Origin of the sequence: Pontibacter anaerobius (genome assembly GCF_026241195.1) — a bacterium.
Classification (GTDB): Bacteria; Bacteroidota; Bacteroidia; order Cytophagales; family Hymenobacteraceae; genus Pontibacter; species Pontibacter anaerobius.
This window is the reverse complement of record NZ_JAPFQO010000012.1, coordinates 1-115,343: the sequence shown is the minus strand read 5'-3', so window position 1 is coordinate 115,343 and position 115,343 is coordinate 1. Positions and strand designations below refer to the sequence as shown.

At 50.7% G+C, this 115,343-nt stretch carries 91 protein-coding genes and 4 tRNA genes (1 of these 95 running past the window's edge); 51 read left to right on the top strand and 44 right to left on the bottom strand.

What is annotated here, in order from left to right:
- The 9 genes from OO017_RS17365 to OO017_RS17325 all read left to right on the top strand — a co-directional run.
- Nucleotides 1–3,001, top strand: partial view of a response regulator gene (locus OO017_RS17365; RefSeq protein ID WP_266053964.1) — the 3' portion only. It extends 1,064 nt beyond the left edge of the window; only the last 3,001 of its 4,065 coding nucleotides appear in the window; its start codon lies beyond the left edge, outside the window; the stop codon is at nucleotides 2,999–3,001.
- Complete coding sequence (locus tag OO017_RS17360) at nucleotides 2,991–3,821, top strand: CheR family methyltransferase (protein WP_266053963.1); 831 nt, start codon at nucleotides 2,991–2,993, stop codon at nucleotides 3,819–3,821. The genes OO017_RS17365 and OO017_RS17360 overlap by 11 nt, the downstream gene beginning before the upstream one ends.
- Nucleotides 3,821–4,393: a chemotaxis protein CheB gene (locus tag OO017_RS17355; protein ID WP_266053962.1), complete on the top strand. Its 573-nt coding sequence runs from the start codon at nucleotides 3,821–3,823 to the stop codon at nucleotides 4,391–4,393. Before OO017_RS17360 ends, OO017_RS17355 begins: the two co-directional genes overlap by 1 nt.
- Nucleotides 4,383–5,594 (top strand): sensor histidine kinase, encoded by a 1,212-nt coding sequence (locus OO017_RS17350; RefSeq protein WP_266053961.1) that lies wholly within the window; start codon nucleotides 4,383–4,385, stop codon nucleotides 5,592–5,594. Before OO017_RS17355 ends, OO017_RS17350 begins: the two co-directional genes overlap by 11 nt.
- Before the next feature lie 447 nt (nucleotides 5,595–6,041).
- Nucleotides 6,042–6,494 carry a hypothetical protein gene (locus OO017_RS17345; RefSeq protein WP_266053960.1) on the top strand — a complete coding sequence of 151 codons (453 nt, stop codon included), beginning with the start codon at nucleotides 6,042–6,044 and terminating at the stop codon, nucleotides 6,492–6,494.
- Nucleotides 6,495–6,500: 6 nt separating this feature from the next.
- Nucleotides 6,501–7,250, top strand: coding sequence for a class I SAM-dependent methyltransferase (locus OO017_RS17340; RefSeq protein ID WP_266053959.1), 750 nt, complete (start codon nucleotides 6,501–6,503; stop codon nucleotides 7,248–7,250).
- A 205-nt stretch (nucleotides 7,251–7,455) separates the two neighbouring features.
- The gene (locus OO017_RS17335) at nucleotides 7,456–8,010 is read left to right on the top strand and encodes a YMGG-like glycine zipper-containing protein (protein WP_266053958.1); all 555 of its coding nucleotides are present in this window, start codon (nucleotides 7,456–7,458) and stop codon (nucleotides 8,008–8,010) included.
- 89 nt (nucleotides 8,011–8,099) lie between these two features.
- Nucleotides 8,100–8,555: a YybH family protein gene (locus OO017_RS17330; RefSeq protein WP_266053957.1), complete on the top strand. Its 456-nt coding sequence runs from the start codon at nucleotides 8,100–8,102 to the stop codon at nucleotides 8,553–8,555.
- A 156-nt stretch (nucleotides 8,556–8,711) separates the two neighbouring features.
- The gene (locus OO017_RS17325; protein ID WP_266053956.1) at nucleotides 8,712–9,014 is read left to right on the top strand and encodes a hypothetical protein; all 303 of its coding nucleotides are present in this window, start codon (nucleotides 8,712–8,714) and stop codon (nucleotides 9,012–9,014) included.
- Between the two features lie 50 nt (nucleotides 9,015–9,064).
- Here the strand turns inward: OO017_RS17325 and OO017_RS17320 are convergent, their stop codons facing one another.
- From OO017_RS17320 to OO017_RS17310, 3 genes are all read right to left on the bottom strand, one after another.
- Nucleotides 9,065–10,438: an alpha/beta hydrolase family protein gene (locus OO017_RS17320; RefSeq protein ID WP_266053955.1), complete on the bottom strand. Its 1,374-nt coding sequence runs from the start codon at nucleotides 10,436–10,438 to the stop codon at nucleotides 9,065–9,067.
- 335 nt (nucleotides 10,439–10,773) lie between these two features.
- The gene (locus tag OO017_RS17315) at nucleotides 10,774–11,307 is read right to left on the bottom strand and encodes a YceI family protein (protein ID WP_266053954.1); all 534 of its coding nucleotides are present in this window, start codon (nucleotides 11,305–11,307) and stop codon (nucleotides 10,774–10,776) included.
- A 91-nt stretch (nucleotides 11,308–11,398) separates the two neighbouring features.
- The gene (locus OO017_RS17310) at nucleotides 11,399–12,001 is read right to left on the bottom strand and encodes a TetR/AcrR family transcriptional regulator (protein ID WP_266053953.1); all 603 of its coding nucleotides are present in this window, start codon (nucleotides 11,999–12,001) and stop codon (nucleotides 11,399–11,401) included.
- Between the two features lie 359 nt (nucleotides 12,002–12,360).
- Between OO017_RS17310 and OO017_RS17305 the strand changes: the two genes are divergently transcribed.
- Together OO017_RS17305 and OO017_RS17300 are read left to right on the top strand one after the other, a co-directional pair.
- Nucleotides 12,361–15,216, top strand: coding sequence for an MBG domain-containing protein (locus tag OO017_RS17305; RefSeq protein ID WP_266053952.1), 2,856 nt, complete (start codon nucleotides 12,361–12,363; stop codon nucleotides 15,214–15,216).
- A gap of 522 nt (nucleotides 15,217–15,738) precedes the next feature.
- Nucleotides 15,739–16,668, top strand: a complete 930-nt coding sequence (locus OO017_RS17300; protein WP_266053951.1) for a lytic transglycosylase domain-containing protein — start codon at nucleotides 15,739–15,741, stop codon at nucleotides 16,666–16,668.
- Nucleotides 16,669–16,725: 57 nt separating this feature from the next.
- On the opposite strand, the gene OO017_RS17295 is transcribed toward OO017_RS17300, so the two are convergent.
- The gene (locus tag OO017_RS17295; RefSeq protein ID WP_266053950.1) at nucleotides 16,726–16,983 is read right to left on the bottom strand and encodes a CBU_0592 family membrane protein; all 258 of its coding nucleotides are present in this window, start codon (nucleotides 16,981–16,983) and stop codon (nucleotides 16,726–16,728) included.
- Between the two features lie 98 nt (nucleotides 16,984–17,081).
- On the opposite strand from OO017_RS17295, the gene OO017_RS17290 reads away from it, so the two are divergent.
- A complete protein-coding gene (locus OO017_RS17290) occupies nucleotides 17,082–17,975 on the top strand; it encodes a LysR family transcriptional regulator (protein WP_266053949.1) in 894 nt (297 codons plus the stop codon).
- Between the two features lie 38 nt (nucleotides 17,976–18,013).
- Here the strand turns inward: OO017_RS17290 and OO017_RS17285 are convergent, their stop codons facing one another.
- Complete coding sequence (locus OO017_RS17285; protein ID WP_266053948.1) at nucleotides 18,014–18,676, bottom strand: transmembrane-type terpene cyclase; 663 nt, start codon at nucleotides 18,674–18,676, stop codon at nucleotides 18,014–18,016.
- 683 nt (nucleotides 18,677–19,359) lie between these two features.
- Between OO017_RS17285 and OO017_RS17280 the strand changes: the two genes are divergently transcribed.
- A complete protein-coding gene (locus OO017_RS17280) occupies nucleotides 19,360–20,739 on the top strand; it encodes an FAD-binding oxidoreductase (protein WP_266053947.1) in 1,380 nt (459 codons plus the stop codon).
- Nucleotides 20,740–21,179: 440 nt separating this feature from the next.
- Here OO017_RS17280 and OO017_RS17275 read toward each other — a convergent pair whose 3' ends face one another.
- The 5 genes from OO017_RS17275 to OO017_RS17255 all read right to left on the bottom strand — a co-directional run bounded on the left by OO017_RS17275 (nucleotide 21,180) and on the right by OO017_RS17255 (nucleotide 28,097).
- Nucleotides 21,180–22,493 (bottom strand): alpha/beta fold hydrolase, encoded by a 1,314-nt coding sequence (locus tag OO017_RS17275; protein ID WP_266053946.1) that lies wholly within the window; start codon nucleotides 22,491–22,493, stop codon nucleotides 21,180–21,182.
- 586 nt (nucleotides 22,494–23,079) lie between these two features.
- Nucleotides 23,080–23,877 carry a LytR/AlgR family response regulator transcription factor gene (locus OO017_RS17270; protein ID WP_266053945.1) on the bottom strand — a complete coding sequence of 266 codons (798 nt, stop codon included), beginning with the start codon at nucleotides 23,875–23,877 and terminating at the stop codon, nucleotides 23,080–23,082.
- Complete coding sequence (locus OO017_RS17265) at nucleotides 23,864–24,649, bottom strand: sensor histidine kinase (protein WP_266053944.1); 786 nt, start codon at nucleotides 24,647–24,649, stop codon at nucleotides 23,864–23,866. The genes OO017_RS17270 and OO017_RS17265 overlap by 14 nt, the downstream gene beginning before the upstream one ends.
- Before the next feature lie 443 nt (nucleotides 24,650–25,092).
- Nucleotides 25,093–25,263 carry a hypothetical protein gene (locus tag OO017_RS17260; RefSeq protein ID WP_266053943.1) on the bottom strand — a complete coding sequence of 57 codons (171 nt, stop codon included), beginning with the start codon at nucleotides 25,261–25,263 and terminating at the stop codon, nucleotides 25,093–25,095.
- Nucleotides 25,264–25,661: 398 nt separating this feature from the next.
- On the bottom strand, nucleotides 25,662–28,097 hold the full coding sequence (locus OO017_RS17255) for an outer membrane beta-barrel protein (RefSeq protein ID WP_266053942.1): 2,436 nt from the start codon (nucleotides 28,095–28,097) through the stop codon (nucleotides 25,662–25,664).
- Between the two features lie 999 nt (nucleotides 28,098–29,096).
- Between OO017_RS17255 and OO017_RS17250 the strand changes: the two genes are divergently transcribed.
- Together OO017_RS17250 and OO017_RS17245 are read left to right on the top strand one after the other, a co-directional pair.
- Nucleotides 29,097–29,705, top strand: a complete 609-nt coding sequence (locus tag OO017_RS17250) for a Z-ring associated ZapG family protein (RefSeq protein WP_266053941.1) — start codon at nucleotides 29,097–29,099, stop codon at nucleotides 29,703–29,705.
- 69 nt (nucleotides 29,706–29,774) lie between these two features.
- On the top strand, nucleotides 29,775–30,500 hold the full coding sequence (locus OO017_RS17245; protein ID WP_266053940.1) for a hypothetical protein: 726 nt from the start codon (nucleotides 29,775–29,777) through the stop codon (nucleotides 30,498–30,500).
- 120 nt (nucleotides 30,501–30,620) lie between these two features.
- Here OO017_RS17245 and OO017_RS17240 read toward each other — a convergent pair.
- The 4 genes from OO017_RS17240 to OO017_RS17225 form a co-directional block, all read right to left on the bottom strand.
- Nucleotides 30,621–30,704: transfer RNA gene (locus OO017_RS17240), tRNA-Leu, on the bottom strand.
- An 11-nt stretch (nucleotides 30,705–30,715) separates the two neighbouring features.
- Nucleotides 30,716–31,246, bottom strand: a complete 531-nt coding sequence (gene hscB, locus OO017_RS17235; protein ID WP_266053939.1) for a Fe-S protein assembly co-chaperone HscB — start codon at nucleotides 31,244–31,246, stop codon at nucleotides 30,716–30,718.
- Nucleotides 31,247–31,367: 121 nt separating this feature from the next.
- Nucleotides 31,368–31,658 (bottom strand): putative quinol monooxygenase, encoded by a 291-nt coding sequence (locus OO017_RS17230; protein WP_266053938.1) that lies wholly within the window; start codon nucleotides 31,656–31,658, stop codon nucleotides 31,368–31,370.
- 102 nt (nucleotides 31,659–31,760) lie between these two features.
- Complete coding sequence (locus tag OO017_RS17225) at nucleotides 31,761–32,537, bottom strand: SAM hydrolase/SAM-dependent halogenase family protein (RefSeq protein WP_266053937.1); 777 nt, start codon at nucleotides 32,535–32,537, stop codon at nucleotides 31,761–31,763.
- Nucleotides 32,538–32,634: 97 nt separating this feature from the next.
- On the opposite strand from OO017_RS17225, the gene OO017_RS17220 reads away from it, so the two are divergent.
- The 3 genes from OO017_RS17220 (at nucleotide 32,635) to OO017_RS17210 (ending at nucleotide 36,311) form a co-directional block, all read left to right on the top strand.
- The gene (locus tag OO017_RS17220; protein ID WP_266053936.1) at nucleotides 32,635–33,675 is read left to right on the top strand and encodes a PhoH family protein; all 1,041 of its coding nucleotides are present in this window, start codon (nucleotides 32,635–32,637) and stop codon (nucleotides 33,673–33,675) included.
- 102 nt (nucleotides 33,676–33,777) lie between these two features.
- Nucleotides 33,778–34,206, top strand: a complete 429-nt coding sequence (locus tag OO017_RS17215; protein ID WP_266053935.1) for a GNAT family N-acetyltransferase — start codon at nucleotides 33,778–33,780, stop codon at nucleotides 34,204–34,206.
- Nucleotides 34,206–36,311, top strand: coding sequence for a ComEC/Rec2 family competence protein (locus OO017_RS17210; RefSeq protein ID WP_266053934.1), 2,106 nt, complete (start codon nucleotides 34,206–34,208; stop codon nucleotides 36,309–36,311). Before OO017_RS17215 ends, OO017_RS17210 begins: the two co-directional genes overlap by 1 nt.
- 823 nt (nucleotides 36,312–37,134) lie before the next feature.
- Here the strand turns inward: OO017_RS17210 and OO017_RS17205 are convergent.
- Nucleotides 37,135–37,216: transfer RNA gene (locus tag OO017_RS17205), tRNA-Leu, on the bottom strand.
- Nucleotides 37,217–37,509: 293 nt separating this feature from the next.
- Here OO017_RS17205 and OO017_RS17200 point away from each other — a divergent pair.
- Together OO017_RS17200 and OO017_RS17195 are read left to right on the top strand one after the other, a co-directional pair.
- Nucleotides 37,510–38,268, top strand: coding sequence for an ABC transporter ATP-binding protein (locus OO017_RS17200; RefSeq protein WP_266053933.1), 759 nt, complete (start codon nucleotides 37,510–37,512; stop codon nucleotides 38,266–38,268).
- Between the two features lie 75 nt (nucleotides 38,269–38,343).
- A complete protein-coding gene (locus tag OO017_RS17195; RefSeq protein WP_266053932.1) occupies nucleotides 38,344–39,705 on the top strand; it encodes a hypothetical protein in 1,362 nt (453 codons plus the stop codon).
- Between the two features lie 99 nt (nucleotides 39,706–39,804).
- Here the strand turns inward: OO017_RS17195 and OO017_RS17190 are convergent, their stop codons facing one another.
- Nucleotides 39,805–40,554 (bottom strand): NUDIX hydrolase, encoded by a 750-nt coding sequence (locus OO017_RS17190; RefSeq protein WP_266053931.1) that lies wholly within the window; start codon nucleotides 40,552–40,554, stop codon nucleotides 39,805–39,807.
- A 109-nt stretch (nucleotides 40,555–40,663) separates the two neighbouring features.
- On the opposite strand from OO017_RS17190, the gene OO017_RS17185 reads away from it, so the two are divergent.
- Nucleotides 40,664–42,322, top strand: a complete 1,659-nt coding sequence (locus OO017_RS17185) for a carboxylesterase/lipase family protein (protein WP_266053930.1) — start codon at nucleotides 40,664–40,666, stop codon at nucleotides 42,320–42,322.
- A gap of 116 nt (nucleotides 42,323–42,438) precedes the next feature.
- Here the strand turns inward: OO017_RS17185 and OO017_RS17180 are convergent, their stop codons facing one another.
- From OO017_RS17180 to OO017_RS17170, 3 genes are all read right to left on the bottom strand, one after another.
- Entirely contained in the window at nucleotides 42,439–43,056 is a 618-nt protein-coding gene (locus tag OO017_RS17180; RefSeq protein WP_266053929.1) for a DUF4403 family protein, read from the bottom strand.
- 119 nt (nucleotides 43,057–43,175) lie between these two features.
- Nucleotides 43,176–43,248, bottom strand: a tRNA-Lys gene (locus OO017_RS17175).
- Between the two features lie 140 nt (nucleotides 43,249–43,388).
- Nucleotides 43,389–43,461: transfer RNA gene (locus OO017_RS17170), tRNA-Lys, on the bottom strand.
- A 73-nt stretch (nucleotides 43,462–43,534) separates the two neighbouring features.
- On the opposite strand from OO017_RS17170, the gene OO017_RS17165 reads away from it, so the two are divergent.
- Nucleotides 43,535–44,272, top strand: coding sequence for an SH3 domain-containing protein (locus OO017_RS17165; protein WP_266053928.1), 738 nt, complete (start codon nucleotides 43,535–43,537; stop codon nucleotides 44,270–44,272).
- 111 nt (nucleotides 44,273–44,383) lie between these two features.
- On the opposite strand, the gene OO017_RS17160 is transcribed toward OO017_RS17165, so the two are convergent.
- The gene (locus OO017_RS17160; RefSeq protein WP_266053927.1) at nucleotides 44,384–45,193 is read right to left on the bottom strand and encodes an SDR family oxidoreductase; all 810 of its coding nucleotides are present in this window, start codon (nucleotides 45,191–45,193) and stop codon (nucleotides 44,384–44,386) included.
- Nucleotides 45,194–45,395: 202 nt separating this feature from the next.
- Here OO017_RS17160 and rlmD point away from each other — a divergent pair, with 202 nt between their 5' ends.
- The gene (gene rlmD / locus OO017_RS17155; RefSeq protein WP_266053926.1) at nucleotides 45,396–46,808 is read left to right on the top strand and encodes a 23S rRNA (uracil(1939)-C(5))-methyltransferase RlmD; all 1,413 of its coding nucleotides are present in this window, start codon (nucleotides 45,396–45,398) and stop codon (nucleotides 46,806–46,808) included.
- A 93-nt stretch (nucleotides 46,809–46,901) separates the two neighbouring features.
- On the top strand, nucleotides 46,902–47,270 hold the full coding sequence (locus OO017_RS17150; RefSeq protein WP_266053925.1) for a hypothetical protein: 369 nt from the start codon (nucleotides 46,902–46,904) through the stop codon (nucleotides 47,268–47,270).
- A gap of 261 nt (nucleotides 47,271–47,531) precedes the next feature.
- Here OO017_RS17150 and thiL read toward each other — a convergent pair whose 3' ends face one another.
- Nucleotides 47,532–48,557, bottom strand: a complete 1,026-nt coding sequence (thiL, locus tag OO017_RS17145) for a thiamine-phosphate kinase (protein WP_266053924.1) — start codon at nucleotides 48,555–48,557, stop codon at nucleotides 47,532–47,534.
- Nucleotides 48,558–48,832: 275 nt separating this feature from the next.
- Here thiL and OO017_RS17140 point away from each other — a divergent pair, with 275 nt between their 5' ends.
- Both OO017_RS17140 and OO017_RS17135 read left to right on the top strand, forming a co-directional pair.
- Nucleotides 48,833–49,417, top strand: coding sequence for a nitroreductase family protein (locus OO017_RS17140; protein WP_266053923.1), 585 nt, complete (start codon nucleotides 48,833–48,835; stop codon nucleotides 49,415–49,417).
- A 17-nt stretch (nucleotides 49,418–49,434) separates the two neighbouring features.
- Nucleotides 49,435–50,148: a pirin family protein gene (locus tag OO017_RS17135; protein WP_266053922.1), complete on the top strand. Its 714-nt coding sequence runs from the start codon at nucleotides 49,435–49,437 to the stop codon at nucleotides 50,146–50,148.
- A 56-nt stretch (nucleotides 50,149–50,204) separates the two neighbouring features.
- Here OO017_RS17135 and OO017_RS17130 read toward each other — a convergent pair whose 3' ends face one another.
- On the bottom strand, nucleotides 50,205–50,903 hold the full coding sequence (locus tag OO017_RS17130) for a TIGR02117 family protein (RefSeq protein WP_266053921.1): 699 nt from the start codon (nucleotides 50,901–50,903) through the stop codon (nucleotides 50,205–50,207).
- Between the two features lie 449 nt (nucleotides 50,904–51,352).
- Here OO017_RS17130 and OO017_RS17125 point away from each other — a divergent pair, with 449 nt between their 5' ends.
- The 4 genes from OO017_RS17125 to OO017_RS17110 all read left to right on the top strand — a co-directional run bounded on the left by OO017_RS17125 (nucleotide 51,353) and on the right by OO017_RS17110 (nucleotide 57,109).
- Nucleotides 51,353–53,914: a M14 family metallopeptidase gene (locus tag OO017_RS17125; RefSeq protein ID WP_266053920.1), complete on the top strand. Its 2,562-nt coding sequence runs from the start codon at nucleotides 51,353–51,355 to the stop codon at nucleotides 53,912–53,914.
- Nucleotides 53,915–54,722: 808 nt separating this feature from the next.
- Nucleotides 54,723–55,256 (top strand): DinB family protein, encoded by a 534-nt coding sequence (locus OO017_RS17120; RefSeq protein WP_266053919.1) that lies wholly within the window; start codon nucleotides 54,723–54,725, stop codon nucleotides 55,254–55,256.
- A 75-nt stretch (nucleotides 55,257–55,331) separates the two neighbouring features.
- Complete coding sequence (locus OO017_RS17115) at nucleotides 55,332–56,771, top strand: SLC13 family permease (protein ID WP_266053918.1); 1,440 nt, start codon at nucleotides 55,332–55,334, stop codon at nucleotides 56,769–56,771.
- A 155-nt stretch (nucleotides 56,772–56,926) separates the two neighbouring features.
- A complete protein-coding gene (locus OO017_RS17110; protein ID WP_266053917.1) occupies nucleotides 56,927–57,109 on the top strand; it encodes a hypothetical protein in 183 nt (60 codons plus the stop codon).
- Nucleotides 57,110–57,411: 302 nt separating this feature from the next.
- On the opposite strand, the gene priA is transcribed toward OO017_RS17110, so the two are convergent.
- Nucleotides 57,412–59,943, bottom strand: coding sequence for a replication restart helicase PriA (gene priA, locus OO017_RS17105; RefSeq protein WP_266053916.1), 2,532 nt, complete (start codon nucleotides 59,941–59,943; stop codon nucleotides 57,412–57,414).
- Nucleotides 59,944–60,475: 532 nt separating this feature from the next.
- Here priA and OO017_RS17100 point away from each other — a divergent pair.
- Nucleotides 60,476–61,336, top strand: a complete 861-nt coding sequence (locus OO017_RS17100) for an endonuclease/exonuclease/phosphatase family protein (RefSeq protein ID WP_266053915.1) — start codon at nucleotides 60,476–60,478, stop codon at nucleotides 61,334–61,336.
- Between the two features lie 63 nt (nucleotides 61,337–61,399).
- Here OO017_RS17100 and OO017_RS17095 read toward each other — a convergent pair whose 3' ends face one another.
- Nucleotides 61,400–62,296 carry a restriction endonuclease gene (locus OO017_RS17095; RefSeq protein ID WP_266053914.1) on the bottom strand — a complete coding sequence of 299 codons (897 nt, stop codon included), beginning with the start codon at nucleotides 62,294–62,296 and terminating at the stop codon, nucleotides 61,400–61,402.
- Nucleotides 62,297–62,407: 111 nt separating this feature from the next.
- Nucleotides 62,408–63,712, bottom strand: coding sequence for a M20/M25/M40 family metallo-hydrolase (locus OO017_RS17090; RefSeq protein ID WP_266053913.1), 1,305 nt, complete (start codon nucleotides 63,710–63,712; stop codon nucleotides 62,408–62,410).
- Between the two features lie 88 nt (nucleotides 63,713–63,800).
- On the opposite strand from OO017_RS17090, the gene OO017_RS17085 reads away from it, so the two are divergent.
- Nucleotides 63,801–64,853 (top strand): AI-2E family transporter, encoded by a 1,053-nt coding sequence (locus tag OO017_RS17085; RefSeq protein WP_266053912.1) that lies wholly within the window; start codon nucleotides 63,801–63,803, stop codon nucleotides 64,851–64,853.
- Between the two features lie 375 nt (nucleotides 64,854–65,228).
- Here the strand turns inward: OO017_RS17085 and OO017_RS17080 are convergent, their stop codons facing one another.
- Both OO017_RS17080 and OO017_RS17075 read right to left on the bottom strand, forming a co-directional pair.
- On the bottom strand, nucleotides 65,229–67,826 hold the full coding sequence (locus OO017_RS17080; protein ID WP_266053910.1) for an ATP-dependent Clp protease ATP-binding subunit: 2,598 nt from the start codon (nucleotides 67,824–67,826) through the stop codon (nucleotides 65,229–65,231).
- A gap of 119 nt (nucleotides 67,827–67,945) precedes the next feature.
- On the bottom strand, nucleotides 67,946–68,530 hold the full coding sequence (locus tag OO017_RS17075; protein WP_266053909.1) for a WbqC family protein: 585 nt from the start codon (nucleotides 68,528–68,530) through the stop codon (nucleotides 67,946–67,948).
- A 179-nt stretch (nucleotides 68,531–68,709) separates the two neighbouring features.
- On the opposite strand from OO017_RS17075, the gene OO017_RS17070 reads away from it, so the two are divergent.
- Complete coding sequence (locus tag OO017_RS17070) at nucleotides 68,710–69,657, top strand: lysophospholipid acyltransferase family protein (RefSeq protein WP_266053908.1); 948 nt, start codon at nucleotides 68,710–68,712, stop codon at nucleotides 69,655–69,657.
- A gap of 77 nt (nucleotides 69,658–69,734) precedes the next feature.
- On the opposite strand, the gene OO017_RS17065 is transcribed toward OO017_RS17070, so the two are convergent.
- Together OO017_RS17065 and OO017_RS17060 are read right to left on the bottom strand one after the other, a co-directional pair.
- Nucleotides 69,735–70,364: an L-threonylcarbamoyladenylate synthase gene (locus OO017_RS17065; RefSeq protein ID WP_266053907.1), complete on the bottom strand. Its 630-nt coding sequence runs from the start codon at nucleotides 70,362–70,364 to the stop codon at nucleotides 69,735–69,737.
- Nucleotides 70,365–70,437: 73 nt separating this feature from the next.
- Nucleotides 70,438–70,995: a GNAT family N-acetyltransferase gene (locus tag OO017_RS17060; RefSeq protein ID WP_266053906.1), complete on the bottom strand. Its 558-nt coding sequence runs from the start codon at nucleotides 70,993–70,995 to the stop codon at nucleotides 70,438–70,440.
- Nucleotides 70,996–71,144: 149 nt separating this feature from the next.
- Between OO017_RS17060 and OO017_RS17055 the strand changes: the two genes are divergently transcribed.
- Nucleotides 71,145–71,723 (top strand): porin family protein, encoded by a 579-nt coding sequence (locus OO017_RS17055; RefSeq protein WP_266053905.1) that lies wholly within the window; start codon nucleotides 71,145–71,147, stop codon nucleotides 71,721–71,723.
- Between the two features lie 32 nt (nucleotides 71,724–71,755).
- A complete protein-coding gene (locus tag OO017_RS17050; protein WP_266053904.1) occupies nucleotides 71,756–72,304 on the top strand; it encodes an RBBP9/YdeN family alpha/beta hydrolase in 549 nt (182 codons plus the stop codon).
- 807 nt (nucleotides 72,305–73,111) lie between these two features.
- Here OO017_RS17050 and OO017_RS17045 read toward each other — a convergent pair.
- The 5 genes from OO017_RS17045 to fabG form a co-directional block, all read right to left on the bottom strand.
- A complete protein-coding gene (locus OO017_RS17045) occupies nucleotides 73,112–73,789 on the bottom strand; it encodes a pseudouridine synthase (protein ID WP_266053903.1) in 678 nt (225 codons plus the stop codon).
- A gap of 9 nt (nucleotides 73,790–73,798) precedes the next feature.
- Nucleotides 73,799–74,263, bottom strand: coding sequence for a hypothetical protein (locus tag OO017_RS17040; RefSeq protein WP_266053902.1), 465 nt, complete (start codon nucleotides 74,261–74,263; stop codon nucleotides 73,799–73,801).
- Nucleotides 74,264–74,366: 103 nt separating this feature from the next.
- On the bottom strand, nucleotides 74,367–74,942 hold the full coding sequence (locus OO017_RS17035) for a GNAT family N-acetyltransferase (protein ID WP_266053901.1): 576 nt from the start codon (nucleotides 74,940–74,942) through the stop codon (nucleotides 74,367–74,369).
- 151 nt (nucleotides 74,943–75,093) lie between these two features.
- Complete coding sequence (locus OO017_RS17030; protein WP_266053900.1) at nucleotides 75,094–77,172, bottom strand: VWA domain-containing protein; 2,079 nt, start codon at nucleotides 77,170–77,172, stop codon at nucleotides 75,094–75,096.
- Nucleotides 77,173–77,447: 275 nt separating this feature from the next.
- Nucleotides 77,448–78,194 carry a 3-oxoacyl-[acyl-carrier-protein] reductase gene (fabG, locus tag OO017_RS17025; RefSeq protein ID WP_266053899.1) on the bottom strand — a complete coding sequence of 249 codons (747 nt, stop codon included), beginning with the start codon at nucleotides 78,192–78,194 and terminating at the stop codon, nucleotides 77,448–77,450.
- A 280-nt stretch (nucleotides 78,195–78,474) separates the two neighbouring features.
- Between fabG and OO017_RS17020 the strand changes: the two genes are divergently transcribed.
- Nucleotides 78,475–79,812 (top strand): peptidoglycan DD-metalloendopeptidase family protein, encoded by a 1,338-nt coding sequence (locus tag OO017_RS17020; protein WP_266053898.1) that lies wholly within the window; start codon nucleotides 78,475–78,477, stop codon nucleotides 79,810–79,812.
- Between the two features lie 831 nt (nucleotides 79,813–80,643).
- Here the strand turns inward: OO017_RS17020 and OO017_RS17015 are convergent.
- Nucleotides 80,644–81,252 (bottom strand): tetratricopeptide repeat protein, encoded by a 609-nt coding sequence (locus OO017_RS17015; RefSeq protein ID WP_266053897.1) that lies wholly within the window; start codon nucleotides 81,250–81,252, stop codon nucleotides 80,644–80,646.
- A 204-nt stretch (nucleotides 81,253–81,456) separates the two neighbouring features.
- Here OO017_RS17015 and lpdA point away from each other — a divergent pair, with 204 nt between their 5' ends.
- The 8 genes from lpdA (at nucleotide 81,457) to OO017_RS16975 (ending at nucleotide 91,240) form a co-directional block, all read left to right on the top strand.
- Nucleotides 81,457–82,851, top strand: a complete 1,395-nt coding sequence (gene lpdA / locus OO017_RS17010) for a dihydrolipoyl dehydrogenase (RefSeq protein WP_266053896.1) — start codon at nucleotides 81,457–81,459, stop codon at nucleotides 82,849–82,851.
- Nucleotides 82,852–82,990: 139 nt separating this feature from the next.
- Nucleotides 82,991–83,746, top strand: a complete 756-nt coding sequence (locus tag OO017_RS17005) for a DUF3108 domain-containing protein (RefSeq protein WP_266053895.1) — start codon at nucleotides 82,991–82,993, stop codon at nucleotides 83,744–83,746.
- A gap of 318 nt (nucleotides 83,747–84,064) precedes the next feature.
- Nucleotides 84,065–85,177, top strand: a complete 1,113-nt coding sequence (locus OO017_RS17000; protein WP_266053894.1) for a fatty acid desaturase family protein — start codon at nucleotides 84,065–84,067, stop codon at nucleotides 85,175–85,177.
- A gap of 81 nt (nucleotides 85,178–85,258) precedes the next feature.
- Nucleotides 85,259–86,377: a fatty acid desaturase family protein gene (locus OO017_RS16995; RefSeq protein ID WP_266053893.1), complete on the top strand. Its 1,119-nt coding sequence runs from the start codon at nucleotides 85,259–85,261 to the stop codon at nucleotides 86,375–86,377.
- Nucleotides 86,378–86,540: 163 nt separating this feature from the next.
- The gene (locus OO017_RS16990; protein WP_266053892.1) at nucleotides 86,541–87,062 is read left to right on the top strand and encodes a GNAT family N-acetyltransferase; all 522 of its coding nucleotides are present in this window, start codon (nucleotides 86,541–86,543) and stop codon (nucleotides 87,060–87,062) included.
- 99 nt (nucleotides 87,063–87,161) lie between these two features.
- On the top strand, nucleotides 87,162–88,145 hold the full coding sequence (locus OO017_RS16985; protein WP_439651325.1) for a YpdA family putative bacillithiol disulfide reductase: 984 nt from the start codon (nucleotides 87,162–87,164) through the stop codon (nucleotides 88,143–88,145).
- Between the two features lie 2 nt (nucleotides 88,146–88,147).
- Nucleotides 88,148–88,960, top strand: coding sequence for a 4,5-DOPA-extradiol-dioxygenase (gene ygiD, locus OO017_RS16980; protein ID WP_266053890.1), 813 nt, complete (start codon nucleotides 88,148–88,150; stop codon nucleotides 88,958–88,960).
- A 933-nt stretch (nucleotides 88,961–89,893) separates the two neighbouring features.
- A complete protein-coding gene (locus OO017_RS16975; protein ID WP_266053889.1) occupies nucleotides 89,894–91,240 on the top strand; it encodes a DEAD/DEAH box helicase in 1,347 nt (448 codons plus the stop codon).
- A gap of 155 nt (nucleotides 91,241–91,395) precedes the next feature.
- Here OO017_RS16975 and OO017_RS16970 read toward each other — a convergent pair whose 3' ends face one another.
- On the bottom strand, nucleotides 91,396–92,292 hold the full coding sequence (locus tag OO017_RS16970; RefSeq protein ID WP_266053888.1) for a DMT family transporter: 897 nt from the start codon (nucleotides 92,290–92,292) through the stop codon (nucleotides 91,396–91,398).
- A gap of 119 nt (nucleotides 92,293–92,411) precedes the next feature.
- On the opposite strand from OO017_RS16970, the gene OO017_RS16965 reads away from it, so the two are divergent.
- The 5 genes from OO017_RS16965 (at nucleotide 92,412) to OO017_RS16945 (ending at nucleotide 98,964) form a co-directional block, all read left to right on the top strand.
- Nucleotides 92,412–93,515 carry an AI-2E family transporter gene (locus tag OO017_RS16965; RefSeq protein WP_266053887.1) on the top strand — a complete coding sequence of 368 codons (1,104 nt, stop codon included), beginning with the start codon at nucleotides 92,412–92,414 and terminating at the stop codon, nucleotides 93,513–93,515.
- An 852-nt stretch (nucleotides 93,516–94,367) separates the two neighbouring features.
- Nucleotides 94,368–95,636 carry a replication-associated recombination protein A gene (locus OO017_RS16960; RefSeq protein WP_266054016.1) on the top strand — a complete coding sequence of 423 codons (1,269 nt, stop codon included), beginning with the start codon at nucleotides 94,368–94,370 and terminating at the stop codon, nucleotides 95,634–95,636.
- Between the two features lie 170 nt (nucleotides 95,637–95,806).
- Nucleotides 95,807–96,010, top strand: coding sequence for a hypothetical protein (locus OO017_RS16955; RefSeq protein ID WP_266053886.1), 204 nt, complete (start codon nucleotides 95,807–95,809; stop codon nucleotides 96,008–96,010).
- A gap of 149 nt (nucleotides 96,011–96,159) precedes the next feature.
- The gene (sppA, locus tag OO017_RS16950) at nucleotides 96,160–97,920 is read left to right on the top strand and encodes a signal peptide peptidase SppA (protein WP_266053885.1); all 1,761 of its coding nucleotides are present in this window, start codon (nucleotides 96,160–96,162) and stop codon (nucleotides 97,918–97,920) included.
- A 228-nt stretch (nucleotides 97,921–98,148) separates the two neighbouring features.
- Nucleotides 98,149–98,964, top strand: coding sequence for a purine-nucleoside phosphorylase (locus OO017_RS16945; protein ID WP_266053884.1), 816 nt, complete (start codon nucleotides 98,149–98,151; stop codon nucleotides 98,962–98,964).
- A gap of 149 nt (nucleotides 98,965–99,113) precedes the next feature.
- Here OO017_RS16945 and OO017_RS16940 read toward each other — a convergent pair whose 3' ends face one another.
- From OO017_RS16940 to OO017_RS16905, 8 genes are all read right to left on the bottom strand, one after another.
- Nucleotides 99,114–99,887 carry a CPBP family glutamic-type intramembrane protease gene (locus OO017_RS16940; RefSeq protein ID WP_266053883.1) on the bottom strand — a complete coding sequence of 258 codons (774 nt, stop codon included), beginning with the start codon at nucleotides 99,885–99,887 and terminating at the stop codon, nucleotides 99,114–99,116.
- Nucleotides 99,888–100,141: 254 nt separating this feature from the next.
- Nucleotides 100,142–100,954 (bottom strand): DUF4249 domain-containing protein, encoded by an 813-nt coding sequence (locus OO017_RS16935; RefSeq protein WP_266053882.1) that lies wholly within the window; start codon nucleotides 100,952–100,954, stop codon nucleotides 100,142–100,144.
- A gap of 2 nt (nucleotides 100,955–100,956) precedes the next feature.
- Entirely contained in the window at nucleotides 100,957–103,266 is a 2,310-nt protein-coding gene (locus OO017_RS16930; RefSeq protein WP_266053881.1) for a TonB-dependent receptor, read from the bottom strand.
- Nucleotides 103,267–104,071: 805 nt separating this feature from the next.
- Nucleotides 104,072–105,424, bottom strand: a complete 1,353-nt coding sequence (locus OO017_RS16925) for a TolC family protein (RefSeq protein WP_266053880.1) — start codon at nucleotides 105,422–105,424, stop codon at nucleotides 104,072–104,074.
- Between the two features lie 45 nt (nucleotides 105,425–105,469).
- Entirely contained in the window at nucleotides 105,470–107,350 is a 1,881-nt protein-coding gene (locus tag OO017_RS16920; RefSeq protein ID WP_266053879.1) for a M61 family metallopeptidase, read from the bottom strand.
- 249 nt (nucleotides 107,351–107,599) lie between these two features.
- Nucleotides 107,600–110,008, bottom strand: coding sequence for an ABC transporter permease (locus OO017_RS16915; protein WP_266053878.1), 2,409 nt, complete (start codon nucleotides 110,006–110,008; stop codon nucleotides 107,600–107,602).
- Between the two features lie 88 nt (nucleotides 110,009–110,096).
- The gene (locus OO017_RS16910) at nucleotides 110,097–110,798 is read right to left on the bottom strand and encodes an ABC transporter ATP-binding protein (RefSeq protein WP_439651324.1); all 702 of its coding nucleotides are present in this window, start codon (nucleotides 110,796–110,798) and stop codon (nucleotides 110,097–110,099) included.
- Between the two features lie 126 nt (nucleotides 110,799–110,924).
- On the bottom strand, nucleotides 110,925–112,175 hold the full coding sequence (locus OO017_RS16905) for an efflux RND transporter periplasmic adaptor subunit (RefSeq protein WP_266053876.1): 1,251 nt from the start codon (nucleotides 112,173–112,175) through the stop codon (nucleotides 110,925–110,927).
- A 294-nt stretch (nucleotides 112,176–112,469) separates the two neighbouring features.
- Between OO017_RS16905 and OO017_RS16900 the strand changes: the two genes are divergently transcribed.
- Together OO017_RS16900 and OO017_RS16895 are read left to right on the top strand one after the other, a co-directional pair.
- Nucleotides 112,470–113,852, top strand: coding sequence for a sigma-54-dependent transcriptional regulator (locus OO017_RS16900; RefSeq protein WP_266053875.1), 1,383 nt, complete (start codon nucleotides 112,470–112,472; stop codon nucleotides 113,850–113,852).
- Nucleotides 113,842–115,227 (top strand): sensor histidine kinase, encoded by a 1,386-nt coding sequence (locus OO017_RS16895; protein ID WP_266053874.1) that lies wholly within the window; start codon nucleotides 113,842–113,844, stop codon nucleotides 115,225–115,227. The genes OO017_RS16900 and OO017_RS16895 overlap by 11 nt, the downstream gene beginning before the upstream one ends.
- Nucleotides 115,228–115,343: the final 116 nt, after the last annotated feature.

Below are 115,343 nucleotides of genomic sequence, written 5' to 3'. Positions count from 1 at the left end.
AATTGGGAGTGTGGCCACATCCTTCAAGGGCGTACTGGATAAAAGCGTATCGCTGTCGAGGGTGGCGCAGGCCATTGGGCAGGGGCGCTACGATGTGGAGGTGAAGGTGCAGAGCGACGAGGACGTGCTGAGCCACGCCATCCGTGACATGAAAGACAACCTGCAGGCCTTTACCACCGAAAACGCCAACCGCAACTGGGTACTAACCGGCATTTCGGAGCTCAATGGCATGGTGAGCGGCGAAACGGCGATGGAGAAGGTTTCTGACAAAGCTATCGCCTTCCTGTGCGAGTACACTGGCTCTGAGGCGGGTGTGCTGTACCTGCACAACGACGGGGGAAAGCTGGAGCCAGCCGCCGCCTTTGGTGTGGCGCATAAGCGCGAGCAGCTCCCGGTATTCGAGGTTGGGGTTGGCAAAGTAGGGCAAGCTGTAAGCGAGCGCAAGGTGAAGGTGCTGGAAAGTATACCGGGAGAACACCTGAAGATCAAGACCGGTTTAGCAGAAGCTAATCCTGCTTCCGTGATCATCATTCCGCTATACTTCGCCAACAACCTGGTGGGAGCCCTGGAGCTGGCTTCACGGCAGATATATACAGAAGTACAGCGCCGCCTGCTGGATTCGGCTGCCGAAAGAATTGCGGTGATGATCCATACCTTAAAGCAACACCTGCAAACGCAGGAGCTGCTTTACGAAACGCAGAACCAGGCCGAGGAGCTGGAAACGCAGCAGGAGGAGCTACGCCAGCTGAACGCGGAGCTGAAGGCCTCCGAAGAGGAGCTGCGCGTGAACCAGGAGGAACTGCAGGAGAAGAATGCTGAACTCGAGGAAAAAGCCCAGCTGCTGGAGGAGCAGTACGAAGCACTTGGAGCCAAGAACAAGGCCCTGGAGGATGCCCGCGAAGCCATCGAGCTGAAGATGCAGCAGGTGGAGACGGTGAGCAAGTATAAAAGTGACTTCCTGGCCAACATGAGCCACGAACTGCGCACCCCGCTCAACAGTATCCTTATACTTTCCAGGCTGCTCTCCGAGAACACAGACAACACGCTTTCCACGAAACAGATAGACCACGCCCAGATCATCCACAAGTCAGGCAACGACCTGCTCAGGCTGATTAACGAGATACTAGACCTGTCGAAGATCGAGTCGGGCATGGTGCGACTGGAGACGGAGGAGCTCAAACTGGCTGACATTTCCATGAAACCGCTGTTCAAGGAGGTGGCTGCCAAGAAGCAGATCCGATTCATAGAGAGCATCACCCCGGGCGCTTCCGACGTGATCCTGACTGATCGCTTCCGCCTGGAGCAGATACTGAAGAACTTCATCGGTAACGCCCTGAAGTTTACTGAGGAAGGCGGAGAGGTGGAGTTCTCCATCCAGCCTGTGCTGCAAAAGCCGAAGTTTAAGTCGGAGCAGTTGCGCGAGCAATCGGATATCCTGGCCTTCTCGGTGCGCGACACCGGCATTGGCATTCCGAAGGAGAAACAGGAAGTGGTGTTTGAGGCGTTTCAGCAGGCCGATACCTCTACCACACGCAAGTATGGGGGCACCGGCCTTGGGCTTACGATCAGCAAAGAACTGGCTAATCTATTAGGGGGCGAGTTGATGCTGGAGAGCGAGCCGGGCAAGGGCAGTACCTTTACGCTATACTTGCCTCGCGTGCCGCAAACCTCGCAGAAGAGGCAGCCTGAGCTGGCCGCTGCGCCGGCACCAGCGCCTGTTCCAAGTATAAAACCTGCGCAGCCGGCTACCCCGGAGCAAGTGCCGGCACAAAGCAAAGGGCAAAGTGTTGGCAAAATGTTCCTGAACATGGAGCGCCAGGACAAGCAGGAAGTTAAGGTGCTGATCGTGGAGGACGATAAGGGCTTCAGCGACATCCTGGCTGATTTTGCCATTGCCAAGAACTTTAAAGTGCACCAGGCCTACACCGGCCAAGAGGGGCTGCAGATAGCCAGGGAAGAGAATCCGGACGCCATGCTGCTCGACATCCACCTGCCCGACATGACCGGCTGGGACGTGCTGAAGCAGGTGCGCGAGGAGAAAGAGCTGCGCAACATGAACGTGCACGTGATGTCGGCCTATGACAAGGAGGTGATCGGTGAGCATGCCGAGCACGAGGAGTACCTGCCGAAACCGGTTACGCTGGAAATGCTCAACAAGGCCTTCAGTTCTATTCTGGATAAGTCGGGCTCTGCCATCGAGAATATCCTGATCGTGGAGGACAACGAGATCGAGAATAAAGCTGTGGCGGAGCTGTTGCTGGCCCATGGTTTAAAATCAACCTCTGCCTACTCTGCCGAAGAGGCGGAGCAGGTGCTGGCCAAGCAGAAAGTGGACTGCATTATACTTGATCTGGGCCTGCCGGGCATGAAGGGCTACGACTGGATGAAGAAGATCAAATCGCAGACCGGTCTTGCGGATATCCCGATCATCATCTACTCCGGCAAAGACCTGAGCGAGGAGGAAGAGGCCAGGCTGAAAGAGTTCGCCAACACCATCATCATCAAAAATGAGTATTCTTACTTGCGCCTGCTGGATGAAGTGCAGCTGTTCCTGCACAAAGTGAACCAGAAACTGCCGCAGGGCATTGAGTTTAAGATGAAGCTGCATGTGCCGGAGGAGGTGCTGCGCGGCAAGAAAGTGCTGGTGGTGGATGACGACGTGCGTAACATCTACTCGCTGAGTAGCCTGCTGGAGCTGCACGGCATGGAGGTGCTTGCTGCCTACGATGGTAAGGAAGCCTTGCAAAAGCTCGGTAATGAGGGTGGTATTGATATGGTGCTGATGGATGTGATGATGCCGGAGATGGATGGCATAGAAGCGACAAAACGAATCAGGGAGATCTCTCGTTTTAAGCAACTCCCGATAATTGCCCTTACCGCGAAAGCCATGAAAGAAGACAGAGAGAAATGCATCGAGGCCGGTGCTTCGGATTATATACCTAAACCAGTTGATACCGATAAATTGCTGACCTTAATGCGGGTATGGTTGTATGAAGCTTGAGCATGACTCCCTTTTTGAGCAGGAGGTAGAGGCGTTGATAAAGGAGATCCATACACAGTATGGCTACGATTTCAGCGGGTATTCGCGCGCCTCGGTGTACCGGCGCGTGAAGCGGTTTCTGGGGCAGAAGCACTTGGCAAGTATAGATGAGCTGCGCGAAAGGCTTTTTTCGGATAGCTTCTTCTTCGAGAACTTCCTGCAGGAGGTGACCGTGAACGTGACCGAGATGTTCCGTGACCCTACCTTCTTCCTGTCGCTGCGCGAGAACGTGCTGCCTATACTTTCCACGTACCCATACATCAAGATATGGGATGCGGGTTGCTCTACCGGCGAGGAGCTTTTCTCGCTGACCATACTTTTGGAAGAGGCAGGCCTGTTGGGGCGCACCAAGATCTACGCAACCGACATTAACCAGAAAGTGCTGCGACAGGCAAAGGAGGGGATATTTTCGGCTTCCCATATGGCAGCTTATACTTCTTCTTACTATGCAGCCGGCGGTAAACGCGATTTCTCGAGTTACTATACCAGCAACTATGGCAACGTGAAATTTGACTCGTCGCTGGTGAAGAATGTCGTGTTTTACCCGCACAACCTGGCCACCGATACGTCTTTTAACGAGTTTCACCTGGTGGTGTGCCGCAACGTGCTGATATACTTTAACCGGCAGCTGCAGGAGCGGGTGCTGCGCCTTTTTGACGAGAGCCTGGTGAGCCTGGGTTACCTGGCGCTGGGTAAAAAGGAGACGCTGGCTATGTCCGGAATTAGCAGTAACTACAGCATTTTGGATAAAAGTAACCGCATATACCGTAAAAATAGCTAATGAGGCCCTTAACCAAGCTGATCGTGATGGGAGGTTCGTGGGGAGGTATACAGGCCTCACTGAGCATACTTGAAGGTTTGCCCCCGGATTACAGCATCCCGATTGTGCTGGTGCTGCACCGCCTGCGCAACCAGGAGGGCAACCTGCAGGAGATTTTCTCAAAAAAGTTACTTTTGAAGGCCGTGGAGGTAGAGGAGAAGGAACCGCTGCTGCCGGGGCACGTGTACCTGGCACCGGCCAACTACCATGTGCTTTTCGAAAAAGACCATACCTTCTCCCTCGATGATTCCGAGCTGGAGAATTACTCTCGGCCGTCTATAGACGTGAGTTTTTCCAGTGCAGCCGATGTTTTCGGGAAAAACACGATGGGTATACTTCTAAGTGGCGCCAGCAGGGACGGAAGTTCCGGATTAAAGTATATCTTTGAGAAAGGAGGGGTGGCTGTTGCGCAGGATCCTTCAGAAGCCGAGGTCGGCACCATGCCACAGGCAGCTATTGAGAGTATCCGGGGCTGTACTATAATGAATGTAGCGCGCATAAAGGAGTTTTTGCTTTCCTTACATGAACACTGATCACGATATCAAACCTCTAACAATACATACCAACGTGCACCCTGTCAGGGTCTTGCTTGTGGATGACAAGCCGGAGAACCTGGTGAGCCTGGAGAGCCTGCTGGTGGAGGAAGGCGATAACATTACCTACCTGTTTGCAAACTCCGGAGAGGAGGCCCTTAAAATAGCACTGCAGGAGGAGCTTGCGCTTGTGCTGCTGGATGTGCAGATGCCCGGTATGAACGGCTATGAGGTGGCCCGCTACCTGCGCGATATTTCCAAAACACGCCAGGTGCCGATTATTTTTGTAACAGCAATCTCGGAACAGGATGCCCACGTGATTGAGGGCTTTGAGGCCGGGGCCGTGGATTTCCTGTTCAAGCCGCTGCACCCCTACGTGACGAAGGCCAAAGTTGGCGCCTTTGTGCGTTTTTACCAGCAAAAAAAGGAGTTGGAGCATGCCAACAGGGAGACCAGGGAGCTGAATCAGCAGCTGGAGCAGCGCGTGCAGGAGCGCACCAGCCAGCTTACCAAAGTAAACAAAGACCTCGATAATTTTGTCTACACCGCCTCTCATGACCTGAAGGCACCCATCAATAACATTGAAGGCCTGATGACCGCCCTGCAGGAGACGCTGGAAGAGAACGAGGTAGACCTGCAGGATGTCGCACCGATTCTGGATATGATTACCGATGCCATCGGCCGCTTTAAAGAAACCCTGGTTGACCTAACCGAAGTAGCCAAAGTGCAGCACGAAGAGCAGACAGGCGTGGCAGAGAACGTTAGCTTTAAAGCCATACTGGAGGATGTGAAGGTGCACATAAAAGACCTCATTCTGAAGTATGATGCGACTATAGAAGCTAACTTTTCTGCGGCCCCTGAGATCGTATTCTCCAAAAAGAACCTGCGGAGTATATTTTATAACCTGATTTCTAATTCCATTAAGTATAGCTCTCCCGATAGAAAGCCCGAAGTTGTAATTACGACAAGTATAGAGGGCAACTACACCGTGCTGTCAGTGCGTGATAACGGCCTTGGGTTACGTAAGCAGGACCAGAATAAGGTCTTTGGTATGTTCAAGCGCCTGCACGCCCACGTAGAAGGTACAGGTGTAGGCCTGGCCATCGTGAAAAGAATCGTGGAGAACTGCGACGGTAAAATAAAGTTTGAAAGCGAACTGGGCGTCGGCTCCGAGTTTAAAGTATACCTCAAGCAGGAGTAGGGCATTTACGCTTTGGACGCAAATACTTCTGCCCCTCAGGGGGAGTTTACCTCAACCCTGCCCTGCCCTTCGAAGGGGGACTTTACCCCACCCCAGCCCTCCCCTAAAAACAGGGGAGGGAGCTCTGTTCAAGTTGCATAGCAAAGATATTGGCTATCGGATACTGATCCCAGTCCTTGGGTTGAGCGCCTATGCGAGTTTTTCCGGTGCTGAGCGACAGCGAGGTATTGCGACGCAGGAGCAAAGGAAAAGCTCCCAGCGCGATGCCCGAGGACGAGGCCACCCGGCCTTGAGGGAGCCAAAGCCGGAGGTGCAACTACAGGTTCGTAAGACTGAGGATGAACAGGAGCTAGGGAAGATAGCTTGCCTCCAATTGTTAAAAGCAGTGGCTATGAAAGTATAGTTGACGAAAAAACAGCCACATCAACATCAACAACAAAACATATTATGGAACATCCAACCCGCGATAAACAAGCCATCCAGCACCTCTACAACACCATCCTGCCCGCGCTGGCAGAACACATTCATCAAAGCATCATGCCTGTACTTCCGCTGTTCGATAACTTCGGGTTGGAGCGGGTTATAGACACCTGGACAAAAGACCCGGCTTCAGATGCTGACACAGAGGTAAGTGTAGAGAACGGCAATGTGCAGCAGCTGGGGCTAAAGCTGCGGCTGGAGGGCTTTCAGAAGCCTGGCATAGAAACTTTTGACCTGGCCAAAGACGTAATCTTTAAACTGGAGTATACCAGCTATACCGTGGGGCCAGACAAAAATAACAGCTGGCTCGAAAAACCTTACCTGCAGCGTTGGGAAAAACCGGAGTATGAAGAGGTGGCTAGCAGGTGGAGCGAAGAACTGATTGATGACTTAACGCAGCGCCTCGAAAAATTAACCTGATAGCCTATGCACCTGCCTGCAACAGCCAAACTATACTTGCTACTGCTAACGCTGTGCCTGAGCGCCTGCAACTCCTGCCTGGCGCAACAGCAGGAAAAAAAGCCGGCTTCATCAGATGGCTATACCTATAAAACGGCGAGCCGCGGTGGCATAGGAAAAGTATACATGGGCCGCGAGATAGCAGGCATTATCAGTCCGGCTGGCGGTGCGTGGCTGGAGCGGGAGTCGCGGGAAGAGCAGGACAAGGCGAGTGTAGCCATTGAGAACATGGGGCTGCGACCCAACAGCGTGGTGGCCGATATCGGTGCGGGTGTGGGATATTATACTTTCAGGATAGCTCCCAAAATGCCGAATGGTAAAGTATACGCCATTGATGTGCAGGATGAGTTTGTGGCGGCGTTAAAAGAACGCGCGGCAGAACGCGGCCTGACAAACGTGGAAGTGGTGAAAGGCGGCAGCCAAAGTATAAACCTGCCCGAAAACCTGCTGGACCTGGCATTTATGGTGGATGTGTACCACGAACTGGAGTACCCCAAAGAGATGCTGCAGGACATACACCGGGCGCTAAAACCTGATGGCATCCTGCTGTTGCTGGAATACCGCGCCGAGGACCCCGATGTGCAGGTGAAGGAGCTGCACAAAATGAGTGTGGAGCAGATAACCAAAGAGCTGGGCGCTAATGGCTTTGAACTGCACAGGCAGGTAGACATGCTGCCCCGCCAGCACTTTCTGATGTTTCGTAAGGCAGCAGAATAAGTATAAAACTACCCATTTCCTTTCTCTTTTCCTGGCGATAGCTCCCGCTGTTATATCACTGTATAAAAAATTTTATAAAAATAATGTACTGATATTCAGTGTTATACAGCTTGTGTTGTAGTTGGTTTAGCTGTTGTGGCACACATCTTGTAATTCTACCCTCATCCATACGTGATAGTTTATAAAAACCTTAAAAACACGTTTTATGAAAAAGGTACATTACATTTTCAGTTTGGTCTTTATAGTATCGATCTTACTGAGCTCAGCAACAGAAGCACAAGACAGAAAGATAAGCCCGCAAGCGAAGGGTGCCGTTATTGGTGCTGCCACTGGTGCGGCAGCTGGCGCCATTATACATAAGCGTAACCGCGTGGTTGGCGGTGTAGTGGGTGGCGTGGTAGGCGGCGGCGCAGGCTATGCCATCGGTAAAGGCATCGATAACAGACAAAAAGCAGCAGAGGCAGAGAGAGCAGCAGAGGCAGAACGAATTGCCGCCGCTAACAGGGTAGCCGCAGAGGCCAGAAACACCAGAACAGTTGCCTCTAAAACTACTACTGCCAGAAAACCGCTAGCCGCTAAGAAGCAGGCTGAGCCAGCCAAGCAGGCATTGGTAGCGCAAAATCAGGTAACAGTGCCTTATGCGGCCTATAGCGAGGAAGTCTATAACCCGATCATCAGCATGGGCTATTTGCCAAACCTGTCTTTCGGTGACCCTTCTACAGCGTACGCTACTTCTGAAGTAAGAAGAAAGAGTTGGTAAGTAAGTGTACAATAGCTTCTCTGCAGCAAGTGTAAAGCTTGCCGCAGACAGGCCACACTTACTGATGTTATACTTTAATAATCAGACTTATGAAACGTTATTTATATATCCTGTTTTTTGCCGCTGTTTTTACTTCCTGCTCGCAGCCGGAGGAGGCGGTGAACGTACAAAGCCTGAACCAGGAGTTTATTGGAGCCTGGAACAGCAACGACCCGGAAAAAGTGATCTCTTACTTTGCGGATGATGTTCAGTTCATACAGGGCGAAACGCACTTTACCGGAAAAACCGAGGTGGCCAACAAGTGGGTAAAAGATACCTACAGCACCATCACCGACTTGAAAACAAACGTGGTAAGCTCGGGTGTAGACGAAGCCATGGCTTATGAGGCAGGTACTTTCTCCGTGGATGTTTTGCCAACCGGGCAGGATCAGTTGCGCGGTATTGGAGAGGGTAACTTTATACTTCTCTGGAAGAAAACAGACGAAGGCGAATGGAAGCTAAGCTACGCCCAACTGGAAGGCCTGCCGGTGCAGGTAAAGAATTAAAGAGCATAAGCAGCTGAGACAGGCTGCTAAAGTATAAACCTAAAAGCCATGCAGATGAGAATTTGCATGGCTTTTTTACTGATGAAGGATATCTGTTTTGCCTTTGCTACAAACCTACCTGAACGTCCTTTAAAGCCAACGTGCTATCTTTGCCCCATGAACTCCATTAAACTGAGCTCCTACTACCGCCTTTACGCCTTTTCCGATTACCAGAGCATGAAGTCCGCAATGCCGTACATGCGGCGCGTGGTACTGGCCAAGGGGTTGCAGGACGTAGAGGAAGCAGAGGCCAGGAGTTTTGTGGGGCGCGTCAGCGGGAGAGGCTACAAAAATTACCTGGAGCCGCTCAGCAGCCACAACACGAAAAGCTCAGGTATACAGTCGCTCGTCACAGCACTGCAGGTACTTTACAAAAGCAATGGCTTCTCGGCCAGGTACATTGTCATTGAGCGGGGGTAACCTCAGCCGTTGCTGGCACTTCGCCAGCAACGGCTGAAAGTTTATACTTGCTATTTCGCTGACGCCAGTTCTGAGGTTGTTGTAACAGAGCGAACAATCTTGCCATCCGAGTCTTTCACCTTCGCCAACGGGTGCTCTTCCTGATCGTCTACTTTCTGCTGTAATGCGGCAAAGGCAGTCAGTGCCTCCATCTCTGTAAAGATGCAGTGCCCGTAGCGTGATACCGGATAGGCCGCAAAAAGAGAGCTTTTGCCAGTGGGTACTTTATTCTGGTACAAGGTCATGTTCCAGATCAGCTGGATAGGGTCCAGGGTTGTGTGCGACTTCACAAGCGGCTTTTTAATGATGCCGCTTGTCTCGTAGTATTTCTTTATAGTTTTAGTAGCTTCCTTGTCTGCAGCGTAGCGTTGCACCTCCTGGTTAAGTAGAAGGTCTAGGGCTGCGCTGCCCGTGCCGGAGTATACATAGTCCGTGTTGTCAAAAGGCTGGCCGCCAAGCTTCTCAACCGCATCCAGGATAAACAGGTTATACCTAAGCAAGTCCAGCACTGTCTCCCCGATTGTGTTAGGGTTTGTGGGGTCGTAAGGTGCCTGCGCCACGTTCAGGAGCATAAACGTTGCTTCAGGGTTTTGGGAGATGGCATCGATAACGGCGGGCGCATATACGCTTTCCCACTGGATTATCATCTCTTGCGGGAAGTCCACCACAGTGCCGGGTAGTACACCAGGGAAGAAATAATCGAACAGCACCCTGAAGTTGCCGTAGTAATTTATCTGCCGCTGGAAATCCCCACAAGGGCCGCACAGGGATAAGCCGCCGCTCCACAGCTCAGGGTAGCGTTCTATGGCCAGCGTGGTAACCAATCCGCCCTCCGAAGCACCAGTCAGGTAAATCTCTTCGGGCTCGCCGTAGCGTTCAATAAACAGGTTTCTGAGGTTGATCATATCCTGGATGCCAGTCTGCACGGCCAGTCCGTTATCGCTGTAACTGGTGGTGGCAAAGGCATAGCCTGCACTGGTGAAAAGTGGGCCATAAAGGGTGGCCTCAGTGGGCAACCGCAGTGGCTCAAAAGCAGGTATATAGCCGCGGGCATAAAGTATGAGTTCTCCATTCCACTGGGCAGGTATGCAAATCTGTATGATTTCTCCTGATGTCAGTACTTCGGTACTGCAGTCAACCAGCGTAACGATGCCATCCACCCTAGTTATGGTTTGCTGCGTTATTGCGGCAGCGGAGGCGCTTGCGGGCTTCGGCTCTTCATCCACTAAGGTCTGGCATTGCGTAAACAAGAGCAACGTGCCAACAAGTGCTACTGCTACTCCCCGGAGCATAGGCTCGATAAGAAGTATCTGTTGGGAAATAGCTACCGTACCAGGTTTAGTCCCAAGCTGGAAGTTGTCTAAAAAGTTTGTCAATGTTTTCATGCGTATAGTTGTTAGTTTCATAATTGCAGAAGGTAAACCCGGGTAGCTGAGGGTGGCGGAAGCAGACGGGGCAGTAGTGCGACTGCCTGCGCTTGTACTTTTATACTTTAAATTAATAGAACTATACGGTTTCTTAATTGTGTTTAAGCAATCTGATTTACACTTTTAAGTGGTGGGTGTAAAAGCCAGTGTGTAGGCAAAGTATGGTATAGTAAAGTATAGATTTAGAAGGAGTGGGGGAATTGTTGTTCCTATCCGGAAAATCGCATGTAAAACAAACGAGGCTGCCCCGGATTCCGGAACAGCCTCGCGCTATACTTTATAGGTTCGTGGTGCTAAGCCTGCTTTACCAGCTGCACTTCGGCTTGAATCTTCAGTTCTTCACCCAGCATCACACCGCCAGTCTCTAGGGCAGCATTATAGTTAATGCCCCAGTCTTTGCGGTTTATCTTGCCGCTGATAGAAAAACCAGCCTTCACATTGCCCCAAGGGTCTGTCGCAACGCCATTGTTCTCTACTGAAAGCTTCACGGGCTTTGTCGTGTCTTTAATCGTCAGGTCGCCGAAGAGGGTAAAGGTTTCCTCATCCACTTTCTCTACTTTGGTAGAAACAAACTTCATGTTCGGGTGAGATTCTACGGCAAAGAAGTCGGCGTTGCGCAGGTGCTCGTCGCGTTGCTCGTTGCTTGTATCGATAGAGGCGGGGTTAATGTTTGCCACCACCTTTGCGTTTGTAAAGTCATCGCCTTCTGTCTCAGCCTCAGCCTCGAACTGGGTGAACTTACCGGTAACATTGGAGATCATCAGGTGCTTAATTTTGAAACCAAGCTCGCTGTGGGTTGGGTCCAGAGACCATTTTGTAGTTGCCATTGTAATCTGAATTAAATTTACTCTTGTTGTGTATTATAAAAATCTAATGATGCTATATTTCCTAACAGTGTTAAGTATAAGGGCAAAAAAATTATGCTTTCATACCTGATATAAAGCCACGGATAAAATCCTTCAGCACCATCTGGTTTAATTCTTCCTTATGCTGTTCTGCACCCATCATATTGATGGAGATCAGGCCATGCAGCATCGACCAGAACGTATGCAGCTTCAGGAACGGGTCCGTGTCCGGGTGCTTGCCTGAGGCGATCAACTCCTTAATCGGCTCCAGGATCAGTTCGCTGAAAGTGCTTAGTTCGCTGATCTGGTTCACTGTCTCGCAGGAGGGGATGCCCAGGCCATACATTACCTGGTAGTAGGCTGTGTTCTCGAAAGCGAACCTCCAGTAAGTATAAGCCATCGCCTCTATCTGCTCTTCCGGGCTTTGGGCTTGCTGCTTCGCCTTAATAAGGGCCTCGTTCAGCTTCCGGAAGCCCTGTTTCGTCAGCTCCAGCAGGATGGCTTCCTTGTTGGCGAAGTGGTCATAAATAACCGGAACGCTATACTCAATGGCCTCCGCAATCTTGCGGATAGAAAGCGCCTGCCACCCATCCTGCACCACTAGTTGCCAGGCAGCCTCAAGTATGGAGGCTCTTACCTCTTCCTTATGCCGTTTCTTACGTTCCGCTATTCCCATTTATACTATCTCTGTTATTTTACCTAACAGTGTTAGTAAAGGTATAAGTTCATTTCGTTAATACAAAATTATGGAGGAGGGAGATGCGGCTGCAAGTACAAGCAAGTGCTACAGAAACAATGCTACAGCCATCTCCCTGTCGCAGAACGATGCAATTAATATCGGGGGTTCTATACTTTAAAAATGCATGAGACAAACTATTAGCAGGTATATATTCAAATATGTATATTTGGACTTCGGATGAATCAGTACAAACCGTATCACGGTGGCGGAGCGAGAGGCTAATCTTGTTCAGTAAAGCCCAATACAATCATTACACTTAAAACGAAACTTATAGAGACACTTTTACCCCCTGTTTTATGAAGCAACTTAATATGCCCTTCGGGAAGGGTGGCAAGGCCAGCATGGCAAAACTATGCCTGCTGTTTGCCCTAATAGTATGGTTTTGTGCTCATGAAGCCACAGCGCAGAACATCACAACCTTCGCCGGAAACGGAACCGCAGCCTTCAGCGGTGATGGCGGGCACGCTGCCAGCGCAAGTCTGGATAACCCAAGTAGTGTGGCCATAGACGCCGCTGGTAACATTTATATAGCAGATATTTTCAACCACCGCATTCGCAAGGTAAGCGTGGGCAGCGGCACCATTACAACCGTAGCCGGAAACGGTACCGCTGGTTTTAGCGGGGATGGCGGCCCGGCCATTAATGCCAGCCTGAACGAACCTGTCGGTATTGCCATAGATGGTGCTGGAAACCTTTACATTGCCGATTACCAGAACCAAAGGGTGCGCAAGATAAACGCCCTGGACGGGAGCATTGCCACTGTGGCCGGTAATGGTTCCAGGAGCTACAGCGGTGACGGCGGCCCGGCTACCAGTGCCGGTATCGGCGATCTTTATGGTTTGGCTATAGACAAGGCAGGTAATCTCTACCTTTCGGATTGGTTGAATAATGTTGTACGTAAGCTGAACGCAGCCGATGGCACCATCTCTACGGTAGCCGGAAACGGTAAAGCAGGGGCTATCGGCGATAATGGCCCCGCCACCAGCGCCCGCCTTGATGGACCGCACGGGCTTGCTTTTGATGCGGCAGACAACCTCTACATTGCGGATGCATTTAATAACAAGATCCGTATGGTGAGTGCCGCAGACGGTACTATCTCCACAATAGCTGGCAACGGGAGAACAGGAAACATAGGTAACGGTGGCCCTGCAACAGAGGCAAGCCTAAGCTTCCCTATGGGAGTAGCAGTTGATGCTGCAGGTAACGTGTTTATCGCTGATAATCAAAACAACATGGTCCGCAAGGTGAACGCTGCGGACGGTACAATAACCCAAGTGGCCGGAACCGTGGAAGGGTTTAGTGGAGACGGCGGCCCGGCTATAAATGCCAGCCTTTACTTTCCTGCCGGTGTTTCGGTTAATGACGCAGGCAATGTTTTTATTGCGGACCAGGGCAATCACCGCATCCGGGTGGTAGGAAACACGAAGCCGCAGGCCAATGCAATTAGCTTCTCTGTGAGCGCTAACGCTACGCATGAGGGCACCCTTACAGGCAACGACCCTTGGGGGAAAGCTGTTACTTACGCAGTGGTGACAACGCCTGGAAAAGGAACACTAACAATTACAAACGCAGAAACGGGAGCTTTTACCTATACCCCAGCCGCCGGTGCCAGCGGTAGCGATTCGTTTACCTATAAAGTGAACAACGGCACTGAAGATTCCGACCCGGCAACGGTAAGTATAACTGTTACGCCAGCCAACAATGCGCCGGTTGCAGTCGCGCAGCCAGTCAGCATGGTAGTGGTAGCCAGCTGCGAGGCAACTACTACAGCCAAGGCGTTTAATAACGGCTCCAGCGATCCGGACGGGGATGCGCTGACTTACTCCGTTTCTCCTGCAGGGCCTTATCCGCTGGGCGTTACGGAAGTAACGTTTACCGTAACCGATACTTTCGGAGCCAGCAGTTCCGTGCAAACAAGTATAACCGTAGAAGATCATACAGCCCCTGTAGCGCGTACCAAGAACCTCTCGGTGCGCTTATCTCAGGCAGGTACAGCCACGATCAGTGCTTCGGATATAAACAACGGGTCATCCGACAATTGTTCGCTGGCTTCGGTTTCTATCGATAAAGCAAACTTTACCTGTGCTGATATCGGGAATCAGGTTGTAACGCTGACTGTGGTTGATAGCCAGGGCAACAGCTCCACGGCTACTGCAACCGTAACTGTGCAAAAGGCCGAGCAGGTGATTTCGTTTGCCGCGCTTACCAACGCCATGTACGGCGACGGGCCTAACAGCTTAAACGCGACTGCTTCTGCTGAAGGAGACATCTCCTACATAGTAACCGGACCAGCCACCGTTAACGGAAATCAACTTACCATAACCGGCATAGGGGAGGTAACTGTTACGGCAGCAATGGCTGCCACAGGATGCCACGAAGCAGCGGAGGTTACGCGTACGTTTCAGGTGACGAAAAGAATGCTGACCGTACAAGCCAACTCCCAAACCAGAACCTATGGGGAGGCGAATCCGACCCTGACCTATACTTTGTCAGGTTTTGCAGGGGCCGATACCGAAGAGGTGCTGGATGTGAAACCTTCTCTTGCAACTGCTGCCACAGCAGAGAGTAATGCCGGTACATACCCCATTACCGTAGCAGGAGCCAGCGATGAGCTGTATGATTTCACCTATCAGGTCGGTATGTTAACAGTAGAGAAAGCCAGTGCCGAAATTACGTTTGCCGACCTGGAGCAGCCGGAGGACGGAGAACCGAAGCAGGTTACGGTTACTACCACACCGGCGGGATTGGCTGTTATACTTACCTACAACGGCTCCGAAACGGCCCCAACCAAAGCAGGCAGGTATGAGGTAGTGGCCACCATAAACGATATCAACCACACTGGCACAGCCACTGCTACCTTAAGTGTGCAGAACCCTAACGGCATTGGGGATGAAATGAAGGTGCTGAAGGGAGTGGTGCTGTACCCAAACCCGACAACAGACGGAAAAGTATACCTGGAGCTGAAAAAAGTGGCTTTCGCAGGTGGGTTGCAGGTGCAGGTGTATACTTTCAGCGGACAGTTGGTGCGCCACCTCAACGCAACCAGTACTGATACCCAGCAGCTCGATCTGACTGCCCTCCCTTCTGGTTTATACCTGGTGCGTGTAACCGACGGTGCGTCTGCCCAAACGATAAAGGTTCGCAAGCAATAAGTACGAAGCAGCTTACTACAGGAGGCCCGGGTGACATCATCCGGGCTTTTTGTTTGTCTAAAGCGCAAGCATCCGCCTCATCCTGTACCGGAAGGGCCAGGAATAGTCAGTCTCGAGTCGAAGATTCTGAAGCATTTCGGGGCGAGGACGCTCGCGCTAGAAGTATAAGGAATAGGCTCAAAAATTACTGTCATTCTGCTAAGAAACCTGGTGGAGGGGAGGTTAAGCTTTCGCTACAGGCCCACAAGACCCTTTCAGGATGACAAAAAAAGAGACTGAAACGACTCTGCGCTTTAGAGTTGCGAGCAACGCTCTAGCAGGTTGTAAAGCGACGGAGCGAGCCGCTTTTAGGAGCAAAACTGGTGAATCTGCAGGCGTAAACCGGCACAACATGTTGCTCGCTAGAAATAAAGTATAATTCACCTGCTCAGGCGGCACCTGTATTGATGTTTGCCCATTTTTTAGCTACCTTAAAGTGAGCGTTTGAAATGTTATACTTTAAGAGAAAGAAGGGAGGAAGCCATGGCACAGCAAATCTGGAAATACCTGGGGATTACGTTACTTATTGTGTTGGCGGTGCAGTTGTGTAGCCAGCAGCAGATCATGACGGCGGGAGGCATGACCGCCGCATCAGAAACGAACGTGAATGCCCTGAAACCGGTTTTTAGTCCGCCGGCAGTGCCGGAGGCTCTTAGTTTTGCCGGTGAGCCGGTGCCGCTGCATGTGCCCGACGTGGCAGAGCGGCTGGACCGCGAATTACTCGTAAACTCCTACCTGCACGCTACCACCTTGCTGGGCCTGAAGCGCATGCAGCGTTACGTGCCGGAGATTAAAGCGCTGCTGAAGGAGAACGGCATTCCCGAAGATTTTATATACCTGGCCCTGGCCGAAAGCCTGTTTGGCCATGTTACCTCACCGGCAGGTGCCGCAGGTTTCTGGCAGCTGATGCCCGACACCGCCCGTGGCTACGGCCTGATCGTGAATGGTGAAGTGGATGAGCGTTTCCATGTGCAAAAAGCCACGCTTGCCGCCGTGGAGTACCTGAAAAGAGCCAAAGAGCGGTTCGGCTCCTGGACCAATGCCGCCGCCTCCTATAACCGAGGTATGGCCGGGCTGGGCCGTGCGCTGGAGCGGCAGGGGGTAAGCTCTTATTACGACCTTTACCTGAACGACGAGACATCACGCTACATGTTCCGGATTCTGGCCCTGAAAGAGGTGCTGGGCAACCCCACAAAGTATGGCTTTGAGATGACCGAGGAACATGGCTATATGCCGCTGCCTGCCCGTTCTGTAAAAGTTACATCCACCATTTCAGACCTGCCTGCATTTGCGCTGGAACAGGGCACCAACTACAAGACGCTGCGCCTCTACAACCCCTGGGTGAAAGACTACAGATTAACAGTGCCGCAAGGCAGGGAGTTTGAACTAAAGCTGCCTCAGGAAGCCATGTAAGTGTAGCTGCAGTTTGTATTTATACTTTATAACATCATTAAAACTGTGATGGAGAGTTTACGACTGCATCACATAGACCCTAACCAGTGCAATAACGGCCACCAGCAGGAAGATAGCGTTGAGCACCCAGCTTGCATGTGCCTTCTTCGCCGCCGCATACATAATCATAAGAAAGCACCCAACGATGTTCATTCCAAGGTATTCTAACGACTGGCTGCTCACGAGTCCCATGCTGTTCAGGGTGAAAGCCGTAACGGAGAACAGGGCGCTTGTCCAGCCTATTGCCTCCCCGATGTATTTGCGTAATGATACCATTCTTATGCGCTTTAGTAATCAATGCAAAGAAAACAGGTGTAAATGGGTTTAAAAATGCTTTTATTCGCTTAACTAATGCAAAAAATAGATCAGAGCGGATGGAGCTACAGCAGATAAAGTACTTTCTGGCACTGGCGCAGGAACTGCACTTCTGGAATACGGCCGAGCGGATGTTCATCACGCAGTCTGCCCTTAGCAGGCAAATAAAGGCTTTGGAGGACGAGCTTGGGGTGCAGCTTTTCGAAAGGACAAAGCGGAGCGTGAAGCTGACTGAGGCCGGCACGTTTTTGCGGGACCAGTGGCTGCCGCTGCTCGACGAGATAAACCGCATTCACCTGCAGGCAAAAAAGATACACGAGGGGGCATTCGGCACCGTGAGGATCGGTTACCCGGGCTCCATCGCCTACAGCTTTATGCCGGATCTGATCGCCAGTATCTCCCGCACCCTGCCTGAGCTGAAGGTAGACCTGGTGGAGCCGACTGACGTCAGCTTTGAGCAGCTGTTGCTGAATTACCAGATGGACCTGGCTTTCCGGCGTGACCCGGCTGAGAACCCTGCACTGCAGTCTGTGTGCCTTTACTCGGAGCCTTTTGCGCTAGTCGTGCCGCACAGCCATCGGCTTAACGAGGAGAACTTTACGGGGCTACACGACCTGAAGGAGGAGAAGTTCATCCTGTCTAACCTGGCGCAGACAACCTTTTATACTTCCAGCCTCCGGCAGATTTTCGAGGACAACCACTTTACCCCCGATGTGCGCATCGAATCGGACTTTGGGGCGATGGTGCTGGGGCTGGTATCAAAGGGCCTGGGTGTTACCATTCTGCCGCATTCCTACTCCTTCAGCGCTTTGCCAAACGTGCGCTTCATCACCCTGCCCTATACCATGAACCTCTACGTTACCTGGCGCAAGAACGACAACAGCCCCGTGCTGAAGAATATTCTGAAACAGGTGACGGAGGCGGCCAGCAAGTATATGGTGGAGGGCAGTTGAGCTTGCGCTTATACTTGGGCTAAGCACTGGTTTGCGGGCTATACCCTGCCCCAGGGGCGGAGGCCTGTGGTCTTGATCTTAAAGTAGAGAAGCAGCAGGTAAGCCATATCAAAAATAAAGATGCTGACATACAGCAGAATCAAAAAGTATGATTCGGGGAAGTATAAGTACAGCAGTATCGAAGGAAACACGGTGCCGATCATCTTGCTCAGGGCAATATAAAGCGACTGCCCCTGTGGGCCGTTTCGCCGCAGCAGCAGGTGAATAAAGAGCACGGACATCAGCAGGTTTTGGCTGAAGGCAGCATATACCCCGTTCAGGTCATCAAACTCGCGTGACATCAGCAGGATGAAGAGGAAGGACAACAGCAGCGTGAGCAAAAAGGTGGGGTAGAAGAGACTGCCGGGCAATTGATCGGGAAAATCCTTTCTGCCATACTTTAGGTACTGCATCAGAATTCCTGCATCTAGGGCGAACCATGCATAATCGATATAGCGTTGTGGGGTGCTGTGCGGGTGCACGAAGGAAAAGATAAACTCCCAGGAGAGGTTGGCACAGAGCGCGACCACCGGCATGCCATAGCTTTTGTCGACAAAGCCCCGCCGCAGGATAAGCAGGTACGTTACCGACCAGAAGATACCGCTGCATACCTTGAAGATGGCATCTACGGTTGGGTCTACCTCAAGCGGGTTCTGTAGCATGTGTGTTCGCTGAAATGACTTTTATTAACCGGTGCTTCTGCCTCGCACAGGGCCACGCTGCCGTGCATTCACGCCCCTCTCAATGCCATTACTTGTATGTTGCTTTAGGAGTTCGGGTTTAAGAAATTTTCAGCTTTCAGATAGCCGACTGTCTGGGGAATATATAGGAGCAGCAGCACGTGCCTCCATTTTTGTTGCAGGTCTGCTCGTTTAAGAATTTTGGAGTAGCATTTTACGATGTCTATTTGATGCTTCGGCAGTTTGTGTAGCTGGTTGAAAGCACACAAAGTATAACTTGCTCTGCTCCCTGAATTTATACTTCCCCACATACGTCCTATTCGCCGCTGTTTTGGATTTGTAATCCGGAGCTTTATACTCTGCGGATTTGCAGTCCGCTTACCTGCTAATAGCTACTGCCTTTGCTCAGGCAGATTACAAATCCGCGTACATCATACTTTAGGATTGCAAATCCGGAAATAGCAGCGTTAAATTTTGAAGATATACCTTCAAAATTACAACTGATTATACTACAAATGCAGTAAAATTATTAAGAAGGTTGGCAAATCTAAAAAACGCATCACCCCTCTGCCGGCTTTAGTGCATATGCCACTCTGAGATGGAAAAAGCTGAGTGGCACCTTGTGGAACTCGAAGGTATTTAACAGTTACTAATAGGAGGTAGGTATGACAGGCAACAAGAGAATTCAGGAATTGCGGGAGAACCTGCGTGGGCGGCTCTTCCTTCCAGAGGACGAGGGCTACGACGATGCCCGCAAAGTATTCAACGGACTGATCGATAAAAGACCTGCCCTTATTGTGCGCTGTGCGGGTGTGGCGGACGTCATCACAGCCGTTAATTTCGCCCGTGAAACCGACCTGCCAGTCGCCATCCGCGGTGGGGGCCACAGTGTGGCGGGCAACGCCGTCAACAACGACGGCCTGGTGATTGATTTGTCGGATATGAAGAGCGTGCACGTCGATCCGGAAAAGCAGACGGCCCGTGCTGAGGGCGGTGCCACATGGGGCGACTTCGATCATGAAACCCAGGCGTTTGGGCTAGCCACCACCGGAGGCATCGTGCCCTCTACCGGCATCGCAGGCCTGACGCTTGGCGGTGGCATCGGCTACCTTAACCGCAAGTTCGGACTGGCCTGCGACAACCTGCTGTCTGCCGATGTGGTGACGGCGGACGGACGGTTCCTGAAGGCCAGTGCCGGCGAGCACGAAGACCTCTTCTGGGGCATCCGGGGCGGCGGGGGAAATTTCGGGGTAGTCACTTCTTTGGAATACAGGGTTCACCCGGTAGGGCCCGTTCTGGGCGGCGAACTTATTTATCCGCTGGACCAGGCGAAAGAGGTACTGCGCTTTTACCGGGACTGGTCAACCACCGCTCCCGATGAGGTCAGGGCGGATGCAACCTTGCTGTCAGGGCCCCACGGACCTGCGCTGGCGATCATGATTTGTTATTGTGGTGCCATCGAAGAGGGGGAGAAGGTATTGCAGCCCCTGCGGTCGTTTGGAACGCCTATGGCCGACACCATCGCACCGGTTCCGTACGCAACGGTCCAGAACCTGCTCACGGAGGTGTTTCGGCCTGGCTTGCTGCATTACTGGAAGGCAGGCTTGTTCCGCTCGTTCAGTGATGAGGCTATCGATGCCATTGTGGACTTTTTTGCAGGCGCTGTGCCCGCACCATTTGCCGCCGTTGCGATAGAACAGCTGGGTGGGGCAATTAGTCGTGTGGGGGTGCAGGATACAGCGTTCAGCCACCGGCACGCCCAGCACAGCCTTCTGGTGCTCCGGATGTGGCAAAACCCGGCGGAAACCGAGGCGAACATTGATTGGGGACGGAGGTGTTACCGCGCCGCAGCGCCCTTCCTGGAGGAGGGGGTGTACGTAAACTATGTCGGTGAGGAGGGCGAGGCGAGAGCCAGGGCCGCCTACGGTGTCAACTACGAGCGGCTCGTACAACTGAAGAACAAGTATGACCCCACCAACTTCTTCCGCCTCAACCAGAACATCAAGCCAGCACCAGAATCCACTACTCCTGTTGATCAAACCTAAAGCTGAAAAGGTAAAGGGGTATCTGGCTCGAGTTGATTAAGTGTTACAGGTTTGTTCCGGCACCAAGCAGTTAGCGAATCAACAAGGTCTTTGTTTATCCGAAAGAAGGTATCAAAGTAGTAGTATAATGCCGCTGTTTCGGATTTGTAATCCGGAACTCTATACTTTGCGGATTTGCAATCCGCTTACGTGCTCTTAGCTGCAGCCTTTGCAAAGGCGGATTGCAAATCTGCGTTCATTATATTTTAGGATTGCAAATCCGAAAGGGCAGGGGCTAAAGCCATTGGTCCGACAGACTTCGCCGCCATTGTTGGTGTTCTTCACCAACAATCAAAAGGTATTGGCTATTATACTTGCTGGTGGAAACACGCAGCAAGGGCAGGCAGTGTGGATGTTAATAAACGCTAAACAGGCTCAATATTATAGTTGAAACAACTCAACTATTGGAACCAACTTTCTGTGGTAGGCATTTGGAACGGTTTATCAAAAAAGTCGAACAGTATCTGCATAAATAAATCCTTCTGCTCCCAACTGGCACCGTGAGTGGTTCCGGGCAGAATGCATAACTGTGACTTTGGAAGGCTTTGAAACAGCTTTAACGTGTGTTCAGGACGAACAACATCCCGGTCGCCAGCCATCACTAACACCGGTACACTGACTTTGGACAGGCTGGAAAACGTAATGTTGGGATGGTCCAGCATGAGTTGCGTAAGCCTTCTCTCTTTCGGGGCTGTGCTTTTGTCTGTTATTAGCTTTTGAAAGTGCGTAACTGCCCAGGGAAACAATGCAGTACTGTCGGGTTGCGTATTGGCCCCGAATGCCAGCACCTTTTTTACCTTCCCCGGATGATTCATTGCCAGCACCAGTCCCAGGATCGCCCCGTCGCTCTGACCCCAGATAAGTGTAGAGTCTATTTGCAGTTCCTCTAACAGGGCATTTATATCTGAAGCCATTAACTCATAGGTCAGCTCAGCGTCTGTGTCAGTTGATTTGCCTTGTCCACGGCTATCAACAGCGATAACCTTATACTTTTTTATAAGTTCAGGATAGTGTGGGGCAGCGTTTGAGATGGAGCCTCCATTTCCGTGCAATACTAAAAGTGGGGCACCGCTTCCGTAAGTTTCATAATAGAGCTGGATACCGTTCACAGTAGCAAACTTTCCAACTTTACGGTCTAGTCCGTATTCTGGTACTCCTTCACCAGTAATTAAAAGGCTTTTCTTCCCGTTCTTTGCTTTTTCAGTTGTTACCGCTGCTTTATAATGATTGTTAACACCCTGGTTTCTGCCCTGAATACCCTGTTCCAGATCAAGAACGTTTGTTTCAAAGTCGTTCCGGTAAACTCTTTTCCACTTCCTGTCCTTTGTTTGTACATCCAACCGAAGATCATCGACAAAGAATTTGCCATTGTACTCGCACAGTATACCAAATGCTATTTTTGAATAGTCATTATCGATAGTTCCTTCAATGATGTACTCCTTCCATTCGTTTAATTGAACTGGACTGTTCCACATGTTATCGAAGAAGCCAACTCCATTGTTACGATCAACCCTTACCCACTGGCGGGCTGAAGCTTCAGGTGTTACAGCTTCAGTTCTGATAAGCGCGGTTAACCTGAATCTCTGGCCCGCATAGCCTTGCTCCTTAATAGCTGTTGAATAGGAGCCCCAGTTTCCCTGGGCACTTAAGTTCCCGATTGGCACAAACAAACCTATAACAAGTAAGCATGTCAGGATAAATAGGTTGATTTTCATTGTGATTTTAATAATATTTTATTTAACTATACTACGTTTTGGTGATTGGCAAGTTTCATTTAGCTATAGCTTGTGTCGGATACGTTTTACATTAGAAGCAAAGGTTTTCGATAGGTGTGGATTAGAAAAAAGAAACAGAGGATTAAGCGGTTTAAGTATCAGGTCTGGAACTGCTCTAAGTCTACTACAGCGCTTTATACTGACTACAGCTTTTTAGAGTTAGCTGATCTAAAATAGTGAGTACCGTTCTCTAAACATCTTCCCCTAAAACAAAAAAGCCCTGCAGATGAAAATCTGTAGGGCTTTTATACTATGGGCCAGACATTGGTGGGTTTTAACGGTTGCAGATGCTTTAGAATGTCTGTTTGTATCGTGTGAGCAGCTTGTTTATAAAATTTTATTTATGCTAACAGATTGTAGCAAAAGTTCTGCCTCTCATTTTGTCTGCGTTAAGAACAGCTATGATGTACAGCCTTAGCGGTGAATAGCATTACCTTTGCAGCAGCTTCCGATAACGTTCATGCTTTCCAAATCAATGTGGAATAAAACCTTTGTTAGGTAAAAAGGCTCATTCCACCACAACTGGCTATCCTAATCCAAATCGTTCCAGGAGCGTTTGCTTGTGGTTCTTACTTACCTTAAGCTCTGTGTTGTTCTGCAGCTTCATGATCAAACCGCCGTTGAAGTGGTTTTCCAGTTCAGTTACCTTTTGCAGGTTCACCAGTGATGATTTATGAATTCTGCAGAATTGCTTTTCTGCCAATAGTTGCTCCAGGTTTTTGATGCTGTCCCGGATAAGAATGCGCTGGGACTTGTAGTGTATATTGACATAATAATCTTCCGCCTCAAAGTACCAGATGTCATTCAGGTCCAGGAGAAGGATCTTACCATTTGCTTTTATACTAAGCTTGTTCAGCGCATTGATAGAGGTAACCGGGCTGATGAGTTTTTCTTCTTTCTGAGTTGCCTGCTCCTGCAGCAATTGCCGGATCTTTTCGCTTAAGTCTCCCTGGTTCTTTTGCTCTACTACGCTTTTGCACTTGGCAAGGCAGTTGCGGAAGCGATCATTATTGAATGGCTTTAGAAGGTAGTCTATCGCGTGGTGCTCAAAAGCGGCAATGGCATACTGGTCGTAAGCGGTTACAAAAGCTACGGCAGGAGGAGCTACAGCTAACGACCGGAGCAGTTCAAAGCCATTAACTTCAGGCATCTGGATATCCAGGAAAAGTATATCAGGTGTCGTGTGCTGCATCAGGTCTATTGCTTCTAAAGCATTTGCACAGATACCGATCACCTCTACCTCAGCATCGGCTTGTAGTAGTGCAGCCAAACCTTCGCGAGCAGCCGGCTCATCGTCAACAACTATGGTTTTATACTTGCTCATAGGCTATGTTTATACTTGCCAACACCAAACCGTTTTGCTGCTCTATGGCAAAATGGGCTTTGTCGCCGTAATGCAGTTTTAAGCGTTCCCGCACATTCTGTAACCCAATGCCATTTCCGTTATACACCGTGGTTTCTAATTTACCGGTATTTTTAATACTGATGATCAAATCATTTTCCAGCTGATGGCTTTCAATTTTAAGAATAGGAGAGTAGTCTAAGGAGTTCATCAGGCCATGTTTAAAAGCGTTCTCCAGCAGAGGTTGTAAAATCATGCCCGGCACCAGCAGTTTTTCGGTTTCCGGCTGCACATCAAATTCAACTTTTAGCCTGTCTTTAAAACGCACCAGTTCAATGTCGAGGTAGTGGCGGCAATACTCCAGTTCTGTGTGCAGGGGAATCAGTTGTTTTTCATTTTTATATAGGCTCATGCGCAGCAGTTCGGCCAGTTTTGCCAGCATGTCGGTAGCTTCTTCGTTTTTGTTAGCCCGCACCATCATCGAAATGGTGTTGAAGGTATTGAAGATAAAGTGAGGGTTAAGCTGCATGCGCAGCATCTGTAACTGGGTTTGTACCAGCTGCGACTGCAGTTCGGTATTAAGCTTGGCCTGCCTTTGATTTGCCTGAAGGTTTTCCCAGCCAAGCCAGGCTACAAAGATGATGATGGTCGTAAGCCAGCTGATAAAGAACAGTTTGGAGAAATGTGTAAAAGCACCATCCCAGTAGCGCCCTGCCTCAAATGTGGTATCAAAAGATATTATGGATGCCAGCAACCCGTAGCTTATCACACTTACCAAAGCATGGATGGCGGCAGCAACTATGGTTAGTAAAATGTATTTAACCCACTTATTGGGTGCTCCGGCTTTGCTTAGTAATTGCAGGTAAGGTACAGTTACAACTCCCCAGACAACGTGAACGGCAATTTTATAGCTGCTATGCTGATACCATACAACTGGAGGAGTTGACACATGCATGTCAAGAAGAGTAGTGTACAAAACATAAAGAATACCCACAAGAAGCCAGAATAGCAGGCTGGCAGGCCATTTATACTTATGTAAGATTTCGCTATTAATGGGCATTATACTTTGGTGTCATGTGAAAATTACATGAATTTATCAGAAAGTTTTTAAATGACTAACGACAGTACAAATTTTAGTATCCGCCACTTCAATGCGGTAAAATGCGCCAGTAAATCATGGTTTTAAGGGCCGGACTGTTAGTTTCGTAACTCAGAATTATACGCTTTAAAGCCATCAATAACTGGTTTAAAGTTAGTCTGGTTAATAAGTCCAATTTCCTGAGCTTTAGAAGTATGCTGGGCCCTGGCTTTAGAGCTGGCTACAGCTAAGGCAAAGGCCATCAATGTTAGCACAAACAGGTTTTTCATAGTTATATATTGTACTAATGGTTAGGTTTTTATTTACTAATGACTGATAATCAACTCAAGTTGCGTGATACTTTTTTCTGGTAATTTATTACCCACCCCTAACCCCTCCGAGGAGGGGAATTACATGCACGAGTAAATATTCCCCTCTGGGGCAAGGGGCCCTCTTTAAAGGGAGGGCATTGCTGATTCGGACATCCTTGTCCGGATCTTGACCTGCTGCGGACTTCCTAGTCCGCGTTCTGCAGCCACACGGGGACTAGGAAGTCCCCGGCAGACGGCTTCCGGACAGAGATGTCCGGAAGAGCATTTCCTTAAATTGACGGCATTGGGGTTAGGGGTGGGTTCACGCTAACAGATGAGAACTCATGAATTTTGCATCTCGCAACTTGCGTTAATAATTAATTCGACTGGCTGGCTCTGCGTAGTTCCTCTTCAGAAACGGAGCTTCTGCGGCGTAGCGGTTTCAGGTCTTTGTTGCCGAAGTTGTAGGTGAAGTTCAGGCGCACCTGGCGACTTTCCCAGCGGCTGTCCATGTCCATGTTCATGTTCGCGAAGTCAATGGTATTGCTCATCCTGCTGGTTTTAAAGATATCCGTTATACTTAGCCGGATGCTGCCACGCTGCTGTAACACCTGTTTTTGTATGCCCAGATTCACGTTGTAATTAGATTTTACATGAAAGGCTCCCATCACGGTAGGAGACTGGTAGAGGGCGCTCAGCTCCATTGCTAAGCCATTTGGTAGTTTAAAGGAGTTACTGGAGTTTACAGTGCCGCTCAACTGCCCGATATCGAGTTTCTCACCCAGGAAAAAAGTGTTGAACTCATTGTAGAACACGCTTACGTTGTTGTTGCTCACCCACCAGTTTGTTACTACAATCGGGGCTATCAGGCTCAGGTTATAATTGTAGAAGTCCTTGAAATTCTCTTTAGAGGCATACCCTATCCCTGTTTCATCATCCTGGCGGGTAATGTTTGTAAAGAAGTCTTCTGTATGGCTGTAGCCAAGTGTTAAAGTATAGCGGTTGTTGTAGTTACCAGATAACTGGATGGTATTGGTAAACTGCGGCTGCAGGTTTGGGTTGCCCTGCACATACGTGTAAGGGTCCATGAAGAAGATGAAAGGGAACAGGTCGCGGTAAACAGGGCGGTCCACGCGGCGGCTATAGGATAAGCCAACATTATACTTGTCGCTTAGTTGCTGCTTTACCGAAATGCTCGGGAAAAACTCCAGGTAGTCTCTTTTGTCTGTACTCTCCGCTCTTTCAGATTCTCCTTCGGCCAACGTATGCTCGGCGCGTAGGCCTGCCTGTATCCTGAACTTGTTGATTTGTTTTGAAAAGTTTACGTATGCTGCACTGATGTTTTCTGTGTAAAGGAAATCATTTGTCCTGGTCTCGTCTGTTCTCCAAACGTTATCGTGCTGTTCTTCATACAAAATATCGGTTTGGGTTGTCACCTGGCTCATTTTTACCCCGGTTTCCAGTTGCGTGCCCTGGCCAAGCGGCAATGCATAATCGCTTTTAAACACAAGTATGGAAATATCGGCAGGTACATCGCTTCGCAGGGTCTGGCTGTAAGTTGGTTTGGCCGGGTTCGTGAAAGTAAAGTTCGTGGTAATGTTATCGTTCTGCTGAAAATCGAAACTTGAGTAATCTACATCTGCGGTTATCTCATGGCCTTTCTGTGCAAAACTGTGCTTGTAGTTAGCGTTTAGCGTGTAATTAAACCATTTCGTATCGATGTGGTTTTTTAGTTGCAAAGCGGAGTCTGGCGCGGCAGTCGGGCTGCTTCTGAAGTCTGTGGTATTTCTGGGATCTACTTCCATCATGTAGTTATTGCCATTAAAAAGTATGCCCAACTGATCGTTCTTGCTTAAAGTAAAGTCTGCACCGGCCTGGTAAGTATGGCTATGCGAAAATGAAGGTCTGTGGTTAAACTGGTCGAAATAAGTGGTCTTGCCTTCGTGTGTTACACTCCTTTTCAGATCTAGTGTTACAAAGCGTTTATTGTACAGGTAGTTATAGTTTCCGAAGAGGTTAAAGTTATCGCCACGGGTATTTAGGTTAATGCCTGCATTGGCTTTGCCATACTTGCCATAACCTGTGCCAGCCGTTATACTTCCGTTGGTGCCATCGGCCAGTCCTTTTTTAAGCCTGATGTTGATGATACCTGCGTTTCCGGCGGCATCATACTTTGCAGATGGATTGGTAATTACCTCAACAGCCTCGATGGCATTGGCACTCATATTACGCAGCATATTGGTTACTTCTTCAGCCGGAAGGTTTACCTGTTTGCCGTTAATCATCACCATTACGCCTGCTCGTCCATTAACCGAAATGCCGCCGTTCTGGTCTATACTTACGCCAGGGGCCTTTTCAATTATCTCTAAACCTGTGCCGCCACTAGCCAGCACGCTGTTTTCCACCTGCATCACTACTTTATCTTCCTGCACCTCCAGCAATGGCTTTTGCCCCTGCACCGTTACTTCAGCCAGTTGGTTTATAGTTGGTGTAAGCATGATAGGATCAATAGTAACTGATTGTCCTGTTACCGTTATACTTTGGCTGAATGCCTGCTGATACCCCAGTTGCTTAATAGCGATAATGTAAGTGCCAGCCTTAACGGAGGTGAAATGGAATTTACCAGACTCATCTGCTAAAGTACTTCCAATGGCAGCGGAATCCTGTGCCTTCAAAAGTATAATGTTTGCGTACTCTATGGCCTTGCCTTCCGTGTTTACCACGCTTCCGTGTATAGCAGGTATTTGCTGCGCCTGCGCCTGCACCAGGGGCAGCAGCACGAGCAGGATAATAACGGTTACTCTTCTTTTCATAGTTTTCAGCTTTAGGAATGTTTGAATTCGGTTGTGTTAAAACCTAAGCAAAGGTGCATTGCCTGAAGCGGGAGCACAATGGAAATGATGTGAGATACCTGATCGTTGCTGTGCCTGTGCAGAATATTGCAGTGTAGGAAAGTAGCAGGAGAATGCTTGATGATTTTCTGTAACCAGGAGGCACTTGTGCTAGGGATAAGCACTTTAAAGCTTCTTCTGCTTTTGATGTGAAAAAAGTAGACACAAAGAACCCTAAACAGGTGGGGACATATCTCACAAAGTATGTCACTAAGAATAAAGCTGAATTTAAATGTTAGGTCTGGAATTGCTCTAAGTCTATCTCTGCGCTTTATACCGACTTCTACATCGATTACAGCTTCTTAGAGGAGCTGCAGAGGCTTAAGAAGGATGAGATAAAAGAAGTGCCGCTTGAGTTCTGTACGCTTCACCTAGTGCCCTTAGATAAGACTACTATAAGGTTTTATGACAGACTAGAGAACAAGAATAGAAAAACATTAGAGAATTTAAATCAGCAAGAAAATGCCAGTATCAAGAAATAGAAATAAGAAGAGTAACCAGAATAACAGGCCTAAACCTAAAGCTGCTCAGCATATGTGCATCCATGAGCTGTTTAAATTGCAAACTAACCCCTGTAGGAAGTGTGGTGGGGCTAGAGATGAGTTTAGTTATAAGGAGCTGCCCGAAAAGGAGCAGCCACATTGGAAAGAATCAGGAATGTTAGAATTGGTAGAGTATTTCCTGTATTGTCCAAGTTGTGACGAATACTCAGCAATATTTGAAACAGAAGAATTTTAGATAACAGCCGGTATTAACCGGCTGTTTCTTTTTATATTTGTTTTCTAATATATTATTGATTTCACATCAAACAATTCAATTTTCAAACAGCTGCTATTAGTCACACCTATATTTGTTATGCCACAACGATGAATCAATAGTAGCTATTAAGCGATCTAAGGAAGCAAAGTTTATAAATACTATATGGAGCAAATTAATTGGGTTCAAGTTATAATTGGTTTTCTGGGTGGAGGTGCATGCGGAGCATTCATAAAACAGTACTTTGACAATAGAAGAAACAGGGTACAACCAATTGGTAAATCTATAGAAATAAAGTCTTTTTATGATTCTGTTGAAAATACACTGTTAAACTCACAGGTGATATTAACCGGTTCAACACAGGAATATAAATTCTCGAAACTTTATACAGGTACTATAAAAATTGCTAATACAGGGCTTCATGACTACTCCTCATTTACATTTGGCATTACCTGTCCAGAGAACGTTAATTTTATTCATATAAGACCTGAGTCAACTGACAGACACCATTTAGCAGAAATAAAAGATCTTCCTACACTTGAGAATCAAATCAATTCTTTTGATATAACTCTAAAGCCATTTAACAGAAAGGATAATTATACATTTGATATCTTAGTTACGGCTACAGATGTGAGATTAAAAGAAGAGGATATTAAAATAAGTTCGCCACATCCGATTAATTGGGTTGATTTGACTTCGTCTAGTAAGATTGTTCTTGAGATAGCTAGAGAAAGCTTAGTCAGGTTTGGGCCGTTATCTATTGGATTGAGATAGAAGAATTAAAAAAACGTGCTTTATATTAAGGGTTAGCTTAGGTATTAGGTAAGTCTGAAAAAACTATAGATGATAGATAAAAGAAAATACCCTCTATTTTTCTTACAAGATGTAAAGAAATTATTTCAAGATGTAAGAAAAGTTACTATCAAGAATGATGATGTTTTAGAGGTTATCAAAAATGAGGAAACAGAAATCATTATTAGAGATATCGCAAAAGATTCTGATTTTGAATTTGCTGTTTTTAACCCACAAAAAGATGTTAATAAGATTACATATACAGTTCAGTTTAATCCAACAAACAGTCAAAAGTTAGATATATACAAAACCAACACTACAGCAGAAGAAGTAATAAAACTTTTGAACCACTGGATTGGTCTCATTAGAGAATACAATTCGATTGACCTTACTCCAGAAGAAAGAATACTAGATGAATATGAAAAGGAGTTTTATGATGATTTCGAAATTGTTGATGAGGATGCTGATATCAAGCCCTATAATTTAGAAACACAAATTAAGATTCATAACTTTCTTTTGAATACTATAAACATTCTAAAGGAAAATGAGAAAGAAAACCTTCTATTAATAAAAGAAGCTGATAGTATAAAGAATGATTTACCAAATCTTACAAAGAGAAGTACTGTTAAAAAGCTTAGTAAGTTGTTTGCACAATTGAGGCAAAAAAGCTTACCTCTACTAAAGAAAGTTTATCAAGAAGCAGAAAAGGAATTATTTAAGAGAGCCATAGGGGGTGGCTTTGACTATGTTGGAAAATTAATTGATTTGATACCTTAGCACATAAAGGTTACTCAAAATTAAGTAATTTGACTAACGAATTCCGTCCCCTGCACCGTCCCCCGAAAACAAAAAAGCCCTGTAAATACTTGATTTACAGGGCTTCTTTGTTGTTAAATGTACCTTGGGCCGGAGTCGAACCGGCACGAGTGTTACCTCATTGGTGTTTGAGACCAACGCGTCTACCAATTCCGCCACCAAGGCATGTTCCTCTGTCAGGAACGCGATGCAAACTTAGATAAACTTTCTTGAATGCGCAATAGGTATTTTTTCTTCAGATAGTATGTTTTTATCTCCTGCAGGGCCTCTTCTTTGGTAACTCCGTGTAACTCAGGATATCGCTGCAAAACCGGCAGAATGTCGTTGTCGAGCTGGGCCATCACACCGCTGCTTTTCTCGCCTATTTCGTGCAGCTTGGCCGCGTCAAAGTCGAACTCCAGCTCCATCAGTTCCTCGTTCAGCTCCATCATCTCCATCAGGAAATCGCCGGGCAGCTCGTTCTTGCCTTCTTCCAGCAGCCCGTGCTCTTTCAGGATATACTGCATGCGCAGGTCCGGGTCGGAGAGGGTGCGGTAGGCGTTGGTATTCTGGGTGCTTAGCTGCAGAATCTCCTGCTGCTTCTCCTGCGGCTCGTTGGCGTAGAAGTCCGGGTGATACTCGCGGCTCAGCTTGTAATAGGTGTTCTTCAGCGCCTTCTCGTCAAGAATAAAGCTCTCAGGTATATCGTAAAACTCAAAGTAGTTCATAGGTACAGTTAACAGTTATCAATAAACAGTTATCAGGTATACGTAGCAAAGGTACAGGAAAAGGGCCAGGATTGTTTGAAAATAGAAGTATAGCTTACTTAACCTTGATAATTGATAGCTGTTAAATGGTAACTGAAGTATACGACCAAGTCTCCGGCTTATCGGCGAAAAGGGTTTTAGTGGCCGGCCATACTTGCCCGAACAGCTCGGAACCGCGGTAGGCGTTCAGGTGCTCCTCAGAGTCCCAGAGGCTGTAGGTGCTGTATACGTTTGGTTGCTTCAGGTCCTGCAGCAGCTCCACGTGCTGGCAGCCCTCAAAGGCGCGAATCTTATCTTTAGAATTACGGAAGAGCTCCAGAAACTCCTCCGTCTTCTCCGGCTTAAACGTCATCCGGACAATGCGAATCAACATAGTTATTCGTTGTTTGTTATTCATTATTGGGTAGTAAAGCACTCTGGCCTTACCATGTAGCCCGTCAAATATAACACGAATAACTAATAACGAGCAACGAATTCAATTCCCCGGGTAAAAGCGTACATCCACCTGCGAGTCGAAGCCGAGGCCGAGGAGTTCGGCAGCGTGGCCCTTGTTGATACCGATGCATAGTTGGCCCTCGCTGTTGTAAGTGCAGCAGCAGTCGCCGTCATCCACTTGGTTGTAGTTGGGGTAAATGCGCCCGATGGTTTCGCGGCCGAAGTGGATGGTAAAGGTGCGGCCATGCGCAATGGTTTCCACGCTGTCGCGGGTAATGTCGGTGATGAGGTTGCCGTAGCGGTCTATGTGTATCACGTGGCCGGTGATGGCGTGGTCGCCGAGGCGCAGTTGGCGGTTAAACAGCTGCCTAATGTTGGAGGTGCGGTCGCCGAGCACATCTATGTCGCCCCCTTTGGCCAGGAACACAGCGGCGGGTGCCAGCAGGTCGCGCGCCGGGGATGGCATGTAAGGCGTGTCGGTTTTCAGCTCCACCACCAGCTCCGGCTGCCCGTCTGTCAGCAGCGACAGCAAGCCGTTGTCGGCCAGCAGAAAGTAATGCCCTTTATACTTTGTAGCATGGTATTTGCCTTGTTTACAACCGTGGGTATCCACAGCAAGTATGTGCACGGTGCCTTCCGGGAAATCCCGGTAAACCGACCCGAAGACATACTCGGCATGCGCTATGTTGTAGGGCTCAATGGCATGCGTAATGTCCACGACAGGCACCTGAGGGTCCAGAGAAAGGATTTTGGCTTTAACGGCGGCCACATAGTGGTCTCTATATCCAAAGTCCGAGAGAAACGTAATTACAGCCATATTACGAACTATAATTTGAGTAGATTTGTATTAATTATACTGAATTTAGTTAAATTAAAGAAAATATTCCTAACCAGCTATATAAGAGGCTAAACATTTGGTAGAGAAAGTAATAACCTTAGAGAATATCTCACTCATTGATTTCCTGGGGACAGAGAATCAAAATATCAAACAGCTTGCTGCGGCATTCCCGAGCAGCAAGATCATTTCGAGAGGTAACGAGATAAAGATACAGGGGCAGACCCCTGAGATCACTAAAATTCACGAAATCCTGTCTTCGCTGATAGATCATTATCATAAGTTTGGGAAGATTACGCATAACAGTGTAAATAGATACCTCGGCACGGATTCGATAACCGAAGAAGAGGTAATCATAACTTCTTCAGACGTGATCGTGTACGGCAGCAAGGGCGGCGTGATCAAAGCTAAAACCCCTAACCAGCAGAAGCTGGTGGATGCGGTGGAGAAAAACGACCTGGTGTTTGCTCTAGGCCCGGCCGGTACCGGTAAAACGTATGTGTCGGTGGCGATGGCTGTGCGCGCCCTCAAAAACAAGGAGGTCAAGAAGATCATCATCTCCAGACCCGTGGTAGAGGCAGGCGAGAGCCTGGGCTTCCTGCCCGGCGACATGAAGGATAAGGTGGACCCGTACCTGCGCCCGATCTATGACGCCCTGGAGGATATGATCCCGGTGGAGAAGCTGAAGTATTACCAGGAGAACAAGATTATCGAGATTGCGCCGCTTGCTTACATGCGTGGCCGTACGCTGAACAATGCCTTTGTGCTGCTGGATGAGGCCCAGAACACCACACCGGCCCAGATGAAGATGTTCCTGACGCGTATGGGACCTAGCGCCAAGCTGATGGTAAACGGCGACTGGTCGCAGATAGACCTGCCGCGCAACCAACGCTCCGGCCTGATGGAGGCCCTCAACATCCTTCGTGGTGTAAAGGGCATCGGTTTTGTGGAGATGAGCGCCGAGGACGTGGTACGTCACCGCCTGGTGCGTGACATCGTGAACGCCTACAGCGAGCTGGAGGAGAAACGCCGTGCTGCCCGCGAGGAAGCCAGGGCGACTGAAGAAGGTGCGCCTGTAAAGGTGAACGGCCGCAGCAGAAGGCAGCAGCTGGCAGAATAACTGCCAGCCGAACTTTCTGTACCGGAATATTGATTTATACTTTTCTAGACAATTTGTAGAGGCGCAACCTGTTGCGTCTCTACGTTTTTATACTTAAGCCCCATGATCGAGGTAAAACAAGCCGCCAGAGAAGAAGACCTGAAAGCGGCTTTTGCCATACGCGAGAAAGTATTTGTGCAGGAGCAGCAGGTGCCCCGCGAGTCGGAGTATGATGCACACGAATCTACGGCCAGGCATTACCTGGCTACTTACGGGGGAGTACCCTGTGGCGCTGCCCGCTGGCGCAAAACCGAGGCCGGCGTAAAGCTGGAGCGATTTGCCGTGTTGCCGGAGTTTCGCAGTAAAAGTGTAGGTGCCGAAGTGCTGAAGCTGGTGCTGGAGGATGTGAAGGCGGAGCAGCCAGGGCAAAAGATCTACCTGCATGCGCAACTGCCGGCGGTAAACTTCTACAAGCGCCACGGCTTTGCGGAGGAAGGCGACATGTTTACAGAGTGCGACATACAGCACTATAAAATGGTATATAAAGGCTGATGCTGCGGTGGGCGCCATACCCGTTCGTGCGCATCACGCTCAGTTTTGTGGCGGGTATTGTGCTATACTTTTTGTGGGGCAGGGAACTGGGGCACGGGCTCTGGCTTCTTGCCTTTTTCTTTGCCTCGTTTCTGGCCGTCGCCATACTTAGCATCAGGTATAAAAACACCTTTGCCAGCGATGTAGCCGGTATACTTGGGCTGCTTACGTTTATGGCACTTGGCTTTGCCACCACGCACCAGCGCACCGAACTCAACCAGCCGCGACACATTGCGCACCTCCAATCCTCACCTAGCCACTACAAAGGTATGGTGCAGGATTATGTGCTGCAGAAGCCCGGCTACCAGAGCACGGTACTGCAGGTGCAGCAAGTAAAGGTAGACGGAGTTTGGCACCAAGCCACCGGCAAGGTGCAACTCTCCGTGCCCCATGATTCTGACAGGGCTTATGAGCTAAGTTACGGTGATGTGCTGCTGGTGAGGGGCGCTCCACAGCCGGTTGCAGCGGCTCTCAACCCGAACCAGTTCAACTACAAAGCCTTTCTGGCGAACAAAAATATACACCACCGCCACTACCTGCAGCCGCTGCAGTACCAGAAGATCTCTTCCAAACCTTCAAACCTTGTTTTATACTATAGCATACAGCTGCGCCGGCGGTTAGACGAGATGCTGCGCGAGCGGGTGGGGGAGAAGCGGGAGTACGCCATCGCCTCTGCGCTTATACTTGGCGTGAAGGACGAGCTGGACAATAGCATCCGGCAGGCTTACGCCGATACGGGTACCATGCACGTGCTGGCAGTGTCGGGACTGCATGTGGGATTGATCTATACGGTGCTGATGCTGGTGCTGGCGCGGTTTTCGGCCACTGCAAGGCAGCGCTGGCTTGGGGCCATACTTGTGCTGGCTGTGCTCTGGCTGTATGCGTTTATCACAGGGCTCTCGCCGTCGGTGCTGCGGGCGGTGCTGATGTTTAGCCTGGTAACGGTGGGGCTGGGGCTCCAGCGGCGTACGGTTGTTTATAATACCATTGCATTTGCGGCCCTGGTATTGCTGTATAGCAACCCCTATAACCTCTTTGAGGTGGGCTTTCAGCTGTCGTTTCTGGCGGTGCTGGGCATAGTGTACCTGCAGCCGCAGCTATACAACCTCCTGGAAGTGGATAACTGGCTGCTGGACAAAGTATGGGCATATTTTACCGTGGCACTGGCAGCGCAGCTGGCTACCTTTCCGCTGGGGCTGCTGTACTTCCACCAGTTCCCGATCTACTTCTGGCTGGCCAATATCATCGTGGTGCCGGCGGCCACTTTTGTGCTGTGGTCGGGGGTGGCTGCGCTGGCTTTCAGCTGGGTGCCTTTTTTAAGTGAGTTACTTTTTAAAGCGCATTTCTGGCTGATCTGGGGGATGAACGAGTTTAATCTCTGGCTGCAGCGCTGGCCGCAGTCCATACTCACCGGCATCGACATCAGTGTGTGGCAAACCTGGTTATTATACTTACTGATGTTATCGGTCATACTTTTCCTGGCCCTGAAGAGGCTGCGCTACCTGAGTATAGCTGTAGGCATAGCGGCCCTACTTTCGGTGCAGGAGATTAGGGAAGTTGTGCAGCAAAGGCAGCAGCGGCAACTGGTAGTGTACAGCGTGCGCGGCAGTACAGGCATTGGGCTGGTGCAGGGGCAGCAGGCCATGCTGGTGGCTGACTCAGTGCTGCAGCAGAATCCACAGAACTATACTTTCAACGTGCAGCCGCACCTGTGGCAGTTGGGCGTTGAGCAGCCGCAGCTGGTAAATCTGCATAATTCTTCTGTCGCGCCAACTGTTCTGCTGCCCGACAGCAACCAACTTCTGGTATGGCAGGGGCAGCGCTGGCTTATACTTTCAAAACCACCCAAAATGCAGCCTAAGGTCGGTTTTGCGGTTGATTACCTCCTGTTGCGCCAGAATGTGCGCCTGAAGCCGGAGCAGCTGCAGCAGTATACATTCAATAAGCTTATACTCGATGGCTCCAACTCGCCGTGGCACCGTCAGCGCCTGCGCCAGCAGCTCGACACGCTCGGTGTTTCATACTTTGATGTGGCTGAGTCGGGGGCTTTTGTGGTGGAGTTATAGAGGGTGCTACCTTTTATAAAAGGAGAAGCACTGTTGTTGTGGTACTGCATGAACCCACCCCTAACCCCTCCCGAGAGGGGAATTTACCTCACCCCAGCCCTCTCCTAAGAACAGGAGAGGGAGTCCGGTTCAAGTGGTATAGCGATGGCTATCGAAAACTGATCCCAGTCTTTCCGTTGAGCGCCTTTGGAGCTTTTCCGGTGCCGAGCGGGAGCGAAGGCAGCCCGAGGCACGAGGGCAGGAAAAGGTCCCAGCGCGATGCGGGAAGACGAGCCCTCCCGGGCTGGAGGGCGCCAAAGCATGAGGTGCAACGAGCCTCTTGTAGGGCTGAGGATGAGCAGTAACTAGAGAGGATAGCTTGTTTCCAGTTAAAGAAAGCAGCGGCTATGTAAGTATAAGTATGCGGATTAGTAAATCCGCGGCAGGAAGGTTCCGGACAAGGATGTCCGGAACAGCGGGAGAAGTATAAATCAAGAATCAGCAGCCAGCAAGTAAAGCCAAAGTATAAGGTATGGCTCTGCGAGCCAGTCGAGTTACAAACTCGACATCATTATAGGACACAAGTCTGGAGACTTGCGCCAGAAGGGGATATAAGGGGAGCTTCATGGTTTTTGCTTTTTGAAGAGACCGTTTAAATACAAGTCGCGCTATTGTAAAACAAACTTAATCAGTTACTTGTAAGTATTTTAGTGACCCAAGTTGCCTAAGGATTATAGGTCACTGGATAGGTCACTGGGAGCAAGGCAATAGGAGAGTACAAAAGTGGTTTGGAAGGGGCCCTAAAAACAAAAAGCCCTATCCTGACAGAATAGGGCTTTGAAAGTGCGCACGGGGAGATTCGAACTCCCACACCCGAAGGCACCACCCCCTCAAGATGGCGTGTCTACCGATTTCACCACGTGCGCTGGTAAAAGTAGGATGCAAAAGTATATACACGCCCTGACAAAAGCAAAAGCAAACAATCAAAAAAATGCGTTGTTTATACTTTAAGGCTAAAATATGCCGGCTAAAGAACCTTATGCAACGCTATCTGTGTTAGCACATAAGAAAGAACGGTGCACTTTAAAAAGTATAAAATTATTTAGATAAAGCAGCTGTAATCTTAGGGGCTTTCAGAGATTGTTTATACCTTTATGCTTGTGCTACAGGCTTGTAGTGCATTTTTATTTCCTGGGCCTTCACGCTACGATACAAATATATGAGTATAGAAATAACGGGATTGTCGAAGAAGTTTGGTAAGAAAGAGGTGCTGCAGGAGCTGGACCTGACCATCGAAAGCGGGCAGATTTATTGCCTGCTGGGCAAGAACGGAGTAGGCAAAAGTACCTTCCTTAACTGCATTCTCGACCTGGTGCAGCCCGACAGTGGCAGCATCTCCCTGTTTGGCAAAGACTATCACCGGCATCAGTTGGAGGTCAAGCAAAATCTTGGCGCACTTTGCGAAGATAATCCGCTCATAGAGGAGTTTACCGGTATCGAGTACCTCAACTTTGTAGCAAAACTGTACAAGCTTCCGGCCCTCGAGGCGGAGGAGCGTATCCAGAGCCTCGTAAATTATTTCTTTACCGATAAGGAATCGCTGCACAAGAACGTGGCCGGCTACTCTACCGGCATGAAAAAGAAGGTTGGCATTGCCGCTGCCATGTTGCACAAGCCGCAGGTGCTCATCCTCGACGAGCCTTTTACCGGCCTCGACCCGATTGCGGCGCAACTGCTGGTGCAGCTTATCCGCAGTTACCGCAACGCTAACCGGGTTATCCTGATCTCCTCCCACGACCTTAATTACGTGGAGAAGATCGCCACACATATTGGGGTGTTGAACGACGGGCAGTTGATGTACAACGGGTCGGTGCAGGAGTTTACCATGAACGGCTCCAACCTGATTGACCAGGCGCTTTTCCAGTTACTGCTGCCGCACCACAACACGGAGGCCACCCTGGACTGGATGCTTACCTAAATCAGTTAAGAGCTAAAGTTAAATTGCGTTAGTGCAGCCTTCTCAACTCTTAACTTAAAATACTTAACTCATTACATGGATCTGATCTTATTCTCGTGCCGTGCCCGTATCAACAGCTTTTTCAGGCAGAAGCGCCTGCAGCGTGTGCTGTTGCTGTCGTTGGGGCTGGTATCGGCGGGTGTATATAGCTGGATGTTTGCCTTCCTGCTGCAGCAGGCCGGTGAGGGCAGCACCAAACTGAACGTAGACCAGGTGCTGGAGTATACCAACCTGTTTATGCTGGCTATCATTATCCTGAAGGGCTTTTTCCCGGCATACATACCTAAGGCAAACCTTATACCGCAACTGTACCCGGTGTCGGCGCTGGAGCGGTTCCGTACCGAACTGGTGGTGGAACTGGTGTCGCCGTTTTATTTTGTGCTGCTCAATTTCCTGGTGCTGATGTACCTGATGTCGCCGTTTTATACGTTGCTGCACCTGCTTCAGAGTGTGCTGGTTATACTTACGGCGCACATAACGCTCCGCTCGCTGCAAGTGTTTATTGAGCGCCGGGTGCGCTGGCGGAGCGCCAATTTCTATTCGGCGGCCGTAATGGCGGCGGCCTTTGTGGCGCTGCAGGTGCGCAAGCCTATGTTTTACCCGGCCTCCGAATGGCTGATGCTGGTGGTACACCTGGCGGCGCTGAGTGCTTTTGTGGTCGCTAATTTTTTCCTGGAAAAGACTGCCTCGGAGCCGCGGCGCAAGACCGTGAACTATAGCAGCAATGCCCGCCGCAGCCTTGGCTGGCGCTTATTCAAAAACCATAAGCAGGCTCGCCAGATGTTGCTGTTCGGCTTCTTTTTCAAGGCGTTTATACTTGGGGCCGATGCGCTGGCCGTCGCCAAGAAAGGGGAGCACCTGCTGGACCAGGGAGGCGCACTTTGGTTATTTGTGGGGCCGCTGGTGGTGTTTTCCTATGTGTTTAACAATGTGTGGGGCTTTTACCGAAACCTGTGGCTGACGGTTGAGCGCTCAAGCGGAACCGTAAAGGATTTTCTGACAGTTACCTGGATGGCCCTGCGCCTGCCGCTGCTCATAGATGCTGTGCTTACCTTTGTGTATGTGGCTGTTTTTAACCACGATGCGGCTTTCTTTATCGTGATGATGTATATGGCCAGTGTGCTGGTGTTGGCGCCGCTAAGTATAATCGCTTCCATCATAAGCCCTAAAACTGTGTCAGGAGGCTTGTTCAGCTTTAGCGCCAAGGCATCCTACCTGTTCAACTTTATCGCGATCGGGCTGCTGTGCCTGCTGTTTTTGCCGCTTATACACCCGCTGCTGTACCTGGTGTACCCGGTGGTAGTAGGCGGTGCGATCTTCGCGCTGGTGGCCGTGCTGAAGGAATACCCAAAGTATAAGTATAAACTCTTCGAAACCCACTTTAAAGCGGAGGCCTAGTGCATAAGTATAAAGTATAAAAGTATAGCGCCGGCAATTTTTTAAGTGCCGGGGCTATACTTTTATACTTTATACTTGCTGGTGACCTCCTCGTCCTGGTCAGGTAAAGAACAGGTTGCCCTCTTTTAATTTCAATTCGTACTGCTCCTTTTTAAAACGGTACAGGTAAGGGGACTTATGGGCGCCACCCCGTCGCCGTTCAGCCAGGCGCTCCAGTATGCCAAGACTCAGCATTTTACGTTGAAAATTACGCGGGTCTAACGTTTTGCCCAGAATAGCTTCGTAAAGGCGCTGGAGCTCCGGCAAAGTAAACTGCTCCGGTAAAAGATTATAACCAATCGGCTGCCAGCTAAGCTGTGTCCGCAGGGCTTGGCGGGCAACATGAATGATGTGGTTATGGTCGAATAGCAGGGCAGGGGTGTGCTGCACATCCCACCAAGCACATTGCTCCGTATACGCATCAGGGGTAGGCGTAACTTTAGTATAATCTACTAACGCATAATACCCCACCGACACAGCCCGCTCGTACCACTTGTCCGGGTCTATCAGGTGCTTTAGCTTGTGCCTTATCTCCTCCCGGTTGTAGCGCTCCACTTCCCCGAACACATGAAACTGCTGCAAAAAGATATCGTCTAAGCCCGTGCGCTCCTTCAGAATGCGGTTAGCCGCTGCGTCCACTGCCTCGTTTCTTTGGATAGGCCCGCCCGGCAGACTCCACTCCTGTGTGCCCTTCCAGCGCAGGAGCAGTACCTTGAGCCGGTCTTCATGAAAGCTAAGGATCACGCAGTCCAGGGTAAGCTCAGGCAAGTATGGCGCGGCATCTCTGAGGATGGTTTTTTTGGGAGGCATTACGTATGGAAAATTATCAATATGTTATTTTGACACAACAAGAAACTTTCTTATCATTATGTTAAAATAACACATTAAAAGAACTGTTTGCAAACTATCGAATTGAAATATGCCATACCTTAAAACACTCCTTGTATTCGTATTGCTGGGCCTGCAGTTGCTGCCCGAAGCCAATGCCCAGAAAAAATCTAAATCAGCAGGTCTCTTATCCACTAACCAGGCCAAAACGGTGAATGGTTTAGTAGAGGGCACTATGGAAGAAAGCGGTGTCCGCGCCTTTAAAGGAATACCGTTTGCAGCGCCGCCCACCGGCGATCTGCGCTGGCGTGAGCCGCAGCCGGTGCAGAACTGGCAGGGCGTACGCAGCGCCAAAAAGTTCGGGCCACGGGCTATGCAGCTGCCCATCTTCGGTGATATGAACTTCCGCTCGGACGGCATGAGCGAGGATTGCCTGTACCTGAACGTGTGGACTCCGGCAAAATCGGAGAAGGAGAAACTGCCGGTGCTGGTATACTTCTACGGAGGTGGTTTTATGGCCGGCGATGGTTCCGAGCCACGGTATGACGGCGAAAGTATGGCAAAGAAGGGGATTGTGGCCGTAACGGTAAACTACCGCCTGGGCGCATTCGGCTTTTTCGCGCATCCGGAGCTTACAAAAGAATCGCCGCATGGGGCATCGGGCAACTACGGCTACCTGGACCAGAGCGCAGCGCTGCACTGGGTGCGGCAGAATATTGCCGCCTTTGGCGGAGACCCTGCCAGGGTAACTATTGCCGGTGAGTCGGCCGGCTCTATCTCCGTGAGCGCCCAGATGGCCAGTCCGCTGTCTAAAAATTTGATAGCTGGCGCGATAGGAGAGAGTGGTGCCCTTGTAAATACTGCCCTGGACCCGGTGCCGTTGGCGGAGGCAGAGCAGAACGGAGTAAATTTTGCCAAAAGCCTTGGAGCTAACTCACTGGCTGAGCTTCGTGCCATACCTGCGCAGCAGCTGTTGGAGGCAACAGGCAAGCCGGGGGTGGGGCGATTTGTGGCTACCCTGGATGGGTACTTCTTCCCGAAATCGCCGGTGGCCATTTTTGCGGCCGGGGAGCAGGCAAAGGTGCCGCTGCTGGCCGGCTGGAACTCCGAGGAAATGACGTATATGGCTGTGCTGGGCAGGGAGGAGCCAACGGTGGAGAACTATAAGAATGCGGTGCAGCGCCTGTATGGAGACAAGGCCGAAGCGATCCTGAACGTATACCCGGCCTCCACAGCGGAGGAAGTGGTGCAGGCTGCCACCGACCTGGCTGGGGACCGTTTTATAGCCTATAGTACCTGGAAATGGATGGACCTGCACAGTCAGACCGCAGGCAAGCCAGTGTACAGATACCTGTACGAGCGCCCGCGACCGCCGATGGTGCCTGAGATGGGCAATGCTTCATCTGGTTTGGCTGGCGGTGTTGTGAAAGAAAATGACCCCAATGCCATTAAAATGCCGCAGGCCAGGGGAGCGGTCCACTCTGCTGAGATTGAGTACGCCTTGGGCAACCTTGCCTCAAACAAAGTATACGCCTGGACTCAGGAAGACTACAAAGTATCGGAAGTAATGCAGAGCTACTTTGCCAACTTTATTAAAACCGGAGATCCTAATGGCAAAGGCCTGCCCACATGGCCGGCAGCAAACAAAGGCGACAAGGTGCAGATAATGCATATAGATGTAAAGTCCGAAGCGAAGCCAGAGCAGCACCGTGCCCGCTATGAATTGTTAGACAAAATGCATACGAAGTAATTAAAGCTTAAAGTATAAAAGTATAGCCCCGGCATTTCATAAGTGCCGGGACTATACTTTTATACTTGGTACTTGTCAGGAAGTACTATCTCTTTGGAAGGGAACCGCTGTTCTCTTTATTTGGAAGGCAAAATGCTTGTAAGGTCTAGTACGGTGGCCTCTACGTTTCCTGTAAGTTCCACCGAAAGGCTTACCCTGTCGGGCAGGGGCGTGATGTTCTGCACCCGAACCTCGTTTACCGCCCCCATCAACCTGACTCCCTTTACTTCTAAACCCTCCGACAGCATTCCGTTTGCCTTCTGCATTTCTGCTGAGATGATTTGGCTCAGGTTTACCCTCGCTTTTTTGATGATCTGATTATAGGCCACTTTGTTTACCAGCACCTCCAGGCCTGTGTTAAAGAGGCCGCTGCTGGTTCTGGAGGTAAGGTGGAACTGCTGCACAAAAAGTTGCTGGGTGGCATTCTCGTAGCCTAAGTTAGCCAGCACATATAAGTCCACGTTATCACGCTTCAGCATGGTGCGGAGGATTCGTATCCTGATCCGGAGGATCACCTCGTTGGCGCCTGTGTTGCTGCCGCTAATGCCCACATCCAGAATCTGCGCGTAGGGGAGCATGTCTGATCCTTCTTCCGGCTTCGGGATGTACTCACCGGTCAACTGGCTTTTCAGCACAGTTTCCAGGGCAGGGTAGGAGACGGAGACCGGAACATATATTCTTACGGCATCTTCCATAAGGAACGGGGTTGTGGTTTAACAGCGGCAATTATCTGTAGAGAATACAGGTATATAGAGATATTTGTTTAGAGTATAAAATAAAAAAAGCCTCAAACGTGTGTTTGAGGCTTTTGAAGTGATCCCGCTGGGATTCGAACCCAGGACCCATACATTAAAAGTGTATTGCTCTACCAGCTGAGCTACAGAATCGTTGTTTTTCCCTGTTTGGGAGTGCAAAGGTAGAAGCTTAAGTTAAATTATCAAAATAAATTTTCAGCTTCTTTTTCCTCTCCTTGCAAGAGGCTGAAAGAAAAAGCCTCCCCGTTAAGAAAGGCTTTGGCTTTCGATTGTGATCCCGCTGGGATTCGAACCCAGGACCCATACATTAAAAGTGTATTGCTCTACCAGCTGAGCTACAGAATCAGTTTATTTATTAACTTGCGTTCTCAAGGCGTTTCCCTGAATTGCGATGCAAAACTAACAGCTAAGTTTTTAAATGCAAAATATCTTCTCCAAAATATCTGCCTTTCTGATTATTTTTTTGGCTGTTTTGGCAGAACCGGCTTGTGCTCAGGCTACTAACTTAACACTGGCTAAAGCAGATTCTCTATTTCAGAATCAACGTTATTCTGATGCTTTTGTTCTGTATGAGCAGTTGCTAGAGCAGGAGCAGCATTATTCGCCGCAGATGCTCCTGAAAATGGCTTATATCAAGGAGGGCCTCCGCGACTATACCAGCGCCATGTATTACCTGCACATGTTCTATACCAAGGAGCCCAGCCGGTCTACCCTACGCAAGATGGAAGAACTGGCGCAGGCGCACCGCCTGCAGGGTTATGAGTACAACGACCTTCAGTTTTTCAAGACCCAGTTCAGCAAGCATTACATGCGTATGCTGGAGCTGATGCTGTTGGCAGCGGTAATAACCGTTACGATAATGCTGTTCAGGTGGCGCAGGGGCTACCGGTTCAATACGGTGTTTAAGGCTGGCTTTATACTTTACCTGCTGTTTATACTTTACTTTATCAATTTCCTGAACCTCGGCGACGAAGGCATCATTAAAAACAACCAGGTAGCCATCATGTCGGCCCCCTCTGCAGGTGCAAACTGGATCGCTACCGCCTCGCAAGGCCATAAAGTGCCAATTACCGGGGAGCAGGATATCTGGTACGAGATAAAATGGAAAGGGGAGAAGGCCTACATCCGCAAGAGTAATTTGCTGGAGCTGCCCTGATTAGCGTATCACGTAGCTTGAATCAAGTATCACGTGTTCGTGTGTACAAAATCAATTTTATGTAAGATTTAAGTCTTGATACTTGATTCGTGTTTCGTGATACGCAGATAGTTACTTCTTCAGCGGCGAGTCTTTCTCCTTGGCCATCACATTGTACACCAGCTTGTCGGCCAGGCTCGGGAAAAGCTTGTTCACCCAGACGGCAAGCTTGCCTTGTGTCGTCATCACCAGGTCGCGTTTGCGTTGAATAGTGGCTTTCAGGATACGCTCTGCTACCTCTTCGGCACTCATCATTTTCTCTTCTGCGCGTGGTGTTTCGCCTTGCTGCTGGCCATTGGCTGCCAGGGCGGTGTTACGGATGTTAGAGGCCGTAAAGCCAGGACAGGCAAGCAGTACGTGCACGCCCGAGTGAAGCAGTTCTGTACGCAAGGTCTCCAGGAAACCGTGCATCGCGAACTTGGATGCAGAGTAACCCGTGCGAGCTGGCAGGCCACGGTAACCGGCTATGGAGGAAATGCCCACGATAGAGCCTGTTGCCTGCTTAATGTATGGCAGCGCATACTTGGTGCTGTACACGGTGCCCCAGAAATTAATGTCCATCACCTTGCGGATCACGTCCAGGTCCACGTCTTCGAACAGCGCGCGCATCGAGATGCCGGCGTTGTTAATGAGCACATCGAGGCGGCCATACTTGTTGACTGTTTCCTGTACCATGCGCTGGCACTGCTCCTCCACGCTCACATCGGCGTTCACGGCCAGGTTGTCTACACCCGCTGCGCTCAATTCCTGGCTGGTTTGATCGAGGTTTTGCTGGTTGCGGCCTGACACTACTACCTTGGCGCCCTCATGCCCGAAGGAGAAGGCCAGCGCCTTGCCGATACCCGACGTGCCGCCGGTAATCAGCACTACTTTATCTTTCATTTTTATACTTTCTTGAACTAAAATCAACCGCAAAGATACTTTTTATCTTTGATTGGTAATTGCTAATTGGTTTTGGAAGCCTGAGAGGCGGAACATATTGCGGCTCTACATCCATCTGAATAAACACCAACAACTATCACCTAATAACCAAGTAACGAAACCTGCGCCCTATCTCCCTATAATTTTGTAATTTTGCGGCACTGTGAGAAATAAGAGCAAGAAGAAGAAATTCGAGATACTCGAGGGAGTGAAGATCGAGGACATGGTGGCCGAGGGCAAATGCCTGGCGCGCCATGATAACATGGTGATATTTGTGGCTGGCGTAGCCCCCGGCGACGTGGTGGACCTGCGGATTACGCGTAAGAAGAAAAGCTTTCTGGAGGCCGAGCCTGTGCATTTCCATGAGCTGTCGGAGCTGCGGGTGCAGCCGTTTTGCGAGCATTTCGGAACCTGCGGCGGCTGTAAGTGGCAGCACATCGGTTACGACACGCAGCTATACTTTAAGCAGAAGCAGGTGAAAGATAACCTGGAGCGCATCGGTAAGGTGCCGCTGCCGGAGTTCGATCCTATACTTGGCTCCGGGAAAACGCGCTACTACCGTAACAAACTGGAGTATACCTTCTCCAACACCAGCTGGCTCACCAAGGAGCAGATACAGTCTGGGCAGGAGTTCGACCGCGACGCGCTGGGCTTCCACATCCCGGGCCGCTTCGATAAGATCCTCGACATCAAGCACTGCTACCTGCAGCCGGATCCGTCCAACGCCATCCGGCTGGAAGTACGAAAGTATGCCAAGGAGCACAGCCTGCCGTTTTTTGACATTGTGAAGCAGGAGGGCTACATGCGAAACCTGATCATCCGCACCGCCAACACCGGCGAGCTGATGGTGATCGTGCAGGTGTACGAGGACAGGCCGGAGGAGATGCAGGCGCTGATGGAGCACCTGGCCGCGACTTTCCCGGAGATCACCTCGCTGCAGTACGTGGTAAACGCCAAAGGCAACGAGACTTTCCACGACCTGGAGGTGGTGTGCTACAAAGGCCTGCCGTACATCCACGAGGAGATGGAGGGCGTCAGGTTCCGCGTGGGTCCGAAGTCTTTCTACCAGACCAACGCCGACCAGGCCTACGAACTGTACAAGAAAACCCGCGAGCTGGCCAACCTGACCGGAGACGAGCTGGTGTACGACCTCTATACCGGAGCCGGAACCATCGCCAACTTCGTGGCCAAGCAGTGCCGCGAGGTCATTGGTATAGAGTATGTGCCGAGCGCCATCGAGGATGCCAAGATCAACTCACAGATCAACAACATTACCAACACCACCTTCTACGCCGGCGACATGAAGGATATCCTGTCGGATGAGCTGATTGCCCGCCACGGAAGGCCGGATGTAGTGATCACAGATCCGCCTCGTGCCGGCATGCACGAGGATGTGGTGCAGAAACTGCTGCAGGTGCACCCGAACCGCATTGTGTACGTGAGCTGCAACCCGGCTACGCAGGCCCGCGATGTGGAGTGGCTCTCAGAGAAGTATGACGTAACGCGTGTGCAGCCCGTGGACATGTTTCCGCAGACGCACCACGTAGAGAATATAGTATTGTTAACCGCTAAATAGAAAACGTATCGCGTAGCACGTATCAAGTATCATGACAAAAGTATACGAAAGTCTTGCTACCTGATTCGTGCTACGTGAAACGCAAATAAAAATATGGAAAACGATCCGGAACTGAATGGTAAATACCTGGGCACTATCTCAAAGGATTTTGTGGTGGTGGCCGAGACGCTGAAGGAGGCATCGTACCAGGTGCGCAAGCGCAAGATATCGGAGTACCCGATCTTTGTGTTCAGCCGCACGCAGGTGCCGGTGGGCTCGGTGTTCCTGGCTAAAGAAGAAGTGGCACTGGACTGGCACATCAATGCTTCCTATTTGGAGGACTTCGTGCAGCGCCAGCTGGTGATGGAGGACAAGATAGAGGAGTTTAAAGCCGCCTACAAAGACCCGGATGAATACTGCTGCCTGTTTGTGGTGGACGGCGAATTCCAGAACTTTGTGTTTATCCCTTACCCGGAGGATTAGAAGATCTGATAAGCCTCTGCAAGCCGGTTTTACTTCTCTGGTACCTGGAATTATAGGTTCAAAATATGTTGAACAGAAAGCTCCTGTCATTCTGTAAAGAATCTTGGAAGAAAAGAGGTTAAGCTATAGCTCCTTGCCAACAAGATCCTTTCAGGATGACAAAAACAAAGAAGGAGGCAGACAAAAATAAGCTCACTTACACTAAACGCAGAAAGGCAGCCACTACAGCTGCCTTTATTTTTTTGTCAAAGTATAAATGTCTTAAAAATGGCTCCAGCCCTGCGCCTTCAGCGGGAACACCTGCCCGGACTTGGTTGCCAGGTTCACGCCTTCGCTGGCTTCGGTTATGTTGCCGATGATGGTGATGTCTGGGTGGTTTTTCAGCTCGTCGTAGGCAGATAGCGGAACGGTGAAAAGCAGTTCGTAGTCCTCGCCGCCGTTCATGATGCAGGTCAGCGGGTCGATGTTGAACTCCACGGCGGTCTCTAGCATCTGCGGGTCGGCAGGCAGATTATCTTTGTACACCACGGCACCTACTTTAGACTGGCTGCAGATATGAAACAGCTCCGAGGCCAGCCCGTCCGAAATATCGATCATGGAGGTAGGCTTGATGCCGCGCTCCTTCAGGTCGTAGATCACATCCATGCGGGCCTCTGGGCGTAGCTGGCGGCCCACAATGTATTGCTTGCTTTCCAATTCCGGCTGCATGTCCGGGTTAGCCATAAACGCCTGCTTCTCGCGCTCCAGAATCTGAAGGCCCATGTAGGCAGCTCCCAGGTCGCCGGTAACGCATACCAGGTCATTCACCTTGGCACCGTCGCGGTACACCACCTGCTCCGGGGCAGCCTCGCCGATGGCCGTTATACTTATAACCAGACCCGCTCTGGAAGAAGTCGTATCGCCGCCCACCAGGTCCACTTTGTAGTTCTCGCAGGCCAGGCGGATGCCTTCATACAGCTCTTCCACAGCCTCCAGTGTAAAGCGTGCACCCACGGCAATATTTACGGTAATCTGCGTAGGTTTAGCGTTCATGGCCGCAATATCCGACACGTTCACGGCTACGGCTTTGTAACCCAGGTGCTTCAGGGGGCAAAAGGTCAGGTCGAAATGCACGCTCTCCAGCAGCATGTCTGAGGTTACCACCACCTGTTTTTCCTTTGGCTCCAGCACGGCCGCATCATCGCCAATGCCTCTGATAGTGGATTCATTGCTTAATTCTATTTTCTCTTTTATCTTCCGGATCAGGCCAAACTCGCCTACTTCGCTTAGTGGGGTATACTCACTCATGGTTTTATATCTGATTTAGATTTGCAAAGATACAAAATTAGAAACAGAGCTATCGTATTGCCTCAGCCAGGAGTTCCGGAGAGGCCATGATTACACTTGAAACCCAAGGTTACACTTGTATAGCTTATCCAATTGGCACCTGAGCCAGGTATAGCTTGTTAATAAAGTGAAAGATCTGAACTAAATCTTTATGGTGTTTGTACATTATATGTATGTACATTAAATTTGTGCTGAACAAAATAATTCACAAACAGCTTATACTTTAAATACGAGATATGACAACTGTAACAGAGAATAGCATAGCCACCCATACGTTAATAGAGAACCGCTGGAGCCCGCGCGCTTTCACTAACGATCCTGTAAGTGAGGAGCAGCTGGAGGCGCTGTTTGAAGCGGCCCGCTGGGCGCCTTCTGCCATGAACGAGCAGCCGTGGCGCTTTATCTATGCCACCAAAGAGGATAAGGAGGTTTTTGAGAAATTAGGAAGCCTGTTGGTAGAGGGCAACAACTGGGCGAAGAACGCAGGGGCGCTTTTTGTCTCCATCGCCAAAACAAAGTATGATTTTAACGGAAGCCCAAACAAGCATGCCTGGCACGATGTTGGGCTGGCCACCGGAAACCTGCTGCTGCAGGCAACCGAGCTAGGGCTGCATGTACACCTAATGGGTGGTTTTGATGCCGCCATGGCAAAGCAGGAGCTGGGAATACCAGATGGGTTTGAAGCCGTTGCTATGGGCGCTGTCGGTTATGCAGGCGACCCGGAGTCGTTGCCAGAGCCGCTGAAAGCCCGCGAACTGGCGCCCCGCAAGCGCAAGCCGCTACGTGAGCTAGTGTTTAAAGGACAGTGGGAGCAAAAGTAATTTCAAAGTATAAAACTATGAGCAAGAAAGTAATTCATAAAGCAAATACACGAGGCCACGCCAACCATGGCTGGCTCGACTCGCACCATACCTTCAGTTTTGCGCAATACTATAATCCTGAGCGTATGGGCTTCGGGCTGCTGCGCGTGCTGAACGATGACGTGGTGGCACCGGGCATGGGCTTCGGCACGCACCCCCACGACAACATGGAGATCATCTCGATTCCGCTGAAGGGCTCGCTGGCGCACCGCGACAGCACCGGCACCCAGGAGGTGATCCGGACAAACGAAGTACAGATCATGTCGGCGGGTAGCGGCCTGACGCATTCGGAGTATAACGGATCTAAAACAGATTCTGTGAACTTTTTGCAGATCTGGGTGTTCCCTAAAGAGCGGGACATAAATCCGCGCTACGGTCAGAAAACCTTTAAGCCGGAAGACAGGCAAAACAGGCTGCAGACCGTGGTTTCTCCTGAAAAGGATGGCGAAGCCCTTTGGATAAACCAGGATGCCTGGTTTACGCTGGGTACGCTGAAAAACGGTTTCTCGGAGGAGTATCAACTGCACAAGGCAGGCAACGGTCTCTACGCCTTTGTGATAGAAGGAGAAGTGGAGATTGACGGTGAGAAACTCGGTAAGCGCGACGGCATGGGTATTAGTGAGGCGGATATTGTGAAAATCAGCGCCTCCGGCGATGCCGAACTGCTACTGATGGAGATCCCCATGAAATAAGTATAGTGTTTAGTGATTTAAGTAGGAGCCCTGGCACATGCCGGGGTTTTTCTTTTTCAGCGCAGGTGCCGCATAATAGAGACCGGTAACGGTGCCCACACTGCCGTTTTTACGCCCATACTTTTCAGCCCCTGGTTTACCCAATTGTTGCAGTTCTTCAGGATATAAAACTTCCTGTTCGCCTCATAAAAAGTATCCTGTCCAGCGTAGCCTGAGTTGCTGATGTGCAGGTAACGGCCATTTTCCTGCTGCACAAAAGAATTATCGATGTAAGAAATGAGCTGGCGGTACTGCTCCGGAGAGATGCGTAAAGGGCGTTGCCGCCTGGTAGGCACCAGCTTGTTTCGGATGTACTCTACGTGCATGGCGGTTCGGGTGGGCCAGAGGGCGGCTGTAATGGCTACTTTGGGGGTAAGATCCGTCCATTCGGGTGTTTCCATGTAGAACTTGCGGTCGCCCCAGCCAAAGCCTATGTAGCGGTAGGTGCTGTCTACGTTGCCGAATTGGTGCGCCGGCAGCTTCTCGCGCCAATCTATGTAAGGGGAGGAGACCGGTACGATGATATCGGTATGCACCCCGTTGGAAGTGACGTAGATCTCGATGTGCTCCTCCTGCGGCTGCACCTGTGCATACCCACTGTTTACCGTAATACTGCCAAGTATAAATGCCGCTGCCAGAAAGAGCGCCGCCACGCCAGCCACCGAAACCAGCGCCCAAAGTATAAAAGCTGATAATTTACCTAACACGTAATGCATACCTGATTAATACGTGTAAAGCCTTGAAAGTATAAACAGCCGCAAAAAACAAAACCCGGTGCAATGCACCGGGTCTGAGTGTAGTTTAGTTAGTTTAGTTTCTATTCAAATTCGCCCCCTGTACCAACATCTTTTGTCAAACCATACTTTTTCAGGTTGAAGATGTAAGGATTTCTTACTGTCCGGGCTTGCTGCAGGTATAGCTCTGGCAGCAGCGCTTTGTTTTCAGTAGGAGGGAGGGCGTTAAGAAACCCAAAACGGGATTCGGGTACAAAGGTAAGGAAATTTACATCTGTTTAAACATCTTTACAGATTTTCTTAAAGTGTTATGCTGCTGTGCCAGGTATGGCCAGCTTACCGAATTAAAGACAAATTTGCCATATTCGCTGTTTTTGCGCAGATTGTATTGAATTAGAAACTCCATCAAAATTTTACCCACAAAAAACATCATGATAAAAAAGCTAAAGCGTATTGCCGCTTTATGGCTGGTGTTACTGAGTGTGCAGGCTGCCGTGGCGCAGCAGCAACTGCAGTCGCCGGCGCAATTCCTTGGCTATGAACTGGGCGAGCAGTTCACCACCCAAAACCGCATCCTGGATTATGTGAACCACCTGGCCGCACAGGCTCCCTCCCGTTTAAAAGTGGAGGAGTATGGCCGCACCTACGAGGGGCGCCCGCTGGTGCTGGTTTATGTAGCCTCCGATGAGAACCTGCCGCGCCTGGAGCAGATCCGGGAGAACAACTTGCGCCAGGCTAACCTGCAGCAGGGGACGGTGCAGGGCGAGCAGCCGGCCATCGTATGGCTCAGTTACAACGTGCACGGCAACGAGTCGGTAAGCTCGGAGTCGGTGATGCAGGTGCTGTACGACCTGGTGAACCCACAGAATGCACAAAGCAAGCAGTGGCTGCAGAATACTGTAGTTATACTTGACCCTGTAGTGAACCCGGACGGCCGCGAGCGCTACGTGCAGTGGTACAAGCAGGCATCTAACCGGGGCGGCAATGCCTCGCCTTATGCCTGGGAGCACTGGGAGCCATGGCCGGGCGGCAGACCAAACCATTATTACTTCGACCTGAACCGCGACTGGGCCTGGCAAACGCAGGTGGAGTCGAAGCAGCGCCTTAAAGTGTACAATAACTGGCTGCCGCAGGTGCACGCCGATTTCCATGAGATGGGCGCGGAGTCGCCTTACTATTTCTCGCCGGCGGCCAAACCGTTCCACGAAAGTATCACCCCATGGCAGCGCCAGTTCCAGAATACCATCGGTGAGTATAACCGCCAGTACTTCGACAAGAACAACTGGTTATACTTTACCCGCGAAAGCTTCGACTTGTTTTACCCGAGCTACGGTGATACCTGGCCGACTTACAACGGTGCCATCGGCATGACCTATGAGCAGGGCGGCTCGGGCCGTGCAGGGTTGGCTTACAAGAAATCGGACGGTGATACCCTGACCCTGGCTGACCGCATTGCACACCATGTGGCGGCCAGTGAGGCAACCATTAAAGCCACTTCCGAAAAGGCTGACCAACTGAAGCAGGAGTTCCGCAAGTACTACGACAACAGCCTCCGCGATCCGGAGGGCGAGTATAAATCCTTTGTGATAAAGAGCGGGGAGAACGGGGCCGGCAACCTGAACATGCTGACCGATTATCTGACGCAGCAGGGGATACAGTTTGGCTATGCGGGTAAAAAAGGATCTTTGAGAGGCTATAACTACAGCAACGGCAAAACCGAACGCTTGGACCTGGCGCCGCAGGATGTGGTGATCAGCATGTACCAGCCGAAGTCTGTGCTGGTGAAAGTGCTGTTCGAGCCAAAATCTACCCTGGAAGATTCCCTGACTTACGACATTACCTCCTGGGCACTGCCTTATGCCTACGGGGTACAGGCCTATGCCGTGAAGGGAAAAGTGGACATGAGCAAAACAAAGCCGGCTACCGCTGAGGCTGCCGCCATCAGCATCGAAAAACCATACGCCTACCTGGCCAGCTGGAAAAGTGTGCAGGACCTGAAATTTGCCACGCAGCTGATGCAGCAGAACGTGAAAGTACGCATGGCGGAGCGTCCGTTTGAAATAAATGGCACTACCTATGATGCAGGTACGCTGATTATTACGCGCACCGGAAATGAGCGGTTGGGCGATAAGTTTGATACAGTGGTGCGTGATCTGGCGCAAAAGCACGGGGTGCAGCTTGGTGCCACCAACACCGGCTTTGTGAGCAGCGGCGCTGACTTTGGCTCCGGCAACGTGCGCTACCTGAAAATGCCAAAAGTGGCTCTATTGTCAGGCGAAGGCGTTTCACCTTACGGTTTCGGAGAAGTATGGCATTACTTTGAGCAGCAAATCAATTATCCGGTTACCGTACTAAATACCTCCTACTTTAGCCAGGTGCCGCTTCAGGAGTTTGATGTGTTGATCCTGCCTACCGGCTCTTATGCCAAGGTGCTGGACGAGAAAACGCTGGAGAAGGTGCAGGACTGGGTGCGCGGTGGCGGCAAATTGATCGCTTTGGAGAGTGCAGCCGGTTTCCTGGCTGGTAAAAAAGGAATCGATCTGAAGAAAAAAGGTGCAGATTCTGAAGAGAAAGAGGCGAAAAAAGACACTGGCAAAAACGATGACCCATACAAGAATCTGCGCTCCTACGCCTCAAGAGAGCGTGAGGCTTTAGCAGAGGAGGTGCAAGGCAGTATTTACCGCGTGGACCTGGACAAAACGCATCCATTGGCCTTTGGCTATGGCGATAGTTACTTTGCGCTTATTCGCTCGGCCGACACCTTCAATTTCCTGGAGAAAGGCTGGAATGTAGGGGTGTTGAAAAAGGACAACTACGCCGCTGGTTATGTTGGCCAGGAGGCAAAGGAGAACCTGAAAGACGCGCTTATACTTGGTTCACAGGATTTGGGCCGCGGGCAAGTTATCTACCTGGCTGATAACCCGCTGTTCCGTGGTTTCTGGCAAGGCGGTAAGCTGCTGTTCGGGAATGCCGTTTTTGTGGTAGGGCAGTAGCAGAAGTATAAGGTATAACCTGAAAATCCCCTGTTCTCTAAAAGAGCAGGGGATTTTTGTGTTTGGCCAGTATGAATAGGATAATAGGGTCCACAGGATTTTCTGTTGTACCGGATCCAACCATCCCTGCCCCTTACTGGAAGTTAAGAGTTTAGAGCTAAGGAACGATTAACCCACCCCTTCCCCTCCGAGGAGGGGAATCAGACTTGTTCTATAGCAATGACTGTAGCTATCGAATCTGATCCCAGTTTTTCCGTTGAGCGCCTTTGGAGTTTTTCCGGTGCCGAGCGGTAGCGAGGCATTGCGACGCAGGAGCAAAGGAAAAGCTCCCAGCGCGATGCGGGAAGACGAGCCCTCCCGGGCTGGAGGGAGCCAAAGCCAGAAATGAAACGATAGGTTTGTAAGACTGCGGATAAACAGCAGCTAGTAAGTATAGCTTGGTTCTAGTTGCAGGAAGCCGAAGCTAGGGAAGTATAAGTATGGCTCACGCGGACTAGGAAGTCTGGAACAGCGGGAGTATGAGAATAACCAAAGTACCAGGTATGGCTTTTCAAGCCAGTTGCGTTACCAACTCAACATCATTATAAGACACAAGTCTGGAGTCTTGCGCAGGAGGGGATTAAACAAGAAGCTCGTAAGAGTGAGGATGAACGGTAGCTAGAAAGGGCAGGAAGCAGCGGCTAAAGGATAAACTGACAGCTATGAAGGTATCCAAAGTATAAACTACGGATAACAAGCAGCTATACTCCCCTTAACCACTATATAGTATAAATTCGTACCTTGCATCTATACTTATTGATACTGAGGCATGCAAACGCAACCAATCATAACACCGCCAGCACCGGGCGAGTACACCGGCTACATGGCCAACTATATCCAACAGGCTCAAACCGAGGATCTGATAGAGGGGCTGACGGCAAGCTACGTGTTCATTACCGGCATGGTGCAGGGGCTCACGGAGGAGCAACTGCACTACAGCTACGAGCCAGGCAAATGGACGATCAAGGAGCTTATGGTGCACCTGATGGATGCCGAGCGCATCTTCTCGTACCGTGCCCTGCGCTTCGCCCGTCACGATAAAACCGACCTGCCGGGTTTTGATGAGAACCTGTACACGCAGTACTCCAAAGCTAATTCCCGCGACATCAACTCCATTATTGCAGAGTATACTTCGCTGCGCACAGCCACTATTGAGCTTTTTAAGAGCTTTGATGAAGAGGCGCTGCAGCAGAAAGGCACTGCCAATGGCATGGAGGCAAGCGTTCGGGCGCTGGGCTATGTTATACTTGGGCACGAGGTGCATCACCAGAAAATTATCCGGGAGCGTTACCTGAAGGCCTAAAGCGGCGGCACCTCTGCCACCGTTCCCTATACTTTCAGGAGAAGTTGTCTTGTTTGCAAAAGCTAAAGTATAGCTATGTCCCTCACGCGTAGAAATATTGGTATGGTGGTAGCGCCACTGCTGGCACTGCTTGTATGGCTCCTCACCCCTGTTCTAAATTACGAAGCGCGCATGGTGGCTACCATCATGTCTTTTTGTGTGGTGTTTTGGATGGCGGAGGTAATTCCGCTTTCCATGACAGCTTTTCTGGGTGTGCTGGTGGCAGTTATGCTGGGCATAGCCGAGATAGAGAATGCCTTCCAGAACCTGGGCCACCCTGTTATTCTGCTCTTTATCGGGAGCTTTTTGCTGGCCCGCTCCATGACTCGCCACGGCCTGGACAAGCGAATCGCCCTGTTTATACTTTCCCGCCCTTTTTTTCAGCAAAGCCTGTTCCGGCTTTTTTTAGGTTTCTCGGTGGTATCCTATGTGCTGTCGATGTGGGTGAGCAACTCCGTGACGGTGGCCATGCTGCTGCCGCTCATGCTGGGCGTTACACAGTTGATTTGTCCGCCGGAGCAGGGGAAAAGCTCATCCGTGTACTTTCTGCTGGGCATTGCCTACAGCGCCTCCATTGGGGGCATCAGCACCATTATTGGATCTCCGCCTAACCTGATCGGTGTAAATTACCTGGCCCAGGAGGGCATCCGCATCGACTTTTTGCAGTGGATGTACCTGGCGCTGCCTATCTCGCTGAGCATGTATGGCGCCATGCTGCTGTACATGCGTTATTTCCTGAGCAAAGGTGTTTATGACAGGCACCTTGTGCAGGCGTATGTGGCCGAGCGGCAGCGCCAAAAAGAAAAACTGCGCAAAGGAGAAATGGTAACGATGGGTGTTTTTACCCTGGCCGTTATACTTTGGCTGGCACCGGGCGTGTTCAATTTGCTGGAGATGGAGGAGGCGTATGCCTTTATGAGCACTTACTTTGCCGAAAGCACCGTAGCCGTGTTGGCAGCCCTACTGCTTTTCCTTATTCCGCCGGGGCGCGAGAACAAAGGCCAAGGCACACTCACCGCCGAAGACCTGGTAAAGATAGACTGGGACACGATTCTGCTTTTCGGCGGGGGGATGGCGCTGGGGCAACTGGTGGTAAGTTCCGGGCTTGCTGATATAATCGGGCGCAGTATTACTACCTTCGTAGACCCTGAGCAACAGGCGCTGCTGGTGCTGGTATTGGTTTTCCTGGTGCTGATGCTGACGGAAGTTAGCTCCAACACTGCTATTGCCATCACCTTCGTACCCATTATTATTGGTGTGCTGCACGGGCTGGAACTTCCGCTGCTGTACCCGGTGCTGGGCGTGGTGGTAGCCTGTAGTATGGCTTTTATGCTGCCTGTGGCTACACCGCCAAACGCCATTGTGTACGGCAGCAAACAGGTACCCATTGGCCAGATGGTGCGGGCTGGTTTTGTGCTGAACTTACTAGGCACGTTGCTTATAACCGCATGGGTATTGCTTTACATGATGGGATAACAAAAAGGGTGAGTAAACGCCTGATCGGAAAGTATAAACCTGCTTTACTTTACTTGCTCAGATTAAATAATTGTATACTTTACAACTAGTATACTTTACAACAAAAAGAAAAGCGGCAACTTAAAACAGCTCTTCTATAATCATATTTTTAGCTCATGAAGAATCGTAAAATTTACCGTGTATTTATGGCCATTGCCTGTTTTGTGTTTGCAGGCCTTAATGGCTACAGGGTATACACCGGAAATTACTCCACTATGGATATTATCCTATTGGTGGTTTTCCTGATTTTTGGTACAATTTATTTGTTCCTGATTTTTAAGAAGGAAAAGCCGGAATAGAAGGGGAGGTATAGAAAGGAAAAACCTGAAAGTCTATACTGTTCCTTCTGAACAATCAGACTTTCAGGTTCTCAACTTTTAGCCAAAGGTATCTATATTTACGCGAGGGGTTTGCAGAAGGTTGTTATGGATACTAAAAAAATATTTTTTTATCGCGTAGCTAACAGAACGGAGAGGCTTATACTTTCAAAGCAACCGCTACAGTCATACGCATACCTTTAAATTTATAGTCCTATGTAGGTAGGTTTCTTCAACCGCTGTAAAATAAGCTTGATAAGTATAGGAGCTTGTGATTAACCAGCCTAAACCGGGTCCACATCGGCCACTACTCTTATCCCTTTAAAATCCGACAAAAGCTTCAGGTTAAAGATGGCCTGCGCGATCTGGCCTTTGGCAGATTTCAGGTTCGTGGTGTCGCGGGGCAGCTTGATGTGGATCTCTTGCAGGAACAGGTTGCGGATCTTGAAGATGTACGGCACCTCCGGCCCCAGCACCTGCTGCTTGCCCATGCGGTCAGTCAGATCTTTGGCCAGCACGATGGCGGCATTCTCTGTTATCTTATCATCGGCATGCTTCACGGTGATGCGGATCATGCGCGTAAATGGTGGGTAACCGAAACGCATGCGTTCCTCTATCTCGTGCTCGTACAGCGTCTGGTAATCGTTGCTGCGCACCTTGTTGAAAATGGGTTGTAGCGGATCGCGGGTCTGGATGATGACCGAACCCGGCTTGCCCTTGCGCCCGGCGCGCCCGCTTACCTGCACAAACAGCTGGTAGGCACGCTCATGCGCCCGGAAATCGGGGAAGTTGATGATGGTGTCGGCATTTAATATTCCCACCAGGCTCACGTTTTTAAAGTCGAGGCCCTTGGTTACCATCTGGGTGCCTACCAGCACGTTGGTGCGGCCACTCTCAAAATCCGATATAATCTGCTGGTAGCTGTTTTTCTTCTTGGTGGTGTCCAGGTCCATGCGCTGCACCTCGGCATTGGGCAGCATAAGTTTCAGCTCGTCTTCTACCTTCTCCGTGCCGAAGCCCATACTTCTGAGCGTGGTGGCACCGCAGGCGGGGCAGTCGTGGGGCATGCGCTCGTGGTAGCCGCAGTAGTGGCAGCGCAGCTCGTTGTTATACTTGTGGTAGGAGAGGCTCACGGCGCAGAACTTACACTTGGGTATCCAGGAGCACTCGTCGCAGCTGATGAAAGGGGCGTAGCCACGGCGGTTCTGGAACAGGATCACCTGCTCGTGTCGCTTCAGCCGCTCCTCGATATCCTGCAGCAATTTGGCTGAGAAGTGGCTGTGCATGTTCTTGCGCTGCTGCTCGCGGCGTGTGTCCACCAGCTCTATCTCAGGTAGTTTGGCCTCCCCGAAGCGCTTGGTCATACTTACCAAACCCCAGCGGCCGGTCTTGCAGTTGTAGTAACTCTCGATGGAGGGCGTGGCAGAGCCCAGCAAAGTCTTCGCCCCTTGCAGGTGCGCCATCATCAGCGCCGTTTCGCGGGCGTTGTAGCGTGGGGCCGGGTCGTACTGCTTATAACTAGGCTCGTGCTCCTCATCCACAATCACCAACGACAAATCGTGGAAGGGCAGAAAAATAGACGAACGTACGCCAATCACTACCTGGAAACGTCCTGAAAGCACGCCCTGCCATACTTCGGCGCGCTCGTTGTCGGAGAACTTGGAATGGTAGATGCCCAGCTTGTCGCCGAAAACTTTCATCAGGCGCGTTACGATCTGGGCAGTCAGGGCGATTTCGGGCAGCAAGTATAAAACCTGTCCGCCGCTGTCCAGGGCGTGTTTGATCAGGTCAATGTATACTTCGGTTTTGCCGCTGCCCGTTACGCCGTGCAGCAGCACGGTTTCCTTCTCTTTAAACAGGCCCAGGATCTCATCTTTGGCCTGCAGCTGGTGCTCCGACAGCGCCATGGGCAGCTGCTGGTTGTCATGCTCCATCGGGAAGCGCGACACGATCTGGTCGAACTGCTCCAGCACGCCTTTCTTGATGAGCGTGTTGATGGACGAGGTCGACAGGTGCGGATTGTTGGTCAGAGCACTTTTCTCGATGCCGCGGTAGTTCAGGTTAATGTCCTGGTGCACGGGCACGAGCTGCAGGTAGTTGAGCAGAATATCGAGCTGCTTGGGCTGCGGCGTGAGCTGGTTAAACAGCTCCTCCAGCAGGCCCTCTTCCTGCACAAAATGCTCTGTAATGCGTAATTTCTTCACCACCTTGGGCGAGAACTTATCGCTCACCTGCTCAAAAATAATGATCGCCTCTTTTTGGATGAGCGACTTGATAAACTTATGATAGCTCTTGAGCTGTAGCAGGTTGCCTACCTCCGTAAAGGTGAGGGCCTGGTTGTTCTGCAGCGCAAAAATGATCTTCTCCTCCTGCGGGGCAAGTATAAGCTCGTCTTCCTCAGGGTTGTAGTGCGGGTGCAGCTGTATCCTCGACTCGCTGCTGAGCTTGAGCGCTGAGGGCAGGGCGGCGTTGATCACCTCGCCGAGCGTGCACATGTAGTAATCCGCGATCCACTTGAAAAGCTTAAGCTGCGGAGCCGTAATGATCGGTTTATCATCCAGTACATCCAGGATATACTTGGCCTGGTAATCGGCCGGGGCATTTTCGTGGACATCGGCTACGATGCAGCTCAGTACCTTCTTAGAGCCAAACTGCACAATCACCCGCACGCCCACCGACACCTCATCGTTCATCTCGTAAGGGATGCGGTAGGTGTACAGCTTGGGCAGGGGCAGGGGCAGAATCACGTCGGCAAACAGCGTGACGCGATCGGTGGCCGGCTCCGGCGGGTAATTAAAGTTCAGTAGCTCAGACAAGGGTGTTTATACTTTTAATAAGTACAAAGGTCGTAAAAAAATGATGAAAAGTGCGAAGCCAAAGGTGGCGGGTTTATACTTTGGTGGCCTTGGGTAAAAAGCTTAACTTAAGCTCTGGATGACTTTTTCGTAAGCGATTGTCTTCCCTTTGAAAGGAATGCTATTTTCATTCTGATACATTCTTTTGTAATGGCGCGAGTGTCCACACTCGTGACTGGCTATAGTTGGGCCTCTGGCCCAGCCGGATTGCAAATCCGACGTTATAGTGAGACACGGGTTACAAACCCGCGCCAGCATGTGAGAATAAAAAGCCCCCTTTGAAGGCAGGGCCGTTTCATTCTCTCTTTTTTGTCATCCTGAAAGGATCTTGTGAGCCAGTAGCAACAGCTTATCACACTTTCTACCAAGATTATTTACAGAATGACAGTAATTATTGAGTCTATTTTTTTAGAATGAAACGACCCTGCTTTTGAAGGGGGGATGATCTACTATCCAAAAACAAATTCATACTTAAACCAAACCAATAACGATAATGACCAAAGCTTTATACCTGGCCAGCCTGCTGCTGCTGTTCTGCAGCACCTCCGTACTTGCCCAAACCCATACCATGCGCGTAGCCACCTACAACATCCGTTACGACAATAAGAGCGACACCGTAAACGCCTGGAACAAGCGCCTGCCTGTTATCGCTGACCTAGTGCAGTTCCATGACTTCGATATTTTCGGGACGCAGGAGGTGCAGCACCACCAGCTGGAGGGTATGGCAAAGGCCTTGCCGGGTTACGGCCACATTGGCGTGGGCCGCGACGATGGCAAGCAGGCCGGTGAGTATGCGGCTGTTTTCTACAAGAAAGATAAGTATAAACTAGAGAAGCAGGGCCACTTCTGGCTCTCCGAAACTCCTGAGAAACCGGGCAAGGGCTGGGATGCCGATTTCCCGCGCGTGTGTACCTGGGGCGAGTTCAGAGACCAGACTACCGGCTATACGTTTTACCTGTTCAACGTACACTTCGACCACCGCGGCGAAAAGGCCAGAACTGAGAGCGTAAAGCTGATTCAGCAGAAGATAAAAGAGATAGCCGGAAAAGCGCCTGTTATACTTGCCGGCGACTTCAACTTCAGCCAGAAGGATGAGAAGTATACAGCCATGAGCACCGGCAGCAACCTAACACCAGCCTTCCAACTGGCCGACAAGCGCTACGCCCCGCGCGGAACCTTCAATGGTTTTGAGGCCAACCGCCACACCGACGAGCGCATCGACCACATCTGGCTTTCTTCAGATTTCAAAGTTGCCCGATATGGTATACTTACAGACACCTATGCCAACGGTCTATTCCCGTCGGACCATTTCCCGGTGGTGGCAGAGGTGAAGTATGAAGCGAAGAAGAAGTAAAATAAAAAGCGGCTCCTGATTGGGAGCCGCTTTTAGGTTATACAGTATTTCTAGTGCAAGTATTTATTGTTCTTCAAAGAAGTCCTCATCCAATTGTTTCACCTCATAAACATACTTACTTTGAATACCAACATTATACTCATGCATTAAGTCCACTAGTTTTAAACCATCGATAAGTATGATTTTATGATGAGCACTTTTTGCCTTTTGCTCGGCACCTTTATCGAATAGAGATGTAGTTACGAAAACTCCTTTGTTTGTATCTCCACTCATTGCCCCAATAAAGTTTCTGATGTCCTTTTCACGAACTTTATTCTCGGTGAACCTTTTGGCTTGAATATAGATCTTGTCAAGGCCTAATTTATCTTCGTTTATTATACCGTCAATACCACCATCAGATGATTTTGAGGTTTCAATGAAGTCTCCATAGCCCATCTTGTTGAGGAGTTTTAAAATCACTTTCTCAAAATAATAAGGGTCAATGGCTTTGAGCTTCTCTAGCAATTCATTTTTTACTTCGCTTTCAATTTGAGCAAAACCTTTATCAATTAAATCCTGCGGCGAGGCATTTTTTATTTCTTTAATTTCTGCATTGTCGACACCGTCTTTGTGTTTTTCTTCAGAGTAGAAATCAAAGAGGGAGGGATCTTCTTGAATAGTTTTTAAAGAGAGGTTATTTTTCTGATTTAGCCCCTTTTCTGTAATTTGCACGTGGCCTCTTTCGGGATAATAGATATATCCTCCCTTTTTTAGGTATGATTTTCCCCATGCAATTCTATTATTGATTAGTATCTCTCCAGACTTTGTCTTTTCACTTAGCAATTCCTTTGGTAGGTGAGAATAAAACTTCTTAACCACTAAATTCTGTAGTTCGCGAGTATGAATCGCTTCACGATTGCTTAAGATATCTAAAATGGGGTTGAACGTTTCGTGGAATTTTGGAATTTCAAGTGTTTTCATTTATAGCTTTTTACGTAACTAAATTTAGCTAATGATATTACTTTTTCGTTATAGCAGTTGCAGTTTAGACACAAGCGGGAGCTTGCACTATTAAAGTTAACATAGCAACCCCTACCTCACCTGCGACTTATCCACTCGCGTAGGTGTATCCTCCCCGTTCACCACACCTTCAGATGCTAAAGCTATTGCGCGGATCATATTCGTCAGGTGCTCCATGTTTAGCTGTGAGAGTTCATCTTTCACAGTGTGATAGGTTTTATCCTGGTCTATCTGCACCGAGGAGATGGTGTGGGCCGGAACGCCGAGGCGGGCCAGCGTGGCATTGTCGGAGCGGTAGAACAGGTTCTGCTCCGGGTAGGGGTCCGGGTGGATGCTGTAGGTGGTGCCCTCCAGCCTTTTCTGCATCAGCGGGCCCAGGTTGGAGCGCTCGAAGCCGGTGAGGTAGGCGCTGTTCGGGCCGAACTTAGACGGTTTGCCCACCATCTCGATGTTGAACATGGCCACGATCTGGTCGGGGTTAAGCTGTTCCGAAAAATGCTTGGAGCCAAAGCCGCCCATTTCCTCAGCGGTAAAGGCCACGAAAAGCAGCGTGCGCTCCGGCTGCGGCTGTTGCTTGTAGTAGTCAGCCAGCAGCATCATGGCCGTGGTGCCGGCTGCATCGTCGTCGGCGCCGTTGGCAATGCTGTCGCCTTCTACAGCTTCCTGAATACCGATGTGGTCGTAGTGGCCCGAGAACACCACGTACTCATCCTTGCGCTTGCCTTCTATCATGCCGGCCACGTTAGTTAGTTGCAGTTGCTCTACTTTATTCTCAATTTCAATTTTATACTTTTTCGGGCTGAGCTGGTCTGTAAGTATAAATACTTTGCTGCTGCTGTTGCTGTCGAGTTGCTTCTTTACGCTGCCACGGTCCATGTAATGCTTGTAGCGCTCAAACATATCGGTATGCTTGGGGTGCACCAGCACCAGTACGTCTTGCTCCTGGTTGTTCATCACGGTTGGCAGCACCTTCCGGAAATCATCGTTCTCGCCAATCGCTATAATCTGCTGCTTGTCTTTCTGCTTCCACTCCAGCTCCTTTTTATCGGTAATGGCGAAGATATGGTCCGGTGAGATTCTCGTTTTCTGGAGCTTTGCCTCCAGCTCCTTTGGGGAAACGCGATACATCCCGAAGGTCTGTAGCAGGTCGTCTTCGCCGGGCAGGGGCTGCAGGCCTATCCGCTTAAACTCACTTTGTATAAACGCTGCGGCTTTGTCGATGCCGGGGGTAAAGGAGGCGCGGCCTTCCATGTTGTCAGCGCTGAGTGTGGACACGATGCGGGTAACTTCCTGCTGACTGATGGTGCTAACATCTTGTGCCGTGGCAGTGGCAGCTAAGCTGCAGCCGAGTATAAGGGCGGCAAATTTCAGTTTCATGGGGTAGTGTCTATGGATTTACGGAAAATAATGAGAATATTGATGGCAGCGGCGGACCCTGTATCCGTTAAACAAATATAGCATTTCTATGGAGAAAAGCGCAGATATAAACTGGCTGAAGTGGCTGCAATATACGGTGCTGATTTCGGTGATCTTATACTTCGGAAAGACACTGTTCATACCGCTCAGCTTTGCCCTGCTCATCAGTTTTGTACTATACCCTATTTGTAAATGGCTGGAGTTAAAAAGGCTGCCGCGGTGGGTAGCCATAGCACTGTGCCTCTTGCTGCTGTTGGTGCTGATAGGAGGTCTGGGCTTTCTGCTGGTGCGCCAGGTAATACGGTTAGGGGAGGAGTGGCCACAGCTTCAGGAGAAGATAAAGGCTGCCTGGGATAACATCAGTTTTTACGTGGAAGGCCATTTTGGAATAGATGCCGCAAAACAGGTAACCTGGATCGAAGGGATGGCGTCTGATGTGGCTTCCTCGGCATTCAATATGGTGCAGGGCGTGCTGTATACTTCTGCGGTTTCGCTGGTGCTGCTGGTACTGATCCCAATTTACGTCGCACTCATACTTTATAACCGCGAGTCGCTGGCCCGGGCGCTTTGTTCTTTCTTTCCGCAAGATGAGCACCGCAAGATCCGGGAGATCCTGAGGGAAACGATCACCACTTACTATAACTTTATTAAAGGGATGGCCATCGTTTACCTGGTAGTTGGTGTTCTGAACAGCCTTGGGCTTTTCTTTATCGGAGTGCCGCATGCTATTTTCTTCGGTGTGGTTGCCTCCATACTTACTTTTATACCTTATGTGGGCATTACCATCGGCGCCATACTTCCCATGACCGTCGCCTGGATCACCTACGACTCTATCTGGTACCCGCTGGGGGTGGTGACGGTGTTTGCGGTAGTACAGTACCTGGAAGCCAATCTGATTTTCCCGTGGGCGGTGAGTGCGCGGCTGCAGGTAAATATGCTGTTCACGCTGTTGGCGATTGTGGCGGGTGGTATACTTTGGGGTGCCTCCGGCATGATCCTGTTCATCCCGTTCCTGGCCATTCTTAAGCTGGTAGCCGATAAGCACCGGAAAATGCGCCCCATCTCGCTGCTGCTGGGCAGTGGGAGTAATAAGAGTAGATAATGATTTAAAATACGAAATCCATTTTTAAACCCTCACACGAGGAGAAACTATCCTCTTAAGGGCAATTCTTTTAAATCAGGGCCTATTCCGGAAAAGATATGGGACAAGATAAGGGAGCAAGCTCGCACCAGCATAGGGTAACGGATACCAGACTTGTTTCTGGAGAGGCAAGGGTATAAAAACTGCCTGCAAAGTAGGTAAAGTGGCATAAGCGGACGCTTGCACCAGAAAATTTTTCATCCTGTCCACCTGCAAATCCTGATTCTGATAAACAAGACGCTCGCAGGAGCAGAGCACACTGCTAGGTCCAGGAGGTGCAAAACAAAAAAAGGCTACCCGATTGGGTAGCCTTTTCTATACTTTAAGTTTTATACTTTACTCTTTTGTCTTGTCTGAGTCCGTAGACTTGGTTGGCTCTGTTTCCTCTGCCTCATCCGAAGCACCTTTGGTTTTCTTGCCATTCGACTTCTTCGATGTGAAGGTCAGTTTCTCCTCACCTTCCTTGTAATCCACCATGATCACGTCGCCCTGGTTAACCTCTGCTTTCAGAATCTCCTCCGCAATCGGGTCTTCGATGTACTTCTGAATGGCCCGGTTCAGCGGACGAGCGCCATACTTCGGATCGTAACCTTTCTCGGCAACAAAGTCTTTCGCCTCTTTTGTCAGTTCTATAGTATAACCCAGTGTCTCCACGCGGGTAAACAGCTTCTTAAGCGACAGCTCGATGATCTTGTGCATATCCTCACGGTTAAGTGAGTTGAACACGATCACGTCGTCCAAACGGTTCAGGAACTCAGGCGAGAACGTCTTCTTCAGGGCGCTGGCAATAGTGCCTTTCATGATGTCGTCCACGTTCTCCTGCTTGCTCTTCGACATGAAACCGATACCGGCTCCAAAGTCCTGCAAATCACGGGCACCGATGTTGGATGTCATGATGATGATCGTGTTACGGAAGTCAACCTTGCGGCCCAATCCGTCCGTCAGAATACCGTCGTCCAGCACCTGCAGCAGCAGGTTGTACACATCCGGGTGCGCTTTCTCGATCTCATCCAGCAACACCACAGAGTATGGCTTGCGGCGGATTTTCTCGGTCAGCTGGCCACCTTCTTCGTATCCCACGTATCCCGGAGGCGCTCCCACCAGGCGAGACACACTGAATTTCTCCATGTACTCACTCATGTCGATACGCACCAGCGAATCCTCTTTATCGAACAGGTACGTCGCCAGCACTTTAGCAAGCTCTGTTTTACCCACACCTGTTGGACCAAGGAACACAAACGAACCAATCGGCTTCTTCGGATCTTTCAGACCCACACGCGTACGCTGGATGGCTTTTACTAACTGGCCGATCGCTTTGTCCTGGCCAATCACTTTGCCTTTCAGCTCTTCACCCATGTTCAGCAGCTTCACGCCTTCTTTCTGAGCGATACGCTTCACCGGTATACCTGTCATCATGGCAATAACTTCTGCCACATTTTCCTCTTTTACCTGGTAGCGTTTCTTCTTCGTCTCCTCTTCCCAGTTTTTCTTCGCAGCATCAAGCTGGTCGATGAGTTTTTTCTCCTTGTCGCGCAGCTGGGCAGCCTCTTCATACTTCTGGCTCTTCACCACGCGGTTTTTCTCTACCTTGATGTTCTCGATCTGCTCTTCCAGCTTCAGGATGTCGTCAGGCACAATAATGTTGTTGATGTGCACGCGCGCACCAGCCTCGTCCATAATATCAATGGCCTTGTCCGGCAGGAAGCGGTCGCTCATGTAGCGGTCCGAAAGCTTCACACAGGCCTCAATCGCCTTGTCGGTGTAATTTACGTGGTGGTGGTCCTGGTACTTGTCCTTGATGTTGTTCAGGATCTCGATGGTCTCCTCTGGTGTAGTAGGGTCTACCATCACGATCTGGAAACGACGGGCAAGTGCACCATCCTTCTCGATGTACTGGCGGTACTCGTCCAGGGTAGTAGCACCGATGCACTGGATCTCGCCACGAGCAAGCGCAGGCTTGAACATGTTAGAGGCATCCAAAGAGCCTGAAGCACCACCGGCACCCACAATCGTATGCAGCTCATCAATGAACAGGATCACGTCCGGAGACTTCTCCAGCTCGTTCATCACGGCCTTCATACGCTCCTCAAACTGACCTCTATACTTGGTGCCAGCCACCAGCGAGGCAAGGTCCAGGGTTACCACACGCTTGTTAAACAGCACGCGGCTCACCTTTTTCTGCACAATGCGCAGGGCAAGGCCCTCGGCAATGGCGGTTTTACCCACGCCCGGCTCACCTATAAGTATAGGGTTGTTCTTTTTGCGGCGGCTCAGTACCTGGGCCACGCGCTCAATCTCTTTTTCACGACCAACAATCGGGTCCAGCTTATCGTCCTCGGCCAACTTGGTTAAGTCGCGGCCAAAGTTATCGAGCACCGGGGTGCGCGATTTCTCTCCTGGCTTTTTGCTTGTAGAGCTGCCAGAGCGTGACGATGAGCTACCAAACAGTTTGTCTGAATCATCAGAATCATCAGTGTCTGACGATGCCAGCGGATTATTGCTATGATAATCCAGCGAGTCTCTTATTGCTTCGTAGTTCACGTTAAATTTCGCTAAAATTTGAGAAGATATGTTGTCCTCGTCCCGCAGGATGGACAACAGAAGATGCTCTGTGCCAATGATATCGCTCTTGAAGATCTTTGCCTCCAGGTACGTTATCTTGAGCACCTTTTCGGTCTGCTTCGTCAGAGGGATACTGCCCGTGATGTTGCTGCTTTGCGACGCTGTATTTCGTGTAGCCTGTTCTAAAGCGTACTTTAATTCATCTATCGAAACGCCAAGCTTCTTAAGCAGAGAGATGGCCGTACCTTCTCCTTCCCGAATCATACCCAGCACCAGGTGTTCGGTGCCGATGTAGTCATGGCCAAGCCGGATTGCTTCCTCACGGCTAAGCGAGATGACCTCTTTTACTCGGTTTGAGAATTTTGCTTCCATGTATACTATACTCCGTGTATTCTTTTAAACTCTGAAATGTTATAACTGATTGAATCTAACAGCTATACCTTTTATCCAAACAAGCTTTTCAGTACAAATGTTCAGCTTGCGGTGCGCCGCTACTGTAGGAATGAAATCGACGCCGGGCCCTGTGTAAACAACAAGTCAATTATACTAAGCTCTGGTACAAATTGTTTGCCAAATACTTGTGTATATGGTATTACGTGCAAATTGTCAGGATAGATTTTAGGATGTATCCTGTTTCTGAGGTCGAGCACGTTTTCCGGGGGCTGAATTCGGTACTCATCCGTATAATTCAGCGGTTGGTTTAGTTTTAGTAATTTAAGATAAAGCTTCAAAAGATCAACGTTTAGCTCGAACAAAAATTTCGGCTGCCGTTCATACACCTCCTGCAGGTAGTCGCTGTAAAACTCAAAGTAGGGTGCGCGGCCGTACGCCGCCTGAATGGTGCGCCAGTGCACCAGCTGCCATTTCTGGCTGTAGTCTATCTCAATCTCCTGTATCGGTATCTTAATTTTGCTGTTGCCCCGCAGCACCGGAATGCTCAGGGGCTGCACCCCGTGGGCCGTGAGCACATGGCAACGGTTGCGGTAGCTTTGCTTTACGTAATTTTCGTGCGCCTCCAGCTGTATACTTTCACTACGAATTGCGTGCCAGAAAAAAGCCACTGGCGGGTTGTACATTATTTCGGTTAACAGGATCAAGTTAAGTTCGGAAGTTAGATTTTGAGTATCATGACACATGTATCCCGTAGCATGACTTTTAAAGTATTGTCTCAGTAATATCGTTATACCTGGTTCATGCTACGTGATACGGTTTCACGCTAAATAAGCACAAGTTATGAGATTTCATAATCAGCGGGATGGTTGTACCTTTGCAGCTTCTCCCTAGTGCTGTGAACAAAAGTATAAACATACCACCGCTTTACTACCCGCTCTGGCTGCTGCTGAAGGCTTTGTCTTTGTTGCCGCTGCCCGTGCTGTACCTGTTTTCCGATTTCCTGTACTTTGTAGTTTACTACGCGGTGGGCTACCGCAAAAAGGTGGTGCTGAACAACCTGCGTAATGCCTTCCCCGAGAAAAGCTATGCCGACATCCAGCAGATATCCAAAGCGTTTTACAAGCAGTTTATGGATGTGGTGGTGGAGATACTCAAGCTTCGGTCCATGAACGCAGCCGAGATGGAGCGGCGCATTGTTTTCTCGAACCAGGAGCTGCTGGATAATTTTGTGCAGCAGGGTAAAACCGTCATTACCATGGGCTCACACTCCTGCAACTGGGAATGGGTGCTTTCTGCCGGGGCGGTTCAGTTCAGTTTTCCGGCTTACGGCATTTACAAGCCCCTGAACAACCCGTTTTTCGAGGCCTTTATGCTGAAAACGCGCAGTAAGCTGGGGGCTAGGTTGATCAAAATGAAAGACACCCTCCGTGACTTTGCAGCCAACCGCAATATGCCGCGCGTGGTGGCAATGCTCTCAGACCAAACACCATTAAAAAGTGAGATCACGTTCTGGACTACTTTCTTAAACCAGGACACACCGTTTTACGAGGGGGCCGAAAAACTGGCAACTCGCTTTGGTTATCCTGTCCTTTTCCTGGATGTGAAACGCACCGCCCGGGGGTACTATACTCTTCGCTTTGAGTTGATATCGGACGGTAGCCCTGCAGCGACTGGCCCGGGCCAACCCTCCATCACCGAAATATTCGCCCAAAAACTGGAAGCCGCCATCCGCCGTAACCCTGCCAATTACCTCTGGACCCACAAACGCTGGAAACATCACCGCGAAGCAGCGGCTGAGTTAGAAGGTTAGAAAAAAATAGAAGATTGGAGGCTGTAGTCAGTATTCAATTGTATGATAAGCAACATTTTTAATCCCCAACTTTCTAACTACAAATACTCCTCAATATCGCCGGCGCCTTCCCGTAGCACTTCGAAGGTATTGTTGGTGGTATCCACTACTGTAGAGGCGATGTTGTTGCCCGGGCCGCCGTCTATCACGGCATCCACCAGGTTGCGGTACTTCTCATAGATCAGTTCGGGGTCGGTACTGTACTCCACCACCTCGTCTTCGTCGCGGATGGAGGTGGATAGGATCGGGTTGCCGAGCTCTTTTACCAAAGCCAGCGCAATGTTGTTGTCAGGTACCCTAATACCCACGGTTTTCTTTTTGGCGCTGGCATACTTGGGGGTGTTGCTCGTGGCGTTCAGCACAAACGTAAACGGCCCCGGCAGCGCCTTCTTCATCACCTTATAAGTAGGCGTGTCGATTTTGGCATAGTCGGAGATGTGGGTGAGGTCGGAGCAGATGAAAGAAAGATTCACTTTGTCTGGCTTTACACCCTTTATCTGGCACACGCGCTCAATTGCACGGGCGTTATGGATGTCGCAGCCAAGGCCGTAGATGGTATCGGTGGGGTAGATGATAACACCCCCGTTGCGGAGAATCTCCACCGCCTCGCGTATTTTTCTTTCCTGCGGATTGTCCGGGTGTATCTGGATGAAGGCTGCGTTACTCATAGTTTTTTATAGTTGATTTTAAAGTAGAGATACTGCTTCGGCTAGAGAAGCGTTGCAAAACTTATACTCCGCCTCAGCCCTTAAACTCGCTCCGGAGGAGGCTGTATACTTCCAGGTCGTGGAAATGCCCGTTGAGGAACTCGCCGTGCCGCTGCACCCCCTCCAGCGCGAAGCCCAACTTTTTCGGTATATTACTGCTGCGCTCGTTGCCCACACCTACCCTAATCTCCACGCGGTTCATGCGCAGTTTCTCAAAAGCGTAACCTAACAAAGTATGGCAGGCGCGTTGCATAATACCTTTGCCCTGCTTGTCCTCGGCCAGCCAGTAGCCAATCTCCAGCTTCTTGTTCAGCTTATCCATACTTTTAAAACCGATGAGGCCGCATACCTTCTGCCCGTGCACAATCACAAAAACTAGATCGGAGGTATTGCCCGGTGCGGAAACATACTTCAGGTACGCCTCTGTATCGCCAACCTCCTGGCTAAAGTCTATAAATGGCAACCATTTGCGCAAGTACGGGCGGTCGCGGTCTATAAGGTAGTAGAGGGCAGGAGCATCAGCGGTTGTGGCGCGGCGCAGGTACAGGTCGGTGGCTACAGGTAGTTGCAGCAGCGGAGCGGCAGTTTTCATAGTTTCACGGTTACGCATTGTAGAGGCAAGTTAATCAACTTAAGGCATACTGCCAGCAGGAACAGGTAAACAAAGCGTTGGCAAGTATAGTTTAAGGAGTATAAATCCATCTTTGATAATCAATATACTATGGTATGAGATGCTTTACTTTGCTCCTATTTATTCTTGCCTGCACCTTGCCGGCTGCTGCCCAAAGCGATCCGGAACTTACCATTGGGGCGAAGGCGGGCATCAACTTCTACAGCCTCAGCAGCGATGATCTGGTAGAGGACAATGACGCCGGTGTCGGCTATGAACTGGGGATTTATGGACGGATAGGGGAGGGGATTTTTGTGCAGCCGGAGCTGAACCTTGTAAGGTATAAAACGCACCTCATCACCCGAAACCAGCCCCGTGTGGGGGAGCGTGATGCCGTTACGGTTACCTACGTGCGCATACCGGTGCTGCTGGGCTATCGCACCGATTACGATGGCATGTTTGTCTCGCGGGTGCGGGTTATGGCAGGCCCATCCATCTCCTACGCCCTATCAGTAGCTGATAATAACCTTAATATCCAACGTAAAGATATTCACAACATGCAGTTTGCCCTGAATGGGGGCGTGGGGTTTGAACTCTGGAAACTGCACCTGGACTTGCTGTACCATCATTTCTTTACCTCACTGCTTAACGATGGGCGCTCGGAGGGTAAAGGGAGGGCTTTCTCGGTTACGGCAGGATTAGGGTTTTAAATTGATTTATACTTTCAGTAACACGGCAGCTTATGCAGCAGAGCACAGTTATACTTGTACCCGGCCTCGGCGACTCCGGACCGGAGCACTGGCAAAGCCTTTGGCAACAGCAGTACCCCTCATTTGAGCGCGTGCGGCAGCTAAACTGGGACACACCAGAACAGGAGGAGTGGGTGGAGGAACTGAACAAAGTGGTGCAACGCCACAATCCGGAACAGGTGGTGCTGGTGGCACACAGCCTGGCCTGCATTGCGGTGGCTTTCTGGGCTCAGAAGTATAACCAACACATAAAAGGTGCCTTACTTGTGGCCCCCGCCGATACCGAGACGCCTACATTTCCGGAAGATGTAATTGGTTTTGCCCCTATACCCATGCAGCGCCTGCCATTTAGAAGTGTTTTGGTGAGCAGCAGCAACGATGAGTACATTTCTGCCAGTCGGGCGCGGCAGCTGGCTACTGCCTGGGGCAGCCGTTACGTTAACATCGGCATGACCGGGCACATCAACAGCGCTTCCGGGCACGGCCGCTGGGAGGAGGGACTGGAGTTATTACGCGGCCTTTGCGGTACTTCGAGGTTGTAGTGTTGGCTGGGACTAGCTCTTGGATGGGTAAGAAGGGGCAGTTGGTTAAAGTATAAGCTCCGTTGCTGGTCATGTAGGCCGGGCAAGTCGCGACCTGCCCCTGTGAAGGTGTAAAACTAACCACGTCCCTCCCAAGAGGGAAATCTGGGAACGATTTCATCCCCCTGCCCCCTTCGAAGGGGGACTTGGTTCAAGCTCCGGGAGTTGTACCATCCGACCACCCCTGCCCCTCCTTGTCAAAGGAGGGGAGCCTGTAATTACTGATGTTGAAGTGTAAGTTTCATAATTGGGGATGGTTGTCATCAGCAAAAGTGTGAACCCACCCCTGGCCCCTCCGAGGAGGGGAATTATACCTCTCCCCAGCCCTCTCCTTTTCTCGAGGGCCCCTACCCCCAAAACAGGAGAGGGAGTCCGGTTCAAGTGGTATAGCGATGGCTATCGAACAGATCCCAGTCTTTCCGTTGAGCGCCTTGTATTGATGCGGTGCCCGGAGGGCAGCCTGCAGCGCAGCGATGGCAGCTTCAATACACCGCGCGATGCGGGAAGACGAGCCCTCCCGGGCTAGAGGGAGCCACAGCCAGAGGTGCAACGATAGGTATGTAGGACTGAGGATGAACAGTAGCTAGGAAGGATAGCTTGTGTCAAGCTACAGAAAGCAGCAGCTAAAGTATAACCAAAGCACTAGGTATGGCTCTCCGAGCCAGTTGAGTTATAAACTCAACACCATTTATAGACACAAGTCTGGAGAATTGCGCCAGAAGGGGCAGCGGCTATAAAGTAAAATGGCCAAGCACCAACAATCAACAATTAATTGATCTGTTTCCGGAAACCGCCTTTGCCACTGCTTCTGCGGCCTTTGTTGCCGGTACCGAAGCTTTTGGCTCTCACGCTACTATTTCCACTTCCGCTGCTGCCTTTGGCTATACCTTTCAGCTGTTCCACCTCCTCAGGTGTCAGTTCGCGCCACTCGCCGGGCTGTAAATTACCTAGCGAAATCGGGCCTATACTTGGGCGGATGAGGCGGAGAGTGGGGTAGCCCACGGCTGCGGTCATGCGGCGTACCTGGCGGTTCATGCCCTGCGATATTTTGATCTCGAGCCAGGATGTGGGGATGTTCTTACGAAAACGGATAGGGGTGGAGCGCTCCCATACTTTAGGCTCTCCCTCCAGCAGGCGCACCTTAGCCGGCGTGGTTTTCCCGCCTTTAATCTGCACACCCAGCCTGAGTCTGGTCAGTGCCTCATCCTTCGGAATTTCATCTACCTGCACCCAATAGGTTTTTTCCACCTTAAACTTGGGGTCAGAGAGGCAGTGCTGCAGCTGTTTGTCGTCGGTTAACAACACCAGGCCCTCGCTGTCGTAGTCGAGGCGGCCAACGGGGTAAATGTTTGGCACTGGCACAAAGTCTTTAAGCGTACTGCGGCCTGCCTCGTCGGTAAACTGAGTAAGTACTTCGTAGGGTTTATTTATTAGGATGTATTTCAAGAGTTCCTTTTAGTTAGCATATGCTGCAAAGTTAACCCTTTTATACTTTAGTCCAGGTCCATCACACGCTTGCCACGAACCTATCAAGAATTCGTCTTTAAACCCAAGGTATTCCTTCTGATCTCCTGAACAAGCACCGATAATGCCGCTCGGACTAGTATAGGTCATTATGATAGTTTTGGCATCGGGTTGAGTTGCTATAACAAAAGTACCGCTTGCCTCTATTCTTGTCCCGTTTTGCTCCCTGGTTTTTATAAAGGTGTTGTCTGAATTTAACATATATGCTTCCTGCCAAGCCATGTCATCACCAGTTTGAGGTGGCACATTGGCAATATTACCCGACATACTTACAAGCTGCCACTTCTGCGGATACTGATTAGCGGCAAGTTCGGTTTGCATTTCATCCAGGGTGGTATCTTTTGAGCAGGAGGTTAATACGCAAAAGAGTATAGAGGCAAGTAGTAAGTTTCTCATGCTTGTTTCAGGTAGAAGGTTTTGAATATGAGAGTCAAATACTTGCCAAATGGTTGCAAGCCGTAGATGCCACATCTGCAATTTTTCTGTATCAGGGGCAACGTTAGCGAGTAGCTTTCCGCGCTTCCCACTCCTCAAACTCAGGCTTCAGCAGCGAGAACATGATCGAGTCCTCCAGCTGTCCGTTTACTTTGTAATGGTTGCGCAGCAGACCTTCGCGCTTAAAGCCGAAGTGCTGCACCAGTTGCAGCGAGGGCGTGTTATAGTCCGCAATGAGGGCCTCCACGCGGTACAGGTTCATCTGCCTGAAACCAAAGGTAAGTATACTTTCCAGTGCTTCTGTCATCAGCCCCTTGTTTTTATACTTCTCGTTTTTGATGGCGTAGCCCACCTCAGCGCGTCGGTGGCTGGGCACCCAGGTATGAAAATCGCAGTGGCCAATCACCTGTTTCGTTTCGCGGTCCAGAAGGTGGAATCCCTTAAAATCATGGTAATAGGTGGTGATGCCTTTGGTATAGCGCTCCTCCATTTCTTCAAACTGCTGATCGGTTTGCAGGTGCAGGTACTCCATAATTTCCGGCTTCGTCTTTTTGAGAAAAAGCTGGTTAAAGATAGCAGGCGTCAGCTCGCGGAGCAGCAGGCGTTTGGTGTGTAGTACGATAGGAGAGAGGTTGAGCACAGAAGTAGGATTTTTTAGGGTTTAAAGCATCTCAGTGTATAAATCTTATACTTGTGTAAGGCGGAAAAAGTACACCTGCCCCTTATATCACAACTTGAGCTGCTCTAAACTTGCGGCAGAGGTATAGGCGAATAACTAGCAAGCAGCAACCTCAATAACTGCCATTATACTTGCGCACAAACCACTCCACAATTACCAGGCCCAGCAGCAGGAAGAACAGCCATTTCATATCCACGAGGTCTTTGAGCTCGTCCTTGCTGTAGATCACGTTTTTGTAATCGGCTTGCAGGATGTCTTGCTCCAGCTGCTGCAGCTGTTGCGGGTAGTATAACCTGGAGCCGCTGTTGCTGGCCAGTTGATAAAGCAGGTTATGGTCGGCCACGGCATTAAGGGCCTCCAGTTGTAGCTCCTCCACCACAAACTCGCCTTCGTCTTTCTGCTGTAGCCGGTTTATGCTTGCGGTGGCCGTGTACGTATAGCGCCCGCCGGGCAGCGTACCAATGTTCACGCCGCCCTGGTTCTCGCCGTTGGCAAAGGTGAAGGTACGTGTCTGCTCATCCTCGCCGGTAATGTTTAAAGTGATGTTTTGGCCATAGATCGGCTCCAGCGCCTCGTTGTATGCCTCGGCGTTAAAGTGTACCTCGTCGGAGCTGGTATACTCGGTTTGAGTTGGGTAAACGTTCAGGCGCTTTTTGTTGCGGGGCGCGCCCAGCAGCTGCACCAGGTTCGTGATGAGTTGGTTGTATATCTGCGGCTGCTCGTGGTTGGCCGCCTCCATCAGGCGCCACTGCCAGGTGCCGGAGGCCAGCAGCACCGCGTTGCGTTTGTCGCCCGAGGTTTGCACGGCCAGCAGCGGCTTGTTGGTGCGCACCCGGCCCACCTGCTGGTAAAGTATAACTTCGGTGTTTGGGCTAAGCCGTACCTCCCCGAAAGGCACCCGCGCCGGCGGGTACTCCTGCAGCCGCTCTGTAGCACCCTCAGGCAGCTGAAAATTACTGAAATTGGAGTTTGTTACGGCGGTTACTTCATCAGTCTGGCCACTGCTGATGAGGTTGATGCCTGCGTTCATTCGGTTGAAATTGGGCAGGTCGCTTTGTGGGCCGAGAATGTACAGCGCAGGCAGGTTCTTCTGGCGCACCAGGCTCAGCGCAGGCTCGGCTCCGGCCATGCGTCCGGGTAACTGGTGCAGCACCGCCACATCGTAATCCTGCTGCTGCAGCTCGTTCACGCTGGGTATAAAGAGCGTCGTTTCATAGTTCTCATTCGATTCTATAGCAGAGCGGATGGCTTTGATGTCGGGGTGCGGGGCAGCGGCTGCGATGAGAACTTTTATCTTGCCCTTCACCACATCAATGTAGGCATGTTTGGTGTTGTTAAGGGTAGTGAACTCGCCCTGTAGCGGCTCTACCTGCACCACGTAATGGCGCTTGCCCAAGCCGCTGGCCAGTACCTGGAACGGCACCTGCTGCAAGGGCTGGTTATCCTTGAAAAGCACTTTCTTGCTGGCGATGGTTTTGCCGTTCTCCTGAAGTATGATGTTAGCTGTTCTGCCGCCAAACCCTTCGTGCTGTACTTCCACTTCCAGTGGAAAGCGGTTGCCGCTGTAGTTTACCTTGTTGTAGCGCAGCGAGGCCACCAGCGCATCCTTCTTCGGTACCGTATCGCCCACGGCTACGGGGTATAAGGTATAACCGTAGTTGGCATAGGTCGGCGATGCGCCCTGGTTCACGATGCCGTCTGATAGCAGCACCACCCCCGCCAGGTTTTGCTCGGTATACTTATCCTGCACCTGCTTCAGCAGCTGGCCCAGGTTGGTGGTTTCAGATCCGTAGGTAACTTCATTTATACTTTGCTGTTGCTCTTCGTTCAGCGTTTGGACGGCCGTTTGGTAGCCCTGCTCCTCCAGCCGCTCACGCACCTGCTGCAGTTGCTGTTGTGTGGCCTGTAGCTCCACAGAGTCCGAAAACAGCTCTACCGACTGAGAGTTATCCAGCGCAAAAACAATGGTAGGCGGCACCGTGGTATTGGACACATACCTTACCAGCGGCCCCATCAGCAGAAAACAAAGTATACTTACCACCACAAAGCGCAAGGCAGCCAGCGCGTAGTTGAGCGGCTTTGGCCAGGGCGTTTTCTTGCTGTAGAGCAGCCACGCATACAGCGAGCCCGCTGCCAGGCAGGCAAGTATAAGCCAGGGTGAGGCGGTGGTTATGAGGCGGAGCGAGAACACTGTTCTGAGTTAGAAAGTTAGAAGGTTAGAGAGTTTAAGAGTTATACTTCATGATTAGGGTTTACTTTACGGCAGCACCATATGTATGGGTGCGGGTAGCAATTTACTGGCACAAGCAAACGCTTGCGCCATAGCTATGCCAATAAAACTAAAGTTAAAACAAAAAGGCCAATGCTACTAACGTAATCGCCGCAGCATTGGCCTTTTTCTACTATAAGATTTGATGTTTTTGATAATCTTTCCCAAACTCTCAAACCCCTAAACTCTATAACTTACTAGGTCAGCATGCCGCCGTCTACCTGCAGCACCTGGCCTGATATATAGGCTGAGTCGTCGGAGGCCAGGAAAACGGCAGCTTTGGCCACGTCCTCCGGGGTGCCGCCACGGCGCAGCGGAATAGCCTTGCGCCACTCGTCCACCACCTTCTGGTCCAGCTCACCGGTCATCTCAGTTTCGATAAAGCCCGGGGCGATGGCGTTGCAGCGGATATTGCGTGAGCCCAGCTCCAGCGCCACCGACTTGGTAAAGCCAATGATGCCAGCCTTAGAGGCCGAATAGTTGGCCTGGCCCGCGTTGCCTTTGATGCCTACCACCGAGGTAATGTTGATGATAGAGCCACTCTTGGCGCGCATCATGTGCTTGGTGGCAGCCTTCGTTACCGCAAAAACAGACTTCAGGTTCACGTTCATCACGGCGTCCCACTGCTCCTCGCTCATGCGCATCAGCAGGCCATCGCGGGTAATGCCGGCGTTGTTCACCACCACGTCGATCTTGCCGAACTCCTTCACCACGTCCTCTACCAACTGCTCGGCCTGGGCATAGTCGGAGGCGTCGGAGCGGTAGCCTTTTACCTTGCCGCCGCCAGCTGCCAGCTCCTGCTCCAGCTGCTGTCCTTTTTCCACACTCGAGAGGTAGGTGAATGCTACCTGTGCGCCCATCTCCACAAATTGCTGTGCTATGGCGCGACCTATTCCTTTAGATGCCCCGGTTATCAGAGCTACTTTTCCTTCTAATGCTTTCATGGGAGCCAAAGTTAAAAAAGATTTCCGTAATCCGAAGCGGGTGAAAGATAGCCTGCATCAGGAGGTGAGTAAGTTGTTAGTTATTAAGTTTTTAAAACGGGTAAAGGAGGCGGGTAATAGAAGTATAAATAATGGCTATATAGGACTTTATTATATGTGTGCTTCTCTGGAAAGTATTGCAACATATTTATAATCTGATTATTGTGTAGAAATTGACTTTTATTTTTATAGGTTAAAGCCTATTTTCGTGACGATTTTAAACCAAAGGTACCCCAAACTCATGTTGAAACGCACGAAAGGACTTGCCATCCTGTTCGCGTTGTCGTTGTTAATTTGCATTACGGCTGCGCAAATCCTGAACTTTTCCCCGGCCTATCTGATGGGCTCAAAAACCGTAGAGGCGGCACCTGCCGCTAAGTCTGTTGTGAAAGCAGAGAAGAAAAAGGCGCCTGCGCCCATCGTCTATGGTATTCCGACCGACTCGCTGGAGATAGTGGAGGCCGAGGTGGAGCGTGGTGAGGTGCTTTCCGAAATCCTGGGCCAATACAACATCGACCCAACCACCATCCATAACCTGGCAAAGAAAGCAAAAGAAGTATTTAACGTGCGCCGCATTGCCGCCGGCCGCAACTACACCCTCCTGCACCAGCGCGACTCCGCGCAAACTGCTCAATACTTTATTTATGAGCCAAGCCAGGTAGAGTACGTGATCTTTGACCTAAGCGACAGCCTGAACGTAACGCTGGTAAAGCGTGAGGTGGAGGTGCTGGAGCGTACCATCGCCGGTGAAATAGAAAGCTCGCTTTTCGTAAGTATGGTAGATGCTGGCGGCTCCCCGCAGTTGGTAAATAGGTTTGCTGACATCTTTGCCTGGCGCCTCGACCTGAACCGCCTGCAGCCCGGCGATAGTTTTAAGCTGATCTATGAAGAGAAGGTAGTGAATGGTGAGACGATCGGATTTGGTGAACTGAAATCTGCCGTGTTTGAGCATGAGGGCGAGGAGATCTACGCCATTGGGTTTGATGAAGGAAACGGCCTGAACTATTATGACCAGAAAGGGCAAAGCCTGAAAAGAGCCTTCCTGAAGGAGCCGCTGGAGTACAGCCGCATCAGCTCACGTTTCTCCAAGAGGCGCTTCCATCCGGTGCAGAAGCGCTACAAAGCCCACCTGGGCACTGACTTTGCTGCACCGCGCGGCACCCCGATCCGAACCGTTGGCGACGGTGTGGTAGTAGCTGCACATTACACCAGGGGCAACGGCTATTTCGTGAAAGTGCGCCACAACAAGACCTATACCACGCAGTACCTGCACATGTCTAAATTTGCGAGAGGCATACGGAAGGGAGCGCGTGTGAGGATGGGGCAGACTATCGGTTATGTAGGCAGCACTGGTTTGGCTACCGGACCGCACCTCTGCTACCGGTTCTGGAAGAACGGCCGCCAGGTGGATGCTCTGCGCGTGAAGCTGCCAGCCGCCAACCCGGTAAGCAAAAATAACCTGCAAGAGTTTGACGCAGTGAAAGAACAGACGATGCAGCGCATGCAGGCCATCGATATTAAAAGTGTGAAACAGGAGCTGCTTGCCTCCGGTAAAACCAAAGAACCAAACGATGCATAGAATTATACTTTAGTGAAAATTTGATTGTTAAGGCATAAGGCGCTGTTTTCAGCGCCTTATGTTGTTTAAGTAGATTATACTTTTACATGCCAGTTTATACTTCCCCCCTTCTGGCACAAGTCTTCAGACTTGTGTTCTTTTAGGTGTTGGGTTTGTAACGCTACTGGGTTGAAAAGCCATACTTTATACTTGGGCTATACTTTTATACTTGCCAGTTTATACTTCCATAGCCGCTGCTTTTTTAGTTTGACACAGGCTATACTTTCTAGCCACTGCTGATCCTCAGTCTTACATACCTAAAGTTTCACCTCTGGCCTTGGCGCCCTCCAGCCCGGGAGGGCTCGTCTTCCCGCATCGCGCTGGGACCTTTTCTTTGCTCCTGCGTCGCAATGCCCTCACGGGCACCGAAAAATTCCAAAGGCGCTCTTTGTCGAGGGCCCCTACCCCCACGGAAAGACTGGGAACAGTTTGATAGCCAAAACTGACGGAGCTCCAGCAGAATTCCCCTCTCGGGAGGGGCAGGTTCGCACCTGTCGCACGATGCCAGCATCTACGAAACCTATACTTTAGCCAAAGTAGTAACAAGCTCCCCTCCTTAGACAAGGAGGGGCTAGGGTGGTTAGATAATTCTGCTAACGAGGCTTCAGACAATTCCCTCTTGGGGGTAGGGGCCTCGGTAAACAAGGGGGCAAAGAGATGATAATCGTTTGCAAAGAAATAAGGGTGGACGCTTGCGCTATAGCATTGCTACAAAAGAAAAAGAGACGCAATGTTTGCGCCTCTACAAGTATAAAATCTTATCAATCTATCAGGTTACCTAAATCACCGGTCCTACTTGCAGTATTTCTTCAGGTATGGTGCGGCTTCTTTCAGGCCCAGTTGTTTGGCCTTGGCCCAGTCGGCGCAGGCGTTGGCTTTCTCCCCGATATTGTAGCGGGGGGCACCCCGGTTGTAGTAGGCTTCGGCGTAAGTCGCATCTAACTCAATAGCTTTGGTATAGTCAGAAATGGCACCACGGTTATCCTTCAGAGCGTAGCGCACCAGTCCGCGGTTGTTGTAGGCCCTGGCATCCTTCGGCTTCAGCGAAACGCCCTTATCAAAATCTTTAAGGGCGTCTTGGTAGTCGCGCAGGTTGTAGCGGGTAAGGCCGCGGCTCAGGTAAGCCTCGGTATACTTTGGGTTAGCGGCAATGGCTTTCGTAAAGTCGTCGATAGCACCCCGGTAATCGCGCAGGCGGTCTTTGGCCACGCCCCGGTTGGTAAGGGTAGCGGCATGGCGTGGCTCCAGCTTCAGTACTTCGTCGTACTGCTGTATGGCATCATCGTACCTGCCTGCTTTAAACTGCTCATTCCCGTTCCTGAAATAATCTTTTACCGTTTGCTGTGCAGCGGCGTTATAAGACACCAGTAGAAAAAGTAAAAAGGGTAGAATTTTAAGCATAGGCGAAACTTAATTTATACTTTCAGGGGCTAAAGTACGGCAGTATGGCGCACTCTCAAAATTAAATTAGGACTTTTATGTTATTCCTGTTGGCAAGTCCAATCAACTTCTTTCCATTATGCTAAAAATGAGGAGGGTAAAACGTGGTTTTGCAGAGTTGGGATTATCGTTTAATTTTGTCTGTCAACTTATAATTAAGAAACTATGGCATCAAAATACGATTTAGTAGTGCTGGGTAGTGGCCCGGGTGGCTATGTGGCTGCAATTCGCGCGTCGCAACTGGGCATGAAAGTAGGTGTTATCGAGCGCGAGTCGCTGGGTGGCATCTGTCTGAACTGGGGCTGTATCCCGACGAAGGCACTGCTGAAAAGCGCAAATGTTTTTGAGTATATCAACCATGCCTCAGACTATGGCATTACCGTGGGAGACGCTTCGGTAGATTTTAATAAGGTAATCCAGCGCAGCCGCGGCGTGGCCGATGGCATGAGCAAAGGTATCCAGTTCCTGTTCCGCAAAAACAAGATTGATGCGATAATGGGTACTGGTAAGATCGTAGCCAAAGGCAAAATTGAGGTTACAGATGCCGACGGAAAAAAAGACACGGTAGAGGCTGATAATATCATCATCGCGACGGGTGCCCGCTCACGTGAGTTGCCTAACCTGCCTATCGACGGCAAGAAGATCATCGGTTACCGCCAGGCCATGTCGCTGGACAAAATGCCGAAGAGCATGGTAGTGGTAGGTTCCGGCGCCATTGGTGTGGAGTTTGCCTACTTCTACAACGCCATGGGCACAAAAGTAACCATCGTGGAGTACATGCCGAACATCGTGCCGGTAGAGGATGAGGAGGTATCACGCCAGTTGTCCAAGTCTTTCCGCAAGGCAGGCATCAACATCATGACCGATTCTTCTGTGGAGCACGTGGATACCAACGGCGACCTGTGCAAGGTTTCTGTTAAAACGGCAAAAGGCGAGGAGATTCTGGAGGCTGAGGTAGTGCTTTCTGCTGTGGGTATCCAGACAAACCTAGAGAACATCGGCCTGGAGGAACTGGGCATTAAAGTAGACAGAGGCCGTGTAGTGGTAGATGAGTTCTACAAGACAAACGTGGATGGCATTTACGCGATCGGTGACATCGTGCCGGGCCCTGCGCTGGCGCACGTGGCATCTGCCGAGGGTATCATCTGTGTGGAGAAGATAGCCGGACAAGACCCGGAGCCGTTGAACTATGGCAACATCCCGGGCTGTACGTACTGCTCACCTGAGATTGCATCTGTTGGCCTGACAGAGAAAGCCGCACGCGAGCAGGGCCTGGAGATTAAAGTAGGTAAGTTCCCGTTCTCAGCGTCTGGTAAGGCAAGTGCCGCCGGAGCTAAGGATGGTTTTGTGAAGGTGATTTTCGATGCCAAGTATGGCGAGTTCCTGGGCGCGCACATGATCGGAGCCAACGTAACCGAGATGATCGCTGAGGTGGTGGTAGCCCGTAAACTGGAGACCACAGGCCACGAGATCATCAAATCGGTGCACCCGCACCCAACCATGAGCGAGGCGATTATGGAAGCCGCCGCAGCCGCTTACGACGAAGTGATACACCTGTAAGCAGGAAGTATAGCGATACAAAAAAGGGGTTGGTCGAAAATTCGGCCAGCCCTTTTTTATTTTATGGGATATGGTTGAAACTTGTGGCCGCTGCCGGCGCTGCCGCAGTGCATACACGACCAAACCATACCTATAAACTATGAAGAAATCACTCCTTTTGGTGGGAGCCTGCCTCTGGTACGGCCTCGCCAACGCCACACCCGACACCCTGCACATAAAAGCAGCGAATCTGCGCATGCACCAGCTCAAGCCCGGCTTGCGGCAGTACATGGTCACGATCCGGAAACCAGACAAGCCGGACGTGCTCAGCCAGTCGCTTTGGAACCGCGATGTGCGCCTCGAAAAGTATAAAGGCAAGGAGCGTCTGGTCATACGGCAGAACTGGGTTGGGGCCGATAGCACCACCAACCGCAGGATCTTCTCTATCTGCGAAAGCGACTTCACCCCGGTTTACCACACCAGCACCTCATTCAGGGGTACGGCTGCGTTCGAGTTCCGGCAGGGGCAGGTGGTAGGCTCGGACACCACGCAGAACAATGCCTTTAAGGGCTTTAAAGTGGAATCGCCGGAGCAGGCGTTTAACTGGGAACTGGACCTGGAGTTTTTCGAAACGCTGCCGCTGAAGACGAACACCGTGTACAGCATCAACTTTTACCACCCCGGCAGCAGGCCCGGCCCGGCAGAGAAACTGTACGAGGTAATCGGCTCAGAGAAAATCCCGACACCTGGTAACACCCAGACCGACTGCTGGAAGCTCCGGACAGACTACGGCAACGGAAACTACGCTATCTTTTGGATCAGCAAAAAAGGCCATGAGGTGCTAAAGATGGAGGAGGAGTTTAACGGCGCCATACGCCACAAAGTAAAACTCAGCACCAGTGCCGGCTATATTTAAGACTTAAGAGGGCTTTTGCCCTCGGGTTTGCTACTTTACAAAGACGAGCTGCAATGGCTCGTCTTTCTTTTTGCAAGAAACTTTAAAACTTTTCGTTCTGCTTAGAAGGAGTGGGTTTAGCCAGATTCACATATTATACTTACCTTGTACGCCTTTTACGGCCCTTAAACAGTACTGCTTTTGATGCTACTGGCAAGTTGGCACTGTTATGGCTGCAATTATACTGAACCTTAAGCTGGAGGTTCCTTTAACAACAATTCACTCTTTTGCTCTTTTAGCTTTGTGTGAGTTTATTTTTTATCACACTCTTACCCAAACATGAAGCTCAAAGGCAAAGTAAAATTCGTATCCCAAGATAAAAACCTCTTTTTCGCTACCCTCCGCAAGCGGGTAGACGCTTATTTTAAAGAGAATAATATTCCTAAAACGGCCAACACGGCCATGGTTGTAAAAAGCGTGGTGCTGCTATTAGTGTATATGCTGCCCTTTGTGGCCATCCTGGCGCTGCAGCCTGATTTGCCAATTAGCCTTCTGCTGTGGTTTTTAATGGGCCTGGGCGTGGCCGGTATTGGCATGAGCGTGATGCACGACGCCAACCATGGCGCGTTCTCAAGTAACAAAAGGGTTAATTTCCTGATGGGCCATACCCTGAACCTGGTGGGCGGCTCGGCTTTTAATTGGAAGCTGCAGCACAACATCCTGCACCATACTTATACCAACGTGGTGGAGATGGACGAGGACATACAGGACAGGCTCGTGCTGCGTTTCTCGCCGCACACAAAAGTTAAATTCTTCCACCAACTGCAGTGGGTGTATGCGTTCCTGTTTTATGGGCTACTGACGCTTTACTGGGTCGTAGCGAAAGACTTTGTGCAGTATGGCCTCTTTATTAAAAATGGCGTGAATGCCAACTCGGCTGCTGAGAACAGGACCATGCTTCTCAAGATTGTAGCCATGAAGGTGCTATACTTTTTTGTGATGCTCGCCATGCCGACACTGCTTTTCGGAATCCCTTTCGTGCAGGTTATACTTGGCTTCCTGCTGATGCACTTTGTGGCCGGCATTATACTTACGGTGGTGTTCCAGTTGGCGCACACCGTGGAAGGCACAAATCACCCGAGGCCGGATGAGAACGGAAACATCGAGAACGACTGGGCGATACACCAGATGAACACCACCGTGAACTTTTCGCGCCACAACAAGTTGCTATCGTGGTACGTGGGCGGCCTGAACTTTCAGGTGGAGCATCACTTGTTCCCGCGCGTGTGCCATGTACACTACCCGGCCATCGCCAACATTGTGAAAGAAACCGCCTCCGAATATGGTATACCTTATCTTGAAAACGCAACCTTTATGCAGGCCGTACGCTCACATATAGCCACACTGCATCGTTTTGGCAGGTTACCAGACATTAACGAGGCTATCGCATAGATAAACATGATCAGAAGGGCTCACACTGGAATTAAAAATTATTATAGAGCCCGGTTTTTTACCCATTATTAAGCAAACTAAATGAAATTAAAAGGCAAAGTAAAATTCGTCAACAAAGACAAAAGCCTGTTTTTCCCAACACTACGAAAGCGTGTAGATTCCTACTTCGCTACGAATAATCTCTCTAAGTCTGGCAACAACAAATTGTTAACCAAGAGCATTATACTGCTCCTGCTCTACCTGGTGCCGTTTGCCCTGCTGCTCGCCCTTAAACCCGGTTTGGGTATAAGCCTGGCGCTGTGGTTTATAATGGGAATTGGGGTGGCCGGCGTGGCCATGAGCGTGATGCACGACGCCAACCACGGTGCTTTCTCTAAAAACAAGACCCTGAATTACCTGATGGCGCACTCAGTTAATTTGCTGGGCGCGTCTGCTTTTAACTGGAAGCTGCAGCACAACATCCTGCACCATACCTACACCAATGTGGCGGAGATGGACGAGGATATTGACGACATCGTATTCATGCGATTCTCGCCGCATACCAAGGTGAAGTTCTTCCATAAGCTGCAGTGGGCATATGCTTTTCTTTTTTATGGCTTGCTTACGCTGTACTGGGTTATACTTAAAGATTTCGTTCAGTTCTTCAGGTATATCCGGAATGGGGTGAATGCGAATTCAAGAGCTAAGAACAGAGTCGCTTTCATGAAGATTGTAGCCTTTAAGGTGCTTTATTTCTTCTCTATCCTGGTGGCCCCAACGCTGCTTTTCGGAATTCCTTTCCTGGAGGTTGTGCTTGGCTTCCTGCTGATGCACTTCGTAACCGGTATCATACTTTCTACTGTATTCCAGTTGGCGCACACTGTGGAGGGTACCAGCCACCCCTTGCCTTCTGAGAGCGGTACCATTGAGAACGATTGGGCCATACATCAGTTAAACACTACCGCCAACTTCTCGCGCAAGAGCAAGCTGCTGTCGTGGTATGTGGGCGGCCTGAACTTTCAGGTGGAGCATCACCTGTTCCCGCGCATCTCGCACGTGCACTACCCGGCCATTGCCGATATCGTGAAAGATACCGCTGCTGAGTTTGATATCCCTTACCTCGAAAGCGAAACGTTCTTTCAGGCTGTTCGGTCGCACCTGGCCACGCTACACCGCTTTGGCAGGCTGCAACTGCCACGCCTTAGCGAGGTGATGGCTTAAAAACTTATTTAAATTGACTGTTGAAGCGGCAGGAGGGAGACTTCCTGCCGCTTTTGTTTTAGGCCGAAGTTTTACTTGATTAACCAAAAGGCCCTGGGGCTGGAACGTGCACTGCGGCCTTAGCTGATTTTACTTAAATTAGCGACGAATAATTTTTGCTCCCATGCCAGATATCCGAATCGCACCCTGCTCCACCGCAGACCTTTATACGCTACAAGACATCGCCATCCGCTCATACAGGGACCATTATTTATACTTGTGGTTTGACGGCGGCGCTTGGTACATAGACCGTAGTTTTGAAGAACAGGCACTACGCGATGAGTTGGTAGACCTGCATGCTGCCTTTTACCTTATTTATACTGATGAAGAATTGGTAGGCTTCCTGAAGCTGAACCTGCATAAGGAGTTTGGCAACCACACTGCAGCGGAAGCACTGGAACTGGAGCGGATCTACCTTACCAAAGCAGCCTCAGGCAAAGGCATAGGCCGCGAGGTAGTGAATTTTACCAAGGAAGTGGCCCAAAAGTATAAAAAACGCATCATCTGGCTGAAGGCTATGGACAGCAGCCGTTCGGTAGAGTTTTACGAGCAGAACGGGTTTGAGAAGTGCGACACTTACACGCTGCCTTTCGAGCAGATGAAGCCCGAGTACAGGGGCATGTTTGTGATGAAGCTGGAGCTGTAGGAGATTTTGTTTGAGTTTTAATGTACATACATTAAACTTTAGGCTAGCTCTCACTGTTGTGGAAGAAGGCACTTGAATTGCCGCATCAGAAAGTATAAAATTTTGGAAACTACGTACGACGTACTCATTATAGGAGCCGGACCAATTGGCTTAGCCGCTGGGTTGGAGGCGCAGCGAGAGGGGCTCAGTTACCTGATCGTGGAGAAAGGCTGCCTCGTTAACTCGCTGTATAACTACCCGCTCAACATGACTTTTTTCTCCACTTCGGAACGGCTGGAGATTGGCGGCATTCCTTTTACATCGCTCAATGCCAAACCTACCCGTGCCGAGGCGCTGGAGTACTACCGGCGTGTGGCCGACTCGGCTAAGCTGAACATAAACCTGTTTGAGGAGGTGCAGCACCTGCAGCTGGAGGGCGAAATGTACCGCATCAGCACCAGCAAAGGCAGTCACTTGGCGCGCCATGTGGTGGTAGCACTTGGCTTCTACGGCATCCCGAACCTACTGAACGTGCCCGGTGAAGATCTGCCGAAAGTGCGGCACTATTACTTCGACCCGCACTATTATTTCCGCCAGAAGGTGGTAGTGGTAGGAGCCAACAACTCTGCCGCCGATGCCGCCCTGGAAACCTGGCGCAAAGGGGCTGACGTGACCATGGTAATCCGGCAGCCGGAGCTCGGAAGTATAAAATACTGGGTAAAACCTGACTTGGAGAACCGCATTAAGGAGGGGGAGATAAAAGCCTATTTCAATTCCAGTATAACCGAAATCCGCGAACGTGAGGTAGACATCGAGACGCCAGAAGGGAAAATAACACTGGAGAACGATTTTGTGCTGGCCATGACCGGTTACCAACCTGACTTCAGCTTTTTGGAGAAAATTGGTATCAAGCTGAGCGAGGATGAGAAGCGCCACCCGCAATACAACCCTGAGACAATGGAGACAAACCTGCCCCAAGTATATTTAGCGGGCGTGGTTTGCGGTGGTATGGATACGCGTGTTTGGTTTATTGAAAATTCCCGCGATCACGCCGTGAAGATCATTGACCACATTAAACAGGAGCAGCAGGCAGAGAAAGTATAAGGATGGATGATGTGAAGAAACTACGGCAGCTACCGCAGCAGGAAGCAAAAATGCCGGCACTGTTTGTGGGCCACGGCAGCCCGATGAATGCCATGGAGCAGAATGAGTTTACCCGTGGCTGGGCAAGTATGGCCAAGGGAATCGCCACACCCAAAGCCATACTTGTGGTGTCGGCGCACTGGCAGACAAAAGGTACGGCCGTTACGGCCATGGCGCAGCCCCGCACTATCCACGACTTCCAGGGCTTTCCGCAGGAGCTTTTTAATGTACAGTACAATGCACCGGGCAGCCCCGAGACAGCCGCCGAGCTGCAGCAACTGGTCAAGAAAACTGAGCTGCACCTTGACCACGAGTGGGGCCTCGACCACGGCACCTGGAGCGTGCTCAAACACATTTACCCGAATGCCGCCATTCCTGTGCTGCAGCTTAGCCTTGATTACACCAAACCCGCCCAATGGCATTACGAACTGGCCAAGGAACTGGCGCAGTTGCGGCAGAAAGGCGTTTTGATAGTAGGCAGCGGCAATATTGTGCACAACCTGCGCACCCTTAACTGGCACAGACCTGACGAGGCTTTTGAGTGGGCAACCGAAGTGAACGAGCAGGTAAAGCAGCAGATCCTGAATGGCGACACTGCCCCGCTGATCAAGTATGAGCAACTGGGAAGCGCTGCCTCCCTGGCCATACCTACCCCGGAGCATTATCTGCCGCTGCTCTATACGTTGGGCCTGCAGCAGGGCGAGGAGCAGGTGCAATTTCTCAATGATAAGATGCAGTTAGGCTCCATCTCAATGACCTCGGTTAGGATTGGGTAATAATTTAAAGCAGTCTTGTAAGGGGTTAAGGAGGGATGTTTTTAAACCTACTCAACAAAAATAGCAGTTGAGGGAGATGGTCTGTAACACCGGGCCCAACCACCCCTAACCCTCCTTGTCCAAGGAGGGGAGTTTGTTTTTGCTTTGGCCAGAGTATAAGTTTCGTAGATGCTGGTGTAGCGCGGACAGGTCGCGACCTGTCTGGGCGAAGGTGTAAACCCACCCCTAACCCCTCCGAGGAGGGGAATTATACCTCTCCCAAGCCCTCGTATAAAGAGCGCCTTTGGAGTTTTTCCGGTGACGAGCGGAGTGAGGCATTGCGACGCAGGAGCAAAGGAAAAGCTCCCAGCGCGATGCGGGAAGACGAGCCCTCCCGGGCTGGAGGGAGCCAAAGCCGGAAATGAAACGGTAGGTATGAAAGACTGAGGATCAGCAGCGGCTAGTAAGGGTAGCTTGGTTCAAGCTACAGAAAGCAGTAGCTATGGAAGTATAAAGTACGGACTGCGCAGACTTCCTAGTCCGCGGCAGAGTGAGTTTCGGACAAAGATGTCCGGAACAGCGGGAAAGGCAGGTGTAAGAGAGTAGCCAAAGTATAAAGTATGGCTATTCAAGCGAGTTGCGTTACAAATTCACCATCATAAAAGGACACAAGTCTGAAGACCTGCGCCAGAAGGGGGATCAGCAGCAGCCAAAAAGTATACCCAAAGTATAAAACCTGCCAAAATAGGAACTGAGCAAACTTGGCTCTATCTTTGCACATTAAAAGCATCTCAACTTCCCTAAAGAAACTATACTTCCGGTTTTAAGGTTGATGAGAGCAACACCGGTCGGGAATGGCCTCTTGCAGCCTGCTGCAATCAATTTCAAACTCCGGCCACCTTACCGTAAAGCAGCGCACAAGGCGTTGCGCGGTTTTATTTGAAAAACCATTGAATGACATTCGAGAATCTTAACTTGATTGAGCCAATCCTAAAAGCTCTTAAAACAGAAGGATACACTACCCCAACACCTATTCAAGCCAAATCCATCCCGCTTATACTTGAGAAGAAAGACCTGCTAGGCTGCGCCCAGACAGGAACCGGTAAAACGGCAGCCTTCTCTATTCCGATTCTACAATTGCTGCACGAGAAGCAGGGAGATGACCGTGGACAGCGTAAAATAAAAGCCCTTATCCTGACACCAACCCGCGAGTTGGCATTGCAGATCGGCGACAGCATGGCGGCGTACGGCAAACATACGGGCCTGAAGCATACAGTAATTTTCGGTGGCGTGCCGCAGAAGAAACAAACCGATGCCCTGCGTGCTGGTGTGGACATTCTGATCGCCACCCCGGGCCGTTTGCTCGACCTGATGGCGCAGAAGTACGTGCACCTGCAGCACATCGAGTTGTTTGTGCTGGATGAGGCAGACCGTATGCTGGACATGGGTTTTGTGAATGATGTGAAAAAGGTGCTGAAAGTGCTACCGGAGAAAAAGCAGTCGCTTTTCTTCTCTGCTACCATGGCCCCGGAAATCATGAAGCTGTCTGATAGCATCCTGGTAAATCCTGCCAAGGTGGAGGTAACTCCGGTATCGTCTACGGCCAATACCATTCAGCAGTCTGTATACTATGTAAAAGGCCCGGACAAGCGCAAGCTGTTGCTGCACCTGCTCAAGGATGAGGAGATGGAGAGCGTGCTGGTGTTTACCCGAACCAAGCGTGGCGCAGACCGAGTAGCCAAGGATATTGCCAAAGCCGGCGTAACCGCAGAGGCGATACATGGTAATAAAGCACAGAACGCGCGTGTGCGTGCGCTGGATAACTTCAAGTCGCGCAAAACACGCGTACTGGTAGCCACTGACATTGCCGCCCGCGGTATAGATGTGGACGACCTGAGCCATGTGGTGAACTATGAGCTGCCAAACGAGCCGGAGACTTACGTGCACCGCATTGGCCGTACAGGCAGGGCAGGGGCAAGCGGCATCGCGCTATCTTTCTGTGGTGCTGATGAAGTTCCTTACCTGGCCAGCATCCAAAAGCTGATCTCGAAGAACGTGCCGGTGATAGATAACCACCCGTTCCCGCTTACAGCCAAGGATTTTGCAGAGGCAGCCAGCACCGTGAAGGAGCAGAAGAAAAAAGGCGGCAGAGGCGGACGCGGCAGTTGGGGCAATAAACCGTCCGGTGATGGTAAGCGCAGTTCAGGCAGCGCTACCAGCAACAGGCCAGCCGGTGGCCCTCGTAACGGAGGCGGTAACCGTACCAACGGTAACAGAAACAGAACGCATCAATCAAGCTAGTTTAGCTTAAGCATAAAGTATAAAAGCCCTGTCGGAGATGCTCCGGCAGGGCTTTATATTTTAAATCAGGATTTTATAGAATACAAGGATGAGCCGTTGACTTCGCAGGGCCTCGCAGACGGGTGAGCTTCTTGCCGTCTACGAAGCATGCCAAACTACCCCTCCGTTACGGCTTGCCTTGTGCGGCTTACCAGGTATACTCCAGCAAATATCAGCAAGGCATATATTGCCTTCTGCACCGTAAAAACATCTTTGCCTACCCCTATGGCGATGACAATGGCCAGCACCGGCTGCAGGTAAATGTAAGCTCCTACCAATGAGGGGTTGGCATAACGCAAAGCCCAGGTGTTAAACAGGTAAGCGATGATGGTTACGGCGATCACCATAAAGGCTATGGCCCACCAAATGGAATCAGGAAAAGAATTGTAATCCGGTGCCATAACCTGCTGCCAGCCGAAGGGCACCACAATTATGGCCCCTACGGTAAAGATGCGGCTTACCACGGTAAAGGCGTTATACTTCTGCATCAGCGGTTTTACCAGCACCAGGTATAGGCCAAAAGAAGTGGCATTGAGGATGATAAGCAAATCGCCCCACAGGTTGCCGGTAGTATGCTCGCTGCTGGAAGTATAAATGAGCAGGAACGCACCCAAAAAGGCCAGCGCAATGCCGCCAACCTTACGTTTGCTGATGCGCTCCCGTAAAAGTATGGCTGAGAACACCAGCACCACTACCGGCACGATCACCATCAGCAGAGCTGCGTTAATGGGTGCCGTTAAGTTAAGGCCGGCAAAAAAGCAGAGTTGGTTCACAGCCACGCCCGTCACGCCGCAAAGTATGGACCGCAGGTTATCGTTCCAACCCACAATTTTTTCCTTTGTTATCAGCCGGGTAAAAAGCCCGAAGAAAATAGCCGCCGACACCACCCGGATCACAATCAAGCCGAAAGGGCCCATGTAAGCTGGCATTACCGCTTTGGCTATACTGTAATTGCTGCCGTAGATCAGGGCCACCAGGAAAAGCGCGCCATGCACCTGCACTTGTTTATTCATGGTGCAAAGGTACGTGCTTATTTGTACCGCTCCGTATAAGGTAGGAAACAAAAAATACACCTAAAACGACACGCTATATGAATGGGATGCCCCTTACCGTGAGGCGATCTATAGAAATAATGGGACTGTTCTTTCTGGGATGGTTTATTGTGCTGGCAAAGGGGCTGCTAACGCCGCTGCTGCTGGCTTTCTTTATCAGTATCATGTTAATGCCGCTTTACCGGTTCTTCCGGCAGTATAAGCTCCCGGATGCGCTTGCCATTTTTGTAAGTATATTGGCCATGGCAATAGTGTTTGGCCTCATCATCTGGTTCTTCTCCGCTCAGATCGGCAACCTGATCTCTGATTTCCCGATCATCCAGAAAAACGTAACCAACCACTTAAACGCCCTGAGCGCCTGGATCGAGGCACACTCCCCGTTCTCTACCACCGAGCAACTGGATTTTATAAAGGAGCAAAGTAACAAGCTGCTTGGGTTTACGGGCACTATCCTGAGTGGGGCGGCCGGGTCTGTCACGTCACTGGTCATTCTGCTGGGTTTGCTGCCCATCTACATTTTCCTGATCATGTTTTATAAGAACCTGCTGCTGCGCTTCGTGTTTTTCTGGTTTCCGCAGGAGCAGCACGGCAGGGTAGAGGAGACGCTGCGCGAGATGCAGGTGATCATAAAAAGCTACCTTTTTGGTCTCCTGATACAGGTAAGCTACATGACGGTGCTGTTGGGTGGTTTGCTGCTCATTATCGGCATCAAGCATGCGTTGCTTATCGGGCTGATATTCGCCTTTCTGAACCTGATTCCATACGTTGGGGCCTTGCTGGGCAACATCATCGGGGTGCTGCTTACCTTGGCCTCTTCCTCGGAGCTATGGCCGGTCTTCGCTGTGCTAGGTACCATTACCTTTGTTCAGTTCCTCGACAATAATATCCTGATGCCGCGCATTGTGGGCTCTAAAGTAAAGCTAAACGCACTGGCTACCATTGTAGGCGTTATTGTGGGCGGCGAGATCGCGGGAGTTGCCGGCATGTTCCTGTCGTTGCCTATCATTGCCGTGCTCAAGGTGGTGTTCGACCGTACGGAGCAGTTCAGGCAATGGGGCGTTCTTTTCGGAGATGAAAGACCTGAGCGAAGCCCCATGGAGGTTCCGCCGCTGCGCACAAAGGACAAAAGAGTTAAGAAGAAGCTGGAAGAGCAAAACAAGATCGAACCGCCGCATGAGAAGTGAGTTTAACGTGCATGTACTCTTGCTCATCATACTGTTAAGCGATGCGTTGTACAGCTGATCTTTCTCTATCCCTAACGCATCCTATACACTGAACAGGCAAGGGTAATTGTGCATTACTGGGTCCAACCACCCTGCCCCTCAGAGCTACGCTCGCTAGTTTCGAACTCCCGTTCTCACTAGTCAAAGGCGGGGAGCCTGCAATTACTGATGTTGAAGTGTAAGTTTCATCGTTGGGGATGGCTGTCATCAGCAAAAGTTTGAACCAACCCCTAGCCTCTCCGAGGAGGGGAATTATACCTCTCCCCAGCCCTCTCCTAAAAACAGGAGAGGGAGTCCGGTCCCAGTGGTTTAGTAATGGCTATCGAACTGTTCCCAGTCTTTCCGTTGAGCGCCTTGTATTGATGCGGTGCCCGGAGGGCAGCCTGCAGCGCAGCGATGGCAGCTTCAATACACCGCGCGATGCGGAAAGACGAGGCCTCCCGGTCTGGAGGGAGCCAAGGCAGGAGGTGCAACGATAGCCTTTGTAAGACTGAAGATGAACGGCGGCTAGAAAGAATAGCTTGTTTCAAGTTGCGAGAAGCAGCAGCCACTAAAGTATAGCCAAAGTATCAGGTATGGCTTTTCAAGCCAGTAGAGTCAGAGACTCAAGACCATTAAAGGACACAAGTCTGAAGACTTGCGCCAGACGTGAGAAAGTATAAACTGGCATGTAAAAGTATAGCAGAAGTATAAAGTATAATTCAATTCCGACTGAACAAGCCGTGGCAACAAACCCACACGTTTTATGCTTACCTGTTTCCCTTCAAATTCGTAGCTTTGTTAGGAACAGATTCCGGAGAAAGTAAAGAGCAGATGATTCACCCGAACATACCCTTGGCCGAGCGCATGCGGCCCCACAATCTCGATCAGTATTACGGACAAAAGCACCTTGTAGGGCCCGATGGCATTCTGCGCCGTTACATCGAGGGAGGCGTGATACCAAGTATGATTTTGTGGGGACCTCCGGGTGTAGGCAAAACCACGTTGGCCAACATTATCGCCAACCAGATGAAGGTGCCGTTTGTAGCCCTGAGCGCTATCAACTCTGGCGTCAAAGACATCCGGGAGGTGATAGACCAGGCTAAAAAACGACAGGGCACAGTGCTGTTTATAGATGAAATCCACCGGTTTAACAAGTCGCAGCAGGATGCACTGCTGGGGGCCGTGGAGAAAGGCACAGTTACACTGGTGGGCGCTACTACAGAAAATCCCTCCTTTGAGGTAATCTCGGCCTTGCTCTCTCGCTGCCAGGTATACATCCTCAAGCACCTGACCAAAGATGAGTTGATAGAGTTGGTGGACAAGGCCCTGGCGCAGGACGAATGGATGCGCCACCGCAAGGTGCGGGTGCAGGACTACGAGGCCCTGTTGACCATATCAGGGGGCGACGCACGCAAGCTGCTGAACCTGCTCGAAATTGTGGCCGAAGGCGTGCAGGGCGAGGAGGTAGTGGTGACCAACGAACTGGTGAAACAGGTGGCCCAGCAGAACATCGTGATGTACGATAAGTCAGGCGAGATGCACTACGACCTGGTTTCGGCCTTCATCAAGTCCATCCGTGGCTCCGATCCGAATGCGGCGGTGTATTGGCTGGCGCGCATGATCGAGGGTGGCGAAGATCCCAAATTCATTGCCAGAAGGTTGCTGATTGCGGCCTCAGAGGACATTGGTTTAGCCAACTCCAACGCGCTGCTCATGGCCACATCCTGTTTCCAGGCGGTGCAGATGATCGGCTACCCGGAGGCGGAGATCATACTTTCGCAGTGCACCGTTTACCTGGCCACATCTCCCAAGAGCAATGCATCCTACAAGGCCATTAAAACGGCGCGGGCGCTGGTGCAGCAAACCGGTAACCTTCCGGTGCCGCTGCACATCCGCAATGCACCTACCAAGCTGATGAAGGAAATCGGGTACGGCAACAACTACAAGTACGCCCACGACTACGAAGGCAACTTTGTGCAGCAGGAGTTTATGCCGCAGGAGCTGAGCAATACACCGCTTTACCAGCCCGGCAACAACGCCCGAGAGCGCGACCTGCTAAAGCAGCTGCAGGCGCAGTGGGGAAAGAAGTATCGCTATTAGTTATTAGTTGTTGGTTGATTTTTACGAAGGAAAAGGACAGGAGAAGCCAAAGTATAAAATGCGGCAGTCAATAACTGGCTCCCCCGAAGCTCAGTGCATAGGACGCTATAAGTGTACCCAAAATAGTCACCAACAATAATCAACCAATAACGAACAACGAACAACCAAATATGAACAGAATCGTGTTTATACTTTCGTTTGTGCTGCTGATTGCCCTGTACATTGTGTGGGGGCAGCTGGAGTTTCCGTTTGGCGGCTTTATGGTGGTGGTGGGTACGCTGGTATTGGTATACTTCCGGAGGCGCTACCTGCACATGAAACCTTACTGGGGTGGTAGCTTGTCTGATATTCCCAAATACTTTACATTACCATAAGTTTCTAACGCAAAAGGTTTGTCTATAAAATGGCGTGGTTGGTCGAGTTGGGGCTGAGTAGATGAACTTAAAGCTTTAAATTTGATTGAGAAGTATGGAAGTATACTGCTTCCTGAGAAATAACGAACCAAATTAAACCCTGACATACCATGCTAAATTTCCTGAAATATGTGTTGGCCACCATTGTAGGCCTGCTCATATTCTTCTTCATCAGCATCCTGTTGCTGATCGGCATTGCTGCCAGCACAGCCTCCAAAGACGAGGTGAAAGTGGCTGATAACTCTGTGCTGGAGCTTAAACTGGACAGGCCCATCGCGGAGCGCGACCCGAAAGACCCTTTCTCTGAGCTTGGTTTCTCGTTTGGCGGCTTTTCAAGCACCGACGGCCTCGATCAGATCAAAGCCTCTATCCGCCGTGCTAAAAATGACGACAGAATTGAGGGAATCTTCCTGAACATGACCTTTGTGGATGCCGGGATGGGAAAGCTGGAGGAAATCCGAAACGATCTGATCGACTTTAAGAAATCTGGCAAGTTTATCGTATCCTACACCGACCTCTCTACCGAGAAGGCGTACTACCTGGCCTCTGTTGCCGACAGAATCTACCTGAACCCGATGGGAACGATAGAGTTTAACGGCATGAGCTCTGAGCTATACTTCTTTAAGCGCCTGCTGGATAAGCTGGAGATTGAGGCCCAGATATTTAAAGTAGGAACCTATAAGAGCGCCGTGGAGATGTTCTTCCTGGAGAAGGCCAGCGAGGCCAACCGTGAGCAGATAACCTCTTTCCTGAACTCGATGAACAACTACCAGCTGAAGCAGATTGCCGCCACACGCGGCATAACAGCTGAGGAACTGAAGAAGGTGCAGGATAACCTGTTGGTACGTGACCCGGAAGACGCTAAAAAGTATAAACTCATCACCGACGTGGGGTATTACGATGAGGCCCTCACTTACATAAAGGGCCAGATAGGCCTAGAGGAAGAAGATGAGCTGGAGATGGTGCAGCTCAAGGAATACAAAAAAGTGAAGGACGATAACATCAGCACCTCCAAAAACCGCATCGCGCTTATTTATGCCGATGGCGATATAGTGGACGGAGAGGGTGACGAAGACAACATTGGCGGTCGCCGTTTTGCTGATGCCATCCGCGAGGCCCGCCTCGATGAGAAGGTAAAGGCCGTGGTGTTGCGCATCAACTCACCGGGGGGCAGCGCCCTGGCCTCAGATATTATCTGGCGCGAGATTCAACTGACAAAAAGAGAAAAGCCGGTGATCGCCTCCATGTCTGATGTGGCTGCCTCAGGCGGTTACTACATGGCCATGGGCTGCGATACCATTGTGGCGCACCCGAACACTATTACCGGTAGCATTGGCGTGTTTGGCGTGATCCCGAACATGCAGGGCTTCCTCAACGAGAAGCTGGGTATAACGGTAGACCACGTAAGTACCGGCAAGTTCTCCGATATGCCAACTGTAACACGCCCCATGACCGCACAGGAAAAGGAGATCATGCAGCACCAGATTGACCAGGTGTACGAGACCTTTACAAGCAAGGCAGCCAAGGGCCGCGACATGACGCAGGACAAGCTGAAGGAATATGCATCGGGTCGTGTATGGTCGGGCATAGAGGCCAAGCAGCGTAACCTGGTGGATGTGTACGGCGGCCTGGACGAAGCCATTGCCATAGCTGCAAAGAAAGCCGGTGTAGCAGACGACTACCGCCTGAAAGAGATGCCTACCCGCAAAACCTTCTTCGATGAGCTGATGGGAAGTATGGGCTCGAAGGCAAAGGAGCAGGCTATCAAAGCCGAAATGGGGGATTTGTACCCATACTACAAGCTGTATAAGAAAGCCTCTACCCTGCAAGGCATCCAAGCCCGCCTGCCATACGAGTTGGTGGTGGAGTAGAGAGCCTGATTGCACAAAGTATGAAGAAGTGATTTCATACCTGAAGTGTAAAACAAAAACCGCCCCGGTAAATATGCCGGGGCGGTTTTTGTTTTATGGAATAGCTATTTTTCGCAACTTTGCCCGGAGAGATTCCGGTGTTAGCCGTTAAAAGGTATAAGCGGTACATGCTTCTGAACGAGGTGCAGCAATCTCTCCAACACTCAACTAAAACCCATAACTGTTACTATGATGCAGCAATTACAGGAATCTACAGACCATATTAAAAAGATAATCAGTGGCTTTGAGCCGGAGTTCGGAATCATACTTGGCACTGGCCTGGGAGCCTTGGTAAACGAGCTGGAGGTAGTCCACTCCATCGCCTACACCGATATACCGAATTTCCCTGTTTCTACGGTGGAGAGCCACTCGGGCAAACTGATCTTCGGGAACTTGGCCGGGCGCCGTGTGGTGGTGATGCAGGGTCGGTTCCATTACTACGAAGGCTACAGTATGGAGCAGGTGGTGTTTCCGGTGCGCGTTATGAAACTGATGGGCGTGAAAAAGCTGTTTGTGTCCAATGCCGCAGGTGGCCTGAACCCTAGCTTCAATACCTCCGACCTGATGGTGATCACCGACCATATTAACCTGCAGCCAAGCAACCCGCTTATCGGTAAGAACGCCGATCAACTGGGGCCACGCTTCCCTGATATGAGCGATGTGTACGATGAGCACATGGTGCGCGAGGCCATGGTAATTGCCGAAGATGCCGGTTTTGCCGTGCAGGAGGGGGTATACGTAAGCGTGCCGGGCCCGATGCTGGAAACACCTGCCGAATACAGATACCTAAGTATAATCGGTGCTGATGCCGTGGGTATGTCTACCGTGCCGGAGGTGATTGCCGCCCGCCACATGGGCATGCCTGTGTTTGCTGTTTCCGTGATCACGGATATGTGTACTCCGGACCGAATCAAGAAAGTGGTGCTGTCGGATATTCTGGAGGCTGCCGCCATCGCAGAGCCCCGCATGACGCTGTTGATCCGGGAGTTGGTGCGCCGCGCCTAGTTGGCTGTAACCAGAATCCTTAAAAAAAACAGAAAGACAGAAACGATGCGTTGTTTCTGCCTTTCTGTTTTTTATACTTATACTTCTGCCAACCTCCTCTTTTGCTGCAAAAACAGCCTGTGCTCTAACAAGGCTTAGTCTTTGGCGTTTCAGCCCATCATCCCGTAAAGCAGCATCAGTGCCACCAAATTGTTGAACATGTGCAGCGCCACAGACCAGCCCACGCCAAGGCGCAGACGTGTGTAGCCCAGGAAAATGCCTCCCACAAACTTCGGGAGCACCAATAAGAGCAGCAGCGCCAGCGGCAGCCCTGTTTCCTGATAATTGAGCAGGTGCAGCAGCGCAAAAAGCCCCGCAGAAGTATAGAATACGAAGCCGAAGTGCCGCTTCCAGAACAAGTATACTATCGCCTGAAGCCTCCTGGATATGAATGGCCATACCGCCAGGGCAAGTAAAAGCAGCGCCCCGCCCGCAAAGTATACCATAGAAGCCTCCAGAGTCTGCATTACCAGCGGGCCAAAATTTAGGAGTAAGGCAAACACCGCCACAAATAAAAACCCCCGTGAGTAAACCAGTGGCAGCCGGAATATGATTTCCTCGGTTAAGGGTGCCAGCAGCACCACCGTTACCAGAAGTGGAAAGAATGGGAAGGCAGAGGCAAGTGTGTCTTTGGAGGTAGTGATCAGGTACTCGAAGCCCAGGGTATCATACAGAAAGGCCAGTCCAACCAGTAGTGCCGTCTGTATAGCCATCTCTATAAAAGTGATCTGAAAGATAAGCGGTAGCTTCGTCTCCACTATATTCTGCTCGCGCGGTACCACCTTTGGCCGTAGCGCAAACTCCCATAGCTGCCTCAGCGTGTCCGGTAAGGCAGGAGGAGCAACGTATGGGGGCACCTTTGTGTAGAAAGTTGGTGTTTTCATAGGAGAGTTAAGAACAGATTGTTTTATATAAATATATGTATTATTTATATAAAATCAATTAAGTTTAAAATATTATTAGAACGAGTCTATTATAATCGGGGTTGGAGACCGGTAATAAGCTGGTGGTAGGTTGAAATAGGTGGCAGGCAAGTATACCTCCCATACTTTGTTCGGCAGGTTTGGGTTGAGAAAGGTCACAAAAATGGGGCTACCATGCAGGCAGCCCCAGAAAAAAATAGGCTAAAGTACGTTAGTTATTTCCTGATGATAACTGTCTTACGATCGTATGCGAGATTGGTGAATATGCCAAAGCCGCCCTCCACCGATGACTTTATCTTGGATGGTTGCGCAAAGGGGTTGCCGTTGGCATCCTTGGCATCGGAGACGGAGGATATAAAGTCGTAATACTGCTGCTCGATGTGGTACAGCGTGACAATAAGCGTATCGTTCTCCTCATAATCATAGGCAGAACCGTAGGACACCCGCTTGCCGTTTGTCAGTTCATCGGAGGTTACAAAGTCACGGTCAGAGCCACCGCTGAGGCTGTCGATGTGTGTCATGTAGCGGTAATAGTTGGCCGTGTTGGCATCGTCGTAAAACGAGGTGAGCAGGTAGGCCTTGTCTTTGTCGTTAAACTTCCATTCCACCTCATCTATGGGTACTTTGGGTTGTACGATGGTAAAGCCGGTTACCTTTCTCCCCTTGCCATCTGTTACCTCCAATTGGTAAACCTGGCCGGGTTTGCCGTTCATGATCTCGGTGGAGGTGTGGGTGTAAAAGCGCCCGGTGCTCTTTATCATCAGGGGCTTATACTTTAGCTGTACGCGCTTGCCTGCGGGTGTGGTAACGAATACCTCGGCATCGGGTACCATGGGAGGGGTGGGGGCTTCAAAGTACCCGGAACTTTCCAGCACCGATGCCCGGATCTGCTTTCCGGGCTCCAGGTAGCATTCCACCACCAGCTGCGGCTCATGGTATGGCAGGTCCACATCAATGTCCTTCTCCAGGTCGCAGGCGGTAAGTATGGCCAGCAGCGGTAGCAGCAGGTACAATAATCGCTTTTGCATCATCAGAATCTGAAATTATAGGTAACAGAAGGAATAACCGGGAACAGCGACACCTGCTTTGCCTGGAAGCCGATAATGGTCTGCTCATTGTTCTTATCCTTCTGTTGCTCAAAGTACACAAAGTATGGGTTGCGGCGGTTGTACACGTTATACACGCTAAAGGTAAGGTCGGCCTCGCCCCGGCGCGGTTTTAGCTTCAGCACGGCACCCAGGTCCAGGCGGTGGTAGGCGGCCAGTCGATAGGCGTTGCGGTCTTCGTAAATGGGTATGACAGTCGGCTCTTTTCCCTCCACATCCTGAAAAGCAAACCTGGCCACCGGCACCGAGTAGGCATTGCCGGTGCCGTACACGAAGGCCCCGGTTAAACTCAGGCGTTTGTTGAGCTGGTGCATCAACACCAGGCTGATGTCGTGGCGGCGGTCGTAGCGGGCCGGAAAACGCCTGCCGTTGTTTATGCCATCGAACTTGCGGTAGGTCCAGGAGAGGGTATAGCCGAGCCAGCCGGTGGTTTTGCCGTTCACCTTCTCTAAGTATAGTTCATTGCCGTAGCTGTCGCCCTTCCCGAACAGGAACTCATTCTCCAGGCTGTCATTCACAAACAGGTTGGCCCCGTCGCGGAAGTCGATCTGGTTTTGCATCCACTTGTAGTATATCTCGTTGGTGATAAGGTACTTGCCTTTGCCGAACAAGTGGCTCACGCCCACAGCTGCCTGCTGGGAGCGCTGTGGTTGCACGTTTCTGTTTGACGGGTACCAGATATCTGTTGGCAGCGAGGCGCCGGAATTGGTGAGCAAGTGCACGTACTGCATCATGCTGGCGTAGCTTGCCTTCAGCGACGTGTGCTCGTTCAAGGTATACTTGGCAGATACCCGGGGTTCCAGGGCTGCGTAGGTTTTGCCGCTGCTGTTAAAGCCCGACAGCCGCAGGCCATAGTTAAAGGATAGCATCGGGCTCAGCACAAAATCATCAGAAGCGTAAAGCCCGAACTCGCTGCCGCTGTAGGTATTGCCAGCGCCAAAGCTCAGCGTGCTGTCCTCCGACTCAAAGTTCAGGCGGCCAACGGTAAAGTCGTGGTGCGTGGCCTGTGCCCCAAACTTCAGGCTGTGCCCATCGCCAACAAACCAGTCGAAATCGGTTTTAAAAGTATAATCCTGCACCTCGGAGGAGAGCTTAAAGCTGAAAATATCAATCTTGTTGTTGATGTTATACTTGTAGCCCGTGGAGGTGAGGGAGGTGGTGGCGTAGAGGTTTTCGTTGAACTTATGCCGCCAGCGCAGGTTTCCCATGGTGTTGCCCCAATCAAAGCCGAAGCTGAAGCCGCTGTCGTTAAAGCCGAAAAAGTCGCGCCCGTAGTAGCCGCTCAGGCTCAGTTCATCCTTCTCGCTTAAAGTATAATTCAGGTTGCCGTTGAGGTCGTAAAAGTAATAATCCGGGATGGGGTTATAGTCTTTGTCACCCTCCTTGATGCGGTTCAGTTGCCGCGTGAAAATATCCACGTAGGTGCGCCTGCCCGATACGGAGAAATTGAGCTTGTCTTTTACGATAGGGCCATCTACGGTAAGGCGCGAGGAAATAAGTCCCAGGCCACCCGTGCTTCTGATGCGCTCATTGTTGCCTTTGTTCATCCTGACATCCACCACCGATGACAGACGCCCCCCAAACTGCGCAGGAAACCCACCTTTGTACAGCTCCACGCTTTTTACGGCATCCGGGTTAAACACGCTGAAGAACCCGAACAGGTGCGATGGGTTGTAGATCATGGCATCGTCGAGCAGCACCAGGTTCTGGTCTGGTCCGCCACCACGCACATACAGGCCCGAAGTGCCCTCGCCGCCAGACTGTATGCCAGGCTTCAACTGTAGCGTCTTCACCAGGTCCACCTCCCCGAAGAGGGCTGGCAACAACTTGGCCTCACGTGAGGACAAAGACTCCACGCTCATGCGGGTGTCGTTCAGTTTCTGTTGCAGCGAGCTGGCCTGCACCTCCACCACCTTCAGCTCGTTGCTGGCTGGCTCAAGGGTAAAATTTATACTTTGGCTGCTCTCTGCCACGGTAACGGTACGGGTAGCGGTGCCATAGCCAACATAGGTTGCCTGCAACGTATGCTCGCCCTCGGGTAAGTTAAGTTGATAGTAGCCGTTTTCGTTGGTGATGGTGCCGATAGCTGCTTCCGGTGCCGATACCGTAGCGCCGATCAATGCCTCGCCATTGGTGGCGGCACGTACATAGCCCTGCACCACCTGCCTTTGTGCCCAGGATGGCAGGGAGATCAACAACAATAGGGAAACAACGGTGATTCGGTAGATGTGCATATTTGCAGCTGTTACGCTGGTGTTTTGTCAAGTTAGCAATTCGGCGGCGTAACATGAAATTTTAGTTTGCCAGACAGAGCCTTAACCATTAACAAGTGCTTTTGGTTTACTTAAAGTGGCCGCGGTCTAAGAAAAGTAAAAGCCATTGCCAGCGGCAACAGCTTTTACGGTTATGTAGGTAGTAGTTGGTGGGGTTGGGGGAGGTTTTAGGTTAATGCTTTTTGAGGTATTATAGGGGATGCAGTTTTTATCGGTGCTATACTAGCCAGTTTATACTTTCCTCTTCTGGCGCAAGTCTTCAAACTTGTGCCCTACAATGGTCTTGAGTTTGTAACTCTACTGGCTCGCAAAGCCATCCCTTATACTTTGAGATTATACTTTATACTTCCCTAGCCGCTGTTTTCTGCTGCTTGACACAAGCTACACTTACTAGTTACTGCTCATCCTCAGCCTTACATACCTACAGTTGCATTTCTGGCCTTGGCTCCCTCCAGCCCGGGAGGGCTCGTCCTCGGGCATCGCGCTGGGACCTTTTCCTGCCCTCGTGCCTCGGGCTGCCTCGCTCCCGCTCGGCACCGGAAAAACTCCAAAGGCGCTCAACCCAAGGACTGGGATCAGATTCGATAGCCGCTGCTTTCCGCACAGTCCCCCTTCGAAGGGGGCAGGGGGATGTAATCGTCTGCTGAAAATCCCCCTCCTCGGAGGGGCTAGGGGTGGGTCCATTTTCCCTAATTTTTGTCTCTTAAATCCTAACTTCCAAGGGGTGGTTGGACCCGGTGCTGACCATCCCAGTACTTTGCCCCACTTACCCTTGGTACAGCTCCAGAATACGTTTCTTCAGATAAAACTCACACTTGCTTTGCAGCAGCTCTGCCTGCGCCTTGTTCATGTTGTTCAGCGATTCCATATAGGCAAAAAAGTCGATGTTGCCGAGCTCGTAGCGTCGTTTGGCTCCCTCGAAGGCGCGTTGGGTATACTCCAGGTTGGCAGTTACAGTGTTATACTTCTCGCGGGCAGCCAGCACGTCCTGGTAAGCCTGTTGCACCGTCTGGCGCAGTTGGTTCTGGCTGGCTTTGTAATCAAGCTCGGCGTTGCGCAGGTCCAGGCGGGCCGTCTGTGCATCAAAGTGTCGGCTCAGGCCATTGAAGATCGGGACGCTCAGGTTCAGGGCCACCACCTTGCGCTGGTTCAGGTCCAGTTGTTCGAAGTATGGCATGACATCGAGGTTGCCGTTTTCAGGGTCTTTGTAGATGTTGCTGGAGTAGTTGGAGCCAATCATGCCTTCCAGTGTCAGGGTCGGAGAGAAATTGCTTTTAGCTATTTTAAGCTCCGTTTTAGCAGCATCGAGCGTGGCTGCAGAGGATTTCACTAGCGGCGAGAAAGATAGGGCATTGGCCATTACCTCCGCCTCCGATGGCAAGTCCATACTTATATCGGTTGGGGTGGTGGGCATCTCCAAAGTATAATCCGGGTTGCCTTCCACGTTCATCTCCTGCACGAGCATCAGCTTGGCTTTGCGGTAATTGTTCTGGTAGGTAATCAGGTTCAGCTTCTCTGTGGCGATCTGCGCCTTAATCTGGTACACCTCGTCCTGCGCCCGTACACCAGCGCGCTCCAGCTTCTCCATCTGGCTCAGTTGCCCTTCCAGCAGCTCAATGCGCGCCTCAGAAATGCTGATGTTCTCGCGGTCTACGAGGGCCTGCAGGTAATAACCGGTTACGTTCGTCTCCAGGTCTATCTCGGCCTGCTGCTCGGCGTAAGCGCTTGCCTGGGCCTGCTGTTTTGCTTTCTTAAGTTCAAATAGCTTGGAAAAGCCGTCAAAAAGCACCACCTGGCCCGCAATGTAGGGGTAGGAGGCGTTAGTATTTCCGCGCTGCACCTGTCCGGTCACGTTATCAAATACTAGTCCGTTGGTACGGCTGAGGTCTGTGTTTGCAGATATGCTGGGCAGGTAGCCATACTTGTTGCGGCTCACCTTAATATCGGACTTGGTGTTATTGTACCGGGCCTGGCGCAGTGTCACGTTGTTCTGGCGGGCCAGATCCAGGCTTTTCTCCAGCGTCAGGGGCTCCTGAGCATGGGCGGCTGTCGCTAAACTAAGGCATAAGGTTAGCCCTCCCAGCTTTTTGAGCAGGGCTATGGTAATACATTTTTTCATAGTTTTATTTTATACTAGTGGCAATATTGTGATGCAAAGTATAGCTTAGGCGCCGTCCATACCCAGCCAGGCGTTGCGCAGCTGCAGCTGCTCGGGTGTTGCCATTGGGTCTGGTTTTAGTACGTGCTGCTGCTGGCGTTTCACGGCTGTAGCCTTGCCCTTCAGCTTCTTCTCCTTCAGCTCCCCTTTGTCGTTCAGGCGGCCTACGGTAAAGGTCAGCCTGTCGCCGGGCTTCATACTTTGCAGCTCCTCCCCGATAAGCTGGCGGATGTTGGCAGGGGTGATCTCGGTGCCGTTAAAGGCCAGCAGCAGGTCTCCGGTCTGGAAACCGATCTTGCGGCCAAATTCATCCATGTCGGCTGTATCAGCTACTTTGATTTTACTCGTTTCCTCATCAAAACCCGGTGCAAAACCACCGTACGATATTACCTGCTCCGTACCTGTGGGCTGGTAAATAATACCCACCTTGCGGAACGTCTCCTGCAGCGGCAGCGGCTCTGGGCCTTCTACATACCGGGCAAAAAAATCGCGAATTTCCGGGTACGTCATTTCTGTTATTTTATCAAACAGCTCCTCATCCTTAAAGGCATTCTCCTTACCGTACGTCTTGGAGAGGTCGAGCATAAGGTCGCGCAGGCCATACTTGCCCTCGCTGAGTTCCCGCAGCCGTATATCCAGCACCATCCCGATCAGAGAGCCTTTCTGGTACACGTTTCCGTACTCGTTCTCATACTTATCCAGCACCTGGTCGCTCATCACGGTAAACGGAAGCGTGTCGTTGTAGTAGGTTTTGGAGGTTAAGATGTAATCGCGGATCTTCTGCAGGAACTCATCCATGCCATACAAGTTCTCGTACAGCTGCACGTGCGTGGCAAAATACTCGGTTACGCCCTCGTACAGCCACAGGTGTTTCGACATGTTCGGGTTGATGAAATCGAAGTTGCCGATCTCTTCGGAGTGTATGTTGAGCGGCGTAACGATGTGGAAGAACTCATGGGCTGCCACATCGCGGATGGTGCTGCTAAACTGTGCCTCCGGCATTTCCGGCAGAAAGTATACCGAAGAGTAAGAGTGCTCCAACGCCCCGAAAGACCCTGACTTACCCACACGCTCCGGCACATAGATCAGGAAGGCATACTTATCTACCGGCAATGTGCCGCCTAGGTAGCTGCGTTGCGCCTCCAGTATATCCTTTACATTAGCTGCAATCGGCTCCGACGTAACACGGCCGGTAGGGGAGTAGACCGACACCAGCACTTGCGTGTTGCCCAGTTGGAGTACAGTGGTATCGGGCACATTATACATCAGCGGCGAGTCAGCCAGCTCCACGTAGTTAGGCAGTTCGTATGTATCCAGCGAGTCGTTGGAGGAAACAACTTTAAGCGGCGTAGAGCCATAGAAGCCCTGCGGCTTAGTGATGTTTAACTGGTAAGGCACCTGTTTCATGCCATCAAAGTAGCCAACAAAGCCAAAGGTGTTCAGCAGGAAATTCTTGTTTTCCTCTATGTTGGTTCCGCCCGGCTCAAAGACCGCGTCCTCGCGCTTGGCGGCGTCAAAGGTATCATCCACCCAGTAGGTTACCCTGGCGAGCCTCGTGGCATTGCTGACCCTCCAGCGGTTGGTGTCCAGTTTCTCTACGGCTAGGGTATCGCCGTTCTTGGCATAAGCTTTAAAGTCTGTCACAAACTTGCCGAAGTCTGACACGGAGTAAGTGCCGGGTACGATCTTGGGCATGTTGTAAACAACCTCATTCTGTTTTATTTCCGGTGCCTGCACGGTTACTTGCACCTTGTCGTCCTGCACATTTTTCAGGTCTACAGTAACGTTGTACTTCAGGGCAGTGCCGGACTGCAGCTCATTACCGGCCAGGGCGGCCATGTTCAGGCCGAGGCAAAGTGTAAGAGCAGTGAGTGTGTTTTTAAGCATGATTAGTTTCGGTTTCTATCAATATAACTCATACGAAGTATAAAAGATAGCTTTTTTAGACCAAATGGCTCTTTTTGTAGACCAGGCTCCCTTACGTAGTCATACCTGCCGATATACAGATGCTGATGCGACGCAAAAGGTTGCCTGAAGGTATGATGTACCCCGGCAGCGATAGGCCATACCGCTTTACGCCGGGGATGCACCATAAACAAACAACAAACACTATACTTTAATCGGGTTTATACTTTTCTATTGTGTCCGGATGGCTTTCACAGGATCCAGCAGGGCCGCCTTTACTGCCTGGAAGCTTACGGTTGCCAGCGCGATAACCAGGGCCAGCAATCCAGCCAGGGCGAAGATCCACCAGCTCAAGTCGATGCGGTAGGCAAAGTCCTGCAGCCACTGGCTCATGCCATACCAGGCCACCGGCGTTGCCAGCATGATGGCAATAGCTACGAGCAGCGCAAAATCCTTGGAGAGCAGCAGCACAATATTGCCCGTTGTGGAACCGAGCACTTTGCGGATACCGATCTCCTTGGTGCGCTGCTCCGCCGTAAACGACGCCAGGCCAAACAAGCCAAGGCAGGCGATAAGTATGGTAAGGCCCGCGAAGTACCCGAACACGGTTAGCATCTTCTCCTCGGCGCGGTACTGGCGGTCAAAAAACTCATCCATAAAGAAGTACTCCATAGGATGGCGCTGGTCGAACATACGCCACTGTTCCTCTACAAAACTGATGGTGGCAGCCTGGTTCTCTGGCGAGATACGGGCCAGCAGGTAGCCCGGAGACTCAGGCGCAAGTGTGATTGCCAGTGGCTGCACATCGGTGTGTAACGAGCTCATATGGAAGTCTTTCACCACGCCAATAATTCTGGTGCTGCTGTCTCCAACCCTGTTTTCACCTGTCCCTACCTTCTTGCCGATCGGCTCGCTCCAACCCAGCCACTTTGCGGCAGCCTCGTTTATAATGATGCCGCTCTTCTCGTCTGTTTTCATGTCGCGGGAGAAATTACGGCCTTCCTTTATCTCCATGCCCATCAGCGAAATAAAGTCATAGTCTACCGCTATGATATCCATTGTTTTCTCCACCATTTTACCGTCTTGCTCCATGAGCAAAAGGGTGCGGTTAGTGGGCTCAGCAGGTATGCTGTATGAGTTAGAGACCTGCAGCACGTTCGGGTTCTGTAGCAGCTTTTGCTTGATAACTGGCAGGCGCTGCACCAGCGTGGAGTCGCCGCCCGGCACATCAATCACCATCACCTGCTCTTTATTAAAGCCCAGGTCAGCGCTTTTCAGGAAGTGCATCTGCGTAAACACCACAATGGTGCCGATGATCATGATCAGGGAGATGCTGAACTGCAGCACCACTAATGCCCGGCGCAGAGTGGCACTGCCCCCTCTGGGTTGCTTATCGGATTTCAGTACATCGGCTGGTTTAAAGCCCGAGAGGAAAAAAGCCGGGTAGCTGCCTGCTACCACACCCACCAGCAGCACAATGGCCAGAATAACGAGCAGAAAATCCCACTGCAGGAAGAAGTCGGAGGAGAAATTCTTCTCCGTGAGGTTATTGAAGCTCGGGATAAAGATCTGCACCAGCGCCAGCGCCAGTAGCACGGCAATCAGCGTCAGCAGCACCGACTCGCCCAGGAACTGGCGGATGATCTGACTACGATCAGCACCAACCACTTTGCGTAAACCCACTTCTTTGGCGCGCTTGGCTGAGCGCGCGGTGGCCAGGTTCATGTAGTTTATACTTGCTATCAGTAGCAGAAAAACCGCCACAGCCCCAAAGATGTATACATAGGATATATTTCCCGAAGAGGATATACTGTGCATGTAGCGGGTGTCGAAATGGATGTCCTTCAGGGGCTGCACGATGAACTTCATCTGGGCGTTCAGCTTGTTTTCCTTTATCCAGGGGTTCACGTGGTTTTGAGTCAAATCGTCTACCTGCGCTTGCAGCGAAGCTATCTGCTCCTCATTTTGCAGCAGCACATACGTGTAGTTGTTTAGGTTAAACCACTGGGTGTTGCGCTCCTCTGCACTGGTGCGGGCATCGATGGTAGCTTTGGATAAAAGGCCGGATACGTTCAGGTGCGAATGACCCAGGTTGCGGTATACCCCTGTAACAGTATAGGAGTCGCGGCTAAACTGCAGCACTTCGCCCATCGCCTGCTCCACACCGCCAAATATCTTCTCTGCCATCTCCTCCGTCAGCACGATGGTATGGGGGGCAATAAGGGCTGTGGCAGGGTTGCCGGCCAACAGCTCGTAATCAAACACTTTAAAGAAAACACTGTCTGCAAAAACAAGGTCTTCATCAGTAAAAGTCTGGTTGTTGTACCAGATGGTTTGCTTGCCGGCACGGTTAAACTGTGTAACAGCCTCTATGTCGGAGAAACGGCTGACGGCAGGCGCCAGTGCCGGAGGTGTCACCGCGAACTCATCCTTGTGCCCTTCAAAAATTACCTCGCCAACAATGCGTGTAATGCGGCCTGACTTACTGAAGTGGTTTTCGTAGCTCAGTTCGTCCTGCACATACAGGAAAATAAGTATACAGGAAGCTATCCCGATAGCCAGTCCCAGGATATTGATAGCCGAGTATACTTTGTTCCGTAACAGGTTACGGACTGCGATCTTGAGATAGTTGTTGAACATAGTTTTATTTTGGTTAGGCTTTCTGAAGGTAGATCTTGGAAAGTAGAAGTATAAACTGCAGACGCCGGGAGCGCCTGCAGTTTATACTTTATAGCAGCTCTGCAGCGTGGCGTTTCACGTTCAGGTTCTCGGTCACGATCTGGCCGTCGAACAGGTTCACGATGCGGTGCGCGTACTCGGCATCGGTAGGGGAGTGCGTTACCATTACTACGGTAGTGCCGGCATCGTTTAGTTCGGAGAGCAGCTGCATTACCTCGCGGCCGTGTACGGAATCCAGGTTACCGGTAGGTTCGTCGGCAAGTATAAGCGCGGGCTCCGACACCACGGCTCTGGCAATGGCGGCCCGCTGCTGCTGGCCACCCGACAACTGCTGCGGGAAGTGGCTGCGGCGGTGCGCGATGCCCATGCGCTCCATGGCCTGCAGGGTGCGTTTCTCGGTTTCAGATTTAGAGAAGCCAAGGTAAGCCAGGGGCAGGGCGATGTTCTCCTCCACTGTCAGCTCATCTATCAGGTTAAAGCTCTGGAACACAAAGCCCAGGTTTTCTTTGCGCAGCTTGGCGCGCTGGCGCTCCGATACGTTGGCCACCTCCTGACCCAGGAACTTAAAGCTGCCGGACGACGGGCTATCCAACATACCCAGGATGTTGAGTAAGGTAGACTTGCCACAGCCGGATGGACCCATGATGGCCACGAACTCGCCGCGCTTTATTTTCAGGTCTACCCCGGCCAGGGCGGTGGTTTCTACTGTGTCCGTGATGTACTTCTTCTGCAGGTTTTGCGTGTCGATTATTAGTTCTTGCATGCTCATGGTTCTTGCTGTTGTAAATGTTTTCTAGTTTTATTTTGTACAAATGGTGTGTGCGTTCTCGGTTATCAAGTGCTTTTCTGTGATATAGCTTCGGAATTCATCCGGCGCTTATTTCAGTTCCAGTTGGTCTATGTCGCCGTAGCTGTCGTAGGAGGATAGCACCACCTTATCGCCCGGCTGCAGGCCATCCAGCACTTCGTAATAGTTCGGGTTCTGGCGGCCCAGTTTGATCTGGCGCTTCTGGGCGTTGCCGCTGGCTTCGTTCACCACAAACACCCAGTTGCCGCCTGTGCTCTGGTAAAAGCCGCCGCGTGGGAGCAGCACGGCCTTGGCGCCATCGTTCAGGTTCAGCTTAATCTGCAATGTCTGGCCACGGCGGATGCCTTCCGGAGCGCCCTCTGCAAACTCCATATCCACCTGGAAGGTATTATTCTGCACCTCAGGTATAACTTTGGCCACGGTTACTTTGTAGCTCTTCCCGTTGAAGTCGAAGGAGCCGCTCAGGCCGGGGTGTACCCTGGAGATGTAGTGCTCATCTATGTTGGCTCTAACTTTATAACCGTTCAGGTCGTCGATCTGGCCAATGTTTTCCCCCGGTGCTTTCGACTCGCCAACCTCAGCCTTTAAAGTAGAAAGCTGGCCGGTGAAAGGAGCTGTTACATACAGGTTGTTTAGCGTGTTGCGTGCCATGCCAATGTTAGCCTCCATGCGGCGGATAGACTCGTCCAACTGCTTCAGGCGGTCGTTCATGAGCTGGGCATCCTGCTTAACGGAGCGTTCTGCCAGGGTTTTACGGGTATTCAGGTACTCAAACTCATCTTTGGCAGCCTCGTACTCCTCCCGCGAGATCACTTTCTCCTCTATCAGCATTTTGTTGCGCTCATACTTACGCTGGGCCAGTGCAAGCTGGTACTTTATCTCGGCCAGGTCGTTCTCCTTCCGGATCAGATCCTGCTTCATGGTTATCTCGGAGTTCTGGCGTTCGTTCATCAGGTCGTAGAGCTGCGTTTCGCGGGTCATAAAGTCGATCTGGAGCGTGGTGTTGGAGAGTTTCAGGATCGTGTCGCCTTTCTCCACCATGCGGCCGTCATCGGTATAGATCTTCTCCACACGGCCACCCTCGGTTATATCCAGGTAAAAAGTTTTAAGCGGCTCCACCGTGCCATCTATGGCAATAAACTCCTGGAACATGCCTTCGCTAACCTGGCCAACTGTGATGCGCTTACTGTCTACGTTCAGCGTTGAGCTGTGCTCAGCGAACAGCAGGTTGTAGAGCACCAGTATCAGCAGCAGAGTTCCTCCGGCAATGAGGATAAGCTTCTTAGGTGTTACTTTTTTCTTTTCGATTACGCGATCCATAGTAGTAGATTGTGGTCGTGGGTAATTTATTTCATAGTTACACTTTCCGCATTGCCAATTAGTGTGCCATGTTTATTAAGTAATTGGTAATCAGTTAGTTGTGCTCAAGTATAGGCTTGCTGCTATGTCTATACTGTCCGCTTCCGTACACCTGAGTGTCCTGTAGCGAACAGCAAGCAGGCAAAGGAGCAGGAACTTCGTGATTAACATTTTATACTTAGCCGGAAGCATGGCATATTGCACAGAAAAAACGTACTTTTACATATACATCCCCACGATTTACAATTTAAAACTATGAGTAAAATCCCTTGTAAGGTATTGGTGGTAGATGACGAGGAAGACATCCTGATGGCAGGAAAGCTATTGCTGAAGCAGTATTTCGACGTGGTGGTAACTACCTCAGACCCATACCGGATTCCAGGCCTCCTGCAGGAGCAGACCTTTGATGTGGTACTTCTCGACATGAACTACAGTACCGGGGCCACCTCGAGCAAAGAAGGCTTTCACTGGCTGAAGCAGATTCTACAGCTATCGCCCAATATTACCGTAATCCTGATGACGGCTTATGGTGATATTGAACTGGCGGTGCGGGCACTGAAAGAGGGAGCCTCCGATTTTGTACTAAAACCCTGGCAGAACGAAAAGTTGGTGGCCATACTTAAAACGGCTTGCCAGAACCGCGACTCCGTGAGCAAACGCAGCGCCGAGAAAGCTGTGCGCGAAAACACCGCTTATCATTACGATGGATTTATTGGGGTATCGGCGGCCATGCAGCGCGTGTACCAAACGATAGATAAAGTAGCAGCTACCGATGCTAATGTGCTTATACTTGGCGAGAACGGAACAGGCAAGGAAGTGGCCGCCCGCGCGCTGCACAAGAAGTCAAAGAGGGCTGGCAATGTATTTGAAATCGTAGACCTCGGTGCCATCAGTACCACCCTTTTTGAGAGTGAATTGTTCGGGCACGCCAAAGGCGCCTTTACCGATGCCAGGGAAGAGCGGGCGGGTAGGCTGGAGGCGGCATCAGGCGGCACCCTTTTCCTGGACGAGATCGGGAACCTGTCGCTGGCGCTGCAGGCTAAACTATTAACAGTGCTGCAAAGCAGGCAGGTTATCCGCCTGGGCACCAACAAACCGCGGCCCATTGATATCCGCCTGATTTGCGCTACCAACATGCCGCTTTACGATATGGTGCGAGAGGGTGAATTTCGCCAGGACTTGCTTTACCGCATCAACACCGTGGAAATACACCTGCCGCCGCTGCGTGAGCGCCGCGAAGACATAAAACTGCTGGCGGATCACTTTCTGAAAGTATATTGCCAGAAGTATAACCGCCCCGACCTGCACCTGAACGCCGACACGCTGCGCCGCCTGAATGACTACCACTGGCCGGGAAACATACGGGAACTGGACCATGCCATGGAGCGGGCCGTTATACTTTGCGACGGCAACGAGCTTCACCCCGACGACTTCTACTTTGCACCCAGCGAAAACGGGCAACATAAACAGCATGTGCTGGAAAGTATACATGATAACGATTATACCTTGGAGGCACTGGAGAAAATGATGGTGCAGAAGGCCCTTGTAAAGCACTCGGGCAACATAACGCATGCCGCCAAAGAGTTGGGCATTACGCGCACGGCCCTTTACCGCAGAATAGAGAAGCATGGTCTATAGCGGGTTTAGGGTAAAGCTGCTGCTGCGCCTTTTCATGCTGATTGCCGTGGTACTGCTGCTGATGCTGGTGCTTTTCCGTACCGACTGGTACATGACGGGCATCGTACTGTTCCTGCTTGTGCTGTTTCAACTCTATGACCTTATCCACTTCGTAGAGCGCACCAACCGTGATATCAGCAGCTTTCTGCAGGCCATCCGCTATTCCGACTTTACCCAGCGTTTTGCCACATCAGGCCTTAACTCCTCCTACCGGGAGCTGTACCAGAGCTTCAACGATATTTCAGAAGCCTTTCAGCAGGTGAAAACAGAGAGACAAGCCCATTACCATTACCTGCAGGCCATTGTGGAGCAGGTGGGCGTGGGCATACTTACGTTTGACGAGGAGGGGGAGGTGCAACTGGTGAACCATGTAACGAAAGAGCTGCTGCACATTCCGCATATGCGCCATATCGATACGTTGGAACGCCTGAGCCCGGAGCTGGTGCAGGCGCTGTACACTATAGGCCACGAGGAGAAAAGGCTGGTGACGCTACAGGTGAATGAGGAACAGCTCCTGCTGAACCTGAGCGCCACGGAACTGCAGATGCAGGGGCAGCTGCTTAAAATCGTAACGCTGCAGAACATACAGTCTGAGTTAGAGGAGCAAGAGCTGCAGACCTGGCAAAAAGTGATCCGGGTGCTGACGCATGAGATCATGAACTCCGTTACCCCGGTGGTATCCCTGGCCAGCACGGTAAACAATTTGCTAGAGCAGGAGGTGATGGCAAAACACGCCGCAGGCGAAAGTATAGACGAGGAGGTGCTGGAGGATATGCAGTCTGGGTTACGGACCATCGAAAAGCGTAGCGCCGGCATGCTGCACTTCGTGAAAAACTACCGCCGCCTGATGCGTTTGCCAGCTTCTGAGCTTAAGCCGGTGCGTGTGGCAGAACTGCTGCGGAATGTGCACACGCTGCTGCAGCACCAACTGGAAGACCAGCACGTAAGCCTGAAGATGTACCTGCCCGACGAGAAAACAGAAGTCCTTGCCGATGCCGAGCAGCTGGAGCAGGTGCTTATTAACCTGATAAAAAACGGAGTAGAAGCCTGCCTGCAGCAAAGCGACAAGCCATGTGTGGAGGTAGTGGCCTTTGTGCCGGAAGGGGAGCGCGACAAGCTACGCATAGATGTGACGGACAATGGCCCCGGCATACCTGACGATGTGCTGGACAAGATCTTTATCCCGTTCTACACCACCAAAAAACAAGGCTCTGGTATTGGCCTCAGCCTGTCACGGCAGATCATGCGCCAGCACGGCGGTAGCATCCGCGTGCATACCCAACCCGGCGAAACCATCTTCAGCCTGGGGCTTAGGAGAGTGGTAGTTAGCTGTTAGTTGGCCGTGATTGGGATTATTTTCAGGTTTTAAAGTGGCGTGTCTTTCAGGCTTTTTTAGGGCTGGGCGGCATCAAAGGCCACTAAAGCGGGGCAACGATCAGAAAAAGAGCCAAA

Bases quoted from the DNA above. Each gene is read 5' to 3' on its own strand.
- OO017_RS17080 (WP_266053910.1), bottom strand. From the start codon at position 67,826: ATGGAAGCAAAATTCTCAAACCGAGTAAAAGAGGTCATCTCGCTTAGC.
- OO017_RS16970 (WP_266053888.1), bottom strand. From the start codon at position 92,292: ATGAATAAACAAGTGCAGGTGCATGGCGCGCTTTTCCTGGTGGCCCTG.
- OO017_RS17315 (WP_266053954.1), bottom strand. From the start codon at position 11,307: ATGGCAACTACAAAATGGTCTCTGGACCCAACCCACAGCGAGCTTGGT.
- OO017_RS16995 (WP_266053893.1), top strand. From the start codon at position 85,259: ATGAAATTAAAAGGCAAAGTAAAATTCGTCAACAAAGACAAAAGCCTG.
- hscB (WP_266053939.1), bottom strand. From the start codon at position 31,246: ATGAACTACTTTGAGTTTTACGATATACCTGAGAGCTTTATTCTTGAC.
- OO017_RS17185 (WP_266053930.1), top strand. From the start codon at position 40,664: ATGCCATACCTTAAAACACTCCTTGTATTCGTATTGCTGGGCCTGCAG.
- OO017_RS17140 (WP_266053923.1), top strand. From the start codon at position 48,833: ATGACAACTGTAACAGAGAATAGCATAGCCACCCATACGTTAATAGAG.
- OO017_RS17005 (WP_266053895.1), top strand. From the start codon at position 82,991: ATGAAGAAATCACTCCTTTTGGTGGGAGCCTGCCTCTGGTACGGCCTC.
- OO017_RS17090 (WP_266053913.1), bottom strand. From the start codon at position 63,712: ATGAAACTGAAATTTGCCGCCCTTATACTCGGCTGCAGCTTAGCTGCC.
- OO017_RS16945 (WP_266053884.1), top strand. From the start codon at position 98,149: ATGATGCAGCAATTACAGGAATCTACAGACCATATTAAAAAGATAATC.
- OO017_RS16900 (WP_266053875.1), top strand. From the start codon at position 112,470: ATGAGTAAAATCCCTTGTAAGGTATTGGTGGTAGATGACGAGGAAGAC.
- OO017_RS17130 (WP_266053921.1), bottom strand. From the start codon at position 50,903: ATGCATTACGTGTTAGGTAAATTATCAGCTTTTATACTTTGGGCGCTG.
- OO017_RS17150 (WP_266053925.1), top strand. From the start codon at position 46,902: ATGGAAAACGATCCGGAACTGAATGGTAAATACCTGGGCACTATCTCA.
- OO017_RS16935 (WP_266053882.1), bottom strand. From the start codon at position 100,954: ATGCAAAAGCGATTATTGTACCTGCTGCTACCGCTGCTGGCCATACTT.
- OO017_RS16925 (WP_266053880.1), bottom strand. From the start codon at position 105,424: ATGAAAAAATGTATTACCATAGCCCTGCTCAAAAAGCTGGGAGGGCTA.
- OO017_RS17225 (WP_266053937.1), bottom strand. From the start codon at position 32,537: ATGGCTGTAATTACGTTTCTCTCGGACTTTGGATATAGAGACCACTAT.
- OO017_RS17165 (WP_266053928.1), top strand. From the start codon at position 43,535: ATGCAAAATATCTTCTCCAAAATATCTGCCTTTCTGATTATTTTTTTG.
- thiL (WP_266053924.1), bottom strand. From the start codon at position 48,557: ATGAGTGAGTATACCCCACTAAGCGAAGTAGGCGAGTTTGGCCTGATC.
- OO017_RS17295 (WP_266053950.1), bottom strand. From the start codon at position 16,983: ATGGTATCATTACGCAAATACATCGGGGAGGCAATAGGCTGGACAAGC.
- OO017_RS17020 (WP_266053898.1), top strand. From the start codon at position 78,475: ATGTTGAAACGCACGAAAGGACTTGCCATCCTGTTCGCGTTGTCGTTG.
- OO017_RS17120 (WP_266053919.1), top strand. From the start codon at position 54,723: ATGCAAACGCAACCAATCATAACACCGCCAGCACCGGGCGAGTACACC.
- OO017_RS17180 (WP_266053929.1), bottom strand. From the start codon at position 43,056: ATGGAAGATGCCGTAAGAATATATGTTCCGGTCTCCGTCTCCTACCCT.
- OO017_RS16920 (WP_266053879.1), bottom strand. From the start codon at position 107,350: ATGCTTAAAAACACACTCACTGCTCTTACACTTTGCCTCGGCCTGAAC.
- OO017_RS17230 (WP_266053938.1), bottom strand. From the start codon at position 31,658: ATGTTGATTCGCATTGTCCGGATGACGTTTAAGCCGGAGAAGACGGAG.
- OO017_RS17345 (WP_266053960.1), top strand. From the start codon at position 6,042: ATGGAACATCCAACCCGCGATAAACAAGCCATCCAGCACCTCTACAAC.
- OO017_RS17085 (WP_266053912.1), top strand. From the start codon at position 63,801: ATGGAGAAAAGCGCAGATATAAACTGGCTGAAGTGGCTGCAATATACG.
- OO017_RS17280 (WP_266053947.1), top strand. From the start codon at position 19,360: ATGACAGGCAACAAGAGAATTCAGGAATTGCGGGAGAACCTGCGTGGG.
- OO017_RS17200 (WP_266053933.1), top strand. From the start codon at position 37,510: ATGAGTATAGAAATAACGGGATTGTCGAAGAAGTTTGGTAAGAAAGAG.
- OO017_RS16895 (WP_266053874.1), top strand. From the start codon at position 113,842: ATGGTCTATAGCGGGTTTAGGGTAAAGCTGCTGCTGCGCCTTTTCATG.
- OO017_RS17325 (WP_266053956.1), top strand. From the start codon at position 8,712: ATGAACTCCATTAAACTGAGCTCCTACTACCGCCTTTACGCCTTTTCC.
- OO017_RS17360 (WP_266053963.1), top strand. From the start codon at position 2,991: ATGAAGCTTGAGCATGACTCCCTTTTTGAGCAGGAGGTAGAGGCGTTG.
- OO017_RS17305 (WP_266053952.1), top strand. From the start codon at position 12,361: ATGAAGCAACTTAATATGCCCTTCGGGAAGGGTGGCAAGGCCAGCATG.
- lpdA (WP_266053896.1), top strand. From the start codon at position 81,457: ATGGCATCAAAATACGATTTAGTAGTGCTGGGTAGTGGCCCGGGTGGC.
- OO017_RS16990 (WP_266053892.1), top strand. From the start codon at position 86,541: ATGCCAGATATCCGAATCGCACCCTGCTCCACCGCAGACCTTTATACG.
- ygiD (WP_266053890.1), top strand. From the start codon at position 88,148: ATGGATGATGTGAAGAAACTACGGCAGCTACCGCAGCAGGAAGCAAAA.
- OO017_RS17335 (WP_266053958.1), top strand. From the start codon at position 7,456: ATGAAAAAGGTACATTACATTTTCAGTTTGGTCTTTATAGTATCGATC.
- OO017_RS17095 (WP_266053914.1), bottom strand. From the start codon at position 62,296: ATGAAAACACTTGAAATTCCAAAATTCCACGAAACGTTCAACCCCATT.
- OO017_RS17290 (WP_266053949.1), top strand. From the start codon at position 17,082: ATGGAGCTACAGCAGATAAAGTACTTTCTGGCACTGGCGCAGGAACTG.
- OO017_RS16955 (WP_266053886.1), top strand. From the start codon at position 95,807: ATGAACAGAATCGTGTTTATACTTTCGTTTGTGCTGCTGATTGCCCTG.
- OO017_RS16960 (WP_266054016.1), top strand. From the start codon at position 94,368: ATGATTCACCCGAACATACCCTTGGCCGAGCGCATGCGGCCCCACAAT.
- OO017_RS17310 (WP_266053953.1), bottom strand. From the start codon at position 12,001: ATGGGAATAGCGGAACGTAAGAAACGGCATAAGGAAGAGGTAAGAGCC.
- OO017_RS16915 (WP_266053878.1), bottom strand. From the start codon at position 110,008: ATGTTCAACAACTATCTCAAGATCGCAGTCCGTAACCTGTTACGGAAC.
- OO017_RS17195 (WP_266053932.1), top strand. From the start codon at position 38,344: ATGGATCTGATCTTATTCTCGTGCCGTGCCCGTATCAACAGCTTTTTC.
- OO017_RS17355 (WP_266053962.1), top strand. From the start codon at position 3,821: ATGAGGCCCTTAACCAAGCTGATCGTGATGGGAGGTTCGTGGGGAGGT.
- OO017_RS17060 (WP_266053906.1), bottom strand. From the start codon at position 70,995: ATGAAAACTGCCGCTCCGCTGCTGCAACTACCTGTAGCCACCGACCTG.
- OO017_RS17285 (WP_266053948.1), bottom strand. From the start codon at position 18,676: ATGCTACAGAACCCGCTTGAGGTAGACCCAACCGTAGATGCCATCTTC.
- OO017_RS17040 (WP_266053902.1), bottom strand. From the start codon at position 74,263: ATGAGAAACTTACTACTTGCCTCTATACTCTTTTGCGTATTAACCTCC.
- OO017_RS17300 (WP_266053951.1), top strand. From the start codon at position 15,739: ATGGCACAGCAAATCTGGAAATACCTGGGGATTACGTTACTTATTGTG.
- OO017_RS16940 (WP_266053883.1), bottom strand. From the start codon at position 99,887: ATGAAAACACCAACTTTCTACACAAAGGTGCCCCCATACGTTGCTCCT.
- fabG (WP_266053899.1), bottom strand. From the start codon at position 78,194: ATGAAAGCATTAGAAGGAAAAGTAGCTCTGATAACCGGGGCATCTAAA.
- OO017_RS17270 (WP_266053945.1), bottom strand. From the start codon at position 23,877: ATGAGCAAGTATAAAACCATAGTTGTTGACGATGAGCCGGCTGCTCGC.
- sppA (WP_266053885.1), top strand. From the start codon at position 96,160: ATGCTAAATTTCCTGAAATATGTGTTGGCCACCATTGTAGGCCTGCTC.
- OO017_RS17100 (WP_266053915.1), top strand. From the start codon at position 60,476: ATGACCAAAGCTTTATACCTGGCCAGCCTGCTGCTGCTGTTCTGCAGC.
- OO017_RS17245 (WP_266053940.1), top strand. From the start codon at position 29,775: ATGATAGATAAAAGAAAATACCCTCTATTTTTCTTACAAGATGTAAAG.
- OO017_RS16975 (WP_266053889.1), top strand. From the start codon at position 89,894: ATGACATTCGAGAATCTTAACTTGATTGAGCCAATCCTAAAAGCTCTT.
- OO017_RS17340 (WP_266053959.1), top strand. From the start codon at position 6,501: ATGCACCTGCCTGCAACAGCCAAACTATACTTGCTACTGCTAACGCTG.
- OO017_RS16930 (WP_266053881.1), bottom strand. From the start codon at position 103,266: ATGCACATCTACCGAATCACCGTTGTTTCCCTATTGTTGTTGATCTCC.
- OO017_RS17075 (WP_266053909.1), bottom strand. From the start codon at position 68,530: ATGTACAACCCGCCAGTGGCTTTTTTCTGGCACGCAATTCGTAGTGAA.
- OO017_RS17110 (WP_266053917.1), top strand. From the start codon at position 56,927: ATGAAGAATCGTAAAATTTACCGTGTATTTATGGCCATTGCCTGTTTT.
- OO017_RS17215 (WP_266053935.1), top strand. From the start codon at position 33,778: ATGATCGAGGTAAAACAAGCCGCCAGAGAAGAAGACCTGAAAGCGGCT.
- OO017_RS17115 (WP_266053918.1), top strand. From the start codon at position 55,332: ATGTCCCTCACGCGTAGAAATATTGGTATGGTGGTAGCGCCACTGCTG.
- OO017_RS17000 (WP_266053894.1), top strand. From the start codon at position 84,065: ATGAAGCTCAAAGGCAAAGTAAAATTCGTATCCCAAGATAAAAACCTC.
- OO017_RS17350 (WP_266053961.1), top strand. From the start codon at position 4,383: ATGAACACTGATCACGATATCAAACCTCTAACAATACATACCAACGTG.
- OO017_RS16905 (WP_266053876.1), bottom strand. From the start codon at position 112,175: ATGGATCGCGTAATCGAAAAGAAAAAAGTAACACCTAAGAAGCTTATC.
- OO017_RS17210 (WP_266053934.1), top strand. From the start codon at position 34,206: ATGCTGCGGTGGGCGCCATACCCGTTCGTGCGCATCACGCTCAGTTTT.
- OO017_RS17190 (WP_266053931.1), bottom strand. From the start codon at position 40,554: ATGCCTCCCAAAAAAACCATCCTCAGAGATGCCGCGCCATACTTGCCT.
- OO017_RS17135 (WP_266053922.1), top strand. From the start codon at position 49,435: ATGAGCAAGAAAGTAATTCATAAAGCAAATACACGAGGCCACGCCAAC.
- OO017_RS17160 (WP_266053927.1), bottom strand. From the start codon at position 45,193: ATGAAAGATAAAGTAGTGCTGATTACCGGCGGCACGTCGGGTATCGGC.
- OO017_RS17070 (WP_266053908.1), top strand. From the start codon at position 68,710: ATGGTTGTACCTTTGCAGCTTCTCCCTAGTGCTGTGAACAAAAGTATA.
- OO017_RS17275 (WP_266053946.1), bottom strand. From the start codon at position 22,493: ATGAAAATCAACCTATTTATCCTGACATGCTTACTTGTTATAGGTTTG.
- OO017_RS17255 (WP_266053942.1), bottom strand. From the start codon at position 28,097: ATGAAAAGAAGAGTAACCGTTATTATCCTGCTCGTGCTGCTGCCCCTG.
- OO017_RS17125 (WP_266053920.1), top strand. From the start codon at position 51,353: ATGATAAAAAAGCTAAAGCGTATTGCCGCTTTATGGCTGGTGTTACTG.
- OO017_RS16965 (WP_266053887.1), top strand. From the start codon at position 92,412: ATGGGACTGTTCTTTCTGGGATGGTTTATTGTGCTGGCAAAGGGGCTG.
- OO017_RS17330 (WP_266053957.1), top strand. From the start codon at position 8,100: ATGAAACGTTATTTATATATCCTGTTTTTTGCCGCTGTTTTTACTTCC.
- OO017_RS17015 (WP_266053897.1), bottom strand. From the start codon at position 81,252: ATGCTTAAAATTCTACCCTTTTTACTTTTTCTACTGGTGTCTTATAAC.
- OO017_RS17250 (WP_266053941.1), top strand. From the start codon at position 29,097: ATGGAGCAAATTAATTGGGTTCAAGTTATAATTGGTTTTCTGGGTGGA.
- OO017_RS17050 (WP_266053904.1), top strand. From the start codon at position 71,756: ATGCAGCAGAGCACAGTTATACTTGTACCCGGCCTCGGCGACTCCGGA.
- OO017_RS17065 (WP_266053907.1), bottom strand. From the start codon at position 70,364: ATGAGTAACGCAGCCTTCATCCAGATACACCCGGACAATCCGCAGGAA.
- OO017_RS17260 (WP_266053943.1), bottom strand. From the start codon at position 25,263: ATGAAAAACCTGTTTGTGCTAACATTGATGGCCTTTGCCTTAGCTGTA.
- OO017_RS17320 (WP_266053955.1), bottom strand. From the start codon at position 10,438: ATGAAAACATTGACAAACTTTTTAGACAACTTCCAGCTTGGGACTAAA.